The organism is Pedobacter gandavensis (genome assembly GCF_014172405.1).
GTDB classification, from domain to species: domain Bacteria; phylum Bacteroidota; class Bacteroidia; order Sphingobacteriales; family Sphingobacteriaceae; genus Pedobacter; species Pedobacter gandavensis.
The window spans coordinates 634,385-749,727 of the sequence record NZ_WNXC01000001.1 but is presented as its reverse complement, the minus strand read 5'-3'; the positions used below and the strand labels follow the sequence as shown (position 1 = coordinate 749,727).

Here is a 115,343-nt window from a genome sequence, read left to right as displayed (position 1 = left end):
ACCCTTTAGATGTTCAGGAGGCGCTGATCTTAACACCTGTTGAACTTTATACCACGACCAATATTCTTGGCGGTTTTCCCGGCTCTGTTGCGGCTTACTGGACGCAACAATTGGCAATCAATCAGGCGCCACCAGAAATTGACAGTTATAGAATTACCCCTAGTGACGTTAACAATACCTGGAGTTTTGACCTTTACCCTGCAATTTTCAATAACTTAAGAATCATGATAAGTAAAGCAGAAGCAGGGGGAAACAACAGCTATGCTGCAATTGGAAAAGTAATGCTAGCTTATAATTTGGCAGTCTGTACAGATTTATTTGGAGATATTCCTTACTCAGAAGCCTTTCGTGCACTAGATGGATTAAAACCAAAATATGATAGCCAGGAAGACATTTACAAGCTCATTCAACAAAATTTAGATGAAGCTATTGTCATTTTGAATACGACACCTTCTGGTATTACGGCAAAAGCAGATGACCTGATTTACTCCGGGGATTTTCCTTCCTGGAAGAAATTTGCTTACACGCTCAAAGCCAGATACTACCTACGGTTAAGTAAAGCAGCAGGATATTCTGCTTCCACTCAAGCTGACCTCGCGCTTGCAGCTTTGCAGAATGGATTTTCAGCCAATAGTGAAAATGCTAAAGTAAGCTATAAAGGTGGCGACAAATCACAAAACCCTTGGTATCGTGGAACTTTACCAGGTGCTGGTGGTGTGGTGTTAAACAAAACTTTTGTCGACCTACTAACGGCAAACAACGACCCAAGGTTACCAATCCTTGCGCTTCCTGGTTCTGGTGGAGGTTTTCTGGGCAGAGAAAGTGGTACAGATCCAGATCCGAATCCAAAAATATATGCCACTGTAGGCCCCAAGGTCGGTGGGTATTTGCTCTTAGATCAAGTGGGACCAGCAGCACCTGTTTACCTGGCAACCTATGCTGAGGCTTTGTTTATTAAAGCTGAAGCCACATTAATTAAGTCTGGTTCAGGCAGTGCTCAACCTATATTTGCAGAAGCCATCAGGCAAAACATGCTTTCCCTGGGCGTCAGCACAGATAATATAAACACCTATATCGCTGCACATGGAACACTGGATCCAACTACTCCGCTAAAGAGCTTAATTGGAGAAAAGTATGTGGCTAATTTCTTATCACTGGAAGCTTATAATGACTGGCGTAGAACAGGATACCCAACTTTAAATGTAGTTGTTAATGCATTCCGGCCATATATCCCTCAGCGTTTTCCTTATCCTTCTCAGGAGATTACTTCAAATCCCCAGCCGCAACAAGGAATACTGACCTCTGTTCCGGTTTGGTGGGCAAAATAATTTTGTGGGAAAAAGACTGATTTAACTTTAAATGGCTACTTATCTAAAGATAAGTAGCCATTTAATTATTTGTCGTTTGGATTCTTTTTTTTCGCAAGCAGCATTTGGATCGTTTTCTCTATTCTTCCAATCCTGGTTTTATCTTGTTTCGCAGTTAATATCCAAAGTACATATTCTTTTTTATGAGAATAGGCCAGCGACAAGAAATACTCCAAGGCTGTCGGATATTGTTTTAATGCGAATTCAAGATCCTCAGGTGCTTTTACTTGCTTATTCTGTACATCAATGTAATTAGAGAAATCATTCTTTTGAATGTTTTCATTCCTAACGGGAGATGCTTTTACCAAATCAATAGGCTTCAGACGGAGACCTGTCCAGACCTCGGAAATAGAGGCAGAGGCGCAAGGTGTCAATTGATAAGTTTTCAATTCATCCCAAGGTCCCATCATGTTCAAATCAGTTGCTATCCCTGAACTTTTTTTAGGATAAGCAATCCAGAATAAGGTGTTTTGCTGTAGCTTTTTATGTAATTTATCCAAATGTTCTTCCAATTCATAGCCATTGGCCACAAATAGAAGTACTGCATCAAACTCCTTTTCAGGGTTAAAGCTGAGCTGTATCGCATCAAAATCACCTAATAGTTCTACTAAATTCTCCGGAGCATTCTCAATGAGCACTTTGTATCCAGGTTTTATATGCAGTTTTTTAAGTAATTGGTTTTCCATAAATCAGCCTTATAAAAGTATTTATAATCTTAATTTAGCAAAGAAATCCCAGAGTACAATTCCTGCTGAGATTACAATATTAAAAGAATGTTTAGTCCCAAATTGAGGAATTTCAATACATTCATCAATTTGTGTCATCACCTCATCACTCACACCATTCACTTCATTTCCGAAAATCAAAGCGTATTTTTTCTGTACATCTGGCTGAAAAGTGTTCAACATCGTACTTCCGGATGCCTGTTCAATCGCAATGATCTCATATCCATCTTTACGTAAACTGGCCACAGCATCCAATGTCGTTTCAAAATGTTCCCAGGCTACAGATTGTGTAGCTCCTAATGCGGTCTTCTCGATTTCGCGGTGGGGAGGTTGTGCAGTGATACCACACAAGTATAATTTCTCAATGGCAAAACCATCTGCTGTTCTAAATACAGAGCCGATATTGTGCATACTTCGCACGTTATCCAACACTACAATAACCGGTAATTTCTCCTGTTCTTTAAACTCTTCTACACCTACACGGTTTAGCTCGTCTGTTTTTAATTTCTTCATTAAGGACTATTATTCTATTCTATGGGGGCAAAAATAAGATTAAATTGCAGAAGCACCATTGCCAATTTCACTGATATAAATAGAAGCAGGGTACCCAATACGCGATACATAAAAATCAGTCAGTTGCTTAGAAAAATCTTCTTCCTGACCTTTTTTAAGCAGGGCGATCGCACAGCCACCAAAACCAGCACCAGTCATTCTTGCACCGATTACATGTTCGTAATCACCACAAAACTCCACAACAGCATCCAATTCTTTACCAGTAACCTCATAAAGGTCCTTCAATGACTGGTGAGAAGCATACATTAAACGACCAAATTCTTGTAAATCACCATCGTTTAGTGCTTTCGCAGCAAGGTGCACACGGTCGTTTTCTTTGATCACATGCGTCGCTCTTTTTAATACGGTTTCATCTGTGATCAATTGGCTATGTAAGGCAAATTTCTCTGCATTCAACTCACATAAGTTATTTAATTTAATTTCTTTGTTAAGGTCTGCTAAAGCAGCTTGGCATTCCGCAACTCTTTCATTGTATTTTGATTCCGCAAGCTTTCTTGGCTTATTTGTATTGATGATCGCCAAACGGTAATCTCCAAGGTTACAATCCACAGATTTGTGCTTTAAAGTATCGCAATTCAGCATTAAAGCCTTATGTTCTTCTCCAAATGCAACAGCAAACTGGTCCATTATGCCGCAATTTACACCTATGAATTCATTCTCTACTTTCTGTGCCAGCAATGGAATCTCAATTTTCTCATAGCCCAAATCAAAGAAATCATTTAATGCATAAGCCATAGCGACTTCTATAGATGCTGAAGAGGAAAGTCCAGAACCAATAGGTATATTACCGTAAAATAAGAGGTCCAAACCAGTAGGAATTTTATGCTTCTTTAGGATTTCATTAAACACACCTAATGGATAATTGTACCATTCAGAACCGGTTTTAGTGTATGCATCCTGCAATGAAATCTCCTGTTCTTCAGGGAAGTTCAAACTTTTAAAGCGAATTACCTGGTCGTCGTTAGGCGCAATACTTAACCAGGTTCCTAATGTAATCGCACATGGCATCACCAATCCACCGTTATAATCAATATGCTCGCCAATCAGATTCACGCGTCCAGGGGTAAAGTAGTTCGCCTTTGGTTCTTGTCCATATAGCGCTGAGAATTTTTCGGTCAATTCCGCTTTCATTGTAATTTTTTAAATTAATGTTTTTGTTTTAAGTAAAGTATTGATAGTATTGTTATAAATAACAACCGCCCTAATATACAATTTATGGAAACAAAGCTAATCAAGACCGGGAAATTTATTGATGATAAAGAAGTCTTCGGAATTGAGTTAACAAATACGCATGGTACTTATGTAAAAATATATAACTATGGCGCGATCATTAATAAGTTCATCGTGACTAATAAACAGGGTGAAAAGCAAGATATCGTACTGGGTTTTGATGATTTTGAAGGATATATCAATGAGGATTACCTGGCCAATTACCCTTACCTAGGGGCGGTAATTGGACGCTATGCCAACCGCATTAAAGACGGACGATTCACGATCGATGGAAAGGTCCACCAATTGTCCCAAGCGAAAGGTGGAGATTGCCTTCACGGTGGCGATATTGGCTTCGACAAAAAAGTATGGACAGTTTTACCAACCATTGATCCAAGTCTGACTTTACAATATATTAGTCCAGCAGGGGAAGAGAATTTCCCAGGCAACCTGACTGTTCAACTGACATTTAAGCTAACGGACGACAATGAGTTGAGACTAGACTATAAAGCGGTTACAGATGAGGCCACCGCCATCAATTTAACACATCATAGTTATTTCAATCTTTCTCCGGATCTTGGCGTAATTGATCAGCACTTCCACAGGATGCCTGCAAGTAATTACCTGGAACAAGATGATAATTATGTCGTAACCGGGAAGTTAATCCCTGTAGAAGGTACTAATCATGACTTTTTAGGAGGAAAAACATTTGCTCATGACTGGAATCCGGAAGAAGGATATGATCAAACGTACGTTTTAGATAAACCATACGGTGAATTTACCTTGGCTTCAGAAACTTCAGAAGAAAAAAGTGGCCTTAAATTATCTGTTTATACCACTGAGCCTGTTGCGCACCTATACACCGCCAAATACTTAACGGTACAAGGAGGAAAAGGGGGGGCAACTTACCATCCTTACGAAGCTTTCTGCGTAGAAACACAGCACCATCCAAATGGAATCAATGTGCCTTCTTTTCCAAGTACAATTTTGAGACCGGGAGAAACTTATACACAAACTACAGTTTATAAAATAGAACATAATTAATATGAAAGTCGATATCTGGTCGGACGTAAGGTGTCCGTTTTGCTATATAGGAAAGAGAAAGTTTGAAACTGCATTGGCAGATTTTGAACATAAGGGAGAAATAGAAGTGGAATGGCATAGCTTCGAGCTGGATCCGAATGCGGCAACAGTACTCGATAAAACTTCTGAAGAGTATTTGGCTGAACGTTATGGCAAGTCCAAAGAATGGGCAGCAGAAACTCATAAAAACGTAGCCAATGCGGCTGCTGAAGTAGGCCTTACCTTTAATTTCGACCAGGCAATCGTTGCCAATTCTTTTGATGCACACCGCTTAATTCAATTGGCAAAAACAAAAGGATTGGGAGATGCCATAGAAGAAGCCATGTTTAAGGCGCATTTTACAGATGGAAAGAACATCGATGATCATGATGCATTAGTAGAGATTGGTGTTGCTATCGGTTTAGATGCAAAAGAGATCAAAGAAATGTTAAATACTGACCAATTTACCGATGAGGTAAGGTATGATGAGAAAACTGCGGAAACTATAGGTGTTCGCGGTGTCCCATTCTTCGTCTTCAATGATAAACTGGCAGTTTCCGGAGCACAACCACCAGAAACATTTCTTGGCGCTTTAAATCAAGCTTGGGAAGCTCGTTAATCAAGAGGTAGTGATACAATAGGGTAGATAGCCCTAATCATAAAGGCCTTGCTTAAACTAATTCTGCAAGGCCTTTATTTTTATTGATGTTGCTATACCGATTGCGCTAATACTTGCTTTTCCAACAGCGGGAGCGTTAAACGGACAAAAAAAGTATGATCCTTTTCCGCACGCTCTGCATGTAGTTTTATAGCATCCCCATAAAGCTGACTATAATTACTTTGATATTCCTCCAGATCGGTTAACAGCTGGGCGGTAACATCCGATCCATATTGCATTTCCAGATGCAGTTCATCAGATTCAATAAGCACTATAATTTCCAGCAAAACCTCATTAGGATTGGTTGCTTTACAAAAAATCTCCAAAAGGTTCACTAAAGAAAGCGGAGCGATATATTTATCATCATCCAGTCCTTGAACAGCGAATTTAATATGAAGTTGATGATGTAAATGATCCAGACCTATAAAATGTACAAAAGACTGAAAAGCAAAAAGTTCTTCCTTTAGCGGGCTATACAGCTGACGACCTCTGTACAAACGATATCTTAATAAATCTGAAAAGGTAAGAATTGCTTCAGGTGTTGTTTCTTCGGGTATTTTGGCAGACTCCTTTAACTGATGTAAAGACCGCATTAAGAAGTCTGGATTGATATTGGTTTTTAACAGATCCAGCTTGACCTGCTCAATTTCTTTTTTTTCTTTTTCCAATTCTAAAAGCGTACTGTCTTCTTCATTTTTTTCCATAAAGAAGAGCATAATGGAAAAGAAAAAGAAGTTTAATAGATAGCTTACTAACTTAGAAAAATAAATACGCGAAAAACTTAGATGACGATCTATTTCTACAGGGTCTGTCAAATGAACAAAAGCTCTACCGAAAAATATATCAATTGCCACTATTACAAAATAACTAAGGATTAAAAGGATCCAGAATTGCATATTTTTATTCCTTTTGAAAAAATACGGGATAAAATACAGGCAATAAAGGTAGAAGAAAGTCGCAATCACTATATTCGACAGAAAAAAATGATTAAAAACTAAAGAAGGGGTGATTGGTCCTTTTGCAGGCATGATCGTGCTCACAATCAAGACCCAAATCCAGTAAACCAGATGCGCTACCCAACGATAATTAGTAAAATAAACCCAGCGATTGCGTTCGTTAATCTCTAGTTGTACAAAATTGCTCATGTTTAAAAATTAAGGATTAAGTAGATTTCAAAATGATCTGGAGCATTGTGTATTGTTAATTTATGACGTCTTGGATAGAGAATTTCCAACCGCCTTTTGACGTTCTTTAAGCCGATGCCACCCTGATACTCAGAAAAAACCTGGTGCACAGCCGTATCGGGCTTACTATTTTGTAATTTAAAGTGAAGTTCTTTTTTTAGAACTTCTATTTCCATATTAATCCAGGATTTACCAAAACTTGTCTTCGTTCCATGTTTAAAGGCATTTTCTAAGAAATTAATAAGTAGCAAGGGGGCAATTTTATGCCCTGCGGTATTTCCTTTTATCGTAGTGCTGACTGTACATTGATCTTCATTATGTCTTAACTTTTCCAAGGAAATGTAGCTATTCGTGAAAGTAAACTCGTCATCAAGTTCTACTAAGTCCTCCTTACATTCATACAGCATGTAGTGAAGTAAAGACTCTAATCTTTCAATAATGATTGGTGTTCTATTAGATTTTTTTAAGCTAAGGGCATAAATATTATTGAGCGTATTGAAAAGGAAATGAGGATTAATTTGCGATTTTAAAAACCGACTTTCCAATTCGATCTTTTCCGATTTGAAACTTTCCAGTCGCTGAATTTCTTTTTGTCGCTCATAAATGTCGACAAAATAGTAGAAGGCAATGAATATCGAAGACATAAAAAGATACACCAACAAGCTGTTATTCATGAACATCCACCAGCCAAATTCTGGTCTGGTACTCATACTTGGAATTGAGCTAATCACCAATTTAATAACGGCCACATTAACGACAAACCAACCTAGAAACACAAGTGGAAAACTAAGCCAAAATATATACTTCTTTTCTTTTTTATGTAGCGGAATGATGAAAAGTAAAAAGGTGTAAGATTGCAAAAATAACACCAGGCAAAATGTACTGATAGAGAGAATTGGAAATGGATGTGGAAATTTTGGATTATTAAGCAGTTTACTATGTTTGGTAACCAAATAGATCGCGCTAAAAAATATAACCCAGAATAACAGGTGTAAAAGCCATCGATATTTAGAAAATACTTGAGAAAAATGTTGCTTAAAAGCAGGAGTCATCAATTGAAAGTTTAGGTTCGGCCTGGTAAAGTTATAATAAATTTACTGCCTTCATTCTCCTTACTTTCCACAACGATGCTTCCTTCATGTTTTTCGATAAAATCTTTACATAAGACCAAGCCCAAACCAGTTCCTGTTTCATTATTAGTTCCTCTACCTGGCATTTTCTTTTCAATACGGAAGAGATTGTTAAGCGTTTTACTACTCATACCAACGCCAAAGTCAATGACCGATATACGTACCGCTTTATCTAAAATTTCTGCATGTATCTCTACACTGCCAAAGTTTGGCGTGAATTTAATCGCATTTGAGAGTAAGTTTCTGAAAACCGTATGCATCATATCTATGTCCGCTGAAATCATGATTTTGGCTGACACTTTATTGATTATCTCAATATTCTTCTGAGCAGCAACAATCCTTAACACATCTATACTAGATTTCAATGTTTCCTGAACATCCAAAATCTTAGGCTTAAAGTTCAGAATTCCTGCCTGATTGGTAGACCACAATAATACGTTCTCTAGTAATTTCGCACTATTACCCAAACTATTTTGCAAGAGACTATATGTTTTCTTACGCTCTTCTGTATCCTCTTCAAATGCACCCTCTTCCAAAAACGTAGTTAAGGCCAGGGCAGAATTGAGCGGCCCACGGAGATCATGCGCTAATATGGAGAAAAACTGATCTTTGCTGGCATTGGTATCTTCGAGTTCCTCGTTGGCAATAGTCAATTTCTCATATTGATATTCTAATATTTGCTTTTGCGACTGTATCAGACGATCCTGTTTAAAACGGGTCATGTTATTGTTCCACAGTACCCAGGAGATTATAAAAGAGACCGCAATCACGCAAAGTCCATCTATCACATTGAACAACACCGTATTTTGATTGGGCTGAGTTAAGGTCACGCCATAGCAGAAAAAACAATAGATAAGTATAAAATAAATGGCAGCATATAATGGCCTGATTAAAATAGTCGCCGCATTTAGCACACAGGCCAGCATAAAAGTGATGATGGCATTGTCTAAGGATTGCCCGAAGATAGAGCACAATGCGCCACAACCAGCAAATACAAAGAAAACCAAATGTGGCAATAATTTACTCATCAGCGAATACTCTCTTCTTGTAAACTTCAAAAAGAGCCCGATTAAACTTAGAAAAAGGCATAACGGCCCCATGAGCATGTTGACAAAGAACAAATCGTTTAACCAGCTCGTTTCCTCAGGGCCAACTTTGAAATCACCGTACCTAAAATAAAGATGAATAATTAAGGTAATCGGAACAAATAACCCTGTAATAGAGATGCACCTGATAAGGTTAGTGGAACTAACTTCATCCTCCGTGATCATTTTGTCTAGAGCCGGTCTTTTGAAGTACCTCAGAAATAGATTTAGAGCGTTTGCCATTTTGATATTAAACAAATCTATTCTTTTATTTCATAAATAGCTAATCTTTTGAAAATGAAGTAGTCAGCTTATTTACATTTAAGATTATGCCATACATAATCGGGTAATAACTTAAAACAAATTCCTTTTAATTATCCGGATTAAATGCAATTTGTTTCAATAAGCTATTTTAAGCGACTTTATCAATCGCATTCCATATAATTCTTAGGCTGGAAAGTATGACAATTACCGCTACTCCTATAAACATCTTTTTAATTGGAAGTTTTCCCACCAACCTTGCAGCAATTGGTGCAGCAACAACACCGCCAATTAGCAAACCTAATATAGATTGCCAATGACTAACGCCTAAAATGAAGAAAAAGGTCACGGCACTAGCCATGGTCACAAAAAATTCGGTTAAACTAACCGAGCCAATCACATACTTTGGCGTGCGCCCCTTAGAAATTAAGGTGGATGTCACCAAGGGTCCCCATCCACCACCACCAAAGGAATCGAGAAATCCTCCAGCACCTGCAAGCCAACCTGCACGCTTCACTTTCTGAGGTTTCGGTTTTTCCTTAAAGGCATTGGTTAAAATTTTTATACCCAATGCTAAAGTGTAAACAGAAATCACTGGTCGGATGTATTCAGAAAAAGCTTCTCCAGCATATCCCAATAAAAGCGCCCCCACAATTGCACCCAATACGCCAGGTATCAATAAGGTTTTAAACAGTTTTTTGTTGACGTTCCCAAACCGATAGTGACTAAAGCCGGAAGCACCACTTGAAAACATTTCAGCGGTATGGATACTGCCCGAAATTACAGCTGGATTCATACCGCCCGATAACAATAAGGTAGTAGACACCACACCATAGCCCATTCCCAAGGCTCCATCTACCATTTGTGCAAGAAAACCTACGGCTAGCATCCATAAAAACTTCTCATCCACTTGACCATAAACTTCCTTGCCAAAAGCCAACACAGATTCATAATTCAGGTAAGAGGCCAGCGCATAACCCATAAATAATGCGGCTAAAATGAGTAAACATAGATAGGCAATACGCTTCCATTTTTTTTCCTGGGAAGGCCCCTGGTTCAGGGATAAGGCAATTTCTTTATCTTGTATACTCATTGCTAGTCTGTGCTATAATTTTATCTGGTTTATACGCCATCCAATTGATGATGGCCAGTCTTTAGGTCTAAAATATAAGGACTTTATAACGTTAAACTGACTAACTTAAATAAAGCCTATGGATTTAGTAGTCAATTATAGCGTAACTTTTTGAATAAACAAAATTATTCCAAAAGATTGTACCAGATTTAACTTAAACTGCTCCTAAAAAGATTGCAATAATCAGGGTTAAAATCTGGCTCAGATCTCAAATAAAATGGGTTGCCAAATAATTTGGTAAAAAAGGAGGGGAGCTACAGCATTACATTTTGAAAAAATAGCCGATGAGAAATAGCCAAAAAATAAAAAGATCCTGAAAGCAAATTTCAGGATCTTTTAGCTATTAAGTATGAATTATATCGCAGTTACACGAGTTTCAATATTCCCTCTGGTTGCTTTTGAATATGGGCAGGCACGATTTGCTTTATCTGCTAATTTTTGTGCTTCCTCTGTAGTAATACCAGGAATGTGTACATCTAGGTCTGCAGACAGAACAAAAGCGTTATCGTCCTTATTAAAAGAGACATGAACTTCCACGCTAGCTTCAGAAACATCTACACCATCATGAGCTGCTACAGCTCCTAAAGCGCCCAAATAACAAGGCCCCCAAGCAGCAGCAAATAGTTGCTCAGGATTTGTGGCACCACCTTGTCCACCCATTTCCCTTGGCTTTCTAACGTCAAATTCTATCGTTCCATCGCTTGATTTGATATGCCCATCGCGGCCACCTTTTGCCGTAACAGATGCTGTATATATTTTTTCCATAATTTAAATTTAATACCTCTACAACAGTACTAAACCAGCTAAAGTTTTATATTTTAATTTTTTCGCAGAGCTTGAAAATATCATATGCGACCTTTTGGATCAAATCAAATTGCTCATGGATAATAGCATCATTGCTATCTTCATCCGATTTTTCAGGCTTTACCGGCTGCCTGATCAAAGGTACGTTACTCAATGCAGTACTATGACTATTCAATACCTCGATAGATAAATTCATCAAATAGGTGGTGTTATTTACTACAGGCTTCAGGTCATCAAAACTAGAAATTTTAAAAGAATGCTCTTTATTGTACAAGGAAAGTGTGGCAATGTAAGAGGATAACAAATGATTTAAAGCAGTAAACTGATGAAGTTCCTTCATGCGTAATTGCTTACTTTTAGGCTCCGAAAACATGCGCTGAAACAGGGAGGCAAGATTAGCCGTCGTTACATAAACTTCTTTCCTGGCAACCTTATAATTTGTCATATTATGTGCGTCATCAGTGTACAAGAAGGTAACTTGTTCAAAGTAATTCATATTTGCCTTTAGCGTGGCTAACATGGCTTCTTTAAGCTTCTGATGCTCCCAGTTCGGAAATAACGAATAACTTGCCAACAAGGCAATCCCAGAGCCAATCAAGGTATCATATATGCGTTCACGTGCAACAGACAGTCCACCCATTCCAAGGAAATCAAAAAGCACCAAGATATAGGGGGTCATAAATAAAACACTAACCACATAATTTTTACGCTGAAAGCTATAGCAACCAATCATACAGAAAAGCAGGATGACAAATAAAGTATGTTTATCATGTACATAAACCAAGATTCCCATTCCAATAAAAGCACCGATAACGGTACCTATTAAACGCTCATAATTTCGTTTTTTTGTAAGACTGAAACCTGGTTTCGAAATGACCAGAATGGTCAATAAAATCCAGTAACTATGGGAGAAATTCAATAATCTAGCGACCACAAATCCAATCAACATGACTATCGCCACCCTTAAAGAGTGCCTGAAAGTAGATGAGGTAAAAGTTAAGTTTTCAAACAACAATTTTAAATCAATAGATTGTCTCGTGATAAAACGCTCTACATCAATTTCTCTGGGTTTCAGATTCTTTTTCTCCTTTTTATTAAAATAACCATTGATCGTTTTTACTCTGGAGAGTATATTCTCAATATTTACCTCAATGTTTTTAAGCGCAATAATTCCTAAAGTATTGTATTTTCCATCCTTGTTATTGATTTCGAGGGTAGTAATTTCATTTCTAAGCGTCTCTACATCCTCGATTAAAGAAGTTGGCAACTTAGGAACTCCACCGCTTTTTAAGGCAAATGCAATCTCATCTAATTCATCTGCTATTTTTATAATCACAGATTCATAGTGTGCTAAAATACCAGATTCATCAAATTGATCGTGAAGCTGCTCATAATTATAATAAGTGGACATCACTTGTTCAAAAAGATCCACCATGTCCACAAAGACGAGTAAAAGAAAACGTCCTTCTGGGGTGGATTCCCTAATGATTTCCCTTGTTTTAAACAAAACCTCCCGAACTGCATCCTGTTTTTCATGCACAAGTACCTGCAGCTGAAGGAGCTTTGCATAATTCTCATTATAATCCGTATTTTGATGATAAAATCGCGCTTTCGCTCTTAAAAACTCCGAAATCTCATGGATAGAATCACTTAATGTTTGTTGAACCAAGCGGAAAGGTCTAATTCTGTAGACAAAATAGCTCAATAAGGTGTACCAAATACTACCTATAAATATGAGCAATGCAAATACCAATACTTCTTTCCAAGGTCTAATATCGTCAATACTTAACACCATAATGAGTAGGGCAGCGGTGCCAATTGCGGCTGACCTTAAACCATAAAGAAAAAGCATCGAAAAAATGAAACTACAGATAAAAAGCAGAGCCCCAATGAAATACACGTTACTATTGGTTAAACCAACAACAATTGAAATGATGGTAATCAAACCAGTAGTAATCAACATCGCATTCCGCCTGTGAACGATTGGACCTGGAGTATCAACAACACTGACACACAAAGCGCCTAAGGATAAGGTCATTCCATATTGAAGCAGACCAAATTGCGCAAGAATAAGAGAAGGACAGAGTACACCAATAGTAATTCTAAGACCATCAGCAAAATAAGTGCTTAATAAAAAATCCTGGATACTTCTGACTGGACGATTGAACATAGCGTAAAAATAGATTTACAATCATCAATTGTGCCATTAACAACTGCTTTATGCAAAATAACAAAATCATACCACAGTATTAAGATATATTGCTCCATATCTAATAATAATTTTTTTCTGATAATCTAATTGCAAGAAACACGAACGTTTTTCTCTATATTAGATTCATACAAGAAATTTTTCAATTGAAAATTGTAATAAGAACCGCTTTTAGCAAAAAAACTTGATTTATAGAATTTGAGCCTGGACCGCATCAAAAACAACCCGCGTAGTATAGGTTGAATACGCATTAAGTTGCTTTAAATCAAATGAATGACAAAAAAGTCCGGCTGTAAATTCAACGATAATTCGACAGCAATTGTTAGAGCAATACGTCAATACAATCCTCCACAGCTAGGAAATAGTTAATTACTTGGCACAGCATAATGGTACAATAGACAGCACCAAAGCCCTCTTTAAAACCTTCCTTATTTATGAGTCTTATAATTAATATTATGTTAAGTAGTATTATGCAAATAGCCTACTTAGTAAGCATTTGTATGGTACATAATAAAATATTTAGTTTTTTTCTCTAGAACTCTTCCAGCTTTCCTTTCAGCTCTTGAACTTTATCGAGTCTGTTTTTTCTGGTATAAATATCAATCAATAATTGAACTGTAGATTTGTCGTTCTGATTGATCTCATGAGCCTGTAGTAAAGCAACTTCAGCTCGGTTGATATAAGATGTAAATGAAGGACCTTCGCTGTTCTTCTTCTTCAACGATTCATTCGCAGCATTTATGTAAGCAATTCCCAATTGATGAAGCGCGTCAAAATAATTTTCATCAATACTCAGCGCTTTATTATAAGCTAATATCGCCGTGTTGTTACTTGATTTATTTTGATGTAGATATCCGTAAAGAAAATACAACAACTTGTTTTTAGTTTCCGTTTTTAAGGTAGTTTCGATTACGCGAATGGCATCATCATACTTCTCCGTATCTAACAACAAATTGATGTAATCATTCGTCAGGTACACATTGTAAGGATTCATTTTTAATCCTTCCTCCAGCGATTTCAAAGCCAATTCATGTTCAAATTTAGAGGAGTAAATTCCGCTGAGCTTTTGATAAACAACAGGATTTTTAATTCCATTATCTTTGGCTCTCTTATAATAGATCAATGCCTTATCTAAGGATTGCATATTCTGAGCAGCTAATGCCGTATTGATTGCCAATGTAGTGTCTTTTGGAAAGAAATCACTCACTTCTTTTAATAATTCAAAAGCAGTATTGAAATCATTACTAGCAAAAGCAGTATTCCCTTTTTCTTGCTTTTTTATATTCACATTGTATACTGCAGCTGAGATTAACTGTGAATTTGCTTGAAATTTATCCAATCTTTTTGCTGAATCAATCGCCTCATTTGCTAAATTATAATAGCGATCAGAATTACTGACATCGCTGTCAATTAAGGAAACATACGCACTCAAATAAGCTTTAATTGCCCAGGTTTCAGGCCACTTTTTTGTCTTCTTATCATTCTGAGCAGCCTCAGCAGCCTTAACCCCCTCTCCTAGTATACTTAACTGTTTTTTTTCATCCTGTTTAGCCTCAATAGCCATTTGGAGTTTCCCCACGCTATTTCTAGCAATTTGCAATTGACTTTGTTGCGAAAAAGCAGTGTCAGCACTCAATAAAACCAGGAAAGCAGCATTAAATATATAGATCTTTTTCATACCAGGGTGTGTTCTAGCTACAAACTTATAAAAAAAAAGGAGGGATAAAAATTACCCCTCCTTTTTACTTTGAATTATTACTTACGATTAAGGTTTTGTAGCTTTTAGAGCATCCAGTTTTTTCTTGGTTGCCTCATAGTTTACCTTGTCATCCTTAAATAAATAAATCACTTTTAAGTTTTCTAAAGCATTTTCATTTTTAGGATCTAATTCTAAAGCTGCTTTATAATAAGGCGTCGACTGATCAATTAGCGCAATCATTTTAGCACTCACTGCATTAAACTCTTTAGTTTTCTTAGGATCGATTTTATTTCTTTCCGTTTGTAGTGCTAAAGCTTGTTTGTAATAAGTGTCTCCTAATAAATACTGATAAATCGCATTTTTTGGATCTTTTGCTGCCAATTTATTCAACATTTCCTGAGATTTAGCAATATTACCAGATTTGATATAAAGATCAGTCTCCAAGCCGATGAAATAAGAATCATCAGGGAATTTGCTGCTCGCTTCTTTTAACAAAGCTAAGCCACCTACTGTATCTTTCAACTTGTCAAAAGTAACACCTACGATTTCAGAATAAAGAACTTTTGAATCTTTATACCCCAGGTCAATTGCTTTCTTAAAATTCTTAACGACCTCTGGATAATTTTCTATTGCTTTCGCAGTTACACCTGCGTTTACATACATAGAAGTATCTGTTGGATTTTTAGCCGTTACTTCATTAAAGGCCGCTAGTGCACCCGCGAAATCCTTTTTGTTATAAGCAAAAATAGCACGATTTCTCATTGCATTATCTACATTCATTTCTGCTTGTTCGATATTGCTTTTCTCGTCACCTTTAGTATCTAAAGTTTTTGCCTGAACAATTGCCTCTTCAGCAATCTTCTGATTTGCTTTAGCATTGTTTAGGTCTAATGAATCTACTAATGCAATTCTAGATGCAAATAAGGCTCTGTAAGACCAAGCTTCCGGCATTGTTTTAGATTTCTCATTAGCAATCGCTTTATCAGTATGGGCTAAACCTCCATTTAGAGTTTTCAAGTTTTCAGCTAAAGTTTCTGTCTTAGGAATTAATAACATCCCCCAGATTTTCTTCGCTTCGTTTACTTCACTTTTTTGCGCATTTGCATAGGTGGCAGCACCTACAAGTAACATACTAAAAAGTACTTTTTTCATCTTGTTAATTTATGGGTCAAAAATTTAATTTTCTTCTTCTTCGGTATCATCATCCTCAGCCTCTTCTTCTTCCTCTTCGTCCTCATCTTCGATGATTTCATCTGATTCTAAAGCGTCTTCAGTAGCAATTACGTCATTTACCACAACAGCTCCTTCTACACCCTCTTCCGCTTCAATTTCCTCATCTTCATGCTCAATCTTAGCCACTGAAGCAATCTCATCATTTCCTTTAAGGTTGATTAGGCGAACACCCTGTGTTGCTCTTCCCATTACCCTAAGTTCGCTGACCACAATTCTGATGACAATACCTGATTTGTTAATGATCATTAAATCATCCGCATCGGTTACGTTTTTAATGGCTACTAATGCACCTGTTTTCTCAGTTACACTAATGGTTTTAACACCTTTACCACCTCTATTCGTTACACGGTAATCTTCAATATCAGTACGTTTACCGTATCCTTTTTCTGAAACTACCAAAATAGTAACACCTGGATCATCAACAGCAATCATGCCAACAACTTCATCCTGATCGTGCGCAAGTGTTACACCTCTTACTCCGGTTGCAGTTCTACCCATCGGTCTAACTTTCTCTTCGTTGAAACGAATTGCTCTTCCAGAACGTAAAGCCATTACAATTTCGCTTTTTCCTGTAGTTAAACTTGCTTCTAAAAGTTGGTCACCTTCGTTGATGTTAATCGCATTGATACCATTTACACGTGGTCTTGAATATGCTTCTAAAGAGGTTTTCTTAATCGTTCCCTTTTTAGTACACATGATAATGTAATTGTTTTCCAGATATTCCTGGTCCTTCAAATTCTTTACCTTAATGTATGCTTTGATTTTTTCCTCTTTAGGAATATTGATAATGTTCTGAATCGCTCTACCTTTACTTAGTCTCGATCCCTCAGGAATTTCATAAACTCTTAACCAGAAACAACGTCCTGATTCTGTAAAGAACAACATGTAGTTATGGTTCGAGGCTACCAATAAATGCTCAATAAAATCTTCATTTCTTGAATCACTTCCTTTAGAACCTTTACCACCTCTACCTTGAGTACGGTACTCAGTTGCAGGTGTACGTTTGATATAACCTTCATGTGAAATTGTGATCACTACGTCTTCATCTTCGATGAAATCTTCCATGCTCATGTCTTCCGCAGAATGTACGATCTGAGTTCTACGCTCATCACCGTATTTTTCCATCATTTCAGTTAACTCGTCCTTAATGATCTGCATACGTAAATCTTCTGAATCCAGAATAGATTGTAAGTATTCAATAGTTTTCATTAATTCCTCGAATTCTTCTTTGATTTTATCGCGTTCCAGACCAGTTAATCTACGCAAGGTCATGTCAAGAATTGCTCTGGCTTGAATGTCACTCAAACCGAATTTCTCCATTAATCCTACCCTTGCTTCTTCCGGCGTATTAGAAGCACGAATTAATTTAATTACTTCTTCAATATGATCTAAAGCAATCAATAAACCTTCTAGAATATGCGCTCTTTTCTTAGCTTCCGCCAATTCAAATTTCGTTCTTCTAACCACAACATCATGCCTGTGGTCAACGAAATGACGAATCAAATCCTTCACATTCAACATTTGCGGTCTACCATTCACAAGTGCAATATTATTTACACTAAATGAAGTCTGTAAAGCAGTCTGTTTAAATAGGTTATTTAAAACAATTGAAGCATTCGCATCACGCTTAATTTCATAAACGATACGGATACCATCTTTGTTGGATTCATCTTTAATGTTGGAAATACCATCGATTTTTTTCTCACCTACCAGTTCAGCGGTACGTTCAATCATCATCGCTTTATTGACCTGATAAGGAATCTCTGTAACGATAATCGTTTCACGATCTTTATGCGTTTCAATCTCTGCTTTAGCGCGCATTACAATACGGCCTCTACCAGTTTCGAAAGCTTCCTGAACTCCTGTATACCCATAAATAATTGCTCCTGTAGGAAAATCAGGTGCCTTTATGTGCTTCATTAATTCAGCTATGGTGATTTCTTTATTTTCAATATAGGCAATAGTTCCATTGATTACCTCAGTAATGTTGTGTGGAGGCATATTAGTCGCCATACCAACCGCAATACCGGAAGAACCATTGATCAGTAAGTTTGGAACTTTAGCTGGAAGAACCGTTGGCTCTTGCAGGGAATCATCAAAGTTAAGTTGGAAATCTACTGTATCTTTATTGATATCAGCAAGCATATCCTCTGCGATCTTTTGGAAACGAGCTTCCGTATAACGCATTGCTGCCGGAGAGTCACCATCAATCGATCCAAAGTTACCCTGACCTTCCACCATTAAGTACCTTAAGCTCCATTCCTGAGCCATCCTTACCATGGTGTTATAAACTGAGGCATCACCATGTGGGTGATACTTACCTAATACCTCCCCAACAATACGGGCAGATTTTTTATAAGGTTTGTTATTTGCAAGTCCCAGATCCAACATGCCGTATAAAACACGGCGGTGAACTGGTTTTAATCCATCACGAACATCAGGTAAAGCCCTTGATACAATAACCGACATCGAATAATCGATGTAAGCGGATTTCATCTGCTCGTCAATATTGATTTTTATTATTTTGTCGTTTTCTTGATTTTCTAAATCTTCTGCCATAAATAGTAATGTTCCCTAAGAACGATTTAAACGTGGTATTCTTATAACCTTGCGAATTTAATAAAAAATGCGCCATAAAGGCGCATTGTGGAAAAAATTTATCGTATATATTTTAGGCCTAAAAAGGGCGGTTAAGCCCATTCAATGCCTTTTTTTAACTTACTTAAGGTATCCGCTTCAGGGCTCTCCGGTATTGGTTGATAATTATATACCCATTTGGCCATTGGAGGTAAGCTCATTAGGATCGATTCTATCCTCCCGTTAGTTTCCAGGCCAAATTTAGTGCCTGCATCGTACACTAAATTAAACTCCGCATAACGGGATCTTCTTAAATATTGCCATTCTTGTTCTTCGGCAGTAAAATCAGTATCCCGATTTCTATCAATGAGCTCCGTATAGGCAGGCAGAAAGGTATTTCCAACTGCGACTGAAAAATCTAATAATCGGTCAAAATCTAATCCTGTATTTTCTGGTTTTAACTTATCATAAAAAATACCGCCAACTCCCCTGGTCTCTTCTCTATGCTTAATGAAAAAATAATCATCAGCATGCGCTTTAAACTTAGGATAAAAAGAAGCATCAAATTCATCACAAGTTTGTTTTAGCAGGTGATGAAAAAATCGGGCGTCAGTATCAATCACATAGTGCGGTGTCAGGTCTATCCCTCCTCCAAACCATCTGGTCTGATCGTCCATCTCAAAATAACGGATATTCATGTGTATAATAGGCACGAAGGGATTATTAGGATGCATGACAATAGAAACACCAGTGGCAAAGAAATCATCATTCTCCAGCTTAAAAGACTTCTTGATGGCTTCCGGTAATTTGCCATATACTGCTGAGAAATTGACGCCCCCTTTTTCGATTACATTTCCATTTTGCAAAATTCGTGTTCTGCCACCACCACCACCTTCGCGGCTCCATAATTCTTCTACAAACTTTCCTTTACCATCAGTTTGTTCCAAACCTTGGCAAATGGAGTCCTGAATTTTCTGGAAGGCTGCGACTACTTTATCTTTAAATACCATTTCTCTAAAACTTATCCTCAAAGTTAACTTTTAAAAAAGCTCCTTTGCAGCTAAAGTTGAGATAGTACATTTTTTTGACATAATGCCCGAAAAACGGACATTACCATTAATCGTGGTGCATTTTTAGCTTATCCAAAAGCTCTGGAGATACGTTTTCCGCATACACGCCATAGGCATCAATCAATACGCCCTTCAAGTTCCCTACCGGGGAGGAAATTGCATAGATGACCGCACTATCCGCCGGGTCCGTCATCCCCTCAAAACGGTAAAATTCGTCGATCTCAAATTCTTCAGGCATTAACTGTAAATCAATAGCCTTACATTCGATGCAATCGGCTGCCAATATGAAATCATATTCATAACCTCTCTTCTCAAGGTCAGAAACAGCAGCGGTTAAAGTGTCATAAATATACATAGCTCTAATTTAATAAAAATATTTTGGAGTATAGACCGTTTTAAATTTCATTGTTCAATAAACTTTATTGATATTTAAACATCATGGTAGTATCAGAAACAACGCTTAAATGGGGACTTTGTTTGTATCCACCTTTATTATTCCAGCGAATATGGGTGAAAAAATTCCATAAAGGTTTTCGTGGGGTAGATGTAAAAATCAATAGAAGTCTTTTCAATAAAAATTATAACGGATCCATATTCGGAGGAACAATATATGCGGCTACAGATCCTTTTTATGCCCTGCTATTTGATCAACTACTGAGACGGGAAGGTTATAAAATAAGGGTATGGTTGAAAAGTGCTGCTATACAATATCTAAAACCTGGTCATGGAGATTTATTTTTCACCATCACCGTCACGGACGAAATGCTCAGTGAAGCCATCGAAGCCATGAACACGGTCGGGAAATTTGTAAAAGCCTACCCAATGGAAATCACCAATGCCCAAGGAGAATTATGTGCTACGGTCATGAATGAAATTTACGTACGCAATCTACATCACGGAGAAAAACCACGCATTGCCTATTAAACTATGAACATCAAGAAACTCATCCTGCAAGGTGAAGGAACTACCCTTGATTTTAAGAAAACCATTACCAACCACGAGAAAATTGCCCGTTGTCTCGTAGCATTTGCCAACCATAAAGGCGGACAACTACTCATTGGTGTTGCCGATGACGGAACGATTAAAGGTGTGAAATCTGAAGACGAAGAAAGGTATATGCTCCTGAAATCGGCACAGCAATATTGCAAACCAGCTGTAGATTTATCCTTTGAAGAGGTATATGTAGATGATAAGCTTGTCCTGGTAGTGAGTATCCATCCTAGTGAGACCAAACCACATTATGCCTTGGATGAAAACAAAAAATGGTGGGTTTATTTCAGGATCCAGGACAAAAGTCTTTTGGCAAGTAAAATCCTGGTCGATGTGATTAAAAAAACCGCAGAACATCTGGTAGTGCCAATCCCTCATGGAAAAGAAGAAACCATATTATTTGACTATCTCCAACAAGAAGGACGTATTACGTTAAAACAATACAGCAAAGTCATTAAAAGCTCTTTTAAAAAAGCGCAAAAAATATTGGTCGGACAAATTCTCAATGGCGCCATTCAACCTCATAGTTCTGAAAAAGAAGAGTATTTTACAAGAATTTCACAATAAGATTATGTAAAATAATTTCAACCTCAAAAAATTGAGGATAGAAATGTCGACTTTTGTAGCAATGCTACAAACACTATATTCAAAATATAAACCTTATTACTCCGACAACCTCCGTCTGGCTATGCCAATCGTGGTGTCACAATTGGGACATACCCTTGTTCATTTAGCCGACAGTGTGATTGTTGGGCATTTTGCTGGCACCATTCAGCTGGCGGCAGTTTCACTGGTCAACAGTCTATTCATGCTCATCCTGGTGATTGGAATGGGGATTTCTTACGGACTAACGCCTTTAATGGCTCAGGAAAATGGCCGCAAGAACTATGATGAATGCGGGAAACTCTTATCGAACAGTTTAATCATTAATATCCTGACCTCTATTTTACTATACGGTTTCGTACATCTTGGAACTTTATTAGTCATAGATCACCTCGGACAATCGCCGGAAGTGGTTGCCTATGCAAAACCTTACCTGGGCTATCTGGCAATTTCCATTATTCCACTCATGATTTTTCAAACCTTTAAGCAATTTGCTGAAGGTTTAGGTTTCACCAAACAAGCTATGTTTGTCTCAATCTGGGGAAATTTATTGAACATTATTCTTGGAATTATCCTGGTTAAAGGGATGTTCGGCATCACTCCTATGGGCGTCAAAGGTGTAGGGATTAGTACCTTGGTAGACCGTACGCTAATGGCTATTGTCATGTCGATCTACGTCATGAAGTCGAAATATTTTAAAGAATACATCAAAAGCTTTAAAGTTACTTTCTTCGATAAAGTAAGGGCCTTAAAAATTATTAAAATCGGTGCCCCGGTAGCCTTGCAATATTCTTTTGAGATCAGTGCCTTTAGTGGTGCAGCGATTCTGATTGGTACCATTGGCGCGGTAGAACAAGCAGCTCATCAGGTAGCTATTAACCTGGCCTCTGTTACGTATATGATGGCCAGTGGTATTGCTTCTGCGGCCACCATTAAAACAGGTAATAACTTTGGTAAAAAGAACTTCCTGGATCTTAGACAATCAGCAATTGCGAGTTACCATGTCATTATTTTATTCATGAGTATTACTGCAATTCTATTCATTGTGGCCAATAACCTGCTTCCCTACATTTATACGGAAGATACAGCTGTGATTAATATCGCTGCTCAGCTATTGATCATTGCAGGATTCTTCCAATTGTTTGATGGTACTCAGGTGGTAGGATTAGGTGTTTTAAGAGGGATTGGCGATGTCAATGTCCCAACATTTATCACCTTTGTGGCTTACTGGGTGATTGGAATTCCACTGGGTTATTTACTGGGCATCAAATTAGGCCTAGGCGTAAACGGAATATGGTATGGCTTAACATTTGGACTGCTCACTGCTTCTGTGTTGCTCTTCTTTAGGTTCCAAAACAAAACCAGAGCACTAAATACAACAGCAGCTTAAACATAAAATAGCAATACTGTGAAATGCCCCAAAAAGTTAAACACTTATTGGGGCATTTTTATGATTATAATAAATGAAAAGGCTTTTTTAGGCCAATGAGATTTAAGTTATAGCAACAGTTTGCTCGCTAATCCTAACAACAGTAAAAACCCAAAAACATCTGTAAATGTGGTAATGATGATGGAAGATGCGATGGCTGGGTCTATCCCTACTCTTTTTAGAATTAAGGGAATACCTGCGCCGGTAACACCGGCAATGAGTAAATTACCCGTCATCGCCAGAAAGATAACGACACCCAGTAATGGGTTGCTGTCAAAAAATATGGCGAACATAAATACGATAAGTCCAGTTACAGCCCCATTGATCAATCCAACAGTAAATTCTTTCAATACCGTCCGATAAGCCTGGTTATCGGTCAGGTCATATAAGGAAATCCTCCTTACAGTTACCGCTAAGGCTTGCGTTGCTGCATTTCCACCCATCCCGGCAATGATTGTCATATAAGCAGAAAGCACCGCAATCTTTTCAATTGTAGAACCAAAATGCCTGACTACTGCTGAAGCTAAAAATGCCGTTCCTAAGTTTAAAATCAACCAAGGTAAACGAGATTTCACCGCCTCTACCCAATTACCACTAAGTTCCTCATCTTCGGAAACCCCGGAGATTTTTAAGATATCTTCTGTGTTTTCATCTTCCAGTACGTCGATAACGTCATCGAAAGTAACCCTTCCCAACAACTTCATATCATTGTCGACAACCGGAATACTGGTAATATTATATTGAGAAATTAACCGGGCAACTTCTTCCTGATCTGTATCTGGAGTTACCCAAGCTACTTCCGCTTTAACCAATTCTGTGATATGTACATTACCTTTTGCTTTAATGATGTCTTTCAAAGAAACTATTCCCTGAAAAACATTGTCGTCATCAATTACAAAAATGGTATAGAATTCTTCGATCTCTTCACTCTGACGGATAATCTCGTCAATTGCATCCTTTTTAGTCAGGTTAAGATTGACACGAATAAACTCGGTGTTCATTAAACCACCGGCCGTCTTCTCGTCATAGCTCAATAAATTCCGGATACTGGAAGCATCATCCTCGCTTAAATCCTCTAGAATCTCCTTCTGCTCATGCTCCTCTAACTGGGAAATGATGTCTGTAGCATCATCATAATCCAGCTCTTCAACAATTTCCGTCCTTTTGTCCGGATGCAACTGTAGTAGCAATTCTTCAGGGTGAGATTCCTCATGCATTTCGGAAATAACCTCTGAAGCAATCTCTACAGGCAATAAGTTAATGATCCGCTCCTGGTCTTCTTTATTGATGCTTTCGAAAAGTATCGCTATTTCTGAGGCATGATACTCCGATAGAATAACTTTAAGTTGTTCATCATCACTATTTAAGGCGTTTTTTAGTTTAGAAACGTCTGTTTTGTCCAGGTCGAAGGATTGCATCTATTGCCAAAGTTACAATAATCAGGGTTATTTAAACCATCCCTTACGCCAGAAATATATGATTTGTAGCACAGCAATTAGCGCCATAATCACCATCGTATATAAATAACCGTTAGCTTGATAAAGCTCGGGCATGTTCTGTGGCAGTAGTTTACCAGTAACCGGATCTACATTTGCAAAGTTCATACCGTAGATTCCGGCGATGAAAGTTAAGGGAATAAAAATAGAGGAAATGATGGTCAGCACCTTCATAATCTCATTCATCCGATTACTAATGATAGACAGATACATGTCAATATTACTCGCGGAAATCTCTTTTAAAGACTCTACAATGTCAATAATCTGAATACAATGGTCATAGGCATCGCGAATATACATTTTCGTTTGATCCGTGATTAAATGACTATCACTGCGAAGGATATCGTTTAATTTATCCCGCTCTGGCCAGGCGACCCTTCTAATGTTAATCAGATTTCTTTTGATCAGTTGTGTATCAAACATGACCGTTTTATCGGGTTTATCAAACAAACGATCTTCAATATTGTCTAGTTCATCACCCCATGCACCTAAAATTTCAAAATAAGTATCAATAATGATGTCCATCAGGGCATACATCAGGTAACTACTTCCACCAAGGCGAATATTGCCCTTCCCTATTTTTAGTCGCGAGCGCACAGGATCAAGGCAATCCTCATAGTTTTCTTGAAAAGTAAACAAAGCATTGTCAGTCAGCAGAAAAGAATATTGCTGATTCTCCAGATTTTGATTTTCATCCAATTGCAGCATTCTACTCACTGCAAAAACATAATGATCGTATTCTTCCTGTTTTGGCCGCTGGTAAGTTCTGGTGATGTCTTCCAGCGTCAGTTTATTGACATTAAAATCCCTGCTTAAAGTCTCAAACAAAGCCAAAGAACTAAAGCCTTTGATTTCCACCCAAAAAGTATGCGTTTTATCTTGCAACAGGACTTTTAGGTTACTGATGTCTTTTAACTCTTTTACCTCATAGCTCTCCGCATTGTATCGGTAAAGCTTAATGATCGGGTTTAAAGCCTTGGAATCAATAAAAATCGTCCCTGGACTAGCTCCGGCATGTGGAAGTTCTATATGCTGACGTTTCTTTTTGTGCTTTGCTGGTTTAGCCATTTTAAAAATAGGATTTCGATTGAGGGCCTTGATTAAACAACAAGTCCACAATACTTAAGTTTGGCTTAAAGCCTGCTCTATCGTCAAAAACTTGAAAGTAAGGTTTAAAATCACCTGCTGGTTTTTTAAATACAGGGCCGGAACGGAAGTCAAGATCTGCAGGCACCTCACTTAGGTATTCTTCAGTCATTTCAAATTTGGGCGTAATTTTCAGTTGTTTGAACAACCAATCCATAATCTCTTGGTTATAATCAAAAAGAGAATCGAATTTCTGGTGATAAAACCTGGCGAATTCATCCTCATAATATTCAAAGTATGCTGAATTTCTGTAACAGCTCTCCAGACTCTTCCAATGTAATCTTTGCCAGTTAAAATCATTACTGATCTTCACATCCTTCATTTTGGTATGTTGTTCTTTGCCACGGATTACCGGAACAATTAAATCTAAACTCCCATTAGGTGAGTAAATTGTAGCCCTGTTTCTGAAAGTCTGTTTGGGAAAATGTTCCTCTTTTTCCAGTAAAAACTCGTTTCCAAAACGTTTCAATTCTCTGAAATAACTCACTGGTGGAAGATAAAAAAGGGGGAATATAGCTAAACTTTGCATCTGTTATTTTATGTTTGCACTCTTAATCCGCCAAAATAATGATAAAAAAAAGCTTTTCTTATATAGGAGTAGTTTTTTTAAGCTTTTTCTCTCTTCTGCCGATGCAAGTTCTGTATTTAATTGCAGCAATTTGTTATTATATCCTATATTATCTTGTAGGTTACAGGAAGAAGGTGGTACGTGAGAATCTGGTCAATTCTTTTCCAGAGAAAAGCCTGGAGGAAATCATCAACATAGAAAAGAGATTTTTCAGGTACTTCGCGGATTTAACTGTTGAAGTCATCAAAATGCACTCTATTTCTGAGAAAGAAGTTCAGAAACGTGTAAAGTTTACCAACCTACATCTCGTAGAAGCGCACTTTAACAAAGGAGAAAGCGTGCTGGCCTGTACCGGTCATTATGGCAATTGGGAATGGGGAATGCTGGCATTAGGTGCACACCTTTCAAAAACAGCTTATGTGATCTACAAGCCACTTAACAATAAAATTTTTGACAACTGGTTTTTAAAAATGAGGAGCAAATTCGGTAACGTATGTGTGCCCATGCGACAAACCTTACGCATGTTAACCAGCAAAAAAAATGAAGCAAGTATGTTTTGTTTTGCGAGTGATCAGAGTCCGGTTCGTGGGGAAGCGCATTACTGGCTAAATTTCTTAAATCAGGATACTTCTGCCTTATTAGGATTGGAAAAAATAGCCTTACAAACCAATAGACCAATATTCTATTTTAGACTGAAATACCTCAAAAGAGGTTATTACGAGGTAGATTGTGTCCCCATTTGTCCTGTACCAAAGGAAACAAAGGAGCACGAAATTACCGATATCCATTTCAATTTATTGGAACAAATTATTAACGAAGAACCGTCCTATTGGCTGTGGAGCCATAGGCGATGGAAAACAAAACGAGAAGACGCATCATGACAACAGCAAGTGTAGCAGTAGTAATTTTAAATTGGAACGGAAAAGCACTTCTGGAGAGTTTTTTACCGGGTGTAGTACGATCAGTTTATCCCAATTTACAAATTATAGTAGGCGACAATGCATCTACAGATGAGTCAGTAGCATTTTTGCGTAAAAATTACCCGGAAATCCGTTTGATAGAAAACGATAGAAATTATGGCTTTGCTGAAGGTTACCGGAAGATTTTAGAACAAGTAACTGCAGATTATTATGTGCTGCTAAATTCAGATGTTGAGGTGCCGGAAAACTGGATTCAGCCGGTGATTGAGCTGATGGAAACGGACGATAAAATTGCAGCTGCACAACCAAAAATAAAATGGCAAAAGGATAAAACTAAATTTGAATATGCCGGTGCCGCAGGTGGTTATTTGGACTTACATTGTTTCCCATTCTGTAGAGGACGCCTCTTTGATACCGTAGAAGATGATCATGGTCAATATAACGACGCCAGAGAGATATTCTGGGCAAGTGGTGCAGCTTTATTCATTAAAAGTAAATGTTGGAAAGAATCTGGTGGCTTAGATCCTGATTTCTTTGCGCACATGGAAGAAATTGATCTTTGCTGGCGTTTAAAGAATATGGGCTATAAAATCATGTACTGCCCGGATGCTGAAATATACCATGTTGGTGGAGGAACGTTAAATGCCAACAACCCATATAAGAACTATTTGAATTTCAGAAACAACCTGATCATCATGCAGAAAAACCTGCCAATATCAGATGCTTTTTTCAGAATCTTTATCCGGTTTTTTATAGATTTTGTTGCGTTAATTCATTTCATATTACAAGGGAAATTAGATTTTGCCCTGTCCGTTAGTAAGGCTCATTTCCATTTCTTCAAGTATATATTTGTCAATGGTAAGAAAAGAACAAAGCAGCAACTTCCTTACCAACAACATACCGGACATTACGCTTCTAGTATAGTTTATGCCTACTTTATTAAGAAAATCAAGTTCTTTAGTGGCTTAGGTATTTAAGGTTAAGTACCTTGCCCTCCAAACGCATATTTAAAAAGAAAGCCTGCAAATCACAAAATGCAGGCTTTCTTTTTTGATGAAAAACGGGCTTAGAACCCTTGATTTTGAATTATAGACTACTTCTTTTCTGGAACAAAAACAATCGCTCCCGGCCTATTCGCAACATTCATTACTGCTTTATAAATATAATCACAAACGAGTTTCTCTCCTGGAACATTAATCAATCGTCTATCGTCTTCTGGCGTATGGTATTGCGGATGTCCGCCAGTATGAAATCCCAATACAGGAATATCTTTCTTATAAAACGAGACATGATCAGAACCACCAACATCATAATGATTTACAAATGGATGAATTCCAATTTCAGGACCTAAGCTAGTCATCAGTTCTACGCCGCCATTAAATGTGGCAGCTCCCCCCATATACAAGTGTTTTTCGGCATTCATCCTACCCACCATATCCATATTAATCATCAGTTTAATCTGAGATAAAGGCACTGTTGGGTGTTCTGTAAAATACTTAGAACCTAATAATCCTTGTTCTTCTGCACCAAAAGCAATCAGCAATACACTACGTTTCAATAAGGCTTTATTTGCGGCTAACTTTTCTCCGATTTCTAAAAGTGCAGCGGTTCCACTAGCATTATCATCTGCGCCCAAATGAATCGCTACCGTGTCTGGTTTTTTGGAGGATGCCCCTCCCATTCCAAGGTGATCATAATGCGCACCAATCACAATAAACTCGTTTTTTAAAACCGGATCTGAGCCTTCAATATAACCGATTACATTCTGGGTTTTCACGTAAGGCGTATCCTGTACTACCTTTTTCACCCTCATTTTGGCGGTAAATTCCTGTATGTAAGTTCCGTTATAGGGTGCAATTCCAGATTTCTTGAATTGTTTTACCACATAATTAACGGTCTTTTTGTTTTCTTTGGTTCCAGGAAAACGTCCTTTCATTTGCGGAGCTGCTAATGTCCAGATGTGTTCCTTAATTTCCTTTTCAGTAATATCCGCCTGCGCGAATGCAGATGCGCCAATTGCTAGGCATACCGCAGATAAAAGAATCTTTTTCATGATGGCGCTTAGCTTTTCAAAAGACTTTCAATTGCCAAACGGTAACCATCCAAACCAAACCCGGTCAGCACCCCTTTACAATTTTTTCCAGTTAAGGATACATGTCGATATTCTTCTCTTGCATAGATGTTTGATACATGAACCTCTATTACGGGAGTCTTGATTGCCGCTATCGCATCCGCTAAGGCAACAGAAGTATGGGTATACCCCCCTGCATTGATCACAATACCATCATATTCAAAACCAACTTCATGCAATTTATTAATCAATTCACCCTCTACATTACTTTGAAAGTAATCAATTTGCAGGATGCTGTACATGGTTCTCAATTGCGCTATATATTCGTCAAAACCTAAATTTCCATAGATTCCTGGCTCGCGAACGCCTAAAAGGTTTAAATTTGGGCCGTTAATAATTTGTATCTTCATTAGCTCAAACTTAAAGCTAAAAACTTACAGTAGAAAATTTTTGTGTGATTAATAACCCATTTATACCCGCTTATAAAGCCTATCTGAAACTGGAACGTGCGCTTTCAGGGAACTCGATTACAGCCTATATCAATGATGTTCAAAAACTGTTTCAATATTTTGAATCTATTGACAAAGCACCATCGGTAAAAGAGATCAGCAGTGCCGATTTAAAAAAATTCATCAGCTGGATTAACGAGCTAGGAATGCTTCCCGCTACACAAGCTAGAGTGATCTCTGGGTTAAAATCATTTTTCAGCTTCCTGATGCTGGAGCAAATCATTGTAGAAGACCCTTCCGCTTTGCTGGAAAGTCCGAGGTTAGGCCGAAAATTACCGGACGTTTTAAATATTGAAGAAATCAATGGATTGATAGCGGCTATTGATGCTTCTAAACCGGAAGGCATGAGAAACAAGGCCATTATTGAGCTACTTTATGGCTGTGGACTGCGGGTTTCAGAATTGACCAATATTAAAATATCCAATATATTCGCAGATAGTGAATTTGTAAAAATCGTAGGAAAGGGAAATAAAGAGCGGATTATTCCAATTGGTGCAACAGCATTAAAGTACATCAGGATTTACCTGGAACAAAGTCGGGTTCATATCCCTATAAAAAAAGGCTATGAAGATTATATCTTTTTGAATCGCAGAGGCTCAGGCTTGTCAAGAATATCCGTGTTCACGATTATCAAAGATCTGGCTTTAGCATCTGGCTTAAAGAAAAGCATTAGCCCACATACCTTCCGACATTCTTTTGCTACCCATCTGATTGAAGGTGGTGCAGACCTGCGTGCCGTACAGGAAATGCTAGGGCATTCCAGCATCACAACTACCGAAATTTACACCCACCTGGATAGAGATTACCTGAAAGGCATCATCAACGGATTCCACCCCAGAAGTTAAAGCGACACGCTTAACCTTAAAAGAAACAAAAACTAATCCTTTGTGGCAAGGATCATTCTCGGCTTCCCTTGCATGTCTTTTCTTAAAGAAACGTTAACGAAACCCTTATCTTTAAGCATCTGAATGGTTTCTTCTGATAAATACTCGTTGATTTCAAAAAACAAGCGCCCATTCTCCTTCAAATGTCCGACTGCAAAATCGGCGATCGCTTCATAGAAAAGCAAAGGCCTTTCATCTGGAACAAATAGCGCAAGATGAGGCTCATGTGCCAAAACATTCTGATGCATTTCGGCCATTTCTGTACCGGTAATATAAGGAGGATTGCTGACGATGATGTCAAACTGCCCAACGATATCCAAGTTCAAAATATCAGCATGGATGAAATCTACCTCAGCTTCAAGTCTGGAAGCGTTTTCAGCAGCCAATGCCAATGCTTTTTCTGAAATATCCACCGCAGTTACGGCTGATGCTTTCCCATGTTTTTTTAAGCTGATGGCGATACAACCACTGCCAGTTCCGAAGTCTATAACCGTTTTATTTGCCAGGTCTTCCGCTAAAATCCAATCTACAAGTTCCTCTGTCTCTGGTCTGGGAATCAGCACGGCTTCATTAACTTTAAATGTAGCGCCATAAAAGTAAGCTTCTCCCAATAAGTACTGAATGGGTTGATGTGTTTTTAACCCTGCTGCAATAGAAAAAAACTGATCAGCTTCCTCTTTGCTAACTTCTTTCTCCCAATTCATCATCAAGCTGCTCCGCTTGAGCATAAGCAAATGTTCTACGCTGACAGAGAAAATAGACTTAACTTCCTCTTCCTCATAAACATCTTTCAATTCTATCTTAAAATGGGCTAATAACTGGCTTAAATTCATGCCCTGCAAAAGTAAGTAAATCGAACAATATACCTTACTTTTGCCTTAATGGCCGACGAATTATATATTAAAAGATGTTTGGAGCTCGCTATTTTAGGCTCCGGAAACGTTAGTCCAAATCCAATGGTGGGTTGTGTGATCGTAACTGACGGAATCATTATTGGCGAAGGATACCATGAGAAAATCGGTGAAGCGCATGCCGAAGTAAACGCCATAAAAGCAGTATTTGCTAAATATGGGGAAACAGAAGCAGCCTTATTGCTGAAAAAAGCAACCGCTTATGTGAGCTTGGAGCCCTGCGCCCATTTCGGTAAAACACCACCATGCGCAGATCTGCTGATCAAACATCAGGTAAAAAGAGTCGTGATCGGCAACAAGGATCCCTTTGATGCAGTAGATGGCAAAGGCATCAGCAAATTAAAAAATGCCGGGATAGCAGTGGAATCAGGACTACTTGATAAGGAATCTGCCCATCTAAACCGTCGTTTTTTCACCAGAATTAAACAACAACGTCCTTACATTATACTAAAATGGGCAAACACAGCCAATGGCTATTTTGCCCCTGTAGATGATATGCAAAAATGGATCAGTGGGCCCTTGGCCAAACGCTTGGTTCATAAATGGAGAACTGAAGAAGATGCGGTTATTGTTGGTAAAAGAACCGCACTAATTGATAACCCACAACTGAACGCCAGAATATGGCCTGGTAGGAATCCAATCCGCATAGTGATCGACCGGAATCTGGAAATCCCAACTACACATCACATTTACAACAACGAAGCTAAAACCATCATATTCAACGAAATAAAAACAGACGTAATTGACAACATCCATTTCATTCAAATGGAAGACATGTCTTTTTACCTCCCTCAAAAAATCGCTTTTCAGTTGTATTTAATGGACATACAATCGGTGATCATTGATGGTGGGGCCCAACTACTCAACCAGTTTATCGAGGCAGGATTATGGGATGAAGCCCGCGTATTCACCTCAAAAATTTCATGGTCTGGTGGAATCCCTGCGCCAAAAATAAATAAGCCCTTGGCTGCCCAACATCAGGTAGGCAATGATCAACTCTCTATTTATCACAATAACCAAGAAGTATGATCTATTTAATCGTCAGTATTTTTTGCAGCGTCACTGTAGCTGTGCTCTTAAAATTAGCACGCAGGTATAAAATCAATGTTTTACAGGCCATTACCTGGAATTACCTGTTCGCGATTGCGCTGAGTTTCTTCTTTTTTAAACCCAGCATCAATGACTTAACTACGGCTAAAATATCACCGGTTTACCTCGGACTAGGTGTCTTATTACCACTTGTTTTTTGGTTTCTTGGGGCTTCTATCAGAAGTATTGGAATTGCCAAAACAGATATCGCACAGCGATTATCCTTGTTTATCTCTATTCTTGCAGCCTATTTCCTGTTTGGAGATCAATTCAATACCTTAAAAATCTTAGGCCTGTGTTTTGGCTTTACAGCCATTATTTTTACGCTTTACCGCAAATCAAAAGCAAAAACTTCTGGAGGAAACTGGCTATATCCATTGTTGGTGTTTTTTGGTTTTGGCGTCATTGACATCCTGTTTAAGCAGATCGCACAAATTAAAGACCTTCCCTATACCAGTTCTTTAATCCTAACCTTTGCGATTTCCTTTGTCTTATCACTCCTTGCAATCGTTTACCTCGCTGTCATTAGAAAGCAAAAGTTGGAATTGGTTAACCTGGCTTGCGGTGCAGTTCTGGGAATCTTCAACTTCGGAAATATCCTTTTTTACCTAAAAGCACATCGTGCAATGGCAGAAAATCCATCTACGGTATTCGCTGCCATGAATATTGGCGTGATCATTCTAGGCACGCTGGTAGGCATATTCCTATTTAAAGAAAAGCTGAACAAGCTCAATTATGTAGGACTCATTCTAGCGCTAATCGCGATCATTTTTATTACTTTATCACAGTTTCATGCTATTTGACGATACCTATAAAACAATAACTGCTCCTGCCGAGGGATTATTTAAAGACCGTGGCAGTAAATTTATTGCATTTGCTTACCCCATTCGCTCAGAAGAAGAGGTAAAACCTATTCTAACACAATTGCGCTCAGAACATGGAAAAGCAAGGCATTTCTGCTGGGCTTTACGTTTAAGCCCCGACCGTTCTGTTTTTAGAATCCAGGATGATGGGGAGCCTTCAGGAACTGCTGGACGACCAATTTTAAACGCCATGCTTTCTGCGGACATCACCAATATTCTAATCGTTGTCGTGCGTTATTTCGGAGGAACCTTACTAGGCGTTCCAGGTTTAATCAATGCGTACAAATCAGCAGCAATCGAAGCGATTCAAGCTGCAGAAATTGTAGAAAAGACAGTGAATGACGTTTATGAGCTTACCTTCGATTATTTGAGTATGAATGACGTGATGCGCTTATTTAAAGAAGAGCAGCTAAACATTCTTGCTCAGCAATTTGACAACTCCTGCAGCATAAAGTTTGAAGTTAGAAAGGCACAGCTGAACCAGGTCCTTGGCAAAATAGAAAAGATTGATGGCATCAAACTTAATTATTTAAACACGGTTTAAATAGCCTAAAGCCAGGCTTAAGGATCCATGGGCTCATCAAAATCAAGCTGTAATGAGCTCACATTTGGATAAAACTCCAATGCAAAATCCGACAACCTTGCCCCCAATCTGTAAGGTTCATAACCCAGATCTTTCACACAACGCGCCATCAATTCAGCACCAATGTACCTACTTTGCGATGGAGCAGTTACCGTAAGCGCCACCTTTTCCATAGGCATACCGTACCTGAACATGATTCGTGCTGCATTACGCATATTGGTTGTCGTATGTCTCGCATGAGGCTCCATTATGATCACGCGCTCGGGAATCTGTAAAGTATTCATTAAATACTTTTTCATCTCATACGCCTCGCTATATTTAGTTTTAAAGGGATGAACTCTCCCACCGGAAACCATAATAAAAGGTGCTACACCTTTACGGTATTCGGCAACAGCTAGTCTGCAACGCAACATTCCACCTGCACTCAATTCCGTGTTCTGCTCTTCAGGACCTTCGCCTGGAACCAGGATTAAACTATACTTGTAAGCAGCAAAATTCGTTTTTTTAATGGCCTTCAGACTTTCTCTATTAACGGTAGTCATCATCGGTTCATAATCAGCCGCGTCATTTCTTTCATTAATATCGAGGGCAATTAAAGCGAACTGCATTGAAGGCTCAAAAAACAGCCTATCCGGGTTAACAGAACTTAACACCCCATTCATCCTAACCAATTCCGGGTAACTTTTATCCCGCACATTAAAGCCAATAGAGTCTATTTTCGGATAATTTGGTTTTGCACCTTCTACGTACACAGCAATCGCAAAATTAAGGGCTTTAGCCTCTTGTTCCCAAGCCTTAACTAACAGGTCAACGGGCTTCAGCGCTCCGTAGCTGATGTAACAGCCTGAAGGAATCAACTCCTGTTTCACCAAATTTTTTAAGGCCTCATCCTGTTTAAACAGCGCCGTTAGACGCTTACTAATCGCTATTACTTCTGCTTCGCTAAACTTAAATACACCACTGAGACAAGCGATATCTGCACCACAATTTTTAAGCGCATCAGAAATTTTCAAAGTTCTGTTCTTAGCGTATGTTTTCAACTCAGGGTCATTTAAAATTAACTTTCGAACCGCGGAATCTTGCGCGAATAAGGTCAATAAATAATAGTTTTTATACTGAACAGGATTTGTCCCTGCTGGAAAAACATAATTTGGATTTGCCTGCTGACCTTGCACCTGCCCTACCATCATGCATAGACTTCCAAACAGCAATAATAAAAAGATTCTCATAGCTATATAATGATCTTAAATGTAATTGAAACAAAAAACCGGCACCTTTTAAATATAAGACCAGCAAAACTGCTGAATTTAAAAGGTACCGGCAAATAACATTTATTTAATTATAGCCATCATTTTGATAGCCGCTTTTATTGTTAATATTATCAATCTCCACTTGTGGAACCGGATAAAGGCTTCTAAAAGATGGAATCCCTGGAAAGATAGTTGACATTTGGTTTGTTCTTACAATATCAAACCAACGATCCGCTTCTAAAGCCAGTTCCAACCTCCGCTCTAAATAAACCGCGGTTCTAAAATCTGTTTGAGTAATTAGCATAGCAGGTGTTTTAATAGACGCATTCGCATTGGTACGAACCGCATTCAATGCTTTAAACGCTTCGGTATTTCCATAAGCTGTTTCATTTAGAGCCTCTGCATACATCAGTAAAACATCAGCGGCACGTAACACCGGAAAATCACTACTGGTTTCATTGTTCAACTGTGGTGAATTAAACTTCCCTGGTCTGCCGCCTGTTCCTGTACTGGCCACTAAAGCCTGACGATTATCGCCGGTTTCAAACAAAGTTGGAGGAATATTAATGATGTTCGTATTGTTGTTATTTCTATAGCGATTGTCTTGGTTTACGAACTCCTTTACCCCACCCATTAAGTATTGAACAGCAAAAATGATATCCTTACTTGTCTTTAAGTTATCAGGAAAAGTGAGGTTCTGCGGTACAGTAGCCAATGTTGTCCCAGCATAAATGGCTGCTACAACAGGTTGTAAAGTTGATGCCACCAAGTCAAATTTCTTCTGATAAAGGTATACCTTACCCAATAGGCTTGCTGCAGCGAAACTGGTTGCTCTACCACGTTGTGCCGCTGGCCAGCTTGACGGAAGCTTTGTCCCAGCATCGTTTAAATCATCAATCACCTGCTGATACACCTGTGCCGTAGTTGCACGGGTATTTTGTCTGGCCTCTTCCGTTTTTTGAACCGTAAGTACTAAAGGAACCTTTCCCCAAATCCTGGCTAGGTTAAAATAGCTTAGTGCCCTGATAAACTTCGCTTGCCCGATGATCTGATTCTTTGTGTTCTCATTCATGGAAATTGCCGGCGCACGATCTAAAATGATATTGCAGCGGTAAATGGCCTTATAATGTCCCATCCAAGAGCCGGAAAGAATGCTGTTTGCAGAGGTTTCCGAAAATACTTCAATCTGATTGCGGACACCTGCACCCGATCCAGGGTCGTTATCGATCAGGTTATCGCCACGAAGCTCCCCTAATGTTAAAAAATTATTCCCGTAAAGACTGTCACTTTGCAAAGCGTCATAGCAAGTAACAAGACCGCCTTGTAATCCCTTTTCATCCAAATAAAATGATTTTTCGACATAAGAATCCTGGGGTTTTAAGTCTAAGAATTTCTTGCAGGATGTGGCGGTAATCATTAAGCCACAAATAAGTATGATATATTTTTTCATCGTTCTAATGTTATAAAGTGATGTTGATGCCTATTGATGTTGTTTTTGCTGTTGGATAAACCCCATAATCTTCGCCATTTGTGGTGGCATCGCTCCTGTTGGTTACCTCTGGATTATACCCGGTATATTTGGTAAAAGTGAAAGGATTTTGCATGGCTACATACACCCTAACTTTGGTTAAAGTAAGTTTCTTAACCAATCTTTCAGGCAAGGTATAACCCATTGCAATGTTACGAATACGTAAATAAGAACCGTTTTCAATATGCCAGGTTGAAGTAGTACCATTACTTCCTTTGGCTGCGCGATTGGCCCTCACATCCTGACCACTTCCCGGATCACTTTCCGACTTCCAGCGGTCCAGCGAACTGATCATGTTGTTCATATTCCCTTCTTTATTTGCAAAATATCTGCGGGAAAGGTTCAGTATCTGATTTCCATAAACCCCTTGCATCGCTACATTTAAATCTACACCCTTATACTCAAAAGAGGTGGCAAAGCCATAGGTAAACTTAGGCAGGTAGTTCCCTACAATCTCCCGATCTTTGGTCAGGTCAATAACCCCATCACCATCTACATCTTTAAATTTAAAATCTCCAGGTTTAGAAGTATTCACATCATAATTACCCTGCGTATCCATATAGTGAGGATAAGCATTAACTTCAGCCTGATTTTTAAACACACCTAAAACCACTGGTAAATAGTACGAACCAATTGGCTCACCCACACGGGTAATAAAATAAGCATTGGTTACGGAGCCGGTTTTAATAATGTCTGCATTACCTGGACCCAATTCTACCACCTTATTGATGTTCTTAGAGAAGTTTCCACTAGCCGTCCATTTGACAGCACCAAATTGTTGCTGTGTACCTAGATTGATATCAATCCCTTTGTTGTTCACTTTTCCAATGTTTTTCAATTCCGTAGCAAAACCTGTAGAGATTGGAACCGGTACGTCTAGCAATAGGTTATTGGTGTTACTGTTATAAACGTCAACAGATAAAGTCAGTTGATTATTAAAAAAGGCAGCATCAAAACCTACATTGAGCTGGGATGTTTTTTCCCATTGCAAGTCGTCATTTGGCTTGGCAATTGGCGCCGCACCATTAATTACTGCTGGAGGTGTACCGCCAAACACGTAACCGTAATTGTTCATCGAACCTTGCGCTGCATAATTTGGAATGTTAAAATTACCCGTCAAACCATAACTCGCTCTCAACTTCAGATCTGAAATGGTCTGGGAATCTTTAAGGAAATCTTCTTCAGAAACTCTCCAACCCAGGGATGCAGAAGGGAAATACCCCCATTTGTTATTTTTACCAAATTTAGAAGAACCGTCTGCTCTCATTGAGCCTGTAAATAAATACTTCCCTTTATAAGCGTACTGTAATCTGGCAATACCAGATGCCAATGCCCATTGTGTTTTAGTTGCTGTTCCATTGGTGACCAAGCCGGCTTTAATAAACTCCACCTGATCACTGATAAACCCTTTTGATGCAAAAGCATAATTACCACTCAAATCGTCTTTCTGTGTAGAGAATCCCAATAAGGCATTGATGCTATGATCGCCTATGGTTTTGTTGTAATTTAAAGTTTGCTCCAACAACCAGTTGGTTTCTTTAATCGTACGTGAAGAACCGGTTGCATCAGATAACGGATTTCCTGCGGTGTTAGACTGTGGGAATATAGACGGTCTAAACATATCTTCAGAACTGTTGAATAAATCAACACCCAATTGAATCCTATATTTTAAATCCTTACTTAATTCCGCTTCTAAAAAGGCACTTCCAGTCATCCTGGTTGCCGCTACATCATCCTTTTGAAGCATAGCCAGGGCGACAGGGTTCCAGGCTTGTGTTTCCCCATTACCATCTGCGGTTTTACCATTTGGCAAAGTTGTCGTAGTCCCCGCACTCCATGAATTCTGCGCAAAATTATAGCTGCCATCGACATTGTATACCGGGAAAATTGGTGAATAATGCAAGGCTGAAGCGACAATACCTCCCCCATTAGCATTGTAAGCCCCATTCGCATTTACTCTCTTTTCATTAATCACTGAAGGACTGAAGTTAAGGCCAAATTTGACCGCTCCTTTTTTTCCTTCCAAATTAATTCTACCACTGTAACGCTTGAAGCCACTATTTAAAATGATTCCATCCTGATCGAAGTACTCCAGGGAACCGTAATACTTCATCATTTCAGAACCACCAGCTGCCGAGATAGAATGATCTTGAATTGGTGCTGTTCTAAAAATCTGATCCTGCCAATCGGTATTCGTTAAACCCTGCTGACCTTGCAAATAAGGTAAAACTTCCAGCGGCATCACCGTATTGGTATTGTTGCCGGTATTGAATAAGCGGATTCCATTGTTGTCATTTACACTATAATTAACCAAAGGCAATCCTTTATCAGCATACTTTCTGTTGTTGGCCTCCATCACATCCACATAAGAATTGTTCCTTGAATCCAAAACCATCTGAGAATACTGATAAGCATCCATCATTTTGATCTTATGAGCCAGCGTTTGCCAGCCGGTATAGCTATTCACATTAATCGTGGTTACTCCATTTTTTCCCTGTTTTGTGGTGATCAAAACCACCCCATTGGAGCCTCTTGAACCGTAAATAGCTGCTGATGAAGCATCTTTCAAAACCTCAATCGAAGCAATATCATTGGTGTTTAGCGTGTTGATATTGTCATTTGAAATCGGTACACCGTCAATCACATATAGAGGATTTGATCCTGCAGTAATGGTACCGACCCCTCTAACTTTGATGTTAAGCGCTCCACCAGGAGCACCAGAACCTTGCGACACCTGTACACCAGCCATTTTTCCAACCATGGCCTCTGCCGCGTTACTAATGGGCTGATTTTCAATATCGGAAGCCTTGATACTTGCAATCGCAGTAGTGACATCTTTCTTCTTCTGACTTCCATAACCCACCACCACTACATCCGATAAGTTATTGGCAGTAGGATTCAACTGAATCAGCAGCGTGGCTTGTTCACCCGGTTTTAAAATGTAATTGCTGATCATCTTCGTTTCGTACCCGATATAAGAAGCGCTGATGTTGTAGGGAACACCTGAGGAAAGGCCCTTTACGGAGAACTTGCCTTCGGAGTTCACCATGATCCCCTTCTTTTCATTGGTTTTAGTGTTCAGTAAAAGCACAGAAGCCCCGAGCAATGGCTGCCCTGTTTCATCTTTTACAACCCCTGTAATCTCCGATGTTTGAGCCAGGGCTTTTGCCGATACTGACATAATCAGCAGGCAAAAGAACAAATGTGTAGTAAATTTTTTAAGCATAGTTTATTTATTTTATTGGTTTTTAGGCAAAAGGATTCCATGTCCGCGATTTTTAGCGGATGTTGGTATTTAAAATAATAGGGTTTTGGATTTACTTTCTGATCAGATAACCGTTGACTGTTTTGATTTGGTTAAGTTTATTTAGTTCGGCAATTTCTTCTAATATGGTGGTTATGGATTGTGTCAATTTTATATTACCGGTGAAGGACATTTCGGCCAAATCGGCACGATCGTATTCGATGTTCACTTTATATTGTTTTTCCAGTTGGTCAAAGACATCCACCAATGAGGCTTGCTGAAAATTCAGCTCCGTTATCATATTTACTGGTTTTACCTTTAAGACTCTGGAATCAGAAACAACAACTTTGTTTTTAATACTATTGTATACCAATTCCTTTCCAGGAATTAAGATCTCGCTAAATCTCGAAATGGAATCTGCTTTTTTCACTAAGACCTTACCGGTATGCAACTGCACTTTAATAAATTTGCTATTATTTAAAGCTGTTACAGTGAAAGAAGTACCCAGTGCTGTGGTCGAGATTCCCTTAGCATAAACTACAAAAGGATGGTTTTGATCTTTTGACACCTCAAAAAAGCTTTTCCCATTTAAATATACTTCGCGTTTATTTTTCACAAAAGGAATCGCATATCTGAGTTCTGCAGCCGGAAATAATTTAACCGTAGAACCATCCGGAAGCTGCATCAATTGTTGATGATCAGTATAGTTTACAATAGATTTCCAATTGATCGGATCTCCCTTTTCTTTATTCAGCGCCTGATTATCGGCGAGTTTTGGGGCTGGTTTTTCTGTCTTGATACCCAAAAGAGCAAGGCCAACTACGACCAACACCACAGCAGCTACAGCGATGATTTTCTTCCATTTTAAAGGATAAACCTGCTCCATAGTTTGCTTTTTCACTGCATTAAAGATTTCCTCCGTTTTCCCCTCTGGTAATATTGCATCGCTGGTTTCATCCCATTCCGCCTGACTTAATAAATGGTCTGGTAGCTCGTCAATATCATTCAAATAGTTCAACACCAGAAGCTGCTCCTCGGGGCTGCACTGTCCTTTAAAATATTTATCTAACAACTGATCAGATACATTCATACTAACAATACGATTGAATTAAAGAGAAACCCGTAAGGGTTGAAAAATAAATTTAATTATTGGAGGAATTTAGCGAACAGGATTAACATGGGCACATAAGCATAGCCATCAAGCTGTTTTATCGCCAATGAAATGTGCTTTTCGACAGTTCTCGGAGAGATGGAAAGCTGTTCAGAAATCTCCTTATAGGAATAACCTTGCAAGCGGTTTAAAATGAAAACTTTCTTCCTTGTTGGAGGAAGTACACTCAGCACGACTTCTAATTGTTGGTTAATTTCAAACTTTTGATTCTGGTCTAATGCTTCTTCTGAAATCCAGTTATAATAAAGTTTCAGGTTTCGCTCGTCATTACTCAACTTTTTGAAATAGTCAAGCAAGGTGGTTCTTGCAATACGGAACAGTTGTACATCCAACTCATGTGTTTCTGATAGCGTGTGTTTAAAGTTCCATAATTTGATAAAAGCAAGCTGAGTCAACTCCTGAGCCATATCTTCATCGTTAGTCTTCTTAAAAAAATAGGCATAGACCTTTTTGTGAGATAGTTTAAAGACTATTTCAAAAGACTCATGATTGCCCGATTTTAAATTATGGATATAGCTCAACATTGCTGTACAAAACTATTAGATTCATATTAGCCAAAACTAAATATAGTGTTAATTCTGATTAAAAGAACGGTTCTGTAGAATGGCTAATATTTTATGGTTTCCAAAATTTTAGTTTCCATATCGTGTTCAGGTAAAAAAGCAGAAGGAAGAAACCAAATCCCATGGATTTATCATTAGTTAAGCAATCTTAAACATTTACCTTTTCCTTGATTCTTAGTACCTGTGTTCTATTTTTAACATCCAGTTTAACGTATAGATTACTGATGTGGTACTTGATCGTATTTACAGAAATGAACAATTTATCAGCCAACTCCTGATTGCTTAAACCCTCCCAAATTCCCAGTAGCACCTCTGTTTCACGGTCAGTTAGTTGAAAATTACCCTTTAAGACCTCCAGGATATCCTGATCATTACCAGGGATGGAATTGGAAATACGGGGTGTTACCTTAACCGTATCTTTAATGTTGAATAAATATTTGTTAATCTCCAACCTAAAATTCACATTCTCTTCCTGCAAGGCCCTTACTTTAAAAGTGATGGCGAAGCCTATTGCAATAATTTCAAAAGCGCTGACCATCCTCAAAGCATCCATATCAAAGCCAGTTAACCAAGAGAAATTGAAATTCATATTGAGTACAAAACCTATTGCAAAAATGACAATAACGCCGAATGTTAACACTAAAAACCTCGCGTAAACATCTTTTCTAAACCTGGTGATGGCAATACCTATTGGGATAGCGGCCGCTGAAAAACTGAGAAAATCATTCACTGGAATCGAAGCATCCCATTTAAACAGGGTAAATAAGATCAAATTCAACAAGGCCAGGCCAATTACCGGAGTTACATAACGCCAATAATTCTTATGGCTGTCTTTAAGATCCAGGAAATAATAAGCAAATACGCAGGCAAATGAAGCCGTTAACGGAATGGTATATACCAACAGGTTCTCCAAAACCAGTTGCCCGGAAGACAAATAGTAAAACATTCCATCCTCGTAGAAAAACTCTATAAAGACCCCGATCTGCAAAAAGCAATAGGCAATAAAACGTTTATCCTTAAATACAAGATAAAAGACAACATTAAACAGAATAGACATCAAGCCTAATCCGTAATAAAACCCTATTCGAAGTAACCTCTTTCCTTCTTTTTCATTAAAAGATGACGCATCCATTAATACCAAAGGCAATTGCTTCAACAAAGCATCGGAACTTCTTATATAGTAAACGGAACTATCTGTTTTAAAATTAAACTGATCATATCTTGCCAGATCGGTCTGCTCTTTTACCTGTTGAAGTTCTCCATTGTTAAAGCTGTAAAGGCTGGTTTCATGAAGATGTGAAGAAGAGATTTGCAAGGTTAGCAATTCATTTAAATGATTTGCGGGCAACTTTCCTTTTAACCAAAAATAGGTCTCGGCAGAACCAGACTGCCTTGACTGATTTTCTTGCAAAACTTTTTGCGTAGCAAAACTAAATGAAGGGTTCTTATCCAGCGGTTTAAAATCGAGATTTGAGATCTCTTTTTCTAAAAATCTGGACGTGTCAGTAGTTTGACCATTCACAAATAAAGCTTGTAATAAAAACAGCAATAACAAGATTGTCTGTTGATAGAAGAATCGGAATCTGGTAAGCGGGAAGTAATTCATTAAAACTGGAAGCGGCTATTTTAAACGCTAAAATTAACCTTTTTTCCCTTATTCTACGTGTAATAACCTTGTGGTGATATTTTCTTCCATATCCTCCTAAATCATTTTTCTTCAGCATTCAATTGAACCTCTTTTATTCACCTCAAACCAAAAAAACACAACAAACTACACAACAGCCAGTTACAAGAAAACCCACCCATATGGGTAGTGTCAATTTAGCTGTATTATTTTCAAACCTACCCCTTCGGGTGGGAAAAAGAAGAGGTGCAAGCAGTATGTTTGTCAGAAATAACAGCAAAAGAATCTGGATCACAATTCCTACTGGAATACAGATTATAATATATAATTCATTCAATACGCCTCAACCAGAAAAGGGATGGTTTTACAACCATCCTTTTCTTTTAAACCAAAAGTAGATCGCTATGGTAACCAACACCATCATCGCCATCACACCTGGATATCCCATCTCCCATTTCAACTCTGGCATAAATTCAAAGTTCATTCCATATACCCCAACAATAAACGTTAGGGGCATAAAAAAAACTGAAAAAATAGTAAGTATGCGCATAGTTTCATTGGTTTTCTGAGAAGAAACGGAAAAGTATATGGCAAGTAATTGGTGGATATTTTCAAAAAGTGCATCTAGAATACTTTGATGCTTCACATAGAGATCTCTGGTGTCTCGGGTGTTCACGTTTCCTTCCTGGGAATCCAAAGCATCAATGATGTCAAAAGACAAGATCAACATCCTTTTCAATAAATCAGTTTTACGTTTCAAATAATAAAGTCCCTTTAATAATGGTGCTTTCTTAGGCCTTAAGAAAACGACTTCTTCATAATAATCAACAGCTTTAGCCAACTTACTTAATGGTTCTGTATAGGTATTCAAACAGGCACTAATCAATAAGTTCAAAAGATCAAGGGTGTTGCTGCATTTTTCATGCTTGACGAGTTCCACAATCGGCAGGATTAAATCGTGATTCCGCCTATGAACGGTGATGATAAAACGAGAGGAATAGAAAAAGGCAATTTTATGGGTCAACTCCTGAACAGTATCAGCTTCAACTACGTTATTATGGGTATGGATTCTAAATATAATGAAAGCATAATCTTCCATTCTTTCATATTTTGGCAAATGGTCAGGTTGAAGACAATCGTTTACCAATGCAGGATGTAAGTTGTATTTTTCAGCTACTCCTGTAAGCTCTTCTGCTGTGGGATCAATTAAATCAATCCATTCAAATCCCTGATGTTCAGTAAAATTGTTGATCATACATTTCTTTTTCGGTTATTAATCCTTGTAACACGAATCAGCTCCCATTGTTCTGATAAAATCTCATGATCGCTTTATTTTAAATTTCGCTATTCAACCAGCAGTTTATAATCATAGCCGCTGCAAACACAAGGACGATCCCATCAAATTACGCTCGGACTCCATCCGTGATGTGCTTGAAATGACGTCTATTTTCTACCGTTATTAATTCATCTTTAATTAATGGTTGATTAATCCTTAATAGGTCTAAATGACCATTTAACTATGTTTTAATGACCTCATAACTATGGATTTACCCTACTCACAATTTTTATGCATCCTGATAGAATACCGAACTTATTAACTACCTTACCAATCACAACACATTGCTTACCAATCAACAACAGCGCTATGGGAAGTTTAAAAAACGGATTATTTGGTGGATTTTATGGCCGCGTAGGTAATTTAGTCGGCTATGAACTGAACGGAAAAAACGTTATCAGAACGATTGGGCATAGTACCAGGCCCCTCAGTTCTGCCAGAAAAATCAATTGTGACCGCATGACGATCGTCAACAAGTTTTTAAGGCCTATTGATCAATTTATAAGATTGGGTTTCCGACTTAAAGTTGTTGGTACGGACAGAAACTATTACAATGAGGCCGTTTCCTATAATAAAAAACACGCTGTAAGTGGTGAGTATCCAAATGCACAGCTGGATTACCCAAAAGCTATGGTGAGTATGGGTAGCTTATTAAAGGCTGAAAGCCCTCAAATCCAACTTATAGAGACAGAAATTGAATTTACCTGGGAGGTACCTGCTGATCTCCCATGGAAAAATAGAAACGATCGGGCGATGATACTACTTTATTGGCCAGATCAGGGACAAACCACTTCTTGTCTCAGTGGATCCCACAGACATGAAGGAAAACATCGCATTCAAATTGACCCTAACCTTGTCCATGAACGTATAGAGGCTTATATTTCCTTTATTAATGATGATGCGACTGAAGTTTCAGACAGTGTGTATGCGGGTAGTATCCATCAAAACGAATTGAAGGAGGCAGCTTTGGTAGATCATTTAAGTACAAATACGAGTGCTAATAGAATCGTAAAAAAACAAGCCGTTGCCAAGATAAATCAGGTTAGCAAAGTAAAAACTACCATTAAGAATCAGGGACATTCCAGGTTAAACGCAAAGTTAAAATCTCGGTTACAATCAGCCCCAAAGTTAAAAATCCCAGACAAGTAGAGTTTTCGTATCATAAACAGCTTACTCCCATCCCCATTTTTGAAATATCCGGTGTCCTGCCGGGCTCTTTAGAAAATCGACGAATTTTTGAGCATTCCCAGTGTTCTTCTTATTTTGTGTAAGTACAACAGGTGTACCGCGATACACACGTAATGAAACTGGAAATTCTACAATCATCGTGATGTCCTTAAGATTTTTATGCCATGAAGCATAGGTAATCCAGGCATCAAAACTACGATCGGTTTTCCAGCCTTCGATACCTAAGGCAGTATTGGCAAAAGATTGTCCAATGTTTTTTTGTATTGGAGCAATCAAATTCTCTTTCCCAGCAATGTCTTCCCATAGTCCGAGCTGTCCTGCACCATTTACATCGAGTATTTTAATTCCTTTTCGTATTAAATCCCGTATCGAATTGATCTTTTTAGGATTACCCGGTCTCACTAAAATTGCTGCTCGTCTTTGATACAAAGCCGTCCTGCTGGCTTCGTTTACCATGTTGGGGTGGGCTTGTATAAACTGAGTTAGCATGTATTCTGCACCACCATAAATGATATCAGCATTTTTTTCTGCGCTGGCTAACCATTTACTTTCTGGCCCACCTACTACCTTAACAGGAGTTTTTGTAATTGCTGTAAATTGTACAGCACAAGCTTTCATTGCAGAAAGCGGTCCGCCAGGACCATAAACATATATCGTGTCTGTCTGTGCATTTACCAAGGTAGTTGAGGCAAGCAATGTTACTGATAAGGCTATTTCCTTCAATAAACTTTTCATATATGATATTTTAAATAGAACAAAATTATACTAAGGTAGCCAAATCAATTAACCCGGTTTCTTTTCTTAAATTCTTCAAATGAGATTTTTATATAATTCGCCACATCATACCGCGACCATTGCTTAAGCTTATCCAGTTTCGGAGTATAGTTCAATTTGAATTCTTCCAGCTGAGCACTGTCTATAGGTATAGTCTGCTGAATAATGAGGTCATTAAAATGCCTGTCAATTTCTTCTGCTTCTGCAGCTTGTTTAGCCAGTTGATTTAATCGCCTTACTCTGCGACCATCCTTTCCTAAAAGCTCGTAAAAAAAGGTAACAGGACTCCCGCCAAAAGGTGATAAAAGCCTAAGCGGTGGTTTTCCGCCATAGAAAATACCCTTTTCCTTACTATAGGCCGTACTGATCTCCCTGAAGTTTTGTGAAGCAAGTTTACCGGTGATTACCACTTCTTTAAGGCGATTACTGAGTTTAAGTCGTATGATCAAATTAGTGAAATTCTGAACGACAGTTTTCTGAGGTTGATATCCTATCCTTTGTATTTCCAGGGTGTCACCAATGTTACTGATCAATTCAAATCTTCCAAGTTTATCAGAGTAAACCATTTGGCCACTGCGCTGGTTGCGAACTTCTACCTGCTCTATACTTGCTTTTGTGCCATCCTGTAAAATAGCACCACCTATCCGCTTAACAGTTTGTGCCAGGCTATAAGTGAATGGGTTAAATAGGAAGATAAATATAATCCTGAAAGCGAATTTTAAGTTCATCTCTGCCAAGATACTAACCAGAGTATCTTTAAAACAGCCATTTAACTTTTTTTAACACTATCATTCAGCCCAGGACATATCATCTATTTATATAAGAACTAAACAAAACTCGTATTTAAACGGTAAATTTGCATGATGGAAATGGAACACCACAATACCGCTGAAATGATTAAAGGGTATACGGAAATTGATGCTGAGCAATTAACTGCAATTCAACAAGAAAGATCAACCTTGCTTATTGATGTAAGAGAGCGTCATGAATTCCCTGTACTAAATGAGGTAATCTTCAAAAAAGTGCCCATGTCTGAATTTGCAGAATTTCTAGCTATGGATATTGCTGAGGAAAACATTGTCTTCATCTGTCAACATGGTATACGTAGTGTTGCTGCGGCAGAGGCGCTACACGAGAAGTACGGCCAGGAAAAACACATCTATAGCTTAAAAGGTGGTGTTGTGAAATGGAGGAATTACTTCTTATAAGATCAGGCCCAAAATTTAATCCATAAAAAAACCTGTCTCGAAGGAAACAGGTTCAAATAAAATTGTCAAAAGGTCTTAAAAGTTTTTGGTGATCTCTTCGCTTAAAGGTTTCACTTTCGAACGGAAACGGTGTACCAATTCTCCTTTTTCATTAATTAAGAACTTTTCAAAGTTCCAATTGATATCACCAGTGAAATCAGGGTTTGCAGCAGTGGTCAGGTATTTGAACAATGGATTCATGTCATCTCCTTTTACACTCACTTTCTCGCTTAATAAAAAGGTAACGCCAAAATTCTTTTTACAGAAATCTTGAATCTCTGCATTGGTTGCTAACTCTTGTCCACCGAAGTTTCCAGCTGGAAATCCGATTAACACTACATTTTTACCGTATTGCTTGCTTAATTTTTCCAGCTCCTCATATTGCGGTGTATAGCCACATTTAGATGCCGTGTTCACGATCAAGATCTTCTTTCCTTTGAATTTCGATAACTTCAGCTCTTTACCATCGATGGTTTTAAAGCTAAAGTCATAGATGCTTTTTGCCGGTGGCGTAAAGATCAGGCTCAGTAATATTAATAATGTATTCATAGTTTGATATTTTTAATGTATAAACGAAGTTAAGCACAAAAAGATTGTTTGTCCCAATTTATGACATTAAAAGTTGCTAAAAAACTACAATAGCTTTGATCTGATTCGGAAGAAAATGGAAGCCATACTTAGTAGATAAAACGGAAATATTTGCATTCATTAAAGATATGCAGGAACGGAATACCTCGTTTAGGACCGAAATATCTCAAATACACTTTCAATTGACATGCCTGAGCTTAGAACCATTTTTTTATCAAAAAAACACTATACAACGGATAAAGCCCATAAATAAGCTAGATATCACCACTTTATATAGGATAAAATGAGGCTTTTTCAAATTTATTTACTATAAAACTAGTGTCGGATTTTGAAATTAGCTTTATTTATAGCTTTATTTGCAGAAAAACGTTCTGAATGGCGAAGAATTTATTAATAGTTGAGTCACCCGCAAAAGCTAAAACCATTGAAGGGTATTTAGGAAAAGATTTCCTTGTTAAATCAAGTTACGGACACATCCGGGATTTGGTTAAAGGGGATATGGGCATCGATGTGGCCAATAATTTCGCGCAGACCTATGAGGTCCCTGCCGATAAAAAGCATGTAGTAGCCGAACTTAAGAAGTTAGCCAAGGAAGCCGAAATGGTATGGCTAGCGTCCGATGAGGACCGTGAAGGGGAAGCGATTTCCTGGCACTTATTTGAGACCTTAGGACTTAAAGAAAATAAAACCAAACGTATTGTATTCCATGAGATCACTAAGCCTGCAATATTAAAGGCGATAGAAAATCCGCGGACAATCGATTATAATCTGGTAAATGCTCAACAAGCACGCCGTGTATTGGATAGATTGGTAGGTTTTGAACTTTCTCCGGTATTATGGAAAAAGATCAAGCCATCTTTGTCAGCAGGACGTGTACAGTCAGTAGCTGTACGTCTAATTGTAGATAGAGAAAGAGAAGTCAATAAATTTAATGCAACTGCTGCATTTAAGGTATCTGCACAATTCAGTACTGGAAAAGGTAAAGAAGTGGTTAAAGCAGAACTTCCACAACGTTTTGAAAAAGAAGCAGATGCAGAGAAATTCTTAAACGACTGTATCCAGGCTGGATTTAGCGTGGCGAGTTTAGAAACCAGACCTGCAAAAAGAAACCCTGCTCCTCCATTTACAACGTCAACCTTGCAACAGGAAGCATCCCGTAAATTGGGATATTCGGTATCGAGAACGATGCAAATCGCGCAAAGACTGTATGAAAGTGGACGTATCACTTATATGCGTACCGATTCCGTAAATTTATCGGAAACCGCATTGCAAGCAGCAGCAGCGGAAATCAACTCTGCATGGGGAGAAAAATACCACCACCAAAGAACTTATAAAACGAAATCTGCAGGCGCACAAGAAGCTCACGAGGCCATCCGCCCTACTTATTTCAATCACCATACCGTTACCGGAGACAGTTCAGAACAACGTTTGTATGAATTGATCTGGAAACGCGCTATTGCCTCTCAGATGTCTGAGGCTCAGTTTGAAAAAACAACTGCACAAATTGCCATCAGTACCCGCAAGGAGCATTTAGTTGCCGAAGGTGAAGTATTGAAATTTGACGGTTTCCTAAAAGTTTACCTGGAATCCAGTGACGACGATGATCTGGAAGATTCTGAAGACAGCAATATGCTGCCTCCATTGGCCAAAGGCCAGGAACTTACCTTAAGAGAAATGAATGCTACAGAACGTTTCTCCCGTCCGCCAGCAAGGTACACAGAGGCCAGCATGATTAAAAAACTGGAAGAACTGGGAATCGGTCGTCCATCTACTTATGCACCAACAATTTCTACGATTCAAAACCGTGGTTATGTGGTCAAAGAAGATCGTGATGGTCGCCAGCGTTCCTTTACGTCAATTGTATTGGCTAACGGCGCAGTTAACAAACAGATTAAAACAGAAATTACGGGTGCAGAGAAATCAAAACTCTTCCCAACAGATATAGGTGAAGTTGTAAATGACTTCCTGGTAGAACACTTTAAAGGGATTGTCGATTTTAACTTTACTGCGAATGTAGAGAAGGAATTTGATGAGATCGCGCAAGGTCTGCAGGAATGGACTAAAATGCTCCACTCCTTCTACACACCTTTCCACCAGGAAGTAGAAACTACTTTAGAAACCGCGGAACGTGCAAACGGAGAGCGCTTATTAGGTGTGGATCCTGTTTCGGGAAAGAACGTCTATGCTAAAGTTGGTAAATTTGGTCCATTGGTGCAAATCGGTCAGAATGACGATGAGGAAAAACCGCGTTATGCGAGTTTAGCTAAATCTCAATCAGTTGCGACAGTAACCCTTGAGGACGCTCTAGAGCAATTCAAACTTCCTTTCCAGCTGGAAGATTACGAAGGTAAAGAAGTTTCCGTAGGTGTAGGCCGTTTTGGTCCTTACGTGAAATGGGGTGACACTTACATCTCTATTCCTAAAAACGAAGAGCCTTTATCAGTAGATAGAGACCGCGCCATAGAAATTATTCAGGAGAAAATTACTGCTGATGCTCCAGTTGCACATTATGAAGGTTTACCGGTTACTAAAGGCAAAGGCCGTTTCGGTCCTTTCATCAAATGGAACGACTTGTTTATCAATGTACCTAAAGCATACAACTTCGACGAGCTTTCTACTGCAGACATCAATGAGCTGATTAGTAAAAAGGTAGAGAAAGAGGCAAACAGATTCATTCAGCAATGGAATGATGAGAAAATTGCCATTGAAAACGGCAGATGGGGACCTTTCATCCGTTTCGGTAAAGACATGCTGAAACTTGGTAAAAACCCGGCTACAGGTGAGAAATATACTCCGGAAGACCTGGCTTCAGTTTCTCTGGAAGAAGTAAAAAAACTAATTGTTGAGCAGGTTCCAAATGCGTTTGAACCTAAAGCAACCAAGAAAAAAGCAGCAGCAAAAACCACTACAAAAGCGGCAAAAGCACCTGCAAAAAAGAAAACAGTAGCAAAGAAATAATTAGTAGGTAGCCCCTACGGAGCGCAATTATGAAAAAAGATCTCCCTGAAAATATAGTAGAAGATATTGCCATTGCAGTGGTATTGACCAGCGAAAGTCCAGAGTTTAAAAACTGGACTGTATACCTGATCAACCTAAAAAATGAGGTATTGGAAAATGTAATGATCAGTTCAAAAGGTTACGGAGAAAAAGACGGCAGAAAAGTACAAACTTCTGTTTTACGTCACTCTTTAGGAAATATAATGCCGCAATCTTTTGCTGGTGTGGAAGCTATTGCTCCTGAAGTACTAGGCCTAACCAATGAATATTGGCTGAGCTATTATATCAATGACGTCATCTATGATAAGAAATTTATTTTTCTACCAGAAAGTATCGTTGATGAGAACCTAATTCGAATTCCCCTGGTTAACAAGCCAGGAGTGATGATAAAATAATTTTGGTTTAATTTCGGTTTAGTTTCCGAAACCAATCCTTTTTGTTAATTTTCATGTCTATTTCTACCTACAAGAACAGATTACATGAAAATTACACAAAAAGGATTTTTTATTGGCGGAGCTTTGCTCGTCATTATCGGCCTTGCTACCTTTTTTCTCTTAAAGAAGAAGCATACTCATGAAGACAAACAGGCCTATGCAAAATACATAGACGCCTACACTTCCGGTACCATCTCCAAAAAAAGCAACATTACGATCAGATTGGCCAGTCAGGTGAAAACTATGGGCGATATTGGCGTTCCTGACAAAAGAGATTTATTTAGCAGCTCCCCTTCCATTAAAGGAAAAACATATTGGATTGATTCACAAACTTTAGAATTTCGTCCGGATGAACCACTGAAATCCGGAGAAACCTACGACGTTACTTTTCACCTGGATGAAGTCGCTCAAACAGAAAAAGGGCTGGAAGATTTTGATTTCGACTTTAAAGTGATCAATCCAGGATTGAGTCTGACGCAAGAAGGTCTAGTTTCTCAAAACAACACTTCGCTGGACTACATGAAGTTAAATGGGGAATTCAGCACTGCAGATCAGGAAGACCCAAAACTGATTGAACAATGTTTAAAAGTTGATTTCCCTGGTGCTTTAAAAGTAAAATGGCAACACTTTCCTGCACAAAACACCTCTAAGTTTACAATAGATAGCATTCCTAAAGCAAAGTCCGATACGCGGTTGAGCTTGGATTGGAATGGCGATCCCATTAACGCCGGAATAATTGGTCAGGAAATTCTTTCCGTCCCGGCAAAAGGAATTTTTAAAATTTTGAACATGAAAGCGGTTCAGGATATGGAAGATTTTGCCTTGGTGCAATTTTCTGAACCGGTCAATGTTGGTCAGGATCTGAATGGACTGATCACGCTCTCGCAATTGTCGAACCTCAGGTTTACCATTGATGCCAGTCAGGTGAAAGTGTATAGTCCAGATAAACTGGAAGGCAATTACGGATTTACGGTAAATGAAGGTATTGAAAACATCAACAATACCACATTAACGGCAGGAAAAACTGCTAACATTGTTTTTGAAAACAAACTTCCATCCGTAGAAATTTCCGGAAAAGGTACTATTATTCCAAATTCAGGAAAATTGGTATTGCCTTTTGATGCAGTAAATTTAAAAGCTGTAGATGTTACCATCATCAAGATCTATGAAAATAACATCCCTCAGTTTTTTCAAACAAATGGATTTGATGGAAATCAGGAACTTCGTCGCGTAGGTAGGCCGATTGTTCAAAAAACTGTTCGCCTGGATGAGGATAAATCGCTTAATCTGCATAAAAAAAACAGATTCACCTTGGATTTGGATAAGATCATTCGCACTGAACCAGGTGCCATGTATCGGGTAACGATTGGTTTTAGAGCTGCCTATAACCTTTTCAAATGCGCAGAAGATACTTCAAAAGAAGGCAATGGAAATGAAGATGAAAATGAGAATTACGGTAGAAATAATCTCGATGAATTTGATGATTTCTGGCTAAGGTATGATAATTATTACCCAAGTGGTTACCGCTGGGAAGATCGAGATAACCCTTGTACCCCATCCTATTACAGGTCTGAAAGATTCGCTAGTCGCAACCTGATCGCTTCTAATATTGGGCTGATTGCAAAAAATGGCAATGACGGCAGTATGTTGATCATCGCTACAGATCTGCTGACTGCAAAGCCTATGAGTGGCGTATTCATAGAATTACAGGATTACCAACGTCAAATCATCGAAACCGTAAAAACAGATGGTGATGGTATGGTCAGTATCAACTTAAAAAGAAAGCCATTTTTACTAGTGGCTAAATTGGGTGATGAACGCGGTTATCTGAAGGTTAACGATGAGAACGCGCTTCCATTGAGTAGATTTGATGTGGCTGGTGATGTGGTACAACATGGTTTAAAAGGATTCATTTATGGAGAACGTGGTGTTTGGCGTCCCGGTGATTCCTTGTTTTTATCTTTCATATTAGAAGATAAATTGAAAAAACTACCTGGTGCTTATCCAGTTACTTTTGAATTGTATAACCCAAAAGGACAATTGGTGAAGCGACAAGTAAATGGCAAGCCGTTAAACGGGTTTTACGCTTTTAGAACGGCCACGGAAAGCACTGCACCAACCGGAAACTGGTTGGCTAAAGTAAAAGCTGGTGGTGCTGTATTCTCTAAAACACTAAAAATTGAAACGGTCATGCCTAACCGATTAAAAATAGGTTTCGATTATGGGAATCGTCCATATTTAGGCTCTGGTGGCCCTTCAACGGCAACCTTATCGGCCAATTGGTTATTTGGAGCTCCAGGAAAACACCTGAAAGCGAAAGTTGATGTGAGCCTGAATACCATGAAAACTACCTTTAAAGGATATGAGGCTTATAGCTTCGACAACCCGACGATTGTTTTCCAATCCCAACTGAAAACAATTTTTGAAGGCACCTTGAACGAGAATGGAACGGCTACGGTGAACACCAACATCAGCGAGAACAATACTGCACCAGGCATGTTAAAGGCCAATTTCGCGATCAAAGTGTTCGAAGCTGGTGGCAATTTCAGTATCGATAATTTTAGTATCCCTTACCATGTTTATTCTAATTATTACGGTATTAAAACCCCGGAAGGCGACCGTTTAACGGGCATGTTGCTTACTGGTAAAGACCATAAGGTTGATATCGTCAATCTAAACAGAGACGGAAAACTTATGGCAGGTAGTAAAGAAGTGGATGTAGAGCTTTATAAAGTACAATGGCGCTGGTGGTGGGAACGTGAGGAAGAAGATGCCTATGCCAATTTCACGCAGAACTCCTATAATAAGCTGGTTACCAAAGAAACCGTAGACCTGAATAATGGCAAAGGAAGCTGGAACCTCCGCATTGATGAACCAGAATGGGGTCGTTACCTCATCTTAGTCAGAGATCGCAGTAGCGGTCACGTAACCGGAAAATCGGTCTATATTGACTGGCCAGGATGGGCACAACGCGAACAAGGTGAAAACCCTACGGAAGCTGCTATGCTGTCCTTTACAGCCAATAAGACCAAATTTAAGGTCGGTGAAGAAATCGTATTGACGATACCTTCCGGCAAAGACGGCAAAGCTTTGATCTCAATAGAAAATGGCAGCAGGGTGTTAAAAACCTTCTGGACTGACACTAAAGCGGGTCAAACGCAATTTAAATTCAAGGCAGAGAAAAGCATGACACCAAATGTGTTTGCCAACATCACGCTTTTACAACCACATGCACAAACGGTAAATGATTTGCCAATTCGGATGTATGGTGTGATTCCTTTGTTGATTGAAGATCCGGAAACCATCCTTAAGCCATTGATCAAAATGGCGGATAAATTGAAACCTGAAACAGAAAGCACCATCAACATTACTGAACAAAATGGAAAAGCAATGACTTATACCATTGCCATTGTAGATGAAGGTTTACTAGACCTAACTCGATTTAAAACACCAGATCCTCATGCCGTTTTCTACGCTAGGGAAGGATTAGGGGTGAAAACATTTGACCTTTTTGATTATGTTTTGGGAGCATGGGGCGGCGATCTTCAAAGGATCTTAAGCATTGGTGGTGACGGCAGTATCAACAAAAATTTAAACCCTGCTAAAGCAAACCGATTTATACCGGTTGTAAAATACATGGGCCCATACAGTTTAGCAAAAGGAGGCAGCAATACCCATAAATTCAAACTACCCCAGTATATTGGGGCAGTAAGAGCCATGGTTATTGCAGGTCAGGACGGCGCTTATGGCAATGCCGAAAAAAGCGTACAGGTGAAAAAGCCATTGATGTTATTGGCAACGCTACCCCGGGTAATCGGACCAGGGGAAACGTTCACCCTGCCGGCAACCGTATTTGCGACAGAGAAAAATCTGAAAAACGTAACGCTGCAATTACAGGCAAGCAATTTGGAGGTAATTGGTAGTAAAACACAACAACTCCTGTTTAAACAGCCAGGGGAACAAATGGCTTATTTTGAGATTAAAGTTCCTGAAATCACTGGTATTGCCAAAGTGAAGCTGATCGCTCAAAGTGGCAGCGAGAAAATTGCCTATGATGTGGAACTGGATATTCGGAATCCGAACCCTTACCTCAGTAATGTCGTTTCTGCCATTATAGAACCAGGCAAAAACTGGGGAATGAATTATGCGCCAATAGGTATGGCAGGAAGCAACTCCGGAAGTCTGGAATTATCAGCCATCCCTCCCATTGACCTTAAAAAACGCCTGGGCTATTTAATGCAATACCCGCATGGTTGTGTAGAACAAACCACGTCAGGCGTATTTCCACAGTTGTTCCTGAATAAATTGACCCCACTTTCGGAGCAAGAAAAAACAACTACAGAAAGAAACATCAAAGCCGGCATCAATAAATTACGCACTTTCCAGACTGGAGATGGTGGATTAGGTTATTGGCCTGGCGCAAGCACTGCTGATGAATGGGGAAGTATTTATGCCGGACACTTCCTGATCGAAGCACAAAATGCGGGATATAGCTTGCCGGTGGGTATCTTAGACGAACTTTTACGCTACCTGAAAGGGAAAGCTTCAAATTGGGCGCCTAACAGCAGCAATTTCTACGGAGCTGATCTTACTCAGGCTTACCGCTTATATGTCCTTGGATTAGCTAAAAAACCCGAAATGGCGGCAATGAATAGATTAAAAGCATTCCAGTATTTGTCTGTGGCAGCAAAATGGCGTCTTGCAGCGGCTTATAAGCTCGCCGGACAAGCGGATGCGGCAAACGGCTTGATCAAAGGTTTGTCTATTGAAGTGCAGCCTTATCAGCAATTGGGCGGCACTTATGGTTCTGATTTAAGAGATGAGGCCATGATTCTAGAGACGCTAACGCTATTAGGCCGTAAAGCGGATGCTGCTAAATTATTGCAACCAGTAGCTTCAAAATTGGGAACCAATGAATGGTACAGCACACAAACAACTGCTTACAGCTTATTGGCAATTGCCAAATTCTGTGGCGCCAATACTACTGCCAATAATTTGAAATACAGTTATACCATTGATGGTAAGAAAGCCAGCAAGGATTCAAAAGACTTCTTGAACAGCATTCCTTTGAACTTTAGGAGTCCATCAATAGCCATAACCAATACTGGTAATCGCGTGTTGTTTGCCCGTTTAATCTTGCAAGGACAACCTGCAGCCGGTCAGAATACCTTCTTGCCTAACAACCCGGAAGCATTGGATATGAGTATCAGTTATAAAACATTAAACGGCAAGCAGATTGATCCTTCGCTATTAAAGCAAAGCACAGATTTTTATGCAGAGGTGACGATTAAGAACCCAGGAAAAATGGGCTATTATGAACAAATGGCATTGACGCAGATCTTCCCTTCGGGATGGGAAATCATCAATACCAGAATCAGTGATACGGAAAGTGCGATCGCCTCCTCTCCTTACATTTACAGGGACATCAGAGACGACCGTGTCTTTACTTATTTCAATCTGAGAGAAAACGAAACGGTGACCTACAAGGTGTTGCTCAACGCGGCTTATATTGGTCGCTATTATTTATCAGCGGTACAATGTGAGGCCATGTACAACAATAACATTAGCGCCACAACACCCGGAAAATGGGTACAGGTAATTAAATAAAATGTTTAAAAAAATATATGCGGAACCAAAACTACTTTACAGTGACCTGCTTTGTCTGCTCTTGCTGTTGTGGTTTTGGTTCCTTTTACCCTCAAAGCTATTTTTAAGCCCCACTTCGTATGTGCTGGATGCTTCAAATGGGGAGTTATTGAGTGCAGCTATTGCAAAAGATGGCCAATGGAGATTCCCACTTGCGGACACTATTCCTGAAAAGTTTAAACAATGTATTGTTGCTTTTGAAGACCAGCGGTTTTACCAACATCCCGGAGTTGATGTTTTGGCGATGGCCAGAGCCATGCAACAGAATTTCAAAGCCAAAGCAGTAGTCAGTGGTGGCAGTACTTTAAGCATGCAGGTGATCCGTTTATCCCGAAAGGAAAGCAGAACGGTAGGACAAAAGTTAATTGAGGTTCTCATGGCTATTCGTCTGGAAATCACCAATTCTAAAACTGAAATTTTGAGGCTCTATGCCGGCAATGCTCCTTTTGGAAGTAATGTAGTTGGATTGGATGCTGCTTCCTGGCGCTACTTTTCCCGGAGCCCGGAAAGTTTATCCTGGGGGGAAATGGCGACGCTTGCAGTACTTCCGAATAGCCCTTCCTTGGTTCACCCAGGGAAAAATTCGCAGAAGTTGATCAAGAAGAGAAACGACCTTTTAGATAAAATGGCGGCCTTAAAAATCATTGATCAGGAAACTGCTAATCTTTCTAAATTGGAGCCGATTCCTGGAAGGCCATTACCATTGCCACAAAACGCACCGCACCTGTTACAACGCTTTAAAACTGAGCGTGGACAATTGGAAATCCCGGAAACCAGAATCACCTCTACCCTCGATTACAATTTACAATTGAAGGTAAGCAACCTATTGAAGCGTTATCAGAATAGGTATCGTGCCAACGACATCAATAACATTGCAGCATTGGTACTGAACGTAAAAACAGGCACCGTGCAAAGTTATGTGGGCAATATATACCAGCCTGAAAACAAAGAATTACAAAGTCATGTGGACATGATTAAAGCGGCTAGAAGTCCGGGGAGCACGCTAAAACCTTTGTTATACGCCAGTATGTTAAACGATGGTTTTATCTTGCCACGCACCCTAATTCCCGATATCCCTACACAGATCAATGGGTATTCGCCACAGAATTATGACCTGGGTTATGACGGTGCAATTCCAGCAGATCGTGCCTTAAGTCGTTCCTTAAATATTCCTGCAGTTAAGATGCTGCAAAACTATAAGTACCAGCGCTTTTATGATCAGCTAAAAAAGCTCGGCATAAACACTTTAAACAAAGCTGCAGATCATTATGGATTGTCGATCATCCTTGGTGGTAGTGAGGTTACGATGTGGGATCTGGCTAAAACTTATATGGGCATGGCCCGTACTTTGAACCATTTCAATGATTACCAGGGACGTTATAATCCACATGATTACGATGCCCCCGTTTATATTCAACAGTCAGCAAAACCGAGTTTGGCGCAGGAAGATGCTCAGATTAACGGAATATTGGACTATGCTTCCATCTGGAATACTTTTAATGCCATGGAAGAGCTGATGAGGCCTGGTGAAGAAGGACTTTGGGAACAGTTTTCCTCTTCCCAAAGGGTGGCTTGGAAAACAGGTACCAGTGTGGGTTCCAGAGATGCCTGGGCGGTTGGATTAACGCCAGAATTTGTGGTCTGTGTCTGGGTGGGCAATGCGGATGGCGAAGGCAGACCTGGTTTAACAGGCGTCGATGTCGCTGCACCAGTGCTGTTTGACATTTTCAGAGAACTCCCAAATGGAAAATGGTTTAAGACGCCAAAACATCACCTTAAAACGATGCGTGTGTGTAAACAAAGTGGTTATAAAGCGGGTGAATATTGTAAGGACATTGTAGAAGAATTGGTACCACCTTCTGCCGAAAAAACAGGTATCTGTCCTTATCACAGATTGATTCATCTGGATAGAACAGCCACTTATCGGGTTACTGATGATTGTGAATCGACAACCATGATGGTTCATCAACCTTGGTTTGTACTTCCTCCTGCCATGGAATATTATTATAAGATCAAAAACAGCGATTACAAGCTATTACCGGCATTCATGCCCGGTTGTACAGATCCAGGGAATAATTTTGTGATGGAAATGATTTATCCAAAGCCGAATGCCCAGATTTATATTCCATTGGAATTGGATGGTGCCAGAGGAAAGGTGGTTTTTAATGTCTCACACCGCAATACTAACGCAAAAATCTATTGGCATATTGATGAAGCGTATGTGGCAACCACCAAAAACTTTCACCAGTTGGCCTTGAGTCCGACGCCTGGAAGGCATACCCTCACCTTGGTAGATGAAGATGGTGAAAGACTGGTTCAATCATTCACCATCCTCAGTAAGGAAAAAGATTAGTCGTTATTCAATAGTTTTCTCTCTATTCCGCCCATGGTGATCAGGTATTGAGCAATCATATAGGTCGCCATGATGAAGACCCCTGCAAAGTCAAAGCCTTTTACAAATTTGTTATAGGCGAGTGTGGCATCTGATGCAAGGAAAAATAATGCACCGAAAAGAATCAGGTTAAAACTAAGTGTGTTTACTCTTTGGTTTCTAAATGCGGCCATCATCATCATCAAACTGATCACGAAAGTATAAACCATAACCGGGAGCTTCATATCACCCAAATGAGGTCTTAAATAGAAGTAAAAGGCGATGCTAAAGGCAGCGCATAAAATAATGGCGAGTCTGGCTCCTTTTTTATCCAGTTCCTGTGCGGAACGGAAATCCAGATAAAATGCGCTGATATAAAAGAGATGTCCAATTAGGAAGGCCAGTAAGCCATAAATAAAGTAGTTTGGATGTTGCCAGGCAAACATGAGCAGCACATCTCCAAGCAAGGCAAAAAACAATCCGGCAAACAAGCGTTTATGAAAACGACCTTTTAAATTGGTGCTTACATAGAACATGACCATTAAGGAAATGACGATACAAGGTTTGATAAAATACCTAAGGGTCGTAATTTGTTGGAATTCCGCGACGATCTGCAAAATAAAGATCAGGGCGAATAAGAGGTTAAACTTCAGGTATTTCTTCAGCATTATTGTTCTTTTTTTGAAGGTTATAAAACCAGACCAGCGAGCAGATGTTCAGGCCAGAAAATATGACCTGATATCCGATCGGAAAATCCTGCAGCAAAACTATCAAAATCCCCAATACCAGACGAGCAAATTCAAATTTTACCTGCCATTTCTTTTCTTCCAGCAGGGCTGAACAGGTCACTAAGGTTAGAATCACGTAAATCACCCCGGAAACCAAGGCCAGTACCGGCAGCGTTGGATACAAAAACAAGATGGCGATTGCGGCAGCAAGACCGATTACAAATTGAAAGACGACATAAGGCACCAGTTTCTGCTGGCAGGCAGGATTGTACTTTTGATAACGAAGTGTGTCTATCTCCGGAGCGCTTTTAAAGCCCCCAAGATGTGCAGGAAACCAACCTGGAGGTTTGAGAAATACATTGATTTTATCTGCCCATCTTGGGCTTTGTTTCGCCGTATTCCATAGCTCATCCCAATAATGAACATTGGCCCATAGAGGATTCCAGCTCGCTAATGGTGTGGTGATGCCATAATAAACTTCTTCTTCTTCTTTTTGGAAAGTCCCAAATAGCCGATCCCAGATGATGAGCGTACCTGCATGGTTCTTATCGATATACTTTGGGTTTGAGCCATGGTGAACCCGGTGATGCGATGGCGTATTCAGGATGTACTCCAGTGGGCCCATACTCTTGATGACTCTCGTGTGAATCCAGAATTGGTATAAGGTATTAAATGCGCTTAGGGTTAAAAACATCAATGGATCAAAGCCTAAAAATGCCAGTGGCAAATAGAAGATCCAGGAGAACCAGCCTTGGAACCAGGACTGTCTTAGGGCTACAGTTAGGTTATATTCTTCAGACTGATGGTGAACAATATGTGCCGCCCATAACGCGTTGACCTGGTGACTCATGCGGTGAAACCAATAATAAAAGAAGTCTACACCAAGGAATAGCAAAAGCCAAACCCAGATATTTTTGGGCAGATCAAATAACCGCCAGTGTTCAAAAATATATAGGTAGCCGAAAAACACGGCTGTTTTCATGAAGATCCCGGTGAGCTGCTGCCCTATTCCCTGGCTCAAATTTGAAATAGAATCATTGAAACGGTAATAGTCGAGCTTTTTGTAAAAGGACCATGCCAGTTCAATTCCTATAAGGATAAAAAAAACAGGGACAGACAGCGCTATATAATCAACTTTCATAATCCTAATTTAATAAAATACACGGTAAATTCTTTAGCCTTAAAGTATTATCTGAGAAACAAATTATAAACAGATGCGTTATTCAGTTTAAGATTATCGTCAAATGTGTTCAGTAAATAAAAAATGAGCTTATTTACCAACTAAATATGGCTATCAAAAATGTTTTCTTATGAAAAATGAAATACCGAAACAGGAAGAAGGATCCGAAATGGATGTTTTCGAGAAAGTAACCTTTAAAGATGAAGCAAGTGCAAAAGCTTTTTATCCGGTAGTTCGGGAGCGGCTATTGCAAGTATACAACTGGGATAAATGGTGTGGATCTCCGACAGCCACTTTTATGCTTACTGATCCTACTGGAAAGGAAATCCGCAGACAAGTAAATGAAGGTGATCATTTTAAGATCCATATTCCTGGCCCTGGAACGACCAAGGGTGATGGATTTGATTGGGTTCAGGTAGAATGGATCCGCGAAGAACAATCTCCGACGGGGCAAATGATTGCCATCAGGGTGAGACCTGCTCCAAATCCTCTACATCCAAACAAGGAAACTGCTCATTTTTTCAAAGATAAAGCCACTTCTACCTTTAAAGTTTATCGGGCAGGTATGGAGGTTCATGCCGAAGTGCATGGAAGAAATGAAATTCCTAATGCTGAAACCGGAGTCTTGGTGAATAATGTAAGAAATGTATTGGTGGGTTGGATGGCGAAGATCGGATTCTCCTATCCGCAATGGAAAAGCCTGGTTATCGGCCTGTTAGACATAAAAAAGCAGGGAATGTAATTTGCATTATATTCCCTGCTCTATATGGATTTATCTCTAAATATAGAGTTTATAGACTATAAAAAGAAAAAAGCTATTAATAGCTTTTCTCTGTACGGTTATTGCGTTTAAAGCCACCACCGCCTCCAGCGCCACCAGTACCTGGTTTCTCTTGAGCTTCAGCAACTTTAATTCGATTACCGTTATAATCGCCACCGTTCATGCGTTTGATTGCTTCTTTTGCCTCTTCTTCTACTGGCATTTCCACAAAACCAAACCCACGACTCTGACCAGTTTCGCGATCTTTGATAATCCTAAGTGATTTTACTTGACCGAAATCACCAAAAACGGCTGTTAATTCATCTTCCCCTACTTCTAACGGAAGGCCTGTAATAAATATCTTCATTAATGTTTAAAAATTTGCACAAAGTTAAGCATTTTTAGCTTAAATTCCAATGCTAGTGTCAGTTATAAGTATAATTATCTAATTACTGTTTCAAACAGCCGGCCGTTATTTTTGTTTTAAAGCACTGTATTATTTTAAACAAATAACCGTTTTATAGGTCTTCATGACACTGAAATGAAGATTAATAAAAGTCAACACACTCATTATGTGTAGCGAACAAGATTTTTTCTACGCACTGAAAAAAAACAAAGATTTTTTTATAACGGCCAAATGAACAGCTCATATTGCAAGTATGGAGGCTGATTTCTTTTCCCTGATGTTTAATTTAATGACGCTGTTATGCTTTGTTTTTGCTCAATTTTAAGCGTTTTCTCCAATTATCCTCTTGGATATGCGCCAATTTTTGCTCAAAAAGTAGCGCATTACGGCTGAAAAGCTATGGGGCTGGAGATGACCAGCTCCGTAGCTTTCTTAGGCCAGATCTTTCTTAAATAGTCCTATTGTTCTCCCCCATGCTAACTTAGCTGCCGCTTCATTGTATCTGGTTGGGGAGGTATCATTATTAAAAGCATGATTTACGCCTTCATAAATAAAGAGCTGATAAGGAATGTGGTTTTCCTTGAGCGCTACTTCAAATTCAGGTATCCCTGCATTGATCCTTTCATCCAGTCCGGCGTAATGCAACATCAGGTCTGCTTTAATCATACCTACATCTGCCGTTTTTGGCTGCATGCCGTAATAGGCTACTGCTGCTTGAAGCGTAGGATCGTTTACTGCCAAATTATTGGCCAGTCCACCACCCCAACAAAAACCGACACAGCCTACTTTTCCATTTCCATCTGGATGTCTTCTTAAATAATCTAATCCACGGAGATAATTTTGCAGGTTTTCTTCTGGATTTAGCTTCCCAATCAACTCTCTGGCTTTGTCTTCATCTGTCGGAGTGCCCCCAAAAGGAGACAATCCATCTACGCCGAGTGCTAAAAAGCCTTCAGCAGCGACTCTTTTAGTAACCGCTATGGTGTGCGGGTTGAGTCCGCGGTTTTCATGAATAACCAGCACAGCGCCCAAGTTTTTCTTACCTTTTGGTTTGGCTAAAAAGCCTTTCATATCACCTGTAACGCCCTTGTAAGTGATGTTTTCGGTACTGAGCTCCTCCTCATTTATCATAGCCGCTGATGCATAATTATTTTCCAGTAGCGGCAGTACGCTCAATGCCAAAGCCGTACTACCGGTTAAAAGCGCCAATTTTTTGAGGAATTCTTTCCTGTTGATGCCGCTATGGGTGTACTGATCGTAAAGATTGATAATTCTTTGATCCATGTTGAAAAATTTTAAACCGTTAAACTGATTCCAATATAAGAATTTTTAGCGTTAAAAAAGGCCTTTCCGGCAGCAAGAAAGCCCCTATACAATTGATCCTAAGAAAATTATCTAAAAATCTTACACACTTTTGTTAGATATTCCTGCTTAAATATTAAATTGGTTTAATGTTTGTATCACTATAAATCAATCTTTATTATTAACCGCGTATCAAAAAAGAAAACCATGAAAAAACTACTTTCAGTCCTTACCATGCTGACCTTCTGTGTAAGTCTAAGTATGGCTCAAACTGCGGCATCTACAGCAGCAGCAACCAAACAAAAAGCAAAAAAACAAACGACTACAGCTACCGCGGACGCAAAGGCAACGGCAGCAGCGGCTAAGAAAGAAGCGGCAGCAGCAAAAAAAGAAGCTGCGGCAGCGAAAAAAGCAACAAAAGCTGAGGCAGCAGCTGCAGCGGCAACTGGTGCTAAAATGAAAAAGGACGGCACGCCAGACAAACGTTATTCAGCAGCGGCGAAAACAACTGCCGCAGAAACTAAAGCTGCAGCAGTAACTAAAAAAGAAGCGGCGGCAAAAACGGTAGCAGCAAGTACACCTGGGCTTAAAAAAGATGGCACGCCAGATAAACGTTATAAAGCGGCGGCAGCAGCAGCCCCGGTAGCGGCAGGAGCAGCAGCGGCAACAACTACCAAAGCAGCAGCAGCGGCTAAAGATTACAAACCTACCGTGGATAGAAGTCTTAAAGGACCAAACGGAGAAGAAATTCTAACCGGTCCAAGAGGTGGTAAATATTACATCAACAAAAACGGTAATAAGACCTATATCAAAAAAGAAGGCTAATCGATTGACCGATAAAATAATAAAGGCGATAGGAATAAATCCTATCGCCTTTTCTATGGGTGCTATACGGTGGTTTTTAATTAACCTACGCTGTAAACGTTAAATTTATCGTTTCTAACTGGCTGTCCTTTGATGCACAATGCTTCCCCTTTATGATTTCTTGTAGGTTTGATTACGAATGGTTCGTCAGATTGTTGCGCAGCTTCATAAGCCAACTTTAATCTGTCGATATAGGTATCCGCATCCACTCTCCATTTTTTATCTTTATACATGAAGTAGGCAAAGACGTTCCTTGTTTTTCCTTTTAGTTTTCCATCTAATCTGATGTGTGCCACATTGGCTTGCTTTAAAGGCTCCACCACCTGCTTATAAAAATCAGTGAAATTCTCGAACGTTGGTATGGTATTGATAGTGCTCATGTATTCTTTTTTTTTTCAAAAATACATAAAATCTTTTGATCAGGTAGAAAGCCTTCGATTTATCCAGAATATTAATCGCTTCAAACGCTTAAATCAGGATTTTATGATACATAACCAGAACTAAGTTTTGTTTTTTGGTATCAAAATTGTATCCTTGCTTGCAAATCATAAAGCAGTAGACAGTTTATTTGTGGTCTAAAACCAAAGAATTTATAAGAAAATTGTAAATTTTGTTTTAAAAAGTAATATATTCAAACTTGTAGGACCTCAAGTTTTGTTTTCTGTGTTTATGATCTTAGCTTTGGGGAGTTTTTCATTATTTGACAAATTTGTCAAACTGAATAAACGATTTAACGGGAGAAATTATTAAATACAGAGCTAATGATTTTTCGATCAAACCGACAAACATCAACAAAAAGCTCCGTGATCTAAACATACAGTACTAGCATGCGCAAAAAATTACACGATAGGATAGCCGCTTTTAAAGACGCTACAGCAATCAAGGAAAGAGGCTTATACCCTTACTTCCGAGCCATTGAATCAGGACAAGATACAGAAGTGGTTATTGATGGGAAAAAGGTGTTGATGTTTGGCTCCAACTCCTATCTGGGACTAACAAATCACCCAAAAATAAAGGAAGCTTCAAAAGCTGCAATTGATAAATATGGTACGGGCTGTGCCGGCTCAAGATTCTTAAATGGCACATTAGATATTCACATTGAATTGGAAAGAAGACTTGCTGCTTATGTAGGCAAGGAAGCTGCCGTACTTTTCAGTACAGGATTCCAGGTAAATCTTGGTGTGATCTCTTGTCTTTTAGACAGAAATGATTACTTGATTTTGGACGAATATGACCATGCTTCTATCATTGATGGTAGCCGTCTATCTTTTTCAAGATCTATTAAATACGCCCATAATGACATGGACGATCTTCGCAAGAAATTAAGTCGCTTACCAGAAGATGCTGCTAAACTTATCGTTGCAGATGGTATTTTCAGTATGGAAGGTGATTTAGTGAAATTACCGGAAATTGTTAAGCTTGCCGAAGAATTTGGTGCAAACATCATGATGGATGATGCCCATAGTTTAGGTGTAATCGGTGTGAATGGTGCAGGAACTGCTTCTCATTTCGGTTTAACAGATCAGGTAGATCTAATCATGGGTACCTTCAGTAAATCTTTAGCTTCTCTTGGTGGTTTCATCGCAGGTACAGAAGAAACCATTGAATATGTGAAACACAGAGCACGTTCATTGATGTTCAGTGCAAGTATGCCACCTTCTGCAGTTGCCAGTGTAATCGCAGCTTTAGACATCATTGAGGCAGAGCCAGAACGTATTGACCAGTTATGGGCAAACACAAACTACGCTAAGAAATTATTATTAGAAGCTGGATTTGACATCGGTCATACGGATAGTCCAATTATTCCAGTATATATCAGAGACAATGATAAAACTTTCATGATCACCAATATTCTAAGCAATAACGGAATTTTTGTGAATCCTGTAGTTTCTCCGGCGGTACCTTCGGATGCTTCATTAATCAGGTTCTCATTGATGGCTACACACACTTTTGCACAGATTGAAGAAGCGGTAGAAAAAATCGCGCTTGCAGCTAAAGAAGTGGAATTAACCCCATCTCAGATCGCTATATGAAAAACATCGTTGCTGTAAACGACAAGAAACAACTGGCATCTTTTATTGATTTCCCACATGATTTGTATAAAAACGACTCGAACTATGTTCCGGAACTTTTTATCGCGCAACAGGATATGCTTACCCCAGGTAAGCATCCTTTTCATGAGCATTCTACTTTACAGCTTTTTTTAGCTTATGAAGGTGATCAAATTGTTGGGAGAATAGCCGCTATTCAAAATAATAACCACAATAAAATCAATAAAACAACCGAAGGTCATTTTGGCTTCTTCGATTGCATAAATGATCAGGAAACGGCTCAACTGTTGGTTGATGCTGCCGCAAAATGGTTGAAAGAAAGAAACATGACCAGCATGATTGGTCCGGTGAATTTCTCTACCAATGACATTTGTGCACTGTTAATTGAAGGTTTTGATGGACCTCCGGTAGCCATGATGCCTTATAATGCACCTTATTATCAGCAATTGCTGGAAAATACAGGTTTAGCAAAAAAGGTAGATTTAAGGGCTTATAAATTTATTGCCGGTGATTACAATGACCGTTCTTTAAAGCTGACCGAAGCAATTCGTGAACGCTTAAAACGCAATAACATCATCATCAGAAAGATCAACATGAATGATTTCTGGAATGAGGTGGTGAAAGTACGCGAGGTATACAATGGCGCATGGGACCACAATACAGGTTTCGTTCCGGCTACAGATAAGGAATTTCATTATCTGGCAAAGGATTTGAAAATGATTGTAGACCCGGACTTTATCTATGTAGCGGAACAGAATGGTAAAATGGTAGGGATTTCTTTATCTATCCCTGACATCAACCAGGCTTTGATTAAAATTAAGAGAGGGCGTTTATTGCCTTTCGGTATTTTCAAATTGTTGTGGTATAAGCGTAAAATAAAAGGCTTGCGAATCATGGCTTTGGGCGTGTTAGACGGTTACCGTAAAATGGGTATTGAAGCGTGTCTATATGGATTGACCATTAAAACATTCCAGGAAAAGAAGTATGATTATGCAGAAGCTTCCTGGACTTTGGAGCACAACACCATGGTAAACAGCGCTATTGAGCAAATCAACGGTAAACTTTACAGAAAATATAGGATTTTCGAAAAATCAATATGATAAAAAAGGTATTAATTACCGGTGCAACAGGATTTGTGGGCTATCATTTGATAGAAAAAGCATTAGGAGCCGGACTGGAAGTGCACGCTGCAGTCCGTCCGGGTACTGATAAGTCTCATTTGAAAGAATTTGACATCCATTACACTACTTTGGATTATACTTCCGTAGAGCGCCTTAAAGCTGCCTTGGAAGAGCAGCAATACCATTACATCATCCATGCGGCAGGGATTACCAAAGCAAAGACCGAAGCAGCTTACAATAAGGTCAATGCCGAGTTTTCCAAAAATCTTGCCCTGGCGGCAAGTACGGCTAATATTGACCTGCAAAAGTTTGTGTTTGTGAGCAGTCTGGCGGCAATAGGTCCTTTAACCGATTTATCTGCCGAAATTCAGGACGATTCTCCGGGGCATCCGGTGACCAATTATGGTGCAAGCAAATTATTAGCAGAGCAATATTTATCGGAGATTCCTAATCTTCCATTGATGGTGATCCGCCCAACAGCGGTATATGGTCCAAGGGAGAAAGATTTATTCATCTTATTTAACACGATTAACAAGGGATTAGAGCCTCATATTGGTAGCTTCAAGCAGCAGCTGAGCTTTATTTATGTAAAGGATCTGGCAGCTGTAATTGTCAAAGCACTCTCTTCTCCCCTGATTGGAAAAAGCTATAATGTCTCTGACGGCCATATTTATAGTCGTTATGCCTTGGCAGAATACATTAAAAAAGCGCTAAATAAGAAAACCATTAAATTTCATTTACCGGTTTCGGTGGTCGGTTTCATGGCTGCTATGATGGATATTTTCTATGCGAAAAGCAAGAATACACCAACATTGAACAAAGAAAAAATGGCCGAACTTACAGCCATTAACTGGGCATGTAATATCGGCCATTTAAAAGCTGACTTAGGTTTTGAACCAATCTATGACCTTGAAAAAGGATTAATAGAAACCGTCAGCTGGTATAAAGATAATAACTGGTTATAGTTTTATAAATGGTAAACTTAAAGAGTCACTTTAGATGCTAAAAATGTAAGGTACTTTTTATCATCTTCAAATAATTCTTTACCTTCTAACTTATAAGCATGGTGCAGGTAATCTGTAGCATGCTTTTCTTCACCTAGCTCCAGGTAACTTTGTCCCATACGCAATAACACAAATGCATTCGGATCATCTTCACCATAAATCTGGTAGGCACGGTGTAAATGGTCTAATGCTTCTTTGTATTTTTTCTCCGCAAAATAAGCATCTCCGATTGACGCAGAAATCCATGCCGTAGCATCCCAGTCGTCTTTTGGTGCAGGCAATACTTCTAATGCTTTCGTAAAAGCGGCAATGGCTGCAGGATAGTTTTCTTTGTCCATCTCCGCATTTCCTTCTTCACAGTATTTCTCCAATAGCTCATGCTCCTCTTCAGAAAGCTCCAGCTGCGCTTCGTCTTCATTAGGAACAAATGTTTCCTTGAAAGCGACAAATTCCGGATCATCCATTAAAGCAATCTTCAGGTAATCTGAGTTTTCATCCATGAAAATCTTGCTACCTTCTTTATCATAGGCGATTAGAAAGTTAGCTCTGGCATTGTCCAAATCATTTAAAGCATAATAGATTGCTCCGGTGGTCAGGAAGTGACGCGTGGAATGGATTTTTTCATGGGCCATCTTTTCTTTTAAATACTCGGTTTCCTCCAGGAAGAAAGGCAAGGCCTTTTCTAAAGCTCCCGTTTGCTCATAAAAAGAATAAATGCTGTCGAGCACTACTCCTCCTACACTACTGTTTTCCTTAGGTCCTGTGATTGAACCATTGATCTCCATTAACAATTGTTCCGCGGCATCAAAGTTTGAAGCCTCCGTTAAATCATAAACCTGGTCAATCTTATTGAAAAATTCTTCCTCTTGTTCGGCGTTAAAATTCCCTTGTGTAGACATATTGTTTAAACTTAAATGGTTTACGAATGTGACTAATATACTACTTTTGCTGTTCCATTTGTTTAATGATCTTATTTACTTCTGTCTCTGTTGCACGCAACTTGTTCTGACAGAATTCAATGAGTTCTGATGCGCGTTTCACCTTTTCTGCTAAAACATCCACAGAAACTGATTCTGTCTCTATTTCCTGCGCAATTTCTGCCAATTCTTTATAGGCTAATTCATAGGTTAAATTCGTTTTCATCGTATGCTGATTTTGATTTTACTGTTGTTTTGATTTCTGAATTGGCCAATCTGACGGTTAATTCCTCCCCTACATCGATCTGATCGGCATTGCCTACTATTTTCCCATTTACCTTTAAAATTGCAAAACCTTTGTTCAGGATATTCTGAGGGCTCATGATTCTCATCACAGATTGAAAATGGGCAATGTTTCCTTTTTTGTTCAGAAAATACATTCTACTATAGGTTTGCATGTTCTGACTGAGGTTGCTCAGATCTTTTCTTTTATTGGAAATGAGCATCCTTGGATTGCTGAGGATCAATCCTGACAACTGCAAAATGTGGTTATGGTGGCCGTGTAACAGATTTCGACTGGTATTTATGGTAGATTGATTCAGTTGCACCAGTCTGTCTTTATGGTGATTGATCATTTGATAGGTTTTGATCAGGATCATCTTTTGGATTCCCGTTAGCCGATCCTCAAAGTTGCGGTTATGAGCAATGATAAACTCCGCTGCTTTAGTTGGTGTTTTGGTAGAGGTATGTGCCATTAAATCGGCAATGGTCTCATTTTTTTGGTGTCCGATTCCGGTAATGACGGGAATCGGAAATTTGGCAATTGCCCGGTTGAGTTCGTAGTTATCGTACAGCAGAAAATCCGTCTGCGAGCCTCCGCCTCTAATAATGATTAACGCATCATAAGGTTTTTTAGATTCATATACGGCAATGATTTGTGCCAGGAATTGCTTTGCATTACCATCGCCTTGTACCAACGCAAAATAATCGTCAATTTCAAACTTATAGCCAAAAGGATTGTGCTCCAGACTGTGTCTGAAATCCTGAAACCCTGCGGAAGTATCAGAAGAGATCACCGCAATCTGTTGAATAACCGGACCTAAGATCAGGCTATTATTTCTGGTGAGGTAACGATCTCCTTCTTTTTGAATGAATGTTGGGTTATCACGAAGCAAGCGTTCTAAAGTTTCTTTTCGTTGCTGCTCAAATAAGCCCAACGTGAAATTGGTGTCAATATCCAGAAGATTCAATTGCAATCCAAATGCTGGATTATACTGGACGGATACCTGGACGAGTACATTGATGTCATTTTTGAACTTCTGACCAGTTGCTTTTTCGAAGTTCGTGATGTTCAAAGAAGCATTTCCCCATGCCCTTCCAGCCACTTTTGCCAGGATTCTTGCCGCAGTCTTGTCTTTTTCTACCAGTTCAAAATAATGGTAATTGCTTTGTGGTTTATAGGTGTAGTTGGTAATATCAGCGATGATCCAGAAGGTCTGCTGCCCAAAAACACCATCAATTGCCTGTTGAATTTGGCGGGTCAGTTCGGAGAGTTTTATGGAGGGAATAGTGCTCAAAAGTTCTAGGTATCTGTGATTATGGTCTAAAGTTAGGAAATCTAAAAACAAATCAACCCTTTGATAGTTTATAATGCAGCAACGACGCTATAAATACAGATATGAACAACGACACAAAAATAATACTAGGCATTTTTGCAGGTTTGGCAGCTGGTGCTGCATTGGGCTTATTATTAGCTCCTGAAAGGAAAAAGAAACAATTAAATGGGCATGAAGTCTCCAGGGCTAAGCGGGCACATCAAAGCGAGGACCATACCAAAGCGCAATTACAACACTTGGAAAACATTAAAGATCGCTTAATGAATACTTTTAATGAAGATTTCAACGATCATGTAGAGCACGTTTAATGTGCTACAGGAACAGAAATTAAGGCTTTTTGGAAAAGCATGGGGATATAGATAGAAAACGGGATGACATGGAAAAAAGCTACAATTACAAGGAGATTAACAATCTAAAAGATTTAAAAAAGAGGCAGGCTGAATTATTGTTGGATCAGGAACGCTATGAGGAAACATTTAAGGAAGATCTGAAGACATACATCCATCAATATAGTCCGGGGTATATTGCGAAGAAATACACTCGAAAACCGAAGGAAAAAGTAGTGACTTTATTTAATAAGGTAAAATCCTGGTTTAGCAGAAAACCGAAAAATCCTCCCGGATTTAAAAGCTAGCTGGTGTTCAGGAACCGTTTTAACCTAAGGCGGAAAGTCGGCTTCCATTTGCCCCTACTTCCAGACTGTGTTTTACGCCACATTTAAGGGCGAAATTGTTTTTTTGGTGTCCAATCGGAAAGTCATAAGCAACAGGGTACCCGTAATGGCTAACTTTCTCCTGAACAATATCATAGATCGTTTTTCCGAACTCTTCCCCGGGATCATCAGGTTTAACTTTAAATCCACCAATAATTAAACCGGCTAAGCGATCCAGTTTCCCTGTTCTTTTCAGGTTCCAAAACATACGATCGAGATTATAAAGGTACTCTCCGGTATCCTCCACAAACAGGATTTTCCCATCGGTGATCAAGTCGGACTTTGTACCGGCCATACTTTCAATGATACTCAGGTTACCACCGACCAAAATCCCGGAGGCCCTCCCCGGCTTGTTGATGCCAACGATGGGCCCTTGATATTGCATATTTTCTCCTTTTAGCAATTTCTTGATCGACATGATGGTGGCCAACTGCATTGCATCTGCTACAGCAGGATCTGTAGGAAAAGAGTTACACATTTTGGAATGTATCGAAGCAATTCCAAATTGGCGGTTTAAATGACAGTGCAAAACGGTCACATCGCTAAAACCAATGATCCATTTGGGTGTTTTTACAAAACGATCAAAGTTGAGCAGGTCTATGATTCTCACCAAGCCATAGCCACCTCTGGCACACATGATCGCCTTGATTTCCGGATCGTCCAACATCTGCTGAAGGTCTGCAGCACGCTCCTGATCCGTCCCACCCATAGTAAAATCACGCTGATCTATAGTTTTCCCGATTTTAACCTTAAATCCCCAGCTTTCCATCATGGCTATCGCTGGTAGAATTTCCGGCATAGTGATGAAACCTGCCGGACTGGTAATTCCAATGGTATCTCCCGCTTTTAAGTAAGGTGGTTGTTTAATTGGGAGATCATCCAGAGTTTCAACTGTCTTTCCTAGAGAAACAGTAACAGGAAGGGTTAATCCTGCAGTCAGCATAAAAGAGAGAAAACGTTTCCTTTTCATATGGTGGATTGGTGATTACACGATTAAGAATTCCGCGTTGCAATGATAAGGGTATTTGTGGAAATACATCCTACCTACTCCATCGTTTTCGTAATTTTTCTATGTATTTAAGTTCTTAATTAAACCGGTTTTGCGGGAAGAAAAGTATATTAGCTTAATACGATCAGACTGTTTAGCAGTTTAGCCGTGTAAAACCTGACCAAGTATGACCAAATATCTTATCCTTGCCTTTTGTGGGTTAAGCCTGCAATCTCATGCGCAGACTAAATCTGTCAGTTTCCAACCGCAGAAAAAAGGGAAACAGCTGGACGTTATTGTTGACGGGAAGTTTTTTACCAGCTTCATTTATCCGGATAGCCTGGAAAAACCAATTTTATATCCGCTTCAAACGGCAACTGGTCTTACCCTAACCCGGGGATTTCCCTTAAACACCAGAGATCAGGAGCGTACAGACCATCCACACCATGTGGGCTTATGGCTCAATTATGAAAGTGTAAACGGGTTGGATTTCTGGAACAACTCCTACAATATCCCAGAGTCAAAAAAAAGCAAGTATGGCTGGATTAGAGCGGTTCAATTGACCGGCTATAAATCTGGCAGTAAAAAGGGGGAATTGAGTTACACTGCAAATTGGGAAAGGCAGGATCGACAGGTGTTACTAAAAGAAGAAACCACCTTTACTTTTTCAGGGAATGAAAACAACAGGACCATAGATCGAGTAACCAGGCTTACCGCGCAGAAAGACACGGTAAAATTCAAAGATGTCAAGGATGGCATGATTGCGCTTAGGGTGACTAAAGAATTAGAAATGCCTTCCAATCAAACTGCAGAATTCACCGACAGTCAGGGGAACCGGACGAAAGTTTCTGCTTCTGGCAATGGCGCAAATGGCGATTACCTGACCAGCGCAGGAAAAAAAGGCAATGATGCCTGGGGAACAAGAGGTAATTGGTGCTTATTGGCAGGGGTTAAAGACCAACAGCAAGTGTCCATTGCCATCATTGACCATCCAAAGAACCCCGGATATCCAACCTATTGGCATGCCAGAGATTACGGTTTATTTGCCGCTAATCCATTAGGACAACAAGTATTTAGCAATGGTAAAGAAAACTTAAACCTTAGCCTCGCTCCTGGTGAATCTGTTACTTTTCGTTACCGGATTTTCATCAGCTCCAATGAAAAACCAACTGCAGATCTCTTAAATGAACAAGCAGCGCAGTTCAGTAAAACAAAAAATTAAAACATACCTAAACCACACAAATGAGAACCAAACCAGTACTACTTTTAGCTGCCTTGCTATGGGCAGGGAGTCCTGTAAATTTACAGGCACAGACTCAGAAATGGCAAAATTTATTCAATGGAAAAGACTTACAGGGATGGAAACAGCTCAATGGACAAGCAAAATATGATGTTGTAAACGGAGAAATTGTGGGTACTACTGTCCCTAATCAGCCAAACTCCTTCTTAACCACCGAGAAGAACTATGGGGATTTTATCCTGGAACTTGAGTTATTTGTAGACGATTCTATGAATTCCGGTGTACAGATCCGAAGCGAAAGTAAATCGGATTACTTAAACGGAAAAGTACATGGTTATCAGGTGGAGATTGACCCATCCGACAGGAAATTTAGCGGCGGGATTTATGACGAATCGAGAAGAGGTTGGTTGTACCCAATGGATATCAATCCGAAGGGAAAAGCTGCTTTCAAGAATCAACAATGGAATAAATATCGTGTTGAATGTATTGGGAACTCTATCCGTACCTGGGTAAATGGGGTTCCAGCGGCCAATGTGGTGGACGCGATGACACCTGCTGGCTTTATTGCATTGCAGGTTCATGCGATCGGCAAAAATGACACACCGGGCAAACAGATTCGCTGGAGAAACATCCGAATTCAGACTGAAAATCTAAAGCCATCAAAAACTGATCAAATATTTGTGGTGAACCTGGTGCCGAATGACCTGTCAACTCAGGAAAAAGCAGAAGGTTATACTTTATTGTGGGACGGTAAAACGAGTAAAGGATGGAAAGGCGCCTATAAACCAGGCTTCCCGCAAAGTGGATGGACGATACAAGATGGAGAACTGAGCGTGCAGAAATCAAATGGCGCAGAGTCTACCAATGGTGGTGATATCGTAACCGAGAAACAATATGGTGCTTTTGAACTCAAATTCGACTTCAAGCTTAGCGAAGGTGCAAATAGTGGCGTGAAATATTTTGTGACCTTGACAGAAGGAAACAAGGGCTCTGCGATTGGTCCGGAATACCAGATTCTAGACGATGCCAGGCATCCTGATGCGAAACTAGGAAAAGATGGCAACCGTACTTTAGGTTCTTTATACGACCTGATGACCAGCAAAAAAATACCTAATGCACAACGTAAAATCGGCGACTGGAACAGAGGCTTGATTCGTGTTTATCCAGATAACAAGATTGAATATTGGTTAAATGGATACAAAATCCTGGAATATACCAGAGGATCAGCAGAATTCCTGGCTTTGGTAGCGGACAGCAAGTATAAAAACTGGAAAGACTTTGGAATGGCTCCAAAAGGGCACATTTTATTGCAGGATCATGGTGACCAGGTATCCTTTAGAAGCATCAAATTGAAACAACTTTAATCTCCCCTGTTATGTTATCTTCAAGAAGAAAATTCATTAAACAATCTGCGATTGCAGCTGCCGGAACTTATATGGGAACTATGGGTTTAAGTGCAAAAAGTTATGGCAATATCATTGGCGCCAACGACCGGGTAAGGGTTGGTGTGGTCGGATTTTCCGATCGTTTTAACAGCTCCCTCCTGCCGAGCTTCCTAAATCACCATAAAGAACTCAATTTCGACATCGTTGCCGTGTCTGATTTATGGAATTACCGCCGAGGTGTTGGTCAAGGTATTCTTAAAGCTAAATTAGATCATGACATTACCGCTTGTCGTAATAATGACGAATTATACAATTTAAAGGATATAGATGCAGTAATTGTGAGTACCGCTGATTTCCAACACGCTGTGCACACCATAGAAGCCATCAAAGCCAAGTGTGATGTGTATTGTGAAAAACCCTTCGCAGAAACCATGGAGGACGCCAGAGCGGCGCTAAAAGCCGTTAAGGGATCCCAACAGATCGTACAGATTGGTTCTCAACGGAGAAGTGGTGGGAATTATAAAGCGGCTTCCAATTTTATTAAAGATGGAAAATTTGGTGACATCACCATGGTTGAGCTCAGCTGGAATGTGAATCAACCTGGAAGATGGCGCAGACCCGATTTAGTCGCTAAACTGAGACAAGAAGATACGGATTGGAAACGCTTCCTGATCAATCGCCCTTTTGAAGAATGGGATCCGAGAAAATACCTGGAATACCGCTTATTCTGGCCTTATTCGTCAGGAATGCCTGGACAGTGGATGTCACACCAAATCGATACCGTTCATTGGTTTACCGGATTAAAACATCCGAGAAGTGTAGTCGCCAATGGTGGCATTTACCAATGGAAAGATGGTCGCAGAAACTGGGATACCACCACCGCGGTATTTGATTATGGACCAGACAACAATACAGAAAAAGGTTTCCAGGTAGTCTTTACTTCAAGAATGCACAATGGCGATGAAAACCCAGCAGAAATTTATTATGCAAATGGTGGTGAATTGAATCTAAACACCAATATGGTTTCTCCGAAAGGTGGATTAAAAGCTGGTGCAGCCAGTGCGATGAATATGCAACCAAATCTATTGCCAGAATTAAAGCTTTCTGATATGGTAGAAAAAGTTGCAGCCTCCGCGAACACTGGTGGTGATAAATTGACCTCTGCCCATATGAGAAACTGGATGGAATGTATTCGCAGCAGAAAGGAGACCAATGCACCGGTGGAAGCGGGTTATTACCACTCTATTGCAAATATCATGACCAATGCAGCAGCCAGGACCGGTAAAAAAGCGGTTTTTGATGAGGTGAAACAAGAGGTAATGGTAGATGGTAAGCCTTTTAAATATTAATGATGTTCAGAAGGAAATTTATAGAAAATAGCAGTATTCTGGCTGGAGGACTGTTATTACCCCAGGACCTATTGGCTACAAATCCCTTTGGAGATGGAAGACGTATTGCTCCTGAAAACAGGATAAAAATAGGTGTTATTGGATGTGGAGACCGGGGAAAAGGACTCATTCATATCGCCAGTCAGCTACCTGAGGAGTTTGAACTGGTTGCGATTGCAGATGTACTGGATTTCAGAATCAATGAAACCTTAAAGCAACCAGGTGCTGCTGGTGTAAAATCTTATACCAATTACCGGGATTTATTAAATGATCAGCAAATTTCAGCAGTTTTCATCTCCACACCATTGAACATGCATTTTCCGATTGCTTCCGATGCCTTAAAAGCGGGAAAGCACGTGTATCTGGAAAAAACCATGACTTACAATATTCCAGAGGCTTTTGCCTTGGTAGAATTGGTAAAGAAACATCCTGGACAAACCTTACAGGTAGGTCATCAATATCGGTATGCACCTATCTATTATAAAGTCAAGGAAATGATCGACAATGGCTATTTGGGAAAAGTAACACAGATAGAAAGTCGCTGGGACAGGAATAACAACTGGAGACGACCGATCGCGAATCCCTCTTTAGAAAGGAAGGTAAATTGGCGGATGTATAAAGAATATTCGGGCGGACTCATGGCTGAATTACTCTCCCACCAGATAGATTTCATCAATTGGGCCTTCCGTACCCATCCTCAGGAAATTATGGCTACGGGTGGTATTGACACTTATAAAGATGGCAGGGAGACCTACGACAATGTTCAGGTGATGTTTCGGTATGAGGATATGATTGGGAATTTCGGAACCACATTAGGTAATGAAAGAGATGGCTATTTGTTTAAACTCAAAGGAACTAAAGGAACCATTTCTTTATTGGTGAATGAAGCAATCTTTTACCCGGAAAAAAGTCATCAGAAAGAATTGGAAACTGTGGATGGCGTAACCGGAGCGACAAAAATCGTCTGGGATAAAAATGGCGGGATTCCAATTAAAACAGAGTTACCAGCCAAAGACGGTACTTATTACTCCTTAAAAGATTTCCATAAATCTATTCTGGAGAAGAAACAACCGGACTCCAATGTGATCACTGGTGCAACCACTGCATTCTGTGTGCATTTGGCGAATAAAGCGTTGTACGGCCAGCAGATTGAGCGCTGGGAGCCAAAATATAACCTATCTTAGTCTAAAGCTGCACAACATTGATCCATAAAAAAAGGGGTTTCTTAACAGAAACCCCTTTTTTTATCTTGTAATTTACGATCTGCTACCAGAAAGCAGAATACAAGGCTACAATCATCGCAAAGATGATTAAGGCACCTACGGCAAATGAAGTCGACACTCTAAACATTTTAGCATCAATCTCTAATCCATTGGTCACTACACCTTTTTTACCTTCATAAATACTGATCAGGTACATTCCTAGAATACAAACCGCGAAAACGATCAACATTCTATCCATAAATGGAATCTCAAATACACCAGTTGAATTGGCTATTGCCCATCCATATTCATGTAAACCAGATAGATCAACCCATCCTGGTAAGAATTTAAGGAGTACAGATACGATAAAACCACCTATAGTAGCGAATAATGCTGCATTAGAAGTTGTTTTCTTCCAGAAGAATCCAAGAATGAACATTGCAAAAATACCTGGCGATACGAATCCGGTATACTCCTGAATGTATTGGAAACCTTGTTTTCCTTCTCCCATTAACGCATCACCCACAATCAGTGAAAGCACTACTGCCATCAACATAGAAACCACTACTGTGATTTTACCCACGTTAACCATCGTGCGTTCTCCTGCTCCTGGATTAAATGCTTTTTTATAAATATCCAGGGTAAAGATCGTTGCGATACTATTTGCTTTTCCAGCAAGGGAAGCTACAATTGCTGCCGTTAAAGCTGCAAAGGAAAGCCCTTTTAAGCCGATTGGCAACAGACCTAATAATGCAGGATATGCTTTATTAGGATCTTCCACACCAGAGGCAGTCAATAAATCTCCTGCTTTGATGCCGCCAACGTTCTCTTTAACGATATAATATACGGCGATACCAGGAATCACTACGATGACCGGCATTAACATTTTAAGGAAAGCTGCAAAAAGAAGTCCGGCTCTTGCAACTGGTAAAGAAGCACCCAATGCTCTTTGCGTGATGTACTGGTTACATCCCCAGTAACTTAAGTTTGCGATCCACATCCCACCGATCAATACACTTAAACCTGGAAGGTCCATGTAATTAGGATTGTCTTTTTTGAAAATCAAGTGGAAATGTTCTGAGGCACCAGTTCTTAGTACACCGAAACCTTTGATGATCCCCTCACCACCTGAAATCAGGTTTAAAGCAAGGTAAGTAGCTACCAGACCACCCAAGATTAAAAAGAACACTTGAATTACATCCGTGTATCCAATTACTTTCATCCCACCAAGGGTGATGAAAATGGCAAAAATTGCCAGGGCAAGAATACAGGCGGTTAAATCTAATCCTGATATACCACTAATGGCCAAGGCCCCTAGGTAAAGAATAGACATTAAGTTTACAACGATATATAACATCAACCAGAATACCGCCATGATCATCGCTACTTTTTCATTGTAACGTTGACTTAAAAACTGGGGCATGGTAAAGATTTTATTCTTTAGGTAAACCGGCATAAAGAACACGGCTACAATGATTAAAGTTGCAGAAGCCATCCATTCATAAGCGGAAATCGCTAGTCCGAGCTTAAAGCCTGAACCACTCATTCCAATCATCTGCTCAGCAGAAATATTAGAAGCGATCAGTGAGGCTCCAATGGCCCACCAGGTTAAAGAACCCTCTGCTAAAAAGTAATCTTTGGAATCTGCCGATGCAGTTTTCTTTTTGTAATAAATCCAAAAGCCGTAAGAAGATACGATAATGAAGTAAATAAAAAATACGATGTAATCGTATTTGTGAAGTCCGCTCATTGTGGTTTAAATATTGATTAGCTGGCTAAAATATAAATTTATTTGACATAACTTTTCAGAAAACAACAGAAAAGCTGAATTAATTTTAGCTAGATCAAAAGGCATTGATTATTTCAGCAGCTGTTCTGGCTTTAAACTTAGCGGTTTATAGATAAATTGCAGGTAAACCAATGCCATCAGCGTAATTCCTGTACAAGCATAAAAAGTAACTGGAATCATGGCCAGATCATCAATAAACAACCATCCGGCTAGTAAAGCACCTAAGCCAATTCCGGCTTCAAGCGCGATATACATGGTGGCCATAGCTTTACCACGGTGATGAGGATCACTCAGATCCACGGTCCATGCTGTTGCCGTTGGGGATAGCATTCCAGTGGCTACACCATACAAAGCAGAAGCCGACATCAGCATGAAAGAAGAGTCTGCCAGGGCGATCCAGAGCGTCGAAGCAGCCAGGAGTACTAAAGAGAATTTAAGGATCACTGGCCTTCCGTATTTATCGGAGGCCTTACCTGCCACGAATCGAATCAAAAGAGAGGTTAAGGTAAACACCATAAAGAATAATCCCTTGTTACTGGTGCCCAAAGCCTTACTCCAATCAGAAATCACCGTGAGGATAGCACCATAACTGATATAAGTCATGAAAATGATAATAACCGCTGGAATCACCTTCCATTCCACAATATCTTTCCTGTTAATTTTCAAATGGCTAAACTTGAACTTCTCTTTATTGGGAAGTGTTTCTTTCATATTCGCCAGAATGACAATAGACAAGAGGGCGAAAAGAGAAGAACAGTAAAACAAGATGTTAATGTCAAAATGGTCTGTGATTAAACTGCCAATTGCAGGGCCAATAGCGAGTCCGGTACTAAAACAAACCCCGTGTACCCCCATGGCTTCTCCCCACCTGTTAACCGGCACTAGATCTGCCACATAAGCTGCGGTAGCTGTAGGCTTAAATCCGGTAGAAAAGCCGTGAATTAATCTTAAAAACAGAAAACCTGCAACGGTGGTTAGCATGGGATAAAGGAAGCCGCATAAAAAGCAAACTAAGGATCCTACTGCCATTACCGGCACCCTCCCAATGGTATCAGTCAGTTTTCCGCTAAACGGCCTTGAAATCCCGGCGGTAAGCGTAAAAAGCGCAATGATAAATCCTTTGTACTCTGCACCACCCATCGCCGTTAAATAAGCAGGCAGCTCTGGGATCAACATATTGAAGCTGGCAGAAAAGAGAAATGAGCTTAAACAAACCAGACCAAATTGGAAGGTATAGATAGAATCGGAAGATTGTTGCATGGAGAAATGATGAATGATTGGCCAAAGATAAGTAGAAAAACTGTCTTAAGAACCATCTATTTATATTAGCATTTTTCATAATAAAACTAAAATAATTAGTATAATTGCATCCGCATTGGTACTCAATTGATTCATTGTTAAACGTTTTTAATTCAAAAAACATGGTAATTGTAAATGATTTGCTTTATGGAAATGTAGAACTTCCTGCAGTTTTTGCTGATTTACTGGCTAGTCCAGCATTAAAAAGATTGGGGGGAATCCATCAAAGTGGCGCGATCTTTTTAGTAAATCCAGAGATTAGTCATACCCGATTGGAACATTCAATTGGCGTGATGTTGTTGATCAGGAGGCTTGGTGGCACTGAATTGGAACAAATTGCCGGTTTACTACACGACATTTCCCATACGGCCTTTTCTCATGTTTGCGATTACGTGTTTAAAAACAAGGAAGAGAATTACCATGAGGAAATGTTTGCAGAGGTCCTGATGAATTCAGAAATTCCTGCTTTACTCCAAAAACACGGTTATCACCTGAATCAGATCTTAGATGGGGAGTTCCCGGTTCTGGAGCAACCGCTCCCTGATCTTTGTGCAGACCGATTGGATTATACCCTTCGCGATTCCATTCATGCGGGATTAATCAATAGACCGGCGGCGATCTTATTTTTGGAACACATCAGGATGCAACATGGGCAGATTGTGGTGACCAATAAGGAGCAAGTGGATTGGATCAATACCCTTTATGAACGATTAAAAAAGGAAGTATTTCAGCTTCCCTTGCATCTTTATGCCAATCAACAAATGGCGGTATTGATCCGGGATTTCCTAAAAAATGGCTTTTTACAGGAAGCGGACTTATTTAAGGATGATACTTTTCTTTTGAACAAAATCAGAAGCATCGCATTGGGATATGAGGCTGTTAAAGCCATTAAAACTTTAAAAGGCTACCCAGCCTTCCTGAAAAAAGGAAGCACGATAACCACCAAACTCAGGAACCTTAAAGCCATGTTATCTATTTCCTAATTGGTGACTTTCTTTTTACCACCCAGGTTAACCACTGCACCGATGGTGAAAATGGAATTTCCAGCAGTCATAAACTTTCGGTCTTTTAGTCCGAAGTTACCGCTGGAGGTGTATTGAAGCTGTACTGCATCACTTAACTTCATGCGGGTAAAGAAAACAGGCTCAATGAACATGTTGTCTTCTTTCGGCTGTCCTATATTGTTAATGAGAAAGGTATTCATACCTACATGGCTAATCCTAATCGCAGTACCGTAGTTTAAAGCATATCTATTTCCAAACAAGTTGAGGTAGCTGTTCTTTTTAGAGCTGTAGTTTACCTGGATAAACGTTTTTGTAAAGGTCACCTCCTCCTGGCTATTGCTGATCAGCACATCATTATCAAATTCTCTAAAATTCCGATTGGCACTACCCCCACCATAACCGGCATAGATCTCAATAATCCGGTTGTTATCCGGCCCAAAGGTATCAATGTATCCACCGCCAATCTCCACTAACTTATGGCGAAAATCCTTTCTTGTTCGCTCATTTTTCATGTAGGAACCGCTAAACAATACACCAAAATGATTAGAAACCGCATAAGCGCCGTTGATACTTGCATTTCCTTTTGGCGATATGTGTGCTCCGGCACTCAGCTCACCTTTAGCGCTCAACATGGGCGTATTTGGAACGTTAGGCATATATACTGAAGAGCAGGAACTCCAGGTCGCAGCAGCAAAAAAAAGAGGGATTATCAGGTATTTTTTCATAAATCATGGCATTAACAAAACGATAATCAAACGCGTTTTTTATGGGTAATTTTTCTAAAAGTAGGGATTTAGAGGGGAAATTCATCCAATAACATCCTCGTTATCGTGGAACAATCGGCTGTGCGGAAGTGGATTGTCCGATAAACACCAGAGTAACAGAGCTGTTACAGTACTCATTTACAGCTCCGTTTTTATCTTGTTTTTTTAATAAAAAAATTAAGATAAACAGAAATGGAGATTGAAATCAGGAACAGACCAAGTGTTAGACCATCAATAAGTACTGGGTTGATATCGGAACCGGTTACCAGATCTCCATAGTATTTCACAAAAGAATTGGGCAGGTTATTTTCTCCAAGTTGCTCCTTTACCTGCCACTGCCAATCTGTGATCGGGCAATAGCCAATTCCGTACCAGATCCCTAGAATCAACCAGCAACCTAAGGTTAGCGCTACACCATATAGGTGTAGCTTTCTTGTGGCCGGAAATGCCCAGGCAAAGAGGTTAAATCCAATAATTAACAAATGGAGCAGGGTATAAAAGTAATCGAGGGCAACTAAACTCATCTAACGTATTTTAGGATTCTTTTCTTAAGATCTGCAAAGGTGGTTGGTTTAACACACTTCTACTGCTGTACAGGCCTGTTAGCATGACCAATAAGGGTATAGCGAACAGAAATACCAATAAAGGCAAGAGCTCTGGCGCATAATTACTTTGAAGTGCAAATTCAGCAAGTGCCCAACTTCCGAGTAATGCAAGGATGATTCCTGCAGCGGTAGCAATGAAGCCCAGGAAGAGATATTCCAAACCAGTAATGGTCATAATTTGCTTCCTGCTGGCCCCCATAGTTCGCAGCAAAACGCTTTCTTTTAACCGCTGCCCCTTGCTACTCATGACCGAAGAAAGCAAGACAATCCATCCGGTAGCCATGCTAAAACCAGCCATAAATCGGATCACAAAATTAATCTTATCTAACAGATTTTCAATAGTTTTAACAATCATATCTAAATTAACAATTGAAACATTAGGGAATTGTCTCAATACCTTAGATTGTAAATCAGCGGAACGTTCTGCAGCAGGTACATTTGTCATGAATACATAAAACTGTGGGGCTTGTTCCAATACACCTGTAGGAAATGCTACCCTGAAGTTTGGTTGTACGGTATTCCAATTTACTGACCTGAAACTACCCACTTTTGTCTTTAATGGTAATCCTTGAACATCAAATACGATCGAATCTCCAATTTTCACTTTAATCCGATCTGCATAGGCTTTTTCTAATGATATGAAAACAGTTCCATTCTCCGTAGTGGTTCCAGTCCATTTACCCTCAGTCAACAGCTCTGTCGGTCTTAAATCGGCCTGATAAGTGGCTCTAATCTCCCCACTAAAAGCTCTGGGTGTTCGATTTCCAGGTTCTTTAGCTGTTGTATCCTCATATTGAGCTGCAGTCTTACCATTAATTTCAAGAATTCTCATTGTCACAATAGGAACTTGTCCTAATACAGGCAAATGCTCCGCTTTCAACAACTTCACAAGTGGTTCTTTTTGTGCGGGCTGAATGTCAAAAAGCACCATATTAGATTTTGTCTCCGATCCGGAAACGGCTACTTTATTTAAAAGTACACCTTGTACCAGGTAAAGCGTGACAATAAAAAGCGTCGATAAACCGATGGCTACACTGAGTAACATCGTTTGATTATTGGGACGGTAAAGATTCGCAAAGCCCTGACGCCAAACATAAGCCATACGCTGAGGAATCATTTTCCTCAAGATGACCATCAAGAGTTTAGCCTGACCAATCAGCAGCAAAAATGAAAGTACAATTCCAACTAGAAACGCTAATGCTTGCATCCCATTGTTCATCTGCAAATAAGTAAAGCCATAGACGAAGGCAATGATTAACAAGTAAACCAACCATTTTAGGAAATCTCGCCTAGGTTTTGCTTCCTCAAAAGAAGCTCTTATCGCATTTAAAGGAGAAATACTTCGAACGGAAATCAGGGATGGCATGGCAAATAAAACTGAAATGACTAAGCCTGTGGCTAAACCTTGTCCAATTGCTGCCCAAGAGACACCCATAGACAATTCAACCGGGATAAAATCCTTTAAGACTACGGGCAGTAAAAACTGTAGCACTGTGCCCAGAAAAGCACCGGCAATGGCACCGAGTAGGCCAATCACCCCAACCTGAATCAGGTAAATCAAAAAAGCTTCTTTTGCATTTAAACCCAGGCACCTTAAGGTGGCAATGGCGCCTAATTTCTCTTTGATGTAAACTTGAATCGAGGTGCCTACGCCAATACACCCCAATAACAACGCGATAAACCCTGATAAAGCCAGGAATTGATTCAGGTTTTTAAAAGCCCTACTGGTACTTTCTTTCTTTGTCGCAACCGTTTCATAACTCAACTGTTCCTTATCCAGCAATTGCTGATGCCGCTTTAAATCACTGTTTACGCCAGAAACGTCTTTATATTGGTAAAAATAACGGGACTGAATCCTACTTCCCAGTTGCATCAGACCAGTTTGCTCCAGGTATTCCAATGGGATATAAACCACTGGAGTCACCATACTTGTAATGCCCGTTTGTCCGGGCACACTTTCCAGGCTGCCTTCAATTGCAAAACTCAGGTTCCCGATCTTGATGGAGTCTCCGGGCTTTGCTTGATATTGCAGCATCAAGGTATGATCGACCAATGCCCTTCTACCTTTTTTAAAAGTTTTGGCAGCGGCAACTGGTTTTGTTTCGATGCTGCCATAAAAAGGATAATCACCTGTTAAAGCCTTAACTTCAACCAAGCGACTACCTTCCCCTTTCGGAAAATAGACCATGGAGACAAAATTTTTCTCCTTTGCACGATGCAGACCTAAGGTATCTAGCAAGGCCGTAACAGCAGGACTCAATGGTCTGCGACTCTGAATGATCAAATCCGCACCGGTTAGTGTTTTTGCTTGTTCATCAATGTCTCTTTGTAAATTGGCTTTAAAGGAATAAACCGCTACAAGTGCTGCAATCCCCAGAATAATGGAGGACATGAACAGTAAAAGTCTGGAGCGATTCTTCCTTGAATCCCGCCAGGCCATTTTTACTAACCAGGAATAATTTATCGGTCTTTTAATGTTGAAATTAAGCTCAGGCATGGTTCAATTCTAAATCAGCAACAACTACACCTCCTTTTAATTTGATCATCCTATTGGTTTTTGCGGCCAGATCCAGATCATGGGTAACAATCACCAAGGTTGTTCCTGCTTCCTTATTCAAATCGAACAACAACTTAATTACTTTATCACTGGTTTCAGCGTCCAGATTCCCTGTGGGCTCATCCGCAAATAATATGGCCGGCTGATTTGAAAATGCTCTGGCTAGAGAGACCCGTTGCTGCTCCCCACCAGATAGCTGTACCGGATAGTGACCTGAGCGATCAGCAAGCCCAACCTTATCCAACAAATCCAATGCATGTTTCTTGATGTTCCTTTCCCCTCTCAATTCTAAGGGTACCATCACATTTTCCAATGCAGTAAGCGTAGGTAAAAGCTGGAAGTTCTGAAAGATAAAACCCACATATCGATTTCTTACTGCTGCCCTTTCATCCTCTGTTAAATGATCTAAATCGATGCCATTTAGAGAAACTGTCCCTGAACTTGAACGGTCTAATCCTGCACATAAACCCAGCAAAGTGGTCTTTCCACTTCCCGAAGGACCAGTAATAGCCACAGTAGTACCGGTTTGAATGGAAAAGTTGATCTGATCAAGTACAGTCAATTTATGACCTGCATTTTCGTAAATTTTACTTACATTTCGGATGTTAAGGATGTGTTCCAAGGTGATGTAATTAGAGTCTTGCTTAAAATAATGATTCTGGAATGCAAGTATTGAATTCTGTAGTGATGCATAAAGCATAACTTGTCAGCAACAATACTGCTTGTTGTTAAATATACTGGCTTTAACAAACATTTACGATACTTCGATAAATAATAATTATATATGTTACAGTCTAATTTCAAAGGTTCATTTGTTTTGATGTTTATGTTTTCGGCCATGGCGCTATTCAGTTCCTGTGCACAAAACCAGGGATCAACAGATACCTCAGGAAAAACGGAACCTGATACTTCTTCAAAAAACAAAATAGCAGCACAAGCAAATACAAGTACAACCGCAGAAAGAGAAAAAACCATTCTATGTTTTGGAACCAGCCTCACTGCGGGTTATGGATTACAGGTAAACGAAGCATTTCCTGCTTTAATACAACAAAAAATAAAGGAGGTTAAACTTCCTTACAAGGTGGTCAATGCAGGATTAAGCGGAGAAACCTCTGCGGCAGGCAACACCAGAATCGACTGGTTATTAAAGCAACCTATTGACATATTGGTACTGGAATTAGGGGCTAACGACGGATTGAGAGGAATTCCTTTATCAGATACTAGAAGCAACCTACAGCAGATCACTGATAAAGTAAGGAAAAAATATCCAGAAGTAAAGATTGTACTCGCCGGGATGCAGATACCTCCAAGTATGGGCGCTAAATATGCGAATGAGTTCAAATCGCTTTTCCCGGAACTTGCCAGGAAAAACGATATGATATTGGTTCCTTTCCTACTTCAGGGCGTTGCTGGAATACCAGAGCTGAATCAGAAAGATGGAATTCACCCTACAGTTGCCGGACAAAAAATCCTGGCAGAAAATGTATGGGCGAAATTAAAGCCCATTTTATAAGGACGGATTTGCTTCAACAAAGGTGAACATCCACTTCTGTGGATTTTTCCAATCTACCCCTTTAAAGCTGGCAATAGGCAATTTGATCAGCACGTCATTCCAGCCCTTTTTTAAGGTTATTTTTGTTGGCGCTCTGAACTCATACCCCTCATCTATCAGTGGAATTTCCATGTTTCCTGATAAACCTGCCTGTTTCCATGCGGGTGGATCAATCAACAGACCATTCACATGAACAGTACTTTTGCGATTATCCCAAGTCCCTTTTTCTGGAGAACTGGAAGCATAAGATCTGGACATATTGTTAAAACCGATCCAAAAACCTTTGGTTTCCTCCTCCTCACTCCATATTTTACGGTAGGCATACCAAGTGGTGTTTTCCTGAGGCTTATCCAATACTCCCGTCACCTGTGGCGTCCACCAATGTCTGAGTATGATAGTTCCACCTAACACTTCCATGGCTGCAGGAAGACTATCCTTATTTACATTAGCTGATTCCGGATCAAATGAAGCGGTTAAATTTCCACCATTGGCAAATGGACCAATCAGCTTCCAGCTGATGTCAGATTGAGCCACATAAGGAAAAGGTAAACGCGTAAAATAGCGTTCTTTATGCTGCATCAACCGACTTTCAAATTCCCTAAAATCAAGTGCTTCTGTAGATCCAGGTTTTCCAATTTTGGCCATCCAGCCCGGAATCCCTCCTCCTCTCCAACTGCGTTCAGAAAACGCAAGGATCGAAGGGTAAACTGGATTTTGCGTCAATGCGTCTTCTTGCTTTCCTATATTACGGTCTGGCCAATTACAAATTACACCACCCAAAGCATTTGCATTGCCTTTATCTAAGTTGGAAATCTTCCTATTGAAGATCGTCGCCACACTCTCCAATGGATCCATATGGTTCAGGTAAAGGTGTCTTGAATCGATGTATTGAATGTTTTTATTCTTACTCACTTTCGTTGCACCCTCCATCCACAATTGTCGGATGGTACTCTCCGTAAAATTCCCACCGGGCTCCCATCCGATTACTTTTTTACCGAGCTGCTCAATCACTTTTGTTACTTCGGGAAGGAAGTTTACATTGGTAATTTTAACTTCATCCGCACCAATATGTACATAAGGAAGGTTATAAGTTTTAATGAATTCTTTTAAAAGGTTTTTTACAATGTTCAAGCCGGTATCGCTTTGCATTTCCGTTTTCATCGCCCTTTTGAAAGCATCACTATGTCCGGGCATATCAATTTCCGGCACGAGTAGAATATTTCGTTCTTTACAATAAGCAATCAGCTCTTTTATTTGGGCTACGGTATAAAAATCACCTTTATTGCGCAGCATCGTTTCCGGAGCTGTTAATTGCGGATAGAGCTTACTTTCCAGTCTCCATGCGATGTCTTCTGTCGCATGAAAATGAAAAATATTCAGCTTATAGGCAGCCATTACATCTATTTGCTGTTTGAGCATGGCGACAGATTGGAAATTACGTCCTACATCCACCATGTATCCTCTCCAGGAGAACGCAGGCCAATCGACGATATCACAAGCAACCGCCTTTTTATCTAAAGCAATTAGCTGTTTTAAAGTTTGAATTCCGTAGAAAACCCCTTTTCTGGTCAGGCCTTTGATCACAACTTTATCAGGGTTTACCGTAAGACGATAGGCCTCCTGTTTAAACTCTGCATCCAGCATTTCATCTTTATCAAAGACCAGGTATGCTGAACCTTCCGGAACCTGTGTTCCTATTTTAACTTCTATCCCCTGACTTTTAAGCACTTTTTGCAAGAGCTTGGCTTCAGGAAGAAAATGTTCATCCCGGACTACAATTACCTTACAACTTTTGAAATCAAATACACCGCTTTTCTTTTCAAGTCGCTGAGGAAGCGGCATTAAAGCAGGTATTGCCCGCTGGTCCTCTTTCAGAGTTGGGGCTTGGGCATACAACATATCGATGGAGAGCAGCACGATGGTCAGTATTAAAAGGTTACGGATAAACATAATTATAATTCAGGAATAATAAAATTTATTTCTTAAGATATTCTGTTAACAACGCTGCACAATACCATTCTTGCCTTGGTAGATGAAAAGGTCCTTTAAACAAGTTTCCTTTAGCCGTTTGCGCCAGGGTTCCATCTTTATGTAAGTATCCAAACCATTCTCCGTTCTTTTTATCATGAAAATGACCATATGCATAGTCGTGGACCATTTTATGCCATTTTGCATATTTTTCATCACCAGTGATCGTATAGGCTAATAAAGTGGCAATAATCACCTCATTATGCGGCCACCAGAACTTCATGTCCTGCCAGTATTCCTGTACTGGTTTATCGTATACATCCTTGAAATATAAAATACCTCCATGTTCTTTATCCCATCCGCGTTCCCACATATAATCCAGCATTTTACAGCCCAATGCGATCAGCTTTGGATCATTATTTCTGTATTTAGCTTCATGAAGAATAAACCAGGCGCCTTCAATTGCGTGACCAGGATTAAGTGTTCTTCCATCGATATGATCCACAATACTGCCATCAGGTGCCACTTGCTCCATCACACAACGAATATCATCCTTCACAAAATAGGTCTCAATCTCAGCAATCCACTTATCAATCCATTCATTGCAACGCGGATCTCCAATGGTTTCCCTCAATTGTTGTGCGGTGTTCATCATAATCATAGGCACTCCAATTCCTTTCGTAGGTCTGGTTCCTGTAAATTTAGGCGCCAATAAACCTGGCGTTGTGGAGTACTCAATACACTTTCCAAAAAGATATCTAGCCATTTCTGCTGCTGCAGGATCACCACTGGCTTTTGCATAAGCTGCATTGGCAATCACGGCAAAGGTTTCTGAAAAATAATACCTACGTTTTCTAATTGGCTGACCATCTCTGGTCACATGAAAAAACATCTGTCCATCGTCATCAAAGCAATATTTGTTCAAGAAATCTATCCCTGATTTTGCGGCTGATAACCACTCTTTTTTCGGTTCTATGGTATTGTATAAAGTAGAAAGCAACCATGCCGCTCTCCCTTGTATCCAAACAGCTTTATCATCATCTATCAGTGTACCATCCTGATCTCTCATTAACAGGTACCCACCAAATTCGGTATCCACAGATCTTGGAAACCAAAAAGGAACGGTATCATTTAAAAGTTGATGGTTATAAAACTGTTGTAATCCGGTCAGGTCTTCTTTAGTGTAGTTCATGTGTTTAGTTGCTTAATTTTATTGGTAAAGTGAAGGTGGAAGCTGGTAATCCAGTTTGATTAACCAGATTTGCGCGACTAAATGGCGCGTAGCTATACCTTACTTTTCTTATTTTTTCTGTATTTGTTTGTGAAGGGATTTGAAGTTCAACTTTGTGATTAACTACCGTAGCTACTACCGGCAGAATGACTCCTTTTTCCAAAAGCAGTTCGAAACCGATTATAGGTTCTCCACCCTTTAGCACCGGGTAGTTGCCATTAACAAAAGAAACCTCTATTTTATTGCCTTTTAATAGCGCAGATTCTGCAACCGGCCCTTCAGCAACAACTGATTTATGGTAGCTATGTTTTAATGCCTGTAAAGCCAGTCGCAGAGCCACCTCCTTCTTTTTAGTCGGGTGGACATCCAGAGAGTCCCCAAGATCTGAGCTAACGGCCATATAAGTATTTGGTACCTCATATTGAACTTCGCGCTGCATATCTCTAAAATAAGGCCATGAAGGGCGGTTAATACCTGAAAGTTGTACGTAGTAAAATGGAAAATCAATGCCCCATTTTGCTCTCCAACTTTTGATCAATACCGGAAAACTGTGTGCATAAAGTTCTGGATTTTGAGTATTACTTTCTCCCTGATACCAGATCACCCCTTTTATTGGAGAGGCAATCAGCTTTGAAATTCCTGCTTCATAATTATAAGCGGGTTCATAAGGATGGCGTTGTCTTGGGTTTTGAGCGTTTTTAAGGTTTAGATTTGCGCGTCCACGTGCCCATTCTTGCACAAAATCCGACTTACGCCAATTGGTTAGCACATCTACCAGTTGTGGATCATGCTCCATAGTATAGCGGTCGATCCAGGATTCCAAAGTAGAACCACCAACAGCCATCTCGATCAGTCCGATGGGTACCCCTTCCTCTTGCATTAATTGCTGACCAAAATAATAACCTATCGCAGAGAAATCTGCGGCATTACTGGCATTGGCTGTTTCCCAGTTTCCAGAGAAATAGTCCAAATGGTTGAGTTTAGCTAAAGTAGTACTGTCCCAGGATACGGCATCAGTTTCTGCAAGGGGAGTAAATTTCATCAACCTTAATTTTGGCTGTGCCCGGAACTGCTTTAATTCTGCAGCACCGCTGGCTGCTTGTTTCAACTTAAAATACATGTTAGACTGTCCGGAGCATAACCAAACATCACCTAACAATACGTCATTTAAAACGATCTTCTTTTTCCTGTCATTTACCACCAACTGAAAAGGTCCGCCATGAGGCATTGCAGGAAATTCTATTTTCCATTTCCCATCTTTTCCAGTAACTACAGTTTTCTTTTGCCCCTTAAAAGTAACCGTAACCGTTTCATTTGCGTCAGCGGTTCCATAAACAGGAATCGCCTGGTCACGCTGCAAAACCATATGGTCTGTAAACAGAACAGGCAGCTTTAATCCGCCATAATCCCCAGTGATATTTTCATAAATTGTATGCGCAATAATACTTGCCCCCTCCTTATCCGGATGCAGGTTATCAGCAAATAAGTCTGTGCGACTGTTTAAGGGTGTATTCAAATCAATCAGCGAAGCTTGATTATCTTTTGCGATCAATGGAATCTCTTTTTGTATCTGCCAGTACCATTCACGGGTTCCAGATTTAAATCTTGGGTGTTCGCTAAAAATTGGACTTAGGCGACAAACATATAATTTGATTTTGGGATTATTCTTCTTTAAAGTATCCAGTAACCAGGCATAATCGCGTTGAAATTCATCGCGGTATTCCGGCCAGTTTCTAGGATCCGTATCATTTAGCCCCAGGTGTACAATGGCAATATCTGCCTGGAAATTTAAGGCTGCAGTAAACTCTTTGGTTTTAAAATATGGCCTGTGACCCTTTTTCAACAAAGTGGCTCCGCCCAGGCCAAAATTACCTACCTCATAAGCATCGCCCAGAAGTCCTTGGAGAACTGATGGATAAGCTTCCTGTGTAGGGTCTTTAAGCAAATAACCTGCAGTTACGGAATTTCCGATGCAGGCTACTTTTATCTTTTTACCCTGTGCAAACAGGTTAAATTGTAAAGAAAGCGACAATAACCATACGATTAGGATGATTTTTTTTGTGGTTCTCATGCTGTCGTGTATATTTTCTTATTTGGTTTATGGGTTGAGGTTTAATGCATTTCAAGTAAAAACAACAGAACCAGCCATACTTGATCATAAAAGAATCTCTGCAGTTGATCAACTCAACTACAGAGATTTATGTGTATTGATTATTTAATCAGGTCATTAACCGGGATACGTACAAAATATAAATCACGCACACCTTCGTATAACAAACCTAAAGTTTGGTCGTCAATTTTTGTAAGTGCAGAATAACCGAAAGAGTCTCTGTCATCAACCAGTAAATTGGCATCTTGCCAGGTCTCTCCAAGGTCAAGGCTCACTTTAATCGTCAGGTCTTTCCTATCTGTTGAAGAGTTCGGGTTACTGAAAAACAATACATCTTTCATTTTTCCCTTTACTTTTACGCGGGCCTTAATCAGACTGGCCATACAAACCGGATCGATCAGTGTTTTGTAGGAAGTAGCGTGTGTCTCCCAGCTTAGTCCCATATCTGTAGTTGTAGCTACACTTCTAAATTTCCCTCGATTATCGCGCATATTTAGCATAAGTTTTCCCGGTGTAGTTTCTACCAACTGACTTTCTGTGGTATTAGATTTAGCACCTACTCCTGCTTTCCAGGTTTTCCCATGATCAGCACTGTAGATCAAAGTAGAATGTGGCATTTTGTTTTCGTCCCAATATTGAGCTGGAAAAACAATTTTACCATCAGCCATAGCAATTCCATTTCCCGGACCAGGGAAAAACAACCTCCATTTTGGATTTTTCACCTGATTGGTAATGCTGTATGGTTTTGACCAGGTTAAGCCATCATCGGTACTGCTGGTTACTGCAAATTGTCCGGTTTCATCTTCAGAAAGACCTGGGCCAGAACCTGCAATAGAGCGATTTCCTTTACTCCATAATGCGGCTACCCAGATGGTTTTTGTTACCGGATCGAATAAAACGGAAGGATCACCAACCCCATTATTTTCATGGGGAGCACCCATATCCATAATGATTTTCATCGGCTCCCAAGTCTTACCACCATCTGTACTTCTGCTCATGCCTACATCAATATTACCTGGCAAATCACCACTATTCTTGTAGCGTGCATCATAAACAGAGATTAATGTTCCTTTAGCTGTTTCCGTAATTCCGGGAATACGGTAAGAATTCACCTCGTCATCATTGGGATTTCTCAATGCAATTCCTAATCTAGTAGCAGCTAGAGGACCTGAAATACCAATTTTATGTTTTACCAAACCTGCATCAGTTAAGTTTGAAACTTTCAATTCTATACGGTCGTCAATGTTGGCTTCAGGCTTTAAAGTTGCACTGATCCAGATCACTTGTTTACCTGCTGCCAATTTAGCATCCAAAGGAATTTGGAAGTTTTTTCCAGTAACCTCTACCGCACCTATTCTTTTCTTCACATCCAGCACTTGCTCATGCGCTTTGTTCTCCGTACTCAAATAAGCTTCTAAAAATTTAAGGTCGGTTATTCCGGCTTTATTTAGCGTGCCTGATAAGGTTTTAAATTCCAACCCTTCCGCAGGAACCTCTATCTCCATCCGCCATACAGGATTAACGGCCTTTCTTTTTAAGATCGGGTTTACGGTTTGTTGGGCTGTGATGGTTAATCCAGCAGATTTGGTTGAAACATTTTGACTATGGGCGGTAAAGCCTGTGGCCAATAAAAGGACAGAGAGGGCAGCATACTTGTAGTGTTGTGAAATCATCATTTTTAGTTTTTTTTCGTGAATTATTAGGTATCAGCAAATAAATATTAAAGGGATTAGCAATGGACAATTAGCATCTGAATTAAAAATTAGTATTTGGTATTAAGCATCTGCAAAATCGTTTACTACTGGTCTAAGGAAGTAGAGTTGTACAAACAAGGCTATACATACAATTCCGGCAAGCATGGCAAAATCCTGTCCCAGATGACCCGCATCTGAAGATTTTCCCAATAAATCCGTAATAAATGCACCAAAAAACACCCCGGTCATATTCATCAATCCATAAGCTGTAGCTCTATATTTTGAGGAAACAAACTGACAAAGGATCGGCATATTATTGGCATCGAACATTCCGAATCCTAAGCCGAAGCATAATGCGGCACCTAGTACATGAAACAAAGAATGGCCGAAACCTAAAAACAGCAAAGAAGGAATGGTTAATGCCAAACCGATGGCGCTGGTATAAATACGACCTTTAATGTTTTTCTGCACCCATCGATCTGAAAGAATCCCACCAAAGATCACTCCTACAAAAGAAGAGAAAGCGATAGTAATGGTCGACAGCGGGCCTGCAGTAGCCATAGGAATATCCAGGTTTTGAGCGAAAAGCGTAGGCAACCAGTTTTTTGCTGCCCAACCTGGTAAGCTTGGAACGGCAAAATAAAACAGGATAATCCAGAAAGAAATATTGGTGAATAGAATGGCGAATCCTTTAAAAATGGAAGGTTTTACTTTCATCTTAATCTCATCATCCATACTTACATTTTCGGAAGCCTTCTTTTCTCTTAAGAAAAACACCAATACAAAGGCATAGACGACCCCTACAATTCCAAAGGAATGGAAAGTCGCTTGCCAGGAAAACTTATCGGCAATGGTTGCACCGAAACCTCCCAAAGCCTGGCCCATGTAGAGGCCGGTCATGTGGATTCCAATGGCTAGTGATCTGGTTTTCGAAGAGTGGAAGTCGGCAATCAATGATAATCCCGCAGGGATATATAATGCCTCACTTACACCCATCAAAGCTCTCAGCCAATAAATTTGGTTAAAAGTAGTGGCGTAGCCCATTAAATAGGTCACCAATGACCAAACGAACAAACTGCCAACGATCAGCCATTTTCGGTTGAATTTATCGGCGATAATTCCGGATACCGGACTCATAAACCCATAAATCCATAAAAAAATAGCCATCAGGTAGCCGAAGTTTGTGGCCGATTGCAGTTCATGAATATCGATCTGCATTGCAGGCTTCATGGTAGACAACATTTGTCTATCCATATAATTTAATAGTGCCACCACCCACAATAATCCAACCACCACCCAGGCATATCTGTTTGTGTTTTTCATTTCTAGTCTTTTATTTTCCCCAGCATAATGTTCGGTGTCCTGACGCCAGGTTGCACTTCTCCGCTGGAAATGAAGATATCATTGTTCCATTTTGTGGCCATGGCCGTTACCTGTGACAGAAAAGGCAATTCACCTATTTTTGACCAGGTATTATTGACAACGTCATAGCGTAAAAGTCCCTTATAAAACCCCTTATGATGGATACTTAACTGGTTCTTCTCCGCTGTCAACCTTGCTTTTTCCTCAGGGTTCTCAGTTTTAGCAATTTTAGATAGGTAAATTTCTATCTGATGAAAAGTCTTTCCATTGTCGCCACCAAAGATTAGAATCTGATTTTTACCCACAGCCAGACCGGTTCCAGCAGAGAAATTCATCTCTTCTTTTCCATCATTAATCTTTGCTCCTGCTTTCCATTCTTGCTTTTCAGGGTTATAAATGAATACGGTTGAATGCAAGTCGCTAATCCCTTCAGGAGTTTTAGTACGACCACCAATCACATAAATCAGGGCCTGTTTTGAAGGACTTTGCACCACCACAACTGAATTTGCCAAAGGAATTGGCAGGGCTGGTAATACCTTCCATGTTGCATTAGGCAAACTCAAATCCAGGCTGAATACAGCTTTAGATGTTGATTTTTCCTGATCACCACCAATGGCATATACCAAATTCCCAATACTGGTTAAGGCAACATTTGTTAAGGCGATAGGCAAGTTGGCTAAAGGTTTTGCTATTATTTTAGAACTAAGTTCATCCTGTTTCAATAGAAAAACCTGATTGGATAATCCTTGCTCATTTTCCCCACCTGCGTATACAATCCCGAATTTCGTAGTGGTATTTCCGGCATAGGCAATCGCCTCTGGCAAAAACACCTTTTCTTTACTCCATGAATATGTATTTCCTGTTTTTTCTAAAATATGAATCTCCTTAGAATAGTGTTTTTTACCACCTTCCCAGGGTTTCTTATCTGGGAAATTAGCACCTCCAGCCACAATAAGACGATTCTGAAGAACCGCATTAATCGCCCCGGCAAATCCAATGGAAGTTTGCCCATCGGGCGCTTGTAATTTAGCTGCAATAGACCATTCGATCTGTTCAGCAGAAGTTTTTTGTGCGAACACGGCTGTTGTCAACATAAGGGGGACTGATAAATAAAATAGGTACTTGCTCATCGCGTTCATTATTAATGACTAATGCGCTGCTTTTGATTTAAAATTATCGAAACCAACAGCGGCTACATCTTGTTTAAAACTCTCAAACTGCGCTGCGCTCATATTTTTCACAGGCAATCTAAATTCACCGCAATCTACGCCAACTAATTTTAAATAGGCCTTACCAGTAGCAATACCACCATATTTACCTAATAATCTGATCATATCGATTGATTGTTGTTGTAGTAGTTGTGCCTTTTTCAAATCATTGTTTTCAAAAGCGGTTATCATATCATAATACAAGGGAGCGGCATAATTAAATGTGCTACCTACAGCGCCTTTAGTTCCTAAAACCAATGCAGAAAGCATATTTTCATCACGACCCCAAAGCATATCATATTTACCTTCTTTAAAATGGATACAAGATAGGAAATCCATGAAATCTTCATGTGTATATTTCACTCCAGCGAAGTTAGGAATCTTACCATCAATAGCCTGTAACAAGTCGTACATGGCAAAACCGACACCCGTTAATACTGGAATATGGTAATAATAAAAAGGCATATCAGGTGCAACAGCCGCAATTTCCGCACAGATGGTAGCCAATACTTCTACATTTGCAGGTTTAAAATAGAAAGGGGCGGTAAATGAGATGGCATAAAGACCAATTTGCTGAGAAAATGCAGCCAGATCTTTACAATCGGCAACACTCGTTCCTCCCAAAAACATCATTACCTTAAAATCATTGTCGCCACGGGTGCAATCTGCCCATGCTTGTGCCACTTCTTTTTTCTCGGTATTGGTTAAGGACACGCCTTCTCCGGTAGATCCGCAAATGAATGCGCCCGTAACTTTGTTCGCTTTTAAAAACTGGTAATAGCTTGGAATCAAGGATACATTTAACTGTCCATTTTCATCCATTGGTGTAAAGGGCGCAGCAATCAGGCCTTGTAAGTGTTGAATCGTCATTTTATATGTGTTTTAAAGAATGCAAAATAGGGATGTATAAGTTAGGAGTGTTGGCCATAAAGGCCTCCACTCCTACACCAAATATTATGTTAGAATTGAGCGTAGCCAGTGGTTTGAACCAGGGCTTTGTTATTTGTCAAAGAAGTACGGTCTATCGGCCAGAACAATTTGTAAGCATCAGCCGGTAGCAAGGTCGTGTTGGCATAAACATAATTATCACCCATACGTCTTAAATCATACCAGCGCTTTCCTTCGCCAATAAACTCAAACAAACGTTCTTTTAAAATCGCTTGTTTTATGTCACCATCACCAGGCATATTAGGGAAACCTTGCACTGCCGGATCATAATTTACACCGTAGGCTCTGGCTCTTACTAAGTTGATCTCAGCTGCAGGACTTTCTCCTAATACTTCTTTAGCTTCTGCAAGTAATAAAAGTAAATCAGCATAACGATAAATTGGATAGTCATTGGTGTATTTTCTGGTTGCTGCATCTTGTTGGCCCTGGAATTTTTTCAGGAAAGTACCAGCAATGACATAGTTCCCGGCTGTTGGCATTTTATAAGCTGCCTGAATGGTCCCAGCTCTACGGGTATCTTTCTCATTGAACTTTCTATAGGTTGCAATTTTGATTGGTGCACGCAAGAGACCACTATAATTCTCAGCAGTCACACTAAACTGTCTATTGGCCAAAGAGTCATAAAAATTCGTGATCAGGCCCGTCTGAGGAGTAAATGAGCTCGGAATAAAACTTAATTCCGCTTCATTTAGCAAATACCTACTGGCCAAAATAACCTCTTTATTTCCCCTGTTTGTAGTCGAGAAAAGATCTGCAAATGGGGTGTTTAATGCATTGCTTGAAGTTGTTAATAAACCTAATGCCGGAACATTAGTTTGAATGTCAGTTAAAGCCGTTTTAGCCGTAGTTGCATCGGCAGCACCACCTTCTCTATGGGCACTCCATAGGTAGTTATCCGCTTTCAGCATCAGCGTAGCTGATTTAGACCAATATCCTTTATTGTGTTGAATCGTATAATTGGTACCAAAGTTCTCCAGCGACAATTCAATATCTGCTCTGATCAACTTCAGCACATCTGCTGCAGGAGAAGCCGCTTTAGCAAGGTTAAACAAATCCAGGTTAGCAGCATCGATAAAGTCGGTAACGATTACCGTGCTGCCCCAACTGCGGTACAACTGGTTATAATAAAAGGCACGCATGCCATAGGCCATACCCAATTCGTATTTTTTTGTAGCTTCAGACACTACATTCCCAGTATTCAGCTTATGGATCAATAGATTCAATTGATTGATATTGCTGTAAAAACCACCAAATGTATTGACTCCGGCAGCATCGAGTGTCAGAGTTTGCAACCACATCCGCTCTAGCCCTTGAGAGGCTTCACCGGTGAAAGAAGCAGCGCTTCCCGGCTCAGTTCCGTAAATATCAGCCCTTAACTCCCCCAGAAACATAAAACTACTATTGTGACCACGGAATTTACCATGAACAGCAGCTACGAAGGCATCATATTGATCATTTGTTTTCCAGAAAGTATCATCACTCAGGTTACTGATTGGTTTTAAATCCAGACTTTTTTTGCAGGCGCCAAGGCTCATTACCAAAAGGGCTGCTGCGATTATATTTTTATAGTTATTTTTCATGATGTTTAATCTATTATTGATTAAAAGGAAACTTCTAAGCCCAAAACAAAAGATCTCGCGGTAGGATATGCACCTAAATACACACCAGTAAGTTTGTTATTAGCATCCAAAGGAGCCTCTGGAGAAGAACCGGTAAACTTAGTGATGTAGAAAAGGTTACTTCCAGTAGCATAAATTCTAGAATTCGCTAAGAATTTAGTTTTAGCCATTAATGATTTTGGCAAGGTATAAGAAAGGGTAAGTTCTCTTAATGCCAGGTAATCTCCTTTTTCATACAGCAATGAATTGTTTCCATTTACTACAGCACCAGCATTATTCGCTCTGGTATAGTTCTGTTTAGAACCTTGTACCTGATCGGCAAAATATACTTTAGGAATATCAGTAACGGTATTATCAGGACTCCAAGCTTTAGTAATCAGATCGGTATAGTTGAAAGTACCCTGATAGTTACCTAGTGTACGTGCTAATAGATCATTGTAAACGGTATGGCCTAAAGCAAACTCAAATCTGGTATACAAATTGAATCCTTTATAATTCGCATTGGCATTAAAACCACCGGTCCATTTTGGCGCCATATTTCCAAGATACACCTGATCTCTTGAATCAATAATATCATCACCATTTACATCTAACCAGTTTACATCACCTGGGGTGATTCTGCCAGTACCTGGAGCAGTACCTTTGGGTAAATTAGGTCCGTTTACATTGGCGATCATATCTTTTCTATTGCCAGCAATGCGTTGTACCTCTGCATCATCTTTAAAGATGGATACTTGTTTGAAGCCATAAATATCACCGATAGTTTGACCTTCCTGAATTCCACCTACCCATTTTAACTGACCAGTTTTAGCATCATACACCTGTAATCCACCTTGTCTGTTGTTTTCATTGCCATTGTAAGGAAGTTTCAATACTTTGTTCTTCACAAAACTGGCATTCGCACCCAGGCTTAGTGTAAAACCACCAGCCGTATTCAATACTTTTGCATTTACTGCAAATTCATAACCTTTATTTTGCAATGTCCCTGAGTTGGTTTGAATTGGAGGATAACCCACATAATCAGGAAATAAAAGCGGTGTTAACAAATCTGAAGTTCTGCGATCGTAATAATCAAATAACAAGGTAACTCTGTCTTGCAATAAACCAAGGTCTAAACCAGCACCTAAAGTTTTGCTTCGCTCCCATCTTAAATCCTGATTGGCCAATTTATCATGGTAAAAACCACCAGCACCATCATAATTTGGTGGAGAAGTGTATACCCCTTGAACTTCATACCTGCCCAAACCAGCGATATTACCATTCACCCCATAACTCACTCTAGGTTTTAAAGTAGATACATATTTATCAACTCCAGCATTCACATAGAACTTTTCTTTTTGAACATTCCATCCTGCTGAAACACCTGGGAAATAACCCCATTTGTGTTGGTCAGGTAAGCTGGAAGCACCATCCGCACGAAGTACTGCGGTAAACAGATATTTCTGATCAAAATCATAAGCAAACCTTCCGAAGAATGAATTGATGCGGTATACTGATTTTTCACTATAGTTTGCTTTTGCACCATTTACTGTTGCAGGGAAAACTGTAGAAGCATTAATTGTAGGAATTTCATCTGTAGGGGCATTCTGACCATACAACTGCGAATTGAACGTTTTAACCTGGAAGGTTTCTGCACCCACCATCGCAGTAAAATTATGCAGATCTAAAGATTTATTATAGTTTAATATCCCGTTAAATTGCGTCTGAAAATCTCTTCTTGACAACAAAATCGCATCTCTACTTGCAGAACCTATTGATTGTGGGTTGGCAAAGATATTGGCGTAGGTCTGTGTAGATTTCTGGAAAGACTCATCTTTTCTATCTAGTAAATAAGCATTGGCAGTACCTTTGAAGTATAATCCAGGTAGTAAATCCCATTTAATGGAACCGTTAATTACTACTTTATTCACTTCATTCTGACGCTTTAATCTGCTCAACCAATATAATGGATTACCATCACTGGCACTATTTCCAGGATTTGGAGCGGTCTTAGCCTCATCTAACCATGGGTTAAAAGTTGGCCAAATTGCTAAACTTCTGTACAGTGAGTTCACCTCACCACCAATTGTACCCAATTGAGAAGAAGTTGAAAGCGTGGTACCACCGGCAATCTCGATATTAGGTCTGACTTTATACGAGCCATTTAAATCTGCAGTGTAGCGTTTATAGCTAGAACCCACAATCACCCCATCCTCATTATAGGAATCAAAAGCAGCAAAGAATTTACCTTTGTCATTGCCACCTGTAGCACTGACATAATGGTCTTTAGTATAGGTATTTCTGAATACCAGGTTCTCAATTTCACCACCATGATCTTTGTACATCAACTGACCTCCGTAAGGATCATCAACGATACCCCATCCTGTTGGCAATACAGTTGTTCCATCCACATATTTTCTGATGTCAAAACTTGCCAGATTGGCTGCGTCATTGATTAATCCTAAGCCTCTTGCATTATTTGCATCTCCTACTGGTTTTCCAGAATTCAGGTAACCTAAACGCGTATAATAGATATAATCTTTAGCACCTAAATAGGTATAGCCATCTCTTCTTACGTTATAACCACCGGTAAATTTATAATTGATTTGCGCGGCACCTGCTGCGCCTGTTTTTGTGGTGATCAAGATAACCCCGTTGTTTGCTCTGGCACCATAGATCGCAGTTGAAGCTGCATCTTTCAAGATTTCCATAGACTGGATGTTTTCAGAAGCGATGTCATTATAATCTCGAATAACCCCATCAACAATTACCAATGGCGTTCCTGGTGAATTGATGGATGCCCCACCTCTTAAAAATACAGTTGGGCCAACACCCGGCTGTCCACTTTTACTAATCGCCTGAACACCGGCAATCGTTCCCTGTAAAGCAGATCCGACATTGGCGCGTGGCGCGTTTGCTAAAACTTCTTTATCTAACTTCGCGATGGAGTTGGTTACGGTACGTCGGTTTTGCGTACCATAACCTACGACCACGATCTCATCAAGATTCGCAGCTGCAGGCTTCATCACTACTTTTAGATTGGTATTGTTTCCAACCTTCTGCTCCTGAGTCAGGTAGCCGACATAAGTAAACACAAGAACATCGTTTGGATTGGCTTCAATAATGAACTTTCCATTCATATCGGTTTGTGTGCCCGACTTAGTTCCTTTGATGGAAATGCTGACGCTGGGAATCCCTTGCCCATCATCTTCAGCGGTCACGGTACCGCTCAGCTTTTTGTTTTGTGCAAATACACCCATTACGGAGAATAGGCAGCATACTAAAACAATTGTTTTTAGGTAAAACTGTTTCATACTTTTAGGTTTATTGGTTAGCATTATGTTATACATAATACTACTAAGTTGAGATAAATATTATTTGAAAGCAAGAATTTTTTATATTTTTTTTTAGCCATTTTTGATAAATCGCTTTATTAGTACTATTTTAGACGTATACTCTCAATTAGTTATTATTATACATAATATGGAAAGCACTACAGTGAATACATTTATCCAGATGGATACCAGCAGTTTGGTAGATAAAGTGGAAGCCAACCTCGTACAACTACTGGTAGACAGGAAGTTAAAAATCGGAGATGTCATTCCTACAGAAATAGATTTATCAAAGAACCTAGGCGTAAGCAGAACCGTAACCCGCGAAGCATTATTAAGGTTAAGAATGAGGGGACTGATTGAAACGAAAAAGAAAAAAGGTTCAGTGATCACCAGTCCAGATATATTTAGCATCATTGGAAAATCCCTTGATCCGCATTTACTAGATCAGGAAACCTTAAAGGAAATTTTTGAAATGCGTTTGGTTTTAGAAATTGGCATGGCCGATTTCCTATTCCAGAACATTACTGCAGAGCACATCAAGGAGCTTAAAGAAATCGTTAAAAATGAGCCAGACACCTCAGAAGACTATGTTTTTCACATCGATCACGAAATTACTTTTCATGGAAAACTTTACGAAATCACCGGAAATCAAACGTTAAAGAAATTCCAGAAATTATTACTCCCAGTATTTGATTACGTTCATAACAGTGGTTTGTTAAAAAAACCTGCAACGATTAAAAAGTTTGTATCCCACAAAGGTTTGGTAGATATCCTGGAAAACGGTTCTCCAGAATTGTTTAGGAATGCCATGAGAAATCACCTGGAGAATCATTTCTTAAGAATTTTCAGCTAAACCTCGAAAAAGTCCAAGTATGGAGCAACAAAAAAATCAGGATTGGCGGGCTAAGCTCCATGAAATCATTTATGAGTCCAACACCTATGCAGGAAAAGCATTTGATGTAGCCTTACTGATTGCGATTTTCACCAGTATTCTGGTCGTGATGCTAGATAGTATTCAAAGTTATCATCAAAAGTATGGCGATATATTTTCTATTATGGAATGGACCTTTACTGGTTTGTTTACGATAGAATACACCCTGAGATTGATCATTATCAAACATCCGATAAATTACATCAAAAGTCCGCTGGGTATAGTAGATTTATTAGCACTTATTCCCTCTTACCTAAGTGTGATTTTTGTTGGCGCTCAATCCTTGCTTGCCTTGCGTGCCTTGAGGTTACTCCGTGTATTCCGAATTTTTAAACTGGGCCATTATCTCTCAGAAATGAAGTTCTTAACCGTGGCCTTAAGGGGAAGTATGCGTAAAATCAGCATCTTCATGCTCACGGTGCTTGCTCTGGTAATTGTGTTGGGCTCAATGATGTACCTGATAGAAAACCGGGAAAATGGGTTTACCAATATTCCCGAAAGTATTTATTGGGCCATTGTCACCATTACTACTGTTGGTTATGGTGACATCTCTCCGGTAACGCCACTTGGTAAATTTGTAGCCTCCTTAATCATGTTGATTGGTTATGCCATTATTGCCGTCCCAACCGGAATTATTACGACAGAAATGGCGGTTGCAGCCAGAAAAAAAGGTTTTCATCATGAAGTTTGTCCGGGCTGTGGCCGAGAAGGCCACGATGACGATGCTAAATTCTGTAAATATTGCGCAACAAAACTTTAGAAATTCATTCCGAAAAACCATTTATTATAAAGGACATCATAAGTTCCGTTCTCTCTAATTAATTTCAAGGCTTCATTAAACTGGTTCTTCAATTCCACATCACCCTTTTTCATGGCAATGGCATATTGAGAGTCTGTGCCGGGTAAAAACAAGCCTATTTTTAATTTGTCGTTCTTTTGCAAAAAGCCATTCGCAATTGGAGAATCGTCAATTAATGCGTCAATCTCCCCCAATTCCAGTTGATGATACAATTCTTTATTGGTATCCGCATGTACCATGTTAGCATCTGGAAATTTGGTATGCACATGGCGTTCCGCTTCCGCTGCGATTCTTACACCTACCCTTTTTTCTTTTAAATCTTTGACCTCATTGATCAATACATCATTGGCAGGCACTACGGCACAAAGTCGGAAATGCAAATAAGGCTCTGTAAATTCCAGGATGTGTTTACGTGTAGCTGTCATCGTGACCGCAGAGCAGATCAGATCCAGCTCCCCTTTGAATAATTTTCCAAGTATTTTCTTCCATAAAGAGACTTCGTACTGTATTTCGAAATCCAGGTGCTTTGCGATTGCGCTCAAAAGATCTACTTCAAAGCCCTCAAATCGTTCAGAATTATAGTCTGAGTGCATCGGGAACGGTGCGGCAGAATCTAAACCGACTTTTAATACTCTCTTTAAGGCCATATTCAATTAGGGATTAAGGGGTCAAGGCGCGGCTAATTTACGATTGTAAAAGCAATTTATGCCTATAACCCGAAGAAAGAAGCTTCATTTCATGAAAATTTTAGCGCTAAAATCAAGGTAAAACAATGAAAAAGAGTTGGTTATTTCGAATGTAAAAAAACAGTAAGCATATTAAGTACGTCTAAAAAAGAATCATTACCTTCATACCATAATTATTTATCAACTTTAAATATCAATACGTATGTTAGTTTTCTTACTTTCTCTTGTAGTTATCATTATGGTGACTGCATACTACCTGTCCTTCATTAAAACACCAGTAGATACCAGCGATCATTAGTTATATTTGATAATATCGCTTTCTGTTGAACGCTTAAGATCAGGAAGCGATGTTATCTCTAAATACGCCAACCACTTTCCAGCCATCGTCAGTTTTAACTGTTTTCAAGCGTTGTTCTATCACGTTTCCATTTGGAAAAGTAAGGATCTCCGTAATGATCCAATAATCATTAGTAATTTTATCTCGTTTGGAAAATGCCCGTTTAAGATCTACAACATTAGGCATCCCATTTTCTTCCAAATTTTCAATATAAGCTGCTTCAAGCGCTTCTGAAGCTTCTCGAATCGCCACCTCATCGTTTTCTCCTAATTCTAAAAGTCCTAATAATACCCGGGCTTCTTCCCTAAAATCCATACAAGAAAGAACCTTTAAAAGGTCTTTATTTTGATAAGCATCTTCCAAAGCAGTGATGGCTCCTTCCGGTGTACTAAAATCTGGGATAAAATGATCTGCACCGGCATCGATGGCAATACCTATTGACTCATCAAATAATTCTTTTTCTATATCAGGAAGTACATCACGAACTGCTCTAATGGTATATCCACCAAGCAATATCCCATGTTCTACAATCATCCAGTCAGAGATTAAAGACCGACCAATGCCAATTTGCTGTCCCAATTTTATATTATTCACTTGAATAGGTTCATTCCCCACTCTTCCATAAAGGTTTCCTTCTTCGTCAAAATCTGGTGCAGTCAACCAAAGGTGTTCTACCCGATCCTGATCTTTAACCATTACTTTAATTGAAAAGTAATCCTGGCCAGGCTTCGGCCTTTTTAAATGTTCTTCAAAATACCATAATGTTAACCGAGCCTTTTCAATCGCCCAATTCATCCGTTCATCTTCTTTTGGAATATACCCCAGACTGAATTCGTTTTTCCTCTCCTCTAATCTACCTTTTTTGAAAAATTGTGACAAGAAACCCATGAGCGTGTAATTTATGGTTTTTTAAATATAATAATTTCTTTTATAATTAATAAAAGAAATCTTTACTATACCATGGAAACAATACAGAATGCCAGTTTCTTTTCTTCTTACAAATAATATGTAAATTTGAATAACACACAAACCCGAAACCAACAAGCATGAATACGACCAAATGGGTTGCAGCCCTTTCTATTGCTGCAACAATATATTTAACACCTCAAATTACCATAGCGCAAGATTCTTTATTTATAATTCCAAGACCAAAGGTTCAAATTGCGAAAGCAGGACACTATATATATACTACAAAAACGGAAGTTTTTGCCAGTCCCGACTTTAAAGATGCAGCGTCACTATTAAAAGAGCATCCTTACCTAAAATTCGATCAGGTAAGCACGCTTAAAAATCTAAAGCAGCTTCCAAAGCAAGGCGTAATCCTAATTAAAGCAGCTAAAGAAGATACCCTTGCCACAAATGCCTACCGGCTTGAAATCACAAGCCATAACATTGTAATTACTGCACATCAGCCACAAGCACTATTGAATGGTATTTCCACCTTACGCCAGATTGCTTATACCAGAACTGACACCAAATCATTACCTGCAGTATGGATTGAAGATCAGCCTGCTTTTGGTTACCGTGGATTAATGTTAGATGTATCGCGTCACTTCTTACCAATAACTTTTCTAAAAAAATACATCGATCTTTTATCCTTATATAAATTAAATACCTTCCATTGGCATCTGACTGATGGTGCCGGCTGGCGTTTAGAAATTAAGAAATATCCGAAACTTACCCAGTTTGCTGCATGGAGAACCGATGCCAATTGGAAAAACTGGTGGAGCAATGGTCGTAAATATGCTGAAATGGGAAGTCCTAGTGCATTCGGAGGCTACTATACAGCTGAACAAGCAAAGGAACTGATCAGCTATGCTGCAAAAAGAGGCATTACCGTAATTCCTGAAATAGAAATGCCGGCACATAGTGAAGAGGTCCTTGCCGCCTACCCGAACTTATCCTGTTATGGCCTCCCTTATAAGAATTCGGAGTTCTGCATTGGAAACGAAGAGACCTTTACTTTTCTTCAAAACGTATTGGATGAAGTACTTGATATCTTTCCTTCCAAGTACATTCACATTGGTGGAGATGAAGCAGATAAGACAGCCTGGAAACAATGTCCGAAATGCCAAAAATTAATTAAAGCGCATGACCTAAAAGACGAGCATGGTTTACAGAGTTATGCCATCAAAAGAATAGAAGCTTACCTCACCAGCAAAGGAAGAAAATTGATTGGCTGGGATGAGATCTTGGAAGGTGGATTGGCACCAAATGCAACCGTTATGAGCTGGCGTGGCGAAAAAGGAGGTATTGAAGCTGCCAACTCCGGGCATGATGTCATTATGACACCCGGTTCACACCTCTACCTGGATTCCTATCAAACCAATCCCATCGGACAGCCAGAAGCCATTGGTGGCTACTTACCCTTAAAAAAAGTATACAGCTACCAACCAATTCCTACCGAAATTGATCCTGCAAAGCAAAAACACGTATTGGGTGTACAGGCCAATGTATGGGCAGAATATATGCCAACGGCTAATCAGGTGGATTATATGGTATTCCCACGGGTAATTGCCCTCTCTGAAGTTGCCTGGACTTCGATTCCCCAAAAAAGCTGGGAAGATTTTCAATCTCGTCTGCAAAAGCATTACCGCTTATTACAGCAGTTGAATGTAAACTACTACCCACCATCCAACAGTTTGAGTATTCTTTCCAGTTTTGATATGCTAAAAAAGCTGGCGCAGGTAACTATCAATTCTGAGCAATTCCAGCCGGAAATCAGATATACTTTAGACGGAAGCACACCAACCTCGAAATCCTCAGTCTATAAAGATGGAATTTCCTTAAATCAAACCGGAATCGTAAAAGCAGTAATTTTCAAAGATCAAGTTCCAGCAGGGAAAGTACAGGAATTAACAATCGATCTGCACAAAGCCATTGGTAAAAAAGTAACCTACAACAATAAATACAGCAGCAATTACCCTGCGCAAAAAGAGTTGAACTTAGTTAACGGACAAACCGGAGACCTGACTTATGGGGACGGACAATGGCAAGGTTTTCTCGGCGACCTGGATATCACCATCGACCTGGAGAATCCAGAAAGCTTGCAACAATTGAAAATGAGATTTATGCAATTGACCGGCCCAGGAGTCTACATGCCTGCAAATGTTAAAATTGCCCTTTCTGCTGATGGCATCAATTTCAAAACAATACCACAAGTAGATAATGATGTACCGGATACAGATGCCTCATTAAGGTTCAAAACTTTCATTTTTGACCTCAAAGGAAATACTGCCAGATACCTTAGGATTACGGCAAAGAATGAGAAAAAAGGTTTTATGTTTACGGATGAGGTAGTCGTTTATTAAATAACACCCATATGGATGATGTGACGGTAGTCATTTTATCATCCATCGTTATTTCGCTTCTTTGTATTAAGAACAGGTTTTATGAATGTAGGAATTATCGGTTTAGGCGATATGGGAAAGATGTACGCCAAGGGGTTTGCCAAAGCAGGTTATGTTGTTTATGGCTCAGACCTTCCGCAAAGACGGGCACAACTGGAAGAAGAACTGAACCCATTGGGGATTTCCATTCTTTATGACGGTAAAGAAGTGTCTAGAATTTGTGATGTGATCTTTTATGCGGTAGAATCTGAACGTATTGAAGAAGTGCTGGAGCGTTATGGCAGCTCCACCAAATATGGTGCGATTGTGGCTGGACAAACTTCCGTGAAGCATCCTGAAATCATGGCTTTCGAAAAGCACTTACCAAAAGACGTACACATCATTACTTGTCATTCGCTTCATGGCCCCGGATTTGATCCCGCAGGGCAGAAAATGATTGTAATCCCACACCGAACTACTGTAGAAGCTTACCAGCGCATGACGGATCTCCTCTCCTGTTTAGGCTCTGAAATGGTAGAAATCAAGGATTACAAAGACCATGATCGTATTGTTGCCGATACCCAGGCTGCTACCCACGTTGGTTTTGAAAGTATGGGAACCGCTTGGGCATCCGCAGGTTTCTTTCCCTGGGAAAATGCCTCTTACCTGGGCGGAATAGACAATGTGAAAATTCTCACTACACTTCGGATCTTTAGTTATAAAGCACATATATATGCTGGCCTGGCGATCTTAAACCCATTTGCCAGACTACAAGTTAAGCGCTATGCACAGTCGGAATCTGAGCTTTTCAAAATGATGATCATGGAGGAAGAGCAGGCCTTCAGAACCCGGCTGTATAAAGTTCGGGATTTTGTTTTCCATGAAAGCAGGAAGCCTTTGTTATTGGATGATCAGATCATGCAGGAATTTTCTCTCTCTTCCAGTCCGGGCATTAGAAAAGCAAATTCTCACTTGAGTTTATTGAGTATGGCAGATTCCTGGTACCACTTACAAACCAATCCTTATGACAACCTGATTTGCCAGACTCCTCCTTTTCGTTTGCGCCTCGGGATTGTTGAATACCTTTTCCGCAATGAGGAACTATTGGAAGAATCTATCACTGCTGCATTGTTCGATAAAAGCATCCGTGCCGACGATCTGGAATTTCATTCCGCAGTACGGGAATGGACCTCTATTATTGGGTACGGGGATATGGAGGGTTACAAACAACATTTTGATCAAACTAAGCTTTTCTTCAAAGACCGTTTGGAACATGGACGTGAACAAAGTTCGGCAATGATCAAAAGGTTATCAGATCAGACCTATTCGCCTTAGTTTTGCTTTCTCAGGAAAATGATCAGGTCTTCAATAGAAATGATTTTCAATTTATGTTTAATGGCTATTTTCATTAAATCAGGTAAGCGAGCCATTTCCCCATCTTCTTTAAGAATCTCTACCAGTACACCGGCGGGCTCCATCCCTGCCAAACGAGCCAGATCTACGGTTGCTTCTGTATGTCCTGGTCTAGCCAATACCCCACCGTCATGTGCTCGCAAGGGAAATATATGTCCTGGTCTACCCAGGTCATAACCTTTAACTTTAGGATCTATTAAGGACCGGATGGTTCTGGAACGGTCGGAGGCAGAAATACCTGTACTACACCCATTTCCAATCAGGTCTACTGAAATAGTGAAACTAGTTTCATAAGCAGCAGTATTCTGCTGTACCATTTGATGAAGTTCTAACTCCTGACAGCGTTGATTAGTTAATGGCGCACAAACTAGTCCTCTGCCATGAGTAATCATAAAATTAATCACCTCCGGACTTGCTGCCTCGGCTGTGGTGATAAAATCACCTTCATTCTCCCGGTTTTCATCGTCTACCACAATAATGACTTTGCCTTCTTTTAGGGCGTCGATTGCCTCAGGAATGGTATTTAGTTTAATTCTCATGCTATCTATCGCTTAAATTACTCAAGTGCAAAGGTATTTAGAATTGATACTCGATTTTAGGATAAAAAAAGGCATTATTGGTACTTTAGGAGCGTCAATCGGCTTTCATTTTACGGAATGCCGCCGGACTAACTCCCTCTTGCTTCTTAAACTGTCTGGAGAAATAGGAAAAATCTGCAAATCCAAGTTCTGAAGCGATTTGTCCAACAGTCAAATGGCCATGCATTAACATCCTTTTGGTCTCTAAAAGTAATCTTTCCCTTACCGTTTCACCTGCTGTTTTGCCAGTAATCGCTTTCACAACCTCATTGAGATGTGCGGGCGTCATAAACAAGGACTCTGCAAAAAAAGAAAGCCTCGTTTCTTGTTTGAAATGGCTTTCTACCAATTTTTTAAACTTTTTAACGGTCAGTACTTGAAGGTTATCTTTACCGGAAACGGGCAATTCTGCGACCATTCTCTTGATTTGAAACAGAAATACCAACAACAAATGCCTGATGACATTTGCAGATCGGTCTATTCTTCCTGCTTCAGTATGGAGCAGGTTTAAGGAGGCGAAAAGTGCATCAAGTTCTTTCGGAACTAGAGCTAAAGCGGGGTTTTGATACGTATTCTCCATAAATGACAATTGAGAAAGTGTCTCCTGAGAGGTATCTCCCATGGCCAGAAAATCTGCCGTAAACATAATGCTATATCCCCTTAAATCTCCTTCCTGCGCCAGTTCATGAATTTGTCCGGGGGCAATAAAAAAAATCGAATCTAAAGAAAGTTCAAAAGAATGCTGGTCAATAGTATGTTTAGAAGGCCCCCTTTCTAACCATAAAATCTCATAGAAATTATGTTTATGTGGCCATTCCATATTAGCCGGTCGGCCGATATTTTCAAATCTATCCATCATGAACTGACCTGGAATTAGACATGGAGAACAGAAATCTTCAATCTGATAGGTAACAATCATAAACTATAACCGGTTAATATTTGAAGGCGGTCCAATGAATCAGTTTTCCCTTAAAGCCACCCTTAAAGTAAGCATATAAAGCATCTGCGTTAGAAAAACCGTCATTTACGGCAAATTCCTGAACTTCTTCTGTTGTTAAGAACCGACCATCAATACGAATTTGAACCCATCCATTTTCCGTTTTATGGAGTTCAATTTTCTGAATAGACTGACAAGATAAAATGGGTGCAAATTGGAATTCTTGCGGGCTGTCTTTATTAATAACCATCGTGATTTCCATACCAGCTCGCCACAAATCATCCATATCCTTACGGATGGTATGTAGCTTTGGTTCTAAAAATTCCGTGTATTGATCTCCATCCCAACTATGGTTAAACTTTTCCAAATGGCGTTGTAGATACTCGTAATAATCCTTTTCCAAATGAACTGAAAGGTTCGTTAGTCCCTTCCAAATCTTTTCCACAAAATAATTAGGCTGATCATTAATGACCGTTCCAAAAGATAATTTCATTTAAATATAATTGATCGTATTCCATCAAAGGTAGTAAGATATTTTACGAAGGCCTTTAAAGGTATAGTAAAGACCAGAAAAAGTACTCCTATTTTATTGGATCGCCAAAACAAACGTCGCTAAACACCTAAGTGCTAAGAGTTTTTAAAACCAAACCCCTCCATATTTGTTACCTTATTACATTTAAATTCTACAAGATGAAAAAATTATGCTTAACACTTAGTTTATGTGTCGGCTTGCTTTACGGAGCATCAGCGCAGATACAGAAAGGAAATGTGATGATGGGTGCCAACATCACTAACCTCCAGTTTGGGCTAGATAAGCCCAATGTCTTTAGCTTAAATATCAATCCAAAAGCAGCCTGGTTTATTCAAGATGGTCTTGCACTGGGTGGAGATGTTAATTTTGGTCTTGCCACAGCTAAAGGAGCAGGAACCAGTGTTTCTTATGGCGTTGGTGCCCTAGGACGATTTTACGGCATGACAGGTGCCAATGAGGTCGTTAAAAATTCAAGATTTTTTGGTGAAGCTACTGTAGGCATCAATGGAATCAACCCTGCAGGATCTGGAGGTTCTACCAATGGCCTTGGGTTTAGTTTCGGACCAGGTTGGACGTATTTCGTAACCCGTTCTATTGGATTAGAAGCTTTATTAAAATACAATGGAATCGTAGGTTTTGGTAGTAGTGCCTATAGCCATACCTTAAGTCTAGGGGTAGGTTTCCAAATTTATCTTCCTGGACAGAGTACTGCTAAAAAGGTGGAAAGAGATATGAATTAACCGCTACTTTTCAAAGTATTACCAGCCAAAAGAGGTTGTCTCATCGATAAAAAGATGCGCAACCTCTTTTTATGTTATATGCAATTGCCATAATGACAAGATATAGTGTGGCGCATTATCAAGGCATTGGGAGGAGACTTCTGGGGATCTACTAGGGCTTTGCTAGGCCTACTTGCCTAGGAAACGCGCCTTAACCCCGATTTAATCTCCACTGAGGTAAATTGAAATCATAAGGTCAATACAGTGGCAATCTAAACATCCTATTAGATAAACTTTTCCTCCATGGAATCCGATATAAATTTGAAATTAGCTGCTTCTATCCCCCACAAACTGTGGAATAATGCTACATGATTACATGCTGCTAAAAAAACACAACCACTTGTATTTCAGATAAATGCCAAAAACATTAATTTACGGCATCATTATTAAACCTATGCAAAACGTAATTAATTAGAATATTAACTGAAACACAAGAGATATGAAAAAGATCATTTTATCAGCAGCATTTTTAGCTTTCGCAGGATTAACAGCAGCAAACGCAACAGAAGTAAAAGAACCTTTAGCCATTACAGTTAAACAAGACAGTACCACTAAAGTTCCAGTAGAATTGGCTGACTTGCCAGAAGCAGTTAAAGCGACTTTACAGACAGAACCTGTAAAACAATGGACACCAACAGCAGCATTTCTAGTAACAAATGCAGATAAAACCAGCTATTATCACATCGACATTAAAAAAGGTGATGAAACTGCTGCAGTAAAACTAGATAAAGATGGTAAGCCAATTAAATCTTAATACGAGCAGTTGAATAATAATTGAAGCAGTATTTTTACAAGCAGAAGCCGGATTACTCCGGCTTCTGCTTGTCTATGCTTTTTTCTACCAATCTCTCCCTATTTATTTAACATATTCTAGTCCCTAAAGAAAACCTCAATACAAACTAATAACTTGACAAGACCACTAAATTGATGGGGTTTCCTCTTTTATGATATATTTGAAGCTCAAACGCTCCAAAGGCGTATAAAGCACAAAACAGATGATCCGTAATTTTCTAACTTCCTTTCAACTCTTTAGTTCGGCAGAAATCAATGAACTCGTAAAAATGATGAAGCCAAAAAAACTACAAAAAGGAGATTTTTTTATTCAGGAGGGGAAAACGTGTAAAGAAGTTGCT

At 39.6% G+C, this 115,343-nt stretch carries 96 protein-coding genes and 1 pseudogene (2 of these 97 running past the window's edge); 38 read left to right on the top strand and 59 right to left on the bottom strand.

The features are described from left to right. A protein-coding gene (locus GM920_RS02925) for a SusD/RagB family nutrient-binding outer membrane lipoprotein (RefSeq protein ID WP_182953253.1) crosses the window boundary here: on the top strand, nucleotides 1-1,328 show its 3' portion. The gene continues 94 nt to the left of window position 1, outside the view; the window shows 1,328 of its 1,422 coding nt (coding positions 95-1,422); its start codon lies off the left edge, out of view; its stop codon occupies nucleotides 1,326-1,328. A gap of 65 nt (nucleotides 1,329-1,393) precedes the next feature. Here the strand turns inward: GM920_RS02925 and GM920_RS02920 are convergent, their stop codons facing one another. Genes GM920_RS02920 through GM920_RS02910 form a run of 3 tightly spaced genes read right to left on the bottom strand, consistent with a single transcriptional unit; the run spans nucleotide 1,394 to nucleotide 3,796 of the window. Then, entirely contained in the window at nucleotides 1,394-2,053 is a 660-nt protein-coding gene (locus tag GM920_RS02920) for a YdeI/OmpD-associated family protein (RefSeq protein ID WP_182953251.1), read from the bottom strand. Between the two features lie 21 nt (nucleotides 2,054-2,074). Continuing rightward, on the bottom strand, nucleotides 2,075-2,605 hold the full coding sequence (locus GM920_RS02915) for an RNA methyltransferase (protein WP_182953249.1): 531 nt from the start codon (nucleotides 2,603-2,605) through the stop codon (nucleotides 2,075-2,077). A gap of 39 nt (nucleotides 2,606-2,644) precedes the next feature. Beyond that, the gene (locus tag GM920_RS02910; RefSeq protein ID WP_182953247.1) at nucleotides 2,645-3,796 is read right to left on the bottom strand and encodes a galactokinase; all 1,152 of its coding nucleotides are present in this window, start codon (nucleotides 3,794-3,796) and stop codon (nucleotides 2,645-2,647) included. 84 nt (nucleotides 3,797-3,880) lie between these two features. On the opposite strand from GM920_RS02910, the gene GM920_RS02905 reads away from it, so the two are divergent. Next, nucleotides 3,881-4,918 (top strand): aldose epimerase family protein, encoded by a 1,038-nt coding sequence (locus GM920_RS02905; RefSeq protein WP_182953246.1) that lies wholly within the window; start codon nucleotides 3,881-3,883, stop codon nucleotides 4,916-4,918. A 1-nt stretch (nucleotide 4,919) separates the two neighbouring features. Next, nucleotides 4,920-5,555, top strand: coding sequence for a DsbA family oxidoreductase (locus tag GM920_RS02900; RefSeq protein WP_182953244.1), 636 nt, complete (start codon nucleotides 4,920-4,922; stop codon nucleotides 5,553-5,555). 92 nt (nucleotides 5,556-5,647) lie between these two features. Here the strand turns inward: GM920_RS02900 and GM920_RS02895 are convergent, their stop codons facing one another. The 11 genes from GM920_RS02895 to GM920_RS02845 form a co-directional block, all read right to left on the bottom strand. Continuing rightward, nucleotides 5,648-6,298: a histidine kinase gene (locus GM920_RS02895; RefSeq protein ID WP_182953243.1), complete on the bottom strand. Its 651-nt coding sequence runs from the start codon at nucleotides 6,296-6,298 to the stop codon at nucleotides 5,648-5,650. A 443-nt stretch (nucleotides 6,299-6,741) separates the two neighbouring features. Next, nucleotides 6,742-7,488 (bottom strand): sensor histidine kinase, encoded by a 747-nt coding sequence (locus GM920_RS02890; protein ID WP_182953241.1) that lies wholly within the window; start codon nucleotides 7,486-7,488, stop codon nucleotides 6,742-6,744. A gap of 353 nt (nucleotides 7,489-7,841) precedes the next feature. Beyond that, entirely contained in the window at nucleotides 7,842-9,236 is a 1,395-nt protein-coding gene (locus GM920_RS02885; RefSeq protein ID WP_182953239.1) for a sensor histidine kinase, read from the bottom strand. A gap of 169 nt (nucleotides 9,237-9,405) precedes the next feature. Next, the gene (locus tag GM920_RS02880; protein ID WP_182953238.1) at nucleotides 9,406-10,347 is read right to left on the bottom strand and encodes a sulfite exporter TauE/SafE family protein; all 942 of its coding nucleotides are present in this window, start codon (nucleotides 10,345-10,347) and stop codon (nucleotides 9,406-9,408) included. 393 nt (nucleotides 10,348-10,740) lie between these two features. Next, nucleotides 10,741-11,151, bottom strand: coding sequence for an organic hydroperoxide resistance protein (locus tag GM920_RS02875; protein ID WP_182953237.1), 411 nt, complete (start codon nucleotides 11,149-11,151; stop codon nucleotides 10,741-10,743). Nucleotides 11,152-11,197: 46 nt separating this feature from the next. Further along, nucleotides 11,198-13,360 carry an FUSC family protein gene (locus GM920_RS02870; RefSeq protein WP_182953235.1) on the bottom strand — a complete coding sequence of 721 codons (2,163 nt, stop codon included), beginning with the start codon at nucleotides 13,358-13,360 and terminating at the stop codon, nucleotides 11,198-11,200. 571 nt (nucleotides 13,361-13,931) lie between these two features. Continuing rightward, the gene (locus GM920_RS02865; RefSeq protein ID WP_182953233.1) at nucleotides 13,932-15,077 is read right to left on the bottom strand and encodes a tetratricopeptide repeat protein; all 1,146 of its coding nucleotides are present in this window, start codon (nucleotides 15,075-15,077) and stop codon (nucleotides 13,932-13,934) included. Between the two features lie 87 nt (nucleotides 15,078-15,164). Beyond that, nucleotides 15,165-16,250, bottom strand: coding sequence for a tetratricopeptide repeat protein (locus GM920_RS02860; protein WP_182953231.1), 1,086 nt, complete (start codon nucleotides 16,248-16,250; stop codon nucleotides 15,165-15,167). Nucleotides 16,251-16,274: 24 nt separating this feature from the next. Continuing rightward, the gene (gyrA, locus tag GM920_RS02855; RefSeq protein WP_182953229.1) at nucleotides 16,275-18,890 is read right to left on the bottom strand and encodes a DNA gyrase subunit A; all 2,616 of its coding nucleotides are present in this window, start codon (nucleotides 18,888-18,890) and stop codon (nucleotides 16,275-16,277) included. A gap of 131 nt (nucleotides 18,891-19,021) precedes the next feature. Further along, nucleotides 19,022-19,918: an oxygen-dependent coproporphyrinogen oxidase gene (hemF, locus tag GM920_RS02850; RefSeq protein ID WP_182953227.1), complete on the bottom strand. Its 897-nt coding sequence runs from the start codon at nucleotides 19,916-19,918 to the stop codon at nucleotides 19,022-19,024. 106 nt (nucleotides 19,919-20,024) lie between these two features. Continuing rightward, on the bottom strand, nucleotides 20,025-20,333 hold the full coding sequence (locus GM920_RS02845; RefSeq protein WP_182953225.1) for a phosphoribosylpyrophosphate synthetase: 309 nt from the start codon (nucleotides 20,331-20,333) through the stop codon (nucleotides 20,025-20,027). Nucleotides 20,334-20,416: 83 nt separating this feature from the next. Here GM920_RS02845 and GM920_RS02840 point away from each other — a divergent pair, with 83 nt between their 5' ends. Genes GM920_RS02840 through GM920_RS02830 form a run of 3 tightly spaced genes read left to right on the top strand, consistent with a single transcriptional unit; the run spans nucleotide 20,417 to nucleotide 22,961 of the window. After that, nucleotides 20,417-20,902: a DUF4442 domain-containing protein gene (locus GM920_RS02840; RefSeq protein WP_182953224.1), complete on the top strand. Its 486-nt coding sequence runs from the start codon at nucleotides 20,417-20,419 to the stop codon at nucleotides 20,900-20,902. Between the two features lie 3 nt (nucleotides 20,903-20,905). Next, the gene (locus GM920_RS02835; protein WP_182953222.1) at nucleotides 20,906-21,535 is read left to right on the top strand and encodes an AlbA family DNA-binding domain-containing protein; all 630 of its coding nucleotides are present in this window, start codon (nucleotides 20,906-20,908) and stop codon (nucleotides 21,533-21,535) included. 43 nt (nucleotides 21,536-21,578) lie between these two features. Then, the gene (locus GM920_RS02830) at nucleotides 21,579-22,961 is read left to right on the top strand and encodes an MATE family efflux transporter (RefSeq protein WP_235964414.1); all 1,383 of its coding nucleotides are present in this window, start codon (nucleotides 21,579-21,581) and stop codon (nucleotides 22,959-22,961) included. A 107-nt stretch (nucleotides 22,962-23,068) separates the two neighbouring features. Here GM920_RS02830 and mgtE read toward each other — a convergent pair whose 3' ends face one another. Genes mgtE through GM920_RS02815 form a run of 3 tightly spaced genes read right to left on the bottom strand, consistent with a single transcriptional unit; the run spans nucleotide 23,069 to nucleotide 26,171 of the window. Next, nucleotides 23,069-24,418 carry a magnesium transporter gene (mgtE, locus tag GM920_RS02825; RefSeq protein ID WP_182953220.1) on the bottom strand — a complete coding sequence of 450 codons (1,350 nt, stop codon included), beginning with the start codon at nucleotides 24,416-24,418 and terminating at the stop codon, nucleotides 23,069-23,071. 27 nt (nucleotides 24,419-24,445) lie between these two features. Further along, on the bottom strand, nucleotides 24,446-25,564 hold the full coding sequence (gene corA / locus GM920_RS02820; protein WP_182953218.1) for a magnesium/cobalt transporter CorA: 1,119 nt from the start codon (nucleotides 25,562-25,564) through the stop codon (nucleotides 24,446-24,448). A gap of 1 nt (nucleotide 25,565) precedes the next feature. Then, nucleotides 25,566-26,171 (bottom strand): WbqC family protein, encoded by a 606-nt coding sequence (locus GM920_RS02815; protein WP_182953217.1) that lies wholly within the window; start codon nucleotides 26,169-26,171, stop codon nucleotides 25,566-25,568. Nucleotides 26,172-26,209: 38 nt separating this feature from the next. On the opposite strand from GM920_RS02815, the gene GM920_RS02810 reads away from it, so the two are divergent. Then, nucleotides 26,210-27,091, top strand: a complete 882-nt coding sequence (locus GM920_RS02810; protein ID WP_182953215.1) for a lysophospholipid acyltransferase family protein — start codon at nucleotides 26,210-26,212, stop codon at nucleotides 27,089-27,091. Next, a complete protein-coding gene (locus tag GM920_RS02805; protein ID WP_182953213.1) occupies nucleotides 27,088-28,107 on the top strand; it encodes a glycosyltransferase family 2 protein in 1,020 nt (339 codons plus the stop codon). Before GM920_RS02810 ends, GM920_RS02805 begins: the two co-directional genes overlap by 4 nt. A gap of 116 nt (nucleotides 28,108-28,223) precedes the next feature. On the opposite strand, the gene GM920_RS02800 is transcribed toward GM920_RS02805, so the two are convergent. Next, nucleotides 28,224-29,183, bottom strand: coding sequence for a M20/M25/M40 family metallo-hydrolase (locus GM920_RS02800; protein ID WP_182953212.1), 960 nt, complete (start codon nucleotides 29,181-29,183; stop codon nucleotides 28,224-28,226). Nucleotides 29,184-29,191: 8 nt separating this feature from the next. Further along, nucleotides 29,192-29,611: a type II 3-dehydroquinate dehydratase gene (aroQ, locus tag GM920_RS02795; RefSeq protein ID WP_182953210.1), complete on the bottom strand. Its 420-nt coding sequence runs from the start codon at nucleotides 29,609-29,611 to the stop codon at nucleotides 29,192-29,194. A gap of 44 nt (nucleotides 29,612-29,655) precedes the next feature. Between aroQ and xerD the strand changes: the two genes are divergently transcribed. Continuing rightward, entirely contained in the window at nucleotides 29,656-30,555 is a 900-nt protein-coding gene (gene xerD / locus GM920_RS02790) for a site-specific tyrosine recombinase XerD (protein WP_182953208.1), read from the top strand. A gap of 32 nt (nucleotides 30,556-30,587) precedes the next feature. Here xerD and prmC read toward each other — a convergent pair whose 3' ends face one another. Continuing rightward, nucleotides 30,588-31,427, bottom strand: a complete 840-nt coding sequence (gene prmC, locus GM920_RS02785; protein ID WP_182953206.1) for a peptide chain release factor N(5)-glutamine methyltransferase — start codon at nucleotides 31,425-31,427, stop codon at nucleotides 30,588-30,590. Between the two features lie 48 nt (nucleotides 31,428-31,475). Here prmC and ribD point away from each other — a divergent pair, with 48 nt between their 5' ends. Genes ribD through GM920_RS02770 form a run of 3 tightly spaced genes read left to right on the top strand, consistent with a single transcriptional unit; the run spans nucleotide 31,476 to nucleotide 34,001 of the window. Next, entirely contained in the window at nucleotides 31,476-32,534 is a 1,059-nt protein-coding gene (ribD, locus tag GM920_RS02780; RefSeq protein ID WP_182953204.1) for a bifunctional diaminohydroxyphosphoribosylaminopyrimidine deaminase/5-amino-6-(5-phosphoribosylamino)uracil reductase RibD, read from the top strand. After that, on the top strand, nucleotides 32,531-33,397 hold the full coding sequence (locus GM920_RS02775) for an EamA family transporter (RefSeq protein ID WP_182953202.1): 867 nt from the start codon (nucleotides 32,531-32,533) through the stop codon (nucleotides 33,395-33,397). Before ribD ends, GM920_RS02775 begins: the two co-directional genes overlap by 4 nt. Beyond that, entirely contained in the window at nucleotides 33,387-34,001 is a 615-nt protein-coding gene (locus tag GM920_RS02770) for an IMPACT family protein (RefSeq protein WP_182953200.1), read from the top strand. The genes GM920_RS02775 and GM920_RS02770 overlap by 11 nt, the downstream gene beginning before the upstream one ends. Before the next feature lie 17 nt (nucleotides 34,002-34,018). Here GM920_RS02770 and GM920_RS02765 read toward each other — a convergent pair whose 3' ends face one another. From GM920_RS02765 to GM920_RS02735, 7 genes are all read right to left on the bottom strand, one after another. After that, nucleotides 34,019-35,269 carry a YdcF family protein gene (locus tag GM920_RS02765; RefSeq protein WP_182953198.1) on the bottom strand — a complete coding sequence of 417 codons (1,251 nt, stop codon included), beginning with the start codon at nucleotides 35,267-35,269 and terminating at the stop codon, nucleotides 34,019-34,021. 106 nt (nucleotides 35,270-35,375) lie between these two features. Continuing rightward, a complete protein-coding gene (locus GM920_RS02760) occupies nucleotides 35,376-36,740 on the bottom strand; it encodes a RagB/SusD family nutrient uptake outer membrane protein (RefSeq protein WP_182953196.1) in 1,365 nt (454 codons plus the stop codon). Nucleotides 36,741-36,750: 10 nt separating this feature from the next. Then, nucleotides 36,751-40,044, bottom strand: a complete 3,294-nt coding sequence (locus GM920_RS02755; RefSeq protein WP_182953194.1) for a SusC/RagA family TonB-linked outer membrane protein — start codon at nucleotides 40,042-40,044, stop codon at nucleotides 36,751-36,753. 91 nt (nucleotides 40,045-40,135) lie between these two features. After that, nucleotides 40,136-41,152 (bottom strand): FecR family protein, encoded by a 1,017-nt coding sequence (locus GM920_RS02750; RefSeq protein WP_182953192.1) that lies wholly within the window; start codon nucleotides 41,150-41,152, stop codon nucleotides 40,136-40,138. A gap of 56 nt (nucleotides 41,153-41,208) precedes the next feature. Further along, nucleotides 41,209-41,757: an RNA polymerase sigma factor gene (locus GM920_RS02745; protein WP_182953190.1), complete on the bottom strand. Its 549-nt coding sequence runs from the start codon at nucleotides 41,755-41,757 to the stop codon at nucleotides 41,209-41,211. A gap of 187 nt (nucleotides 41,758-41,944) precedes the next feature. Next, entirely contained in the window at nucleotides 41,945-43,402 is a 1,458-nt protein-coding gene (locus tag GM920_RS23585; RefSeq protein ID WP_202986022.1) for a LuxR C-terminal-related transcriptional regulator, read from the bottom strand. A gap of 382 nt (nucleotides 43,403-43,784) precedes the next feature. Further along, on the bottom strand, nucleotides 43,785-44,675 hold the full coding sequence (locus GM920_RS02735) for a magnesium transporter CorA family protein (RefSeq protein WP_182953188.1): 891 nt from the start codon (nucleotides 44,673-44,675) through the stop codon (nucleotides 43,785-43,787). Between the two features lie 390 nt (nucleotides 44,676-45,065). Between GM920_RS02735 and GM920_RS02730 the strand changes: the two genes are divergently transcribed. Next, entirely contained in the window at nucleotides 45,066-45,905 is an 840-nt protein-coding gene (locus tag GM920_RS02730; protein ID WP_182953186.1) for a DUF6266 family protein, read from the top strand. A 21-nt stretch (nucleotides 45,906-45,926) separates the two neighbouring features. Here the strand turns inward: GM920_RS02730 and GM920_RS02725 are convergent, their stop codons facing one another. Continuing rightward, a complete protein-coding gene (locus GM920_RS02725) occupies nucleotides 45,927-46,679 on the bottom strand; it encodes a substrate-binding domain-containing protein (protein ID WP_182953184.1) in 753 nt (250 codons plus the stop codon). Between the two features lie 44 nt (nucleotides 46,680-46,723). Next, nucleotides 46,724-47,446 carry a hypothetical protein gene (locus tag GM920_RS02720; RefSeq protein ID WP_182953183.1) on the bottom strand — a complete coding sequence of 241 codons (723 nt, stop codon included), beginning with the start codon at nucleotides 47,444-47,446 and terminating at the stop codon, nucleotides 46,724-46,726. Nucleotides 47,447-47,578: 132 nt separating this feature from the next. On the opposite strand from GM920_RS02720, the gene GM920_RS02715 reads away from it, so the two are divergent. After that, on the top strand, nucleotides 47,579-47,926 hold the full coding sequence (locus tag GM920_RS02715) for a rhodanese-like domain-containing protein (protein ID WP_182953181.1): 348 nt from the start codon (nucleotides 47,579-47,581) through the stop codon (nucleotides 47,924-47,926). Nucleotides 47,927-48,001: 75 nt separating this feature from the next. Here the strand turns inward: GM920_RS02715 and GM920_RS02710 are convergent, their stop codons facing one another. Beyond that, on the bottom strand, nucleotides 48,002-48,514 hold the full coding sequence (locus GM920_RS02710; protein ID WP_182953179.1) for a glutathione peroxidase: 513 nt from the start codon (nucleotides 48,512-48,514) through the stop codon (nucleotides 48,002-48,004). A gap of 414 nt (nucleotides 48,515-48,928) precedes the next feature. Here GM920_RS02710 and topA point away from each other — a divergent pair, with 414 nt between their 5' ends. The 4 genes from topA to pbpC all read left to right on the top strand — a co-directional run bounded on the left by topA (nucleotide 48,929) and on the right by pbpC (nucleotide 59,983). Next, nucleotides 48,929-51,511 carry a type I DNA topoisomerase gene (gene topA, locus GM920_RS02705; RefSeq protein ID WP_182953177.1) on the top strand — a complete coding sequence of 861 codons (2,583 nt, stop codon included), beginning with the start codon at nucleotides 48,929-48,931 and terminating at the stop codon, nucleotides 51,509-51,511. A 29-nt stretch (nucleotides 51,512-51,540) separates the two neighbouring features. Further along, nucleotides 51,541-51,945: a hypothetical protein gene (locus tag GM920_RS02700; RefSeq protein WP_182953175.1), complete on the top strand. Its 405-nt coding sequence runs from the start codon at nucleotides 51,541-51,543 to the stop codon at nucleotides 51,943-51,945. Nucleotides 51,946-52,029: 84 nt separating this feature from the next. Then, entirely contained in the window at nucleotides 52,030-57,591 is a 5,562-nt protein-coding gene (locus GM920_RS02695; RefSeq protein ID WP_182953173.1) for an MG2 domain-containing protein, read from the top strand. A gap of 1 nt (nucleotide 57,592) precedes the next feature. Beyond that, nucleotides 57,593-59,983, top strand: coding sequence for a penicillin-binding protein 1C (gene pbpC / locus GM920_RS02690; protein ID WP_182953172.1), 2,391 nt, complete (start codon nucleotides 57,593-57,595; stop codon nucleotides 59,981-59,983). On the opposite strand, the gene GM920_RS02685 is transcribed toward pbpC, so the two are convergent. Next, the gene (locus tag GM920_RS02685) at nucleotides 59,980-60,669 is read right to left on the bottom strand and encodes a lysoplasmalogenase (RefSeq protein ID WP_182953170.1); all 690 of its coding nucleotides are present in this window, start codon (nucleotides 60,667-60,669) and stop codon (nucleotides 59,980-59,982) included. The two genes, pbpC and GM920_RS02685, sit on opposite strands and share 4 nt — an antisense overlap. Continuing rightward, nucleotides 60,644-61,870, bottom strand: coding sequence for a sterol desaturase family protein (locus tag GM920_RS02680; protein ID WP_182953169.1), 1,227 nt, complete (start codon nucleotides 61,868-61,870; stop codon nucleotides 60,644-60,646). The genes GM920_RS02685 and GM920_RS02680 overlap by 26 nt, the downstream gene beginning before the upstream one ends. 169 nt (nucleotides 61,871-62,039) lie before the next feature. On the opposite strand from GM920_RS02680, the gene GM920_RS02675 reads away from it, so the two are divergent. Continuing rightward, entirely contained in the window at nucleotides 62,040-62,651 is a 612-nt protein-coding gene (locus GM920_RS02675) for a hypothetical protein (protein ID WP_182953167.1), read from the top strand. Nucleotides 62,652-62,727: 76 nt separating this feature from the next. On the opposite strand, the gene GM920_RS02670 is transcribed toward GM920_RS02675, so the two are convergent. Continuing rightward, nucleotides 62,728-63,036: an RNA recognition motif domain-containing protein gene (locus GM920_RS02670; RefSeq protein WP_062548794.1), complete on the bottom strand. Its 309-nt coding sequence runs from the start codon at nucleotides 63,034-63,036 to the stop codon at nucleotides 62,728-62,730. A 471-nt stretch (nucleotides 63,037-63,507) separates the two neighbouring features. Continuing rightward, nucleotides 63,508-64,359, bottom strand: a complete 852-nt coding sequence (locus GM920_RS02665) for a dienelactone hydrolase family protein (protein ID WP_182953165.1) — start codon at nucleotides 64,357-64,359, stop codon at nucleotides 63,508-63,510. 225 nt (nucleotides 64,360-64,584) lie between these two features. On the opposite strand from GM920_RS02665, the gene GM920_RS02660 reads away from it, so the two are divergent. Beyond that, nucleotides 64,585-65,202: a hypothetical protein gene (locus GM920_RS02660; protein ID WP_182953163.1), complete on the top strand. Its 618-nt coding sequence runs from the start codon at nucleotides 64,585-64,587 to the stop codon at nucleotides 65,200-65,202. Nucleotides 65,203-65,282: 80 nt separating this feature from the next. Here the strand turns inward: GM920_RS02660 and GM920_RS02655 are convergent, their stop codons facing one another. Then, the gene (locus tag GM920_RS02655; RefSeq protein WP_182953161.1) at nucleotides 65,283-65,621 is read right to left on the bottom strand and encodes a hypothetical protein; all 339 of its coding nucleotides are present in this window, start codon (nucleotides 65,619-65,621) and stop codon (nucleotides 65,283-65,285) included. 447 nt (nucleotides 65,622-66,068) lie between these two features. Between GM920_RS02655 and spt the strand changes: the two genes are divergently transcribed. From spt to GM920_RS02640, 3 genes are read left to right on the top strand one after another with little or no spacing between them, the layout of a single operon-like run. Further along, a complete protein-coding gene (spt, locus tag GM920_RS02650; protein WP_182953159.1) occupies nucleotides 66,069-67,274 on the top strand; it encodes a serine palmitoyltransferase in 1,206 nt (401 codons plus the stop codon). Then, on the top strand, nucleotides 67,271-68,392 hold the full coding sequence (locus GM920_RS02645) for a hypothetical protein (protein WP_182953157.1): 1,122 nt from the start codon (nucleotides 67,271-67,273) through the stop codon (nucleotides 68,390-68,392). The genes spt and GM920_RS02645 overlap by 4 nt, the downstream gene beginning before the upstream one ends. Beyond that, nucleotides 68,389-69,378, top strand: coding sequence for an NAD-dependent epimerase/dehydratase family protein (locus tag GM920_RS02640; protein WP_182953155.1), 990 nt, complete (start codon nucleotides 68,389-68,391; stop codon nucleotides 69,376-69,378). Before GM920_RS02645 ends, GM920_RS02640 begins: the two co-directional genes overlap by 4 nt. A gap of 17 nt (nucleotides 69,379-69,395) precedes the next feature. Here GM920_RS02640 and GM920_RS02635 read toward each other — a convergent pair whose 3' ends face one another. Genes GM920_RS02635 through xseA form a run of 3 tightly spaced genes read right to left on the bottom strand, consistent with a single transcriptional unit; the run spans nucleotide 69,396 to nucleotide 71,911 of the window. Beyond that, complete coding sequence (locus GM920_RS02635) at nucleotides 69,396-70,316, bottom strand: tetratricopeptide repeat protein (protein WP_182953153.1); 921 nt, start codon at nucleotides 70,314-70,316, stop codon at nucleotides 69,396-69,398. Nucleotides 70,317-70,356: 40 nt separating this feature from the next. After that, complete coding sequence (gene xseB / locus GM920_RS02630; protein WP_062548805.1) at nucleotides 70,357-70,560, bottom strand: exodeoxyribonuclease VII small subunit; 204 nt, start codon at nucleotides 70,558-70,560, stop codon at nucleotides 70,357-70,359. Continuing rightward, entirely contained in the window at nucleotides 70,538-71,911 is a 1,374-nt protein-coding gene (xseA, locus tag GM920_RS02625) for an exodeoxyribonuclease VII large subunit (RefSeq protein WP_182953152.1), read from the bottom strand. Before xseA ends, xseB begins: the two co-directional genes overlap by 23 nt. A 101-nt stretch (nucleotides 71,912-72,012) precedes the next feature. On the opposite strand from xseA, the gene GM920_RS02620 reads away from it, so the two are divergent. Continuing rightward, nucleotides 72,013-72,258, top strand: a complete 246-nt coding sequence (locus tag GM920_RS02620) for a YtxH domain-containing protein (protein WP_182953150.1) — start codon at nucleotides 72,013-72,015, stop codon at nucleotides 72,256-72,258. A 68-nt stretch (nucleotides 72,259-72,326) separates the two neighbouring features. Further along, complete coding sequence (locus tag GM920_RS02615) at nucleotides 72,327-72,584, top strand: hypothetical protein (RefSeq protein ID WP_182953148.1); 258 nt, start codon at nucleotides 72,327-72,329, stop codon at nucleotides 72,582-72,584. 19 nt (nucleotides 72,585-72,603) lie between these two features. Here GM920_RS02615 and GM920_RS02610 read toward each other — a convergent pair whose 3' ends face one another. Continuing rightward, nucleotides 72,604-73,632, bottom strand: coding sequence for a S66 peptidase family protein (locus GM920_RS02610; RefSeq protein WP_182953146.1), 1,029 nt, complete (start codon nucleotides 73,630-73,632; stop codon nucleotides 72,604-72,606). A gap of 205 nt (nucleotides 73,633-73,837) precedes the next feature. Here GM920_RS02610 and GM920_RS02605 point away from each other — a divergent pair, with 205 nt between their 5' ends. Genes GM920_RS02605 through GM920_RS02590 form a run of 4 tightly spaced genes read left to right on the top strand, consistent with a single transcriptional unit; the run spans nucleotide 73,838 to nucleotide 78,847 of the window. Beyond that, nucleotides 73,838-74,872, top strand: a complete 1,035-nt coding sequence (locus GM920_RS02605) for a DUF6807 domain-containing protein (protein WP_182953144.1) — start codon at nucleotides 73,838-73,840, stop codon at nucleotides 74,870-74,872. Between the two features lie 20 nt (nucleotides 74,873-74,892). Continuing rightward, entirely contained in the window at nucleotides 74,893-76,254 is a 1,362-nt protein-coding gene (locus GM920_RS02600) for a 3-keto-disaccharide hydrolase (RefSeq protein ID WP_182953142.1), read from the top strand. Between the two features lie 11 nt (nucleotides 76,255-76,265). Further along, on the top strand, nucleotides 76,266-77,624 hold the full coding sequence (locus tag GM920_RS02595) for a Gfo/Idh/MocA family protein (RefSeq protein WP_182953140.1): 1,359 nt from the start codon (nucleotides 76,266-76,268) through the stop codon (nucleotides 77,622-77,624). Beyond that, nucleotides 77,624-78,847, top strand: a complete 1,224-nt coding sequence (locus tag GM920_RS02590) for a Gfo/Idh/MocA family protein (RefSeq protein ID WP_235964413.1) — start codon at nucleotides 77,624-77,626, stop codon at nucleotides 78,845-78,847. Before GM920_RS02595 ends, GM920_RS02590 begins: the two co-directional genes overlap by 1 nt. Nucleotides 78,848-78,929: 82 nt before the next feature. Here the strand turns inward: GM920_RS02590 and GM920_RS02585 are convergent, their stop codons facing one another. Together GM920_RS02585 and GM920_RS02580 are read right to left on the bottom strand one after the other, a co-directional pair. After that, entirely contained in the window at nucleotides 78,930-80,615 is a 1,686-nt protein-coding gene (locus tag GM920_RS02585) for a sodium/sugar symporter (RefSeq protein ID WP_182953139.1), read from the bottom strand. A 108-nt stretch (nucleotides 80,616-80,723) separates the two neighbouring features. Continuing rightward, a complete protein-coding gene (locus GM920_RS02580; RefSeq protein ID WP_182953137.1) occupies nucleotides 80,724-81,914 on the bottom strand; it encodes an MFS transporter in 1,191 nt (396 codons plus the stop codon). A gap of 161 nt (nucleotides 81,915-82,075) precedes the next feature. Between GM920_RS02580 and GM920_RS02575 the strand changes: the two genes are divergently transcribed. After that, nucleotides 82,076-82,936 (top strand): HD domain-containing protein, encoded by an 861-nt coding sequence (locus GM920_RS02575; protein WP_182953135.1) that lies wholly within the window; start codon nucleotides 82,076-82,078, stop codon nucleotides 82,934-82,936. Here GM920_RS02575 and GM920_RS02570 read toward each other — a convergent pair. From GM920_RS02570 to GM920_RS02555, 4 genes are all read right to left on the bottom strand, one after another. Beyond that, the gene (locus GM920_RS02570) at nucleotides 82,933-83,682 is read right to left on the bottom strand and encodes a hypothetical protein (protein WP_182953134.1); all 750 of its coding nucleotides are present in this window, start codon (nucleotides 83,680-83,682) and stop codon (nucleotides 82,933-82,935) included. The genes GM920_RS02575 and GM920_RS02570 overlap by 4 nt on opposite strands. 191 nt (nucleotides 83,683-83,873) lie before the next feature. Then, nucleotides 83,874-84,245 carry a DUF2784 domain-containing protein gene (locus GM920_RS02565; RefSeq protein WP_182953132.1) on the bottom strand — a complete coding sequence of 124 codons (372 nt, stop codon included), beginning with the start codon at nucleotides 84,243-84,245 and terminating at the stop codon, nucleotides 83,874-83,876. A 10-nt stretch (nucleotides 84,246-84,255) separates the two neighbouring features. Beyond that, nucleotides 84,256-86,823 (bottom strand): ABC transporter permease, encoded by a 2,568-nt coding sequence (locus GM920_RS02560; RefSeq protein WP_202986021.1) that lies wholly within the window; start codon nucleotides 86,821-86,823, stop codon nucleotides 84,256-84,258. Next, the gene (locus tag GM920_RS02555; protein ID WP_182953130.1) at nucleotides 86,816-87,505 is read right to left on the bottom strand and encodes an ABC transporter ATP-binding protein; all 690 of its coding nucleotides are present in this window, start codon (nucleotides 87,503-87,505) and stop codon (nucleotides 86,816-86,818) included. The genes GM920_RS02560 and GM920_RS02555 overlap by 8 nt, the downstream gene beginning before the upstream one ends. Before the next feature lie 162 nt (nucleotides 87,506-87,667). Between GM920_RS02555 and GM920_RS02550 the strand changes: the two genes are divergently transcribed. Beyond that, nucleotides 87,668-88,396: an arylesterase gene (locus tag GM920_RS02550; RefSeq protein ID WP_182953128.1), complete on the top strand. Its 729-nt coding sequence runs from the start codon at nucleotides 87,668-87,670 to the stop codon at nucleotides 88,394-88,396. Here the strand turns inward: GM920_RS02550 and GM920_RS02545 are convergent. From GM920_RS02545 to GM920_RS02505, 9 genes are all read right to left on the bottom strand, one after another. Further along, a complete protein-coding gene (locus GM920_RS02545) occupies nucleotides 88,391-90,385 on the bottom strand; it encodes a beta-N-acetylhexosaminidase (protein ID WP_182953126.1) in 1,995 nt (664 codons plus the stop codon). The genes GM920_RS02550 and GM920_RS02545 overlap by 6 nt on opposite strands. A 25-nt stretch (nucleotides 90,386-90,410) precedes the next feature. Beyond that, complete coding sequence (locus GM920_RS02540; RefSeq protein WP_182953125.1) at nucleotides 90,411-91,595, bottom strand: AGE family epimerase/isomerase; 1,185 nt, start codon at nucleotides 91,593-91,595, stop codon at nucleotides 90,411-90,413. A 4-nt stretch (nucleotides 91,596-91,599) separates the two neighbouring features. Next, entirely contained in the window at nucleotides 91,600-93,705 is a 2,106-nt protein-coding gene (locus GM920_RS02535; RefSeq protein WP_182953124.1) for a GDSL-type esterase/lipase family protein, read from the bottom strand. Between the two features lie 140 nt (nucleotides 93,706-93,845). Further along, a complete protein-coding gene (locus GM920_RS02530) occupies nucleotides 93,846-95,420 on the bottom strand; it encodes a sialidase family protein (protein WP_182953122.1) in 1,575 nt (524 codons plus the stop codon). Between the two features lie 99 nt (nucleotides 95,421-95,519). After that, nucleotides 95,520-96,761 carry an MFS transporter gene (locus GM920_RS02525; protein WP_182953119.1) on the bottom strand — a complete coding sequence of 414 codons (1,242 nt, stop codon included), beginning with the start codon at nucleotides 96,759-96,761 and terminating at the stop codon, nucleotides 95,520-95,522. A gap of 2 nt (nucleotides 96,762-96,763) precedes the next feature. Further along, complete coding sequence (locus GM920_RS02520) at nucleotides 96,764-97,894, bottom strand: Kelch repeat-containing protein (RefSeq protein WP_235964412.1); 1,131 nt, start codon at nucleotides 97,892-97,894, stop codon at nucleotides 96,764-96,766. A gap of 54 nt (nucleotides 97,895-97,948) precedes the next feature. Then, entirely contained in the window at nucleotides 97,949-98,878 is a 930-nt protein-coding gene (locus GM920_RS02515; RefSeq protein ID WP_182953115.1) for a dihydrodipicolinate synthase family protein, read from the bottom strand. 89 nt (nucleotides 98,879-98,967) lie between these two features. Beyond that, on the bottom strand, nucleotides 98,968-100,536 hold the full coding sequence (gene nanU / locus GM920_RS02510) for a SusD family outer membrane lipoprotein NanU (protein ID WP_182953113.1): 1,569 nt from the start codon (nucleotides 100,534-100,536) through the stop codon (nucleotides 98,968-98,970). A 20-nt stretch (nucleotides 100,537-100,556) separates the two neighbouring features. Continuing rightward, the gene (locus tag GM920_RS02505) at nucleotides 100,557-103,868 is read right to left on the bottom strand and encodes a SusC/RagA family TonB-linked outer membrane protein (RefSeq protein WP_182953111.1); all 3,312 of its coding nucleotides are present in this window, start codon (nucleotides 103,866-103,868) and stop codon (nucleotides 100,557-100,559) included. A 169-nt stretch (nucleotides 103,869-104,037) separates the two neighbouring features. Here GM920_RS02505 and GM920_RS02500 point away from each other — a divergent pair, with 169 nt between their 5' ends. Further along, nucleotides 104,038-104,742: a FadR/GntR family transcriptional regulator gene (locus GM920_RS02500; RefSeq protein ID WP_182953109.1), complete on the top strand. Its 705-nt coding sequence runs from the start codon at nucleotides 104,038-104,040 to the stop codon at nucleotides 104,740-104,742. A gap of 19 nt (nucleotides 104,743-104,761) precedes the next feature. Then, nucleotides 104,762-105,580, top strand: coding sequence for an ion transporter (locus GM920_RS02495; protein ID WP_182953107.1), 819 nt, complete (start codon nucleotides 104,762-104,764; stop codon nucleotides 105,578-105,580). Here the strand turns inward: GM920_RS02495 and GM920_RS02490 are convergent. Further along, complete coding sequence (locus GM920_RS02490; protein WP_182953105.1) at nucleotides 105,577-106,266, bottom strand: substrate-binding periplasmic protein; 690 nt, start codon at nucleotides 106,264-106,266, stop codon at nucleotides 105,577-105,579. The genes GM920_RS02495 and GM920_RS02490 overlap by 4 nt on opposite strands. Before the next feature lie 376 nt (nucleotides 106,267-106,642). After that, nucleotides 106,643-107,530 carry a YegJ family protein gene (locus GM920_RS02485; RefSeq protein WP_182953103.1) on the bottom strand — a complete coding sequence of 296 codons (888 nt, stop codon included), beginning with the start codon at nucleotides 107,528-107,530 and terminating at the stop codon, nucleotides 106,643-106,645. A gap of 158 nt (nucleotides 107,531-107,688) precedes the next feature. Between GM920_RS02485 and GM920_RS02480 the strand changes: the two genes are divergently transcribed. Together GM920_RS02480 and GM920_RS02475 are read left to right on the top strand one after the other, a co-directional pair. Further along, on the top strand, nucleotides 107,689-109,953 hold the full coding sequence (locus GM920_RS02480) for a glycoside hydrolase family 20 protein (protein WP_182953101.1): 2,265 nt from the start codon (nucleotides 107,689-107,691) through the stop codon (nucleotides 109,951-109,953). A gap of 81 nt (nucleotides 109,954-110,034) precedes the next feature. Next, complete coding sequence (locus GM920_RS02475) at nucleotides 110,035-111,306, top strand: prephenate dehydrogenase (RefSeq protein WP_182953099.1); 1,272 nt, start codon at nucleotides 110,035-110,037, stop codon at nucleotides 111,304-111,306. Between the two features lie 14 nt (nucleotides 111,307-111,320). On the opposite strand, the pseudogene ribB reads toward GM920_RS02475, so the two are convergent. The 3 genes and pseudogenes from ribB to GM920_RS02460 all read right to left on the bottom strand — a co-directional run. Continuing rightward, nucleotides 111,321-111,923, bottom strand: a pseudogene (gene ribB, locus GM920_RS02470) (3,4-dihydroxy-2-butanone-4-phosphate synthase); the annotation flags it as partial. 94 nt (nucleotides 111,924-112,017) lie between these two features. Next, a complete protein-coding gene (locus GM920_RS02465) occupies nucleotides 112,018-112,881 on the bottom strand; it encodes an AraC family transcriptional regulator (protein WP_182953095.1) in 864 nt (287 codons plus the stop codon). A gap of 13 nt (nucleotides 112,882-112,894) precedes the next feature. Next, nucleotides 112,895-113,392, bottom strand: coding sequence for a hypothetical protein (locus GM920_RS02460; RefSeq protein WP_182953093.1), 498 nt, complete (start codon nucleotides 113,390-113,392; stop codon nucleotides 112,895-112,897). A gap of 197 nt (nucleotides 113,393-113,589) precedes the next feature. Between GM920_RS02460 and GM920_RS02455 the strand changes: the two genes are divergently transcribed. From GM920_RS02455 to GM920_RS02445, 3 genes are all read left to right on the top strand, one after another. Further along, a complete protein-coding gene (locus tag GM920_RS02455; RefSeq protein WP_182953091.1) occupies nucleotides 113,590-114,171 on the top strand; it encodes a hypothetical protein in 582 nt (193 codons plus the stop codon). Between the two features lie 478 nt (nucleotides 114,172-114,649). Beyond that, nucleotides 114,650-114,964 carry a hypothetical protein gene (locus GM920_RS02450; protein WP_182953089.1) on the top strand — a complete coding sequence of 105 codons (315 nt, stop codon included), beginning with the start codon at nucleotides 114,650-114,652 and terminating at the stop codon, nucleotides 114,962-114,964. 241 nt (nucleotides 114,965-115,205) lie between these two features. Further along, a protein-coding gene (locus tag GM920_RS02445; RefSeq protein WP_182953087.1) for a Crp/Fnr family transcriptional regulator crosses the window boundary here: on the top strand, nucleotides 115,206-115,343 show its 5' end (the start). 429 nt of this gene lie beyond the right edge of the window; 138 of the gene's 567 nt are visible here — the first part of the coding sequence; its start codon is at nucleotides 115,206-115,208; its stop codon lies beyond the right edge, outside the window.

Excerpts from the sequence above, each read along its gene's own strand:
- GM920_RS02920 (WP_182953251.1), bottom strand. The coding sequence starts at position 2,053 with ATGGAAAACCAATTACTTAAAAAACTGCATATAAAACCTGGATACAAA.
- GM920_RS02915 (WP_182953249.1), bottom strand. The coding sequence starts at position 2,605 with ATGAAGAAATTAAAAACAGACGAGCTAAACCGTGTAGGTGTAGAAGAG.
- GM920_RS02910 (WP_182953247.1), bottom strand. The coding sequence starts at position 3,796 with ATGAAAGCGGAATTGACCGAAAAATTCTCAGCGCTATATGGACAAGAA.
- GM920_RS02905 (WP_182953246.1), top strand. The coding sequence starts at position 3,881 with ATGGAAACAAAGCTAATCAAGACCGGGAAATTTATTGATGATAAAGAA.
- GM920_RS02900 (WP_182953244.1), top strand. The coding sequence starts at position 4,920 with ATGAAAGTCGATATCTGGTCGGACGTAAGGTGTCCGTTTTGCTATATA.
- GM920_RS02895 (WP_182953243.1), bottom strand. The coding sequence starts at position 6,298 with ATGGAAAAAAATGAAGAAGACAGTACGCTTTTAGAATTGGAAAAAGAA.
- GM920_RS02890 (WP_182953241.1), bottom strand. The coding sequence starts at position 7,488 with ATGAGTACCAGACCAGAATTTGGCTGGTGGATGTTCATGAATAACAGC.
- GM920_RS02885 (WP_182953239.1), bottom strand. The coding sequence starts at position 9,236 with ATGGCAAACGCTCTAAATCTATTTCTGAGGTACTTCAAAAGACCGGCT.
- GM920_RS02880 (WP_182953238.1), bottom strand. The coding sequence starts at position 10,347 with ATGAGTATACAAGATAAAGAAATTGCCTTATCCCTGAACCAGGGGCCT.
- GM920_RS02875 (WP_182953237.1), bottom strand. The coding sequence starts at position 11,151 with ATGGAAAAAATATATACAGCATCTGTTACGGCAAAAGGTGGCCGCGAT.
- GM920_RS02870 (WP_182953235.1), bottom strand. The coding sequence starts at position 13,360 with ATGTTCAATCGTCCAGTCAGAAGTATCCAGGATTTTTTATTAAGCACT.
- GM920_RS02865 (WP_182953233.1), bottom strand. The coding sequence starts at position 15,077 with ATGAAAAAGATCTATATATTTAATGCTGCTTTCCTGGTTTTATTGAGT.
- GM920_RS02860 (WP_182953231.1), bottom strand. The coding sequence starts at position 16,250 with ATGAAAAAAGTACTTTTTAGTATGTTACTTGTAGGTGCTGCCACCTAT.
- gyrA (WP_182953229.1), bottom strand. The coding sequence starts at position 18,890 with ATGGCAGAAGATTTAGAAAATCAAGAAAACGACAAAATAATAAAAATC.
- hemF (WP_182953227.1), bottom strand. The coding sequence starts at position 19,918 with ATGGTATTTAAAGATAAAGTAGTCGCAGCCTTCCAGAAAATTCAGGAC.
- GM920_RS02845 (WP_182953225.1), bottom strand. The coding sequence starts at position 20,333 with ATGTATATTTATGACACTTTAACCGCTGCTGTTTCTGACCTTGAGAAG.
- GM920_RS02840 (WP_182953224.1), top strand. The coding sequence starts at position 20,417 with ATGGTAGTATCAGAAACAACGCTTAAATGGGGACTTTGTTTGTATCCA.
- GM920_RS02835 (WP_182953222.1), top strand. The coding sequence starts at position 20,906 with ATGAACATCAAGAAACTCATCCTGCAAGGTGAAGGAACTACCCTTGAT.
- GM920_RS02830 (WP_235964414.1), top strand. The coding sequence starts at position 21,579 with ATGTCGACTTTTGTAGCAATGCTACAAACACTATATTCAAAATATAAA.
- mgtE (WP_182953220.1), bottom strand. The coding sequence starts at position 24,418 with ATGCAATCCTTCGACCTGGACAAAACAGACGTTTCTAAACTAAAAAAC.
- corA (WP_182953218.1), bottom strand. The coding sequence starts at position 25,564 with ATGGCTAAACCAGCAAAGCACAAAAAGAAACGTCAGCATATAGAACTT.
- GM920_RS02815 (WP_182953217.1), bottom strand. The coding sequence starts at position 26,171 with ATGCAAAGTTTAGCTATATTCCCCCTTTTTTATCTTCCACCAGTGAGT.
- GM920_RS02810 (WP_182953215.1), top strand. The coding sequence starts at position 26,210 with ATGATAAAAAAAAGCTTTTCTTATATAGGAGTAGTTTTTTTAAGCTTT.
- GM920_RS02805 (WP_182953213.1), top strand. The coding sequence starts at position 27,088 with ATGACAACAGCAAGTGTAGCAGTAGTAATTTTAAATTGGAACGGAAAA.
- GM920_RS02800 (WP_182953212.1), bottom strand. The coding sequence starts at position 29,183 with ATGAAAAAGATTCTTTTATCTGCGGTATGCCTAGCAATTGGCGCATCT.
- aroQ (WP_182953210.1), bottom strand. The coding sequence starts at position 29,611 with ATGAAGATACAAATTATTAACGGCCCAAATTTAAACCTTTTAGGCGTT.
- prmC (WP_182953206.1), bottom strand. The coding sequence starts at position 31,427 with ATGAATTTAAGCCAGTTATTAGCCCATTTTAAGATAGAATTGAAAGAT.
- ribD (WP_182953204.1), top strand. The coding sequence starts at position 31,476 with ATGGCCGACGAATTATATATTAAAAGATGTTTGGAGCTCGCTATTTTA.
- GM920_RS02775 (WP_182953202.1), top strand. The coding sequence starts at position 32,531 with ATGATCTATTTAATCGTCAGTATTTTTTGCAGCGTCACTGTAGCTGTG.
- GM920_RS02770 (WP_182953200.1), top strand. The coding sequence starts at position 33,387 with ATGCTATTTGACGATACCTATAAAACAATAACTGCTCCTGCCGAGGGA.
- GM920_RS02765 (WP_182953198.1), bottom strand. The coding sequence starts at position 35,269 with ATGAGAATCTTTTTATTATTGCTGTTTGGAAGTCTATGCATGATGGTA.
- GM920_RS02760 (WP_182953196.1), bottom strand. The coding sequence starts at position 36,740 with ATGAAAAAATATATCATACTTATTTGTGGCTTAATGATTACCGCCACA.
- GM920_RS02755 (WP_182953194.1), bottom strand. The coding sequence starts at position 40,044 with ATGCTTAAAAAATTTACTACACATTTGTTCTTTTGCCTGCTGATTATG.
- GM920_RS02750 (WP_182953192.1), bottom strand. The coding sequence starts at position 41,152 with ATGAATGTATCTGATCAGTTGTTAGATAAATATTTTAAAGGACAGTGC.
- GM920_RS02745 (WP_182953190.1), bottom strand. The coding sequence starts at position 41,757 with ATGTTGAGCTATATCCATAATTTAAAATCGGGCAATCATGAGTCTTTT.
- GM920_RS23585 (WP_202986022.1), bottom strand. The coding sequence starts at position 43,402 with ATGAATTACTTCCCGCTTACCAGATTCCGATTCTTCTATCAACAGACA.
- GM920_RS02735 (WP_182953188.1), bottom strand. The coding sequence starts at position 44,675 with ATGATCAACAATTTTACTGAACATCAGGGATTTGAATGGATTGATTTA.
- GM920_RS02730 (WP_182953186.1), top strand. The coding sequence starts at position 45,066 with ATGGGAAGTTTAAAAAACGGATTATTTGGTGGATTTTATGGCCGCGTA.
- GM920_RS02725 (WP_182953184.1), bottom strand. The coding sequence starts at position 46,679 with ATGAAAAGTTTATTGAAGGAAATAGCCTTATCAGTAACATTGCTTGCC.
- GM920_RS02720 (WP_182953183.1), bottom strand. The coding sequence starts at position 47,446 with ATGAACTTAAAATTCGCTTTCAGGATTATATTTATCTTCCTATTTAAC.
- GM920_RS02715 (WP_182953181.1), top strand. The coding sequence starts at position 47,579 with ATGATGGAAATGGAACACCACAATACCGCTGAAATGATTAAAGGGTAT.
- GM920_RS02710 (WP_182953179.1), bottom strand. The coding sequence starts at position 48,514 with ATGAATACATTATTAATATTACTGAGCCTGATCTTTACGCCACCGGCA.
- topA (WP_182953177.1), top strand. The coding sequence starts at position 48,929 with ATGGCGAAGAATTTATTAATAGTTGAGTCACCCGCAAAAGCTAAAACC.
- GM920_RS02700 (WP_182953175.1), top strand. The coding sequence starts at position 51,541 with ATGAAAAAAGATCTCCCTGAAAATATAGTAGAAGATATTGCCATTGCA.
- GM920_RS02695 (WP_182953173.1), top strand. The coding sequence starts at position 52,030 with ATGAAAATTACACAAAAAGGATTTTTTATTGGCGGAGCTTTGCTCGTC.
- pbpC (WP_182953172.1), top strand. The coding sequence starts at position 57,593 with ATGTTTAAAAAAATATATGCGGAACCAAAACTACTTTACAGTGACCTG.
- GM920_RS02685 (WP_182953170.1), bottom strand. The coding sequence starts at position 60,669 with ATGCTGAAGAAATACCTGAAGTTTAACCTCTTATTCGCCCTGATCTTT.
- GM920_RS02680 (WP_182953169.1), bottom strand. The coding sequence starts at position 61,870 with ATGAAAGTTGATTATATAGCGCTGTCTGTCCCTGTTTTTTTTATCCTT.
- GM920_RS02675 (WP_182953167.1), top strand. The coding sequence starts at position 62,040 with ATGAAAAATGAAATACCGAAACAGGAAGAAGGATCCGAAATGGATGTT.
- GM920_RS02670 (WP_062548794.1), bottom strand. The coding sequence starts at position 63,036 with ATGAAGATATTTATTACAGGCCTTCCGTTAGAAGTAGGGGAAGATGAA.
- GM920_RS02665 (WP_182953165.1), bottom strand. The coding sequence starts at position 64,359 with ATGGATCAAAGAATTATCAATCTTTACGATCAGTACACCCATAGCGGC.
- GM920_RS02660 (WP_182953163.1), top strand. The coding sequence starts at position 64,585 with ATGAAAAAACTACTTTCAGTCCTTACCATGCTGACCTTCTGTGTAAGT.
- GM920_RS02655 (WP_182953161.1), bottom strand. The coding sequence starts at position 65,621 with ATGAGCACTATCAATACCATACCAACGTTCGAGAATTTCACTGATTTT.
- spt (WP_182953159.1), top strand. The coding sequence starts at position 66,069 with ATGCGCAAAAAATTACACGATAGGATAGCCGCTTTTAAAGACGCTACA.
- GM920_RS02645 (WP_182953157.1), top strand. The coding sequence starts at position 67,271 with ATGAAAAACATCGTTGCTGTAAACGACAAGAAACAACTGGCATCTTTT.
- GM920_RS02640 (WP_182953155.1), top strand. The coding sequence starts at position 68,389 with ATGATAAAAAAGGTATTAATTACCGGTGCAACAGGATTTGTGGGCTAT.
- GM920_RS02635 (WP_182953153.1), bottom strand. The coding sequence starts at position 70,316 with ATGTCTACACAAGGGAATTTTAACGCCGAACAAGAGGAAGAATTTTTC.
- xseB (WP_062548805.1), bottom strand. The coding sequence starts at position 70,560 with ATGAAAACGAATTTAACCTATGAATTAGCCTATAAAGAATTGGCAGAA.
- GM920_RS02620 (WP_182953150.1), top strand. The coding sequence starts at position 72,013 with ATGAACAACGACACAAAAATAATACTAGGCATTTTTGCAGGTTTGGCA.
- GM920_RS02615 (WP_182953148.1), top strand. The coding sequence starts at position 72,327 with ATGGAAAAAAGCTACAATTACAAGGAGATTAACAATCTAAAAGATTTA.
- GM920_RS02610 (WP_182953146.1), bottom strand. The coding sequence starts at position 73,632 with ATGAAAAGGAAACGTTTTCTCTCTTTTATGCTGACTGCAGGATTAACC.
- GM920_RS02605 (WP_182953144.1), top strand. The coding sequence starts at position 73,838 with ATGACCAAATATCTTATCCTTGCCTTTTGTGGGTTAAGCCTGCAATCT.
- GM920_RS02600 (WP_182953142.1), top strand. The coding sequence starts at position 74,893 with ATGAGAACCAAACCAGTACTACTTTTAGCTGCCTTGCTATGGGCAGGG.
- GM920_RS02595 (WP_182953140.1), top strand. The coding sequence starts at position 76,266 with ATGTTATCTTCAAGAAGAAAATTCATTAAACAATCTGCGATTGCAGCT.
- GM920_RS02590 (WP_235964413.1), top strand. The coding sequence starts at position 77,624 with ATGATGTTCAGAAGGAAATTTATAGAAAATAGCAGTATTCTGGCTGGA.
- GM920_RS02585 (WP_182953139.1), bottom strand. The coding sequence starts at position 80,615 with ATGAGCGGACTTCACAAATACGATTACATCGTATTTTTTATTTACTTC.
- GM920_RS02580 (WP_182953137.1), bottom strand. The coding sequence starts at position 81,914 with ATGCAACAATCTTCCGATTCTATCTATACCTTCCAATTTGGTCTGGTT.
- GM920_RS02575 (WP_182953135.1), top strand. The coding sequence starts at position 82,076 with ATGGTAATTGTAAATGATTTGCTTTATGGAAATGTAGAACTTCCTGCA.
- GM920_RS02570 (WP_182953134.1), bottom strand. The coding sequence starts at position 83,682 with ATGAAAAAATACCTGATAATCCCTCTTTTTTTTGCTGCTGCGACCTGG.
- GM920_RS02565 (WP_182953132.1), bottom strand. The coding sequence starts at position 84,245 with ATGAGTTTAGTTGCCCTCGATTACTTTTATACCCTGCTCCATTTGTTA.
- GM920_RS02560 (WP_202986021.1), bottom strand. The coding sequence starts at position 86,823 with ATGCCTGAGCTTAATTTCAACATTAAAAGACCGATAAATTATTCCTGG.
- GM920_RS02550 (WP_182953128.1), top strand. The coding sequence starts at position 87,668 with ATGTTACAGTCTAATTTCAAAGGTTCATTTGTTTTGATGTTTATGTTT.
- GM920_RS02545 (WP_182953126.1), bottom strand. The coding sequence starts at position 90,385 with ATGTTTATCCGTAACCTTTTAATACTGACCATCGTGCTGCTCTCCATC.
- GM920_RS02540 (WP_182953125.1), bottom strand. The coding sequence starts at position 91,595 with ATGAACTACACTAAAGAAGACCTGACCGGATTACAACAGTTTTATAAC.
- GM920_RS02535 (WP_182953124.1), bottom strand. The coding sequence starts at position 93,705 with ATGAGAACCACAAAAAAAATCATCCTAATCGTATGGTTATTGTCGCTT.
- GM920_RS02530 (WP_182953122.1), bottom strand. The coding sequence starts at position 95,420 with ATGATGATTTCACAACACTACAAGTATGCTGCCCTCTCTGTCCTTTTA.
- GM920_RS02525 (WP_182953119.1), bottom strand. The coding sequence starts at position 96,761 with ATGAAAAACACAAACAGATATGCCTGGGTGGTGGTTGGATTATTGTGG.
- GM920_RS02520 (WP_235964412.1), bottom strand. The coding sequence starts at position 97,894 with ATGTTGACAACAGCCGTGTTCGCACAAAAAACTTCTGCTGAACAGATC.
- GM920_RS02515 (WP_182953115.1), bottom strand. The coding sequence starts at position 98,878 with ATGACGATTCAACACTTACAAGGCCTGATTGCTGCGCCCTTTACACCA.
- nanU (WP_182953113.1), bottom strand. The coding sequence starts at position 100,536 with ATGAAAAATAACTATAAAAATATAATCGCAGCAGCCCTTTTGGTAATG.
- GM920_RS02505 (WP_182953111.1), bottom strand. The coding sequence starts at position 103,868 with ATGAAACAGTTTTACCTAAAAACAATTGTTTTAGTATGCTGCCTATTC.
- GM920_RS02500 (WP_182953109.1), top strand. The coding sequence starts at position 104,038 with ATGGAAAGCACTACAGTGAATACATTTATCCAGATGGATACCAGCAGT.
- GM920_RS02495 (WP_182953107.1), top strand. The coding sequence starts at position 104,762 with ATGGAGCAACAAAAAAATCAGGATTGGCGGGCTAAGCTCCATGAAATC.
- GM920_RS02490 (WP_182953105.1), bottom strand. The coding sequence starts at position 106,266 with ATGGCCTTAAAGAGAGTATTAAAAGTCGGTTTAGATTCTGCCGCACCG.
- GM920_RS02485 (WP_182953103.1), bottom strand. The coding sequence starts at position 107,530 with ATGGGTTTCTTGTCACAATTTTTCAAAAAAGGTAGATTAGAGGAGAGG.
- GM920_RS02480 (WP_182953101.1), top strand. The coding sequence starts at position 107,689 with ATGAATACGACCAAATGGGTTGCAGCCCTTTCTATTGCTGCAACAATA.
- GM920_RS02475 (WP_182953099.1), top strand. The coding sequence starts at position 110,035 with ATGAATGTAGGAATTATCGGTTTAGGCGATATGGGAAAGATGTACGCC.
- GM920_RS02465 (WP_182953095.1), bottom strand. The coding sequence starts at position 112,881 with ATGATTGTTACCTATCAGATTGAAGATTTCTGTTCTCCATGTCTAATT.
- GM920_RS02460 (WP_182953093.1), bottom strand. The coding sequence starts at position 113,392 with ATGAAATTATCTTTTGGAACGGTCATTAATGATCAGCCTAATTATTTT.
- GM920_RS02455 (WP_182953091.1), top strand. The coding sequence starts at position 113,590 with ATGAAAAAATTATGCTTAACACTTAGTTTATGTGTCGGCTTGCTTTAC.
- GM920_RS02450 (WP_182953089.1), top strand. The coding sequence starts at position 114,650 with ATGAAAAAGATCATTTTATCAGCAGCATTTTTAGCTTTCGCAGGATTA.